84 protein-coding genes, 4 tRNA genes and 1 pseudogene (1 of these 89 only partly in view) are annotated in these 101957 nt (G+C 37.3%); 56 read left to right on the top strand and 33 right to left on the bottom strand.

All coding sequences use genetic code 11. The features are described 5' to 3' along the window. The 3 genes from F933_RS16395 to F933_RS16385 form a co-directional block, all read left to right on the top strand. The coding region (locus tag F933_RS16395; protein WP_228127878.1) for a beta strand repeat-containing protein at positions 1-4167 on the top strand (4167 nt) is incomplete at its 5' end. 110 nt (positions 4168-4277) lie between these two features. Next, positions 4278-5942 carry a poly alpha-glucosyltransferase gene (locus tag F933_RS16390; RefSeq protein ID WP_034711191.1) on the top strand — a complete coding sequence of 555 codons (1665 nt, stop codon included), beginning with the start codon at positions 4278-4280 and terminating at the stop codon, positions 5940-5942. 19 nt (positions 5943-5961) lie between these two features. Further along, positions 5962-7692, top strand: a complete 1731-nt coding sequence (locus F933_RS16385; RefSeq protein ID WP_005063028.1) for a CapA family protein — start codon at positions 5962-5964, stop codon at positions 7690-7692. Here F933_RS16385 and F933_RS16380 read toward each other — a convergent pair. After that, positions 7689-8420, bottom strand: a complete 732-nt coding sequence (locus F933_RS16380) for a hypothetical protein (RefSeq protein WP_005063026.1) — start codon at positions 8418-8420, stop codon at positions 7689-7691. The genes F933_RS16385 and F933_RS16380 overlap by 4 nt on opposite strands. 93 nt (positions 8421-8513) lie before the next feature. Here F933_RS16380 and F933_RS16375 point away from each other — a divergent pair, with 93 nt between their 5' ends. Together F933_RS16375 and F933_RS16370 are read left to right on the top strand one after the other, a co-directional pair. Beyond that, the gene (locus tag F933_RS16375) at positions 8514-8831 is read left to right on the top strand and encodes an MGMT family protein (RefSeq protein ID WP_005063024.1); all 318 of its coding nucleotides are present in this window, start codon (positions 8514-8516) and stop codon (positions 8829-8831) included. A 106-nt stretch (positions 8832-8937) separates the two neighbouring features. Continuing rightward, entirely contained in the window at positions 8938-9450 is a 513-nt protein-coding gene (locus F933_RS16370; protein ID WP_005055299.1) for a YajG family lipoprotein, read from the top strand. A gap of 57 nt (positions 9451-9507) precedes the next feature. Here F933_RS16370 and F933_RS16365 read toward each other — a convergent pair whose 3' ends face one another. The 5 genes from F933_RS16365 to carA all read right to left on the bottom strand — a co-directional run bounded on the left by F933_RS16365 (position 9508) and on the right by carA (position 15817). After that, on the bottom strand, positions 9508-9945 hold the full coding sequence (locus tag F933_RS16365; protein ID WP_005063023.1) for a universal stress protein: 438 nt from the start codon (positions 9943-9945) through the stop codon (positions 9508-9510). Between the two features lie 230 nt (positions 9946-10175). Beyond that, positions 10176-10799 carry a CatB-related O-acetyltransferase gene (locus F933_RS16360; protein ID WP_005063019.1) on the bottom strand — a complete coding sequence of 208 codons (624 nt, stop codon included), beginning with the start codon at positions 10797-10799 and terminating at the stop codon, positions 10176-10178. A gap of 63 nt (positions 10800-10862) precedes the next feature. After that, positions 10863-11339 carry a transcription elongation factor GreA gene (greA, locus tag F933_RS16355; protein ID WP_005055289.1) on the bottom strand — a complete coding sequence of 159 codons (477 nt, stop codon included), beginning with the start codon at positions 11337-11339 and terminating at the stop codon, positions 10863-10865. 90 nt (positions 11340-11429) lie between these two features. After that, entirely contained in the window at positions 11430-14663 is a 3234-nt protein-coding gene (gene carB, locus F933_RS16350; RefSeq protein WP_005063016.1) for a carbamoyl-phosphate synthase large subunit, read from the bottom strand. Between the two features lie 14 nt (positions 14664-14677). Then, positions 14678-15817 (bottom strand): glutamine-hydrolyzing carbamoyl-phosphate synthase small subunit, encoded by a 1140-nt coding sequence (gene carA / locus F933_RS16345; RefSeq protein WP_005063015.1) that lies wholly within the window; start codon positions 15815-15817, stop codon positions 14678-14680. Positions 15818-16335: 518 nt separating this feature from the next. Between carA and F933_RS16340 the strand changes: the two genes are divergently transcribed. Continuing rightward, positions 16336-16905: a hypothetical protein gene (locus tag F933_RS16340; protein WP_005063013.1), complete on the top strand. Its 570-nt coding sequence runs from the start codon at positions 16336-16338 to the stop codon at positions 16903-16905. A 47-nt stretch (positions 16906-16952) separates the two neighbouring features. Here the strand turns inward: F933_RS16340 and F933_RS16335 are convergent, their stop codons facing one another. Both F933_RS16335 and yhbY read right to left on the bottom strand, forming a co-directional pair. Further along, positions 16953-17489: a DOMON-like domain-containing protein gene (locus tag F933_RS16335; protein ID WP_005063012.1), complete on the bottom strand. Its 537-nt coding sequence runs from the start codon at positions 17487-17489 to the stop codon at positions 16953-16955. 5 nt (positions 17490-17494) lie between these two features. Further along, positions 17495-17821: a ribosome assembly RNA-binding protein YhbY gene (gene yhbY, locus F933_RS16330; RefSeq protein WP_005055281.1), complete on the bottom strand. Its 327-nt coding sequence runs from the start codon at positions 17819-17821 to the stop codon at positions 17495-17497. Positions 17822-18051: 230 nt separating this feature from the next. Between yhbY and rlmE the strand changes: the two genes are divergently transcribed. The 6 genes from rlmE (at position 18052) to F933_RS16300 (ending at position 24773) form a co-directional block, all read left to right on the top strand. Beyond that, positions 18052-18702: a 23S rRNA (uridine(2552)-2'-O)-methyltransferase RlmE gene (rlmE, locus tag F933_RS16325; RefSeq protein ID WP_034711187.1), complete on the top strand. Its 651-nt coding sequence runs from the start codon at positions 18052-18054 to the stop codon at positions 18700-18702. A 137-nt stretch (positions 18703-18839) separates the two neighbouring features. After that, a complete protein-coding gene (gene ftsH, locus F933_RS16320) occupies positions 18840-20735 on the top strand; it encodes an ATP-dependent zinc metalloprotease FtsH (protein WP_005063009.1) in 1896 nt (631 codons plus the stop codon). Between the two features lie 132 nt (positions 20736-20867). Beyond that, positions 20868-21719, top strand: coding sequence for a dihydropteroate synthase (gene folP, locus F933_RS16315; RefSeq protein WP_005063008.1), 852 nt, complete (start codon positions 20868-20870; stop codon positions 21717-21719). Positions 21720-21812: 93 nt separating this feature from the next. Continuing rightward, positions 21813-22571, top strand: a complete 759-nt coding sequence (locus F933_RS16310) for an SIMPL domain-containing protein (RefSeq protein ID WP_005063007.1) — start codon at positions 21813-21815, stop codon at positions 22569-22571. Positions 22572-22808: 237 nt separating this feature from the next. Beyond that, positions 22809-24347, top strand: coding sequence for a vWA domain-containing protein (locus tag F933_RS16305; RefSeq protein WP_378236429.1), 1539 nt, complete (start codon positions 22809-22811; stop codon positions 24345-24347). Between the two features lie 111 nt (positions 24348-24458). Beyond that, complete coding sequence (locus F933_RS16300) at positions 24459-24773, top strand: DUF5713 family protein (protein ID WP_005055274.1); 315 nt, start codon at positions 24459-24461, stop codon at positions 24771-24773. A gap of 35 nt (positions 24774-24808) precedes the next feature. Here the strand turns inward: F933_RS16300 and F933_RS16295 are convergent, their stop codons facing one another. Together F933_RS16295 and F933_RS16290 are read right to left on the bottom strand one after the other, a co-directional pair. Further along, a complete protein-coding gene (locus F933_RS16295) occupies positions 24809-26410 on the bottom strand; it encodes a CocE/NonD family hydrolase (protein ID WP_005063002.1) in 1602 nt (533 codons plus the stop codon). 126 nt (positions 26411-26536) lie between these two features. After that, complete coding sequence (locus F933_RS16290; RefSeq protein ID WP_005063001.1) at positions 26537-27484, bottom strand: DMT family transporter; 948 nt, start codon at positions 27482-27484, stop codon at positions 26537-26539. A gap of 404 nt (positions 27485-27888) precedes the next feature. Here F933_RS16290 and pnuC point away from each other — a divergent pair, with 404 nt between their 5' ends. Continuing rightward, positions 27889-28461 (top strand): nicotinamide riboside transporter PnuC, encoded by a 573-nt coding sequence (gene pnuC / locus F933_RS16285; protein ID WP_005062999.1) that lies wholly within the window; start codon positions 27889-27891, stop codon positions 28459-28461. Between the two features lie 37 nt (positions 28462-28498). On the opposite strand, the gene F933_RS16280 is transcribed toward pnuC, so the two are convergent. Both F933_RS16280 and F933_RS16275 read right to left on the bottom strand, forming a co-directional pair. Continuing rightward, complete coding sequence (locus tag F933_RS16280) at positions 28499-29641, bottom strand: glycerophosphodiester phosphodiesterase (RefSeq protein WP_005062997.1); 1143 nt, start codon at positions 29639-29641, stop codon at positions 28499-28501. 130 nt (positions 29642-29771) lie between these two features. Beyond that, positions 29772-31385: a phosphoethanolamine transferase gene (locus F933_RS16275; protein WP_005062995.1), complete on the bottom strand. Its 1614-nt coding sequence runs from the start codon at positions 31383-31385 to the stop codon at positions 29772-29774. A 320-nt stretch (positions 31386-31705) separates the two neighbouring features. On the opposite strand from F933_RS16275, the gene F933_RS16270 reads away from it, so the two are divergent. The 3 genes from F933_RS16270 (at position 31706) to F933_RS16260 (ending at position 37116) form a co-directional block, all read left to right on the top strand. Beyond that, positions 31706-34813 carry an efflux RND transporter permease subunit gene (locus tag F933_RS16270; RefSeq protein ID WP_005062993.1) on the top strand — a complete coding sequence of 1036 codons (3108 nt, stop codon included), beginning with the start codon at positions 31706-31708 and terminating at the stop codon, positions 34811-34813. Between the two features lie 297 nt (positions 34814-35110). Then, positions 35111-36448 carry a magnesium transporter gene (mgtE, locus tag F933_RS16265; protein ID WP_005062991.1) on the top strand — a complete coding sequence of 446 codons (1338 nt, stop codon included), beginning with the start codon at positions 35111-35113 and terminating at the stop codon, positions 36446-36448. Positions 36449-36525: 77 nt separating this feature from the next. After that, positions 36526-37116 carry a DUF4112 domain-containing protein gene (locus F933_RS16260; protein ID WP_005055261.1) on the top strand — a complete coding sequence of 197 codons (591 nt, stop codon included), beginning with the start codon at positions 36526-36528 and terminating at the stop codon, positions 37114-37116. Between the two features lie 451 nt (positions 37117-37567). On the opposite strand, the gene htpX is transcribed toward F933_RS16260, so the two are convergent. Together htpX and F933_RS16245 are read right to left on the bottom strand one after the other, a co-directional pair. Beyond that, a complete protein-coding gene (gene htpX, locus F933_RS16250) occupies positions 37568-38473 on the bottom strand; it encodes a protease HtpX (protein ID WP_005055258.1) in 906 nt (301 codons plus the stop codon). A 214-nt stretch (positions 38474-38687) separates the two neighbouring features. Next, positions 38688-39557 (bottom strand): lytic transglycosylase domain-containing protein, encoded by an 870-nt coding sequence (locus F933_RS16245; protein ID WP_212749336.1) that lies wholly within the window; start codon positions 39555-39557, stop codon positions 38688-38690. 496 nt (positions 39558-40053) lie between these two features. Here F933_RS16245 and ttcA point away from each other — a divergent pair, with 496 nt between their 5' ends. Together ttcA and F933_RS16230 are read left to right on the top strand one after the other, a co-directional pair. Continuing rightward, positions 40054-40959: a tRNA 2-thiocytidine(32) synthetase TtcA gene (gene ttcA / locus F933_RS16235; protein ID WP_005055254.1), complete on the top strand. Its 906-nt coding sequence runs from the start codon at positions 40054-40056 to the stop codon at positions 40957-40959. 196 nt (positions 40960-41155) lie between these two features. Further along, positions 41156-41539, top strand: coding sequence for an SCP2 sterol-binding domain-containing protein (locus tag F933_RS16230; RefSeq protein WP_005055252.1), 384 nt, complete (start codon positions 41156-41158; stop codon positions 41537-41539). A gap of 57 nt (positions 41540-41596) precedes the next feature. Here F933_RS16230 and F933_RS16225 read toward each other — a convergent pair whose 3' ends face one another. Beyond that, positions 41597-42706 (bottom strand): MltF family protein, encoded by a 1110-nt coding sequence (locus tag F933_RS16225; protein ID WP_005055251.1) that lies wholly within the window; start codon positions 42704-42706, stop codon positions 41597-41599. Between the two features lie 373 nt (positions 42707-43079). On the opposite strand from F933_RS16225, the gene greB reads away from it, so the two are divergent. Beyond that, positions 43080-43568 (top strand): transcription elongation factor GreB, encoded by a 489-nt coding sequence (gene greB / locus F933_RS16220; protein WP_005062987.1) that lies wholly within the window; start codon positions 43080-43082, stop codon positions 43566-43568. A gap of 96 nt (positions 43569-43664) precedes the next feature. Continuing rightward, positions 43665-43754, top strand: a tRNA-Ser gene (locus F933_RS16215). 161 nt (positions 43755-43915) lie between these two features. Here F933_RS16215 and F933_RS16210 read toward each other — a convergent pair. The 3 genes from F933_RS16210 to F933_RS16200 all read right to left on the bottom strand — a co-directional run bounded on the left by F933_RS16210 (position 43916) and on the right by F933_RS16200 (position 47707). Continuing rightward, positions 43916-45106, bottom strand: a complete 1191-nt coding sequence (locus F933_RS16210; RefSeq protein WP_005062986.1) for a DUF3089 domain-containing protein — start codon at positions 45104-45106, stop codon at positions 43916-43918. A 426-nt stretch (positions 45107-45532) separates the two neighbouring features. Further along, positions 45533-46897, bottom strand: a complete 1365-nt coding sequence (locus F933_RS16205; protein WP_005062984.1) for an NAD(P)/FAD-dependent oxidoreductase — start codon at positions 46895-46897, stop codon at positions 45533-45535. Positions 46898-46954: 57 nt separating this feature from the next. Further along, entirely contained in the window at positions 46955-47707 is a 753-nt protein-coding gene (locus F933_RS16200) for a hypothetical protein (RefSeq protein ID WP_005062980.1), read from the bottom strand. A gap of 79 nt (positions 47708-47786) precedes the next feature. Here F933_RS16200 and F933_RS16195 point away from each other — a divergent pair, with 79 nt between their 5' ends. Together F933_RS16195 and F933_RS16190 are read left to right on the top strand one after the other, a co-directional pair. After that, positions 47787-48383, top strand: coding sequence for a TetR/AcrR family transcriptional regulator (locus F933_RS16195; RefSeq protein ID WP_005062976.1), 597 nt, complete (start codon positions 47787-47789; stop codon positions 48381-48383). 285 nt (positions 48384-48668) lie between these two features. After that, positions 48669-49076, top strand: coding sequence for a hypothetical protein (locus F933_RS16190; protein WP_005062974.1), 408 nt, complete (start codon positions 48669-48671; stop codon positions 49074-49076). 47 nt (positions 49077-49123) lie between these two features. Here F933_RS16190 and F933_RS16185 read toward each other — a convergent pair whose 3' ends face one another. From F933_RS16185 to F933_RS16170, 4 genes are all read right to left on the bottom strand, one after another. Further along, positions 49124-51127: an esterase/lipase family protein gene (locus F933_RS16185; protein ID WP_005062972.1), complete on the bottom strand. Its 2004-nt coding sequence runs from the start codon at positions 51125-51127 to the stop codon at positions 49124-49126. 143 nt (positions 51128-51270) lie between these two features. Continuing rightward, positions 51271-52665, bottom strand: coding sequence for an AdeC/AdeK/OprM family multidrug efflux complex outer membrane factor (gene adeC / locus F933_RS16180; RefSeq protein ID WP_005062970.1), 1395 nt, complete (start codon positions 52663-52665; stop codon positions 51271-51273). A 79-nt stretch (positions 52666-52744) separates the two neighbouring features. Next, a complete protein-coding gene (locus F933_RS16175) occupies positions 52745-55855 on the bottom strand; it encodes an efflux RND transporter permease subunit (RefSeq protein ID WP_005062967.1) in 3111 nt (1036 codons plus the stop codon). Further along, on the bottom strand, positions 55855-57000 hold the full coding sequence (locus tag F933_RS16170; RefSeq protein WP_005062966.1) for an efflux RND transporter periplasmic adaptor subunit: 1146 nt from the start codon (positions 56998-57000) through the stop codon (positions 55855-55857). The genes F933_RS16175 and F933_RS16170 overlap by 1 nt, the downstream gene beginning before the upstream one ends. A gap of 146 nt (positions 57001-57146) precedes the next feature. On the opposite strand from F933_RS16170, the gene adeR reads away from it, so the two are divergent. Then, entirely contained in the window at positions 57147-57875 is a 729-nt protein-coding gene (gene adeR, locus F933_RS16165; RefSeq protein WP_005062963.1) for an efflux system response regulator transcription factor AdeR, read from the top strand. A gap of 48 nt (positions 57876-57923) precedes the next feature. Then, positions 57924-59000, top strand: a complete 1077-nt coding sequence (gene adeS, locus F933_RS16160) for a two-component sensor histidine kinase AdeS (protein WP_005062962.1) — start codon at positions 57924-57926, stop codon at positions 58998-59000. A gap of 118 nt (positions 59001-59118) precedes the next feature. Here adeS and F933_RS16155 read toward each other — a convergent pair whose 3' ends face one another. From F933_RS16155 to F933_RS16145, 3 genes are all read right to left on the bottom strand, one after another. After that, entirely contained in the window at positions 59119-59994 is an 876-nt protein-coding gene (locus tag F933_RS16155; protein WP_005062959.1) for a phytanoyl-CoA dioxygenase family protein, read from the bottom strand. A gap of 187 nt (positions 59995-60181) precedes the next feature. Continuing rightward, positions 60182-61105: an alpha/beta hydrolase gene (locus tag F933_RS16150; protein WP_171065978.1), complete on the bottom strand. Its 924-nt coding sequence runs from the start codon at positions 61103-61105 to the stop codon at positions 60182-60184. Between the two features lie 72 nt (positions 61106-61177). Continuing rightward, on the bottom strand, positions 61178-62713 hold the full coding sequence (locus F933_RS16145; RefSeq protein ID WP_005062955.1) for a flavin-containing monooxygenase: 1536 nt from the start codon (positions 62711-62713) through the stop codon (positions 61178-61180). 616 nt (positions 62714-63329) lie between these two features. Between F933_RS16145 and F933_RS16140 the strand changes: the two genes are divergently transcribed. The 4 genes from F933_RS16140 (at position 63330) to F933_RS16125 (ending at position 68714) form a co-directional block, all read left to right on the top strand. Continuing rightward, positions 63330-63938, top strand: a complete 609-nt coding sequence (locus F933_RS16140; protein ID WP_005062952.1) for a TetR/AcrR family transcriptional regulator — start codon at positions 63330-63332, stop codon at positions 63936-63938. Between the two features lie 416 nt (positions 63939-64354). Further along, a complete protein-coding gene (locus tag F933_RS16135; protein ID WP_378236428.1) occupies positions 64355-65566 on the top strand; it encodes an outer membrane protein transport protein in 1212 nt (403 codons plus the stop codon). Between the two features lie 142 nt (positions 65567-65708). Next, positions 65709-66170 carry a DUF2147 domain-containing protein gene (locus tag F933_RS16130; protein WP_005062949.1) on the top strand — a complete coding sequence of 154 codons (462 nt, stop codon included), beginning with the start codon at positions 65709-65711 and terminating at the stop codon, positions 66168-66170. Between the two features lie 1245 nt (positions 66171-67415). After that, positions 67416-68714, top strand: coding sequence for a dicarboxylate/amino acid:cation symporter (locus F933_RS16125; protein WP_005062946.1), 1299 nt, complete (start codon positions 67416-67418; stop codon positions 68712-68714). 149 nt (positions 68715-68863) lie between these two features. Here the strand turns inward: F933_RS16125 and F933_RS16120 are convergent, their stop codons facing one another. Continuing rightward, positions 68864-69751 carry a LysR family transcriptional regulator gene (locus tag F933_RS16120; RefSeq protein ID WP_005062945.1) on the bottom strand — a complete coding sequence of 296 codons (888 nt, stop codon included), beginning with the start codon at positions 69749-69751 and terminating at the stop codon, positions 68864-68866. A gap of 135 nt (positions 69752-69886) precedes the next feature. Here F933_RS16120 and F933_RS16115 point away from each other — a divergent pair, with 135 nt between their 5' ends. The 3 genes from F933_RS16115 (at position 69887) to F933_RS16105 (ending at position 73074) form a co-directional block, all read left to right on the top strand. Then, on the top strand, positions 69887-71302 hold the full coding sequence (locus tag F933_RS16115) for an aspartate ammonia-lyase (protein WP_005055222.1): 1416 nt from the start codon (positions 69887-69889) through the stop codon (positions 71300-71302). Between the two features lie 413 nt (positions 71303-71715). Then, on the top strand, positions 71716-72342 hold the full coding sequence (locus F933_RS16110) for a MarC family protein (RefSeq protein WP_005055219.1): 627 nt from the start codon (positions 71716-71718) through the stop codon (positions 72340-72342). Positions 72343-72555: 213 nt separating this feature from the next. Next, on the top strand, positions 72556-73074 hold the full coding sequence (locus F933_RS16105) for an acyl-CoA thioesterase (RefSeq protein WP_005055217.1): 519 nt from the start codon (positions 72556-72558) through the stop codon (positions 73072-73074). A gap of 134 nt (positions 73075-73208) precedes the next feature. Here F933_RS16105 and F933_RS16100 read toward each other — a convergent pair whose 3' ends face one another. Continuing rightward, entirely contained in the window at positions 73209-73409 is a 201-nt protein-coding gene (locus F933_RS16100; protein WP_034711238.1) for a hypothetical protein, read from the bottom strand. 483 nt (positions 73410-73892) lie between these two features. Between F933_RS16100 and F933_RS16095 the strand changes: the two genes are divergently transcribed. The 7 genes from F933_RS16095 (at position 73893) to pgaD (ending at position 80617) form a co-directional block, all read left to right on the top strand. After that, complete coding sequence (locus F933_RS16095; RefSeq protein ID WP_005062940.1) at positions 73893-74897, top strand: CobW family GTP-binding protein; 1005 nt, start codon at positions 73893-73895, stop codon at positions 74895-74897. A gap of 73 nt (positions 74898-74970) precedes the next feature. Next, positions 74971-75501: a YaeQ family protein gene (locus F933_RS16090; protein ID WP_005062938.1), complete on the top strand. Its 531-nt coding sequence runs from the start codon at positions 74971-74973 to the stop codon at positions 75499-75501. Positions 75502-75533: 32 nt separating this feature from the next. Continuing rightward, positions 75534-75875, top strand: a complete 342-nt coding sequence (locus F933_RS16085; protein ID WP_005062937.1) for an FKBP-type peptidyl-prolyl cis-trans isomerase — start codon at positions 75534-75536, stop codon at positions 75873-75875. Between the two features lie 390 nt (positions 75876-76265). Then, the gene (locus tag F933_RS16080; protein WP_005055208.1) at positions 76266-76661 is read left to right on the top strand and encodes a hypothetical protein; all 396 of its coding nucleotides are present in this window, start codon (positions 76266-76268) and stop codon (positions 76659-76661) included. Positions 76662-76900: 239 nt separating this feature from the next. Then, on the top strand, positions 76901-78898 hold the full coding sequence (gene pgaB / locus F933_RS16075) for a poly-beta-1,6-N-acetyl-D-glucosamine N-deacetylase PgaB (RefSeq protein WP_005062935.1): 1998 nt from the start codon (positions 76901-76903) through the stop codon (positions 78896-78898). A 10-nt stretch (positions 78899-78908) separates the two neighbouring features. Next, positions 78909-80168, top strand: a complete 1260-nt coding sequence (gene pgaC / locus F933_RS16070) for a poly-beta-1,6-N-acetyl-D-glucosamine synthase (RefSeq protein ID WP_005062933.1) — start codon at positions 78909-78911, stop codon at positions 80166-80168. 32 nt (positions 80169-80200) lie between these two features. Continuing rightward, positions 80201-80617, top strand: a complete 417-nt coding sequence (gene pgaD, locus F933_RS16065; protein ID WP_005062930.1) for a poly-beta-1,6-N-acetyl-D-glucosamine biosynthesis protein PgaD — start codon at positions 80201-80203, stop codon at positions 80615-80617. Positions 80618-80758: 141 nt separating this feature from the next. Here pgaD and F933_RS16060 read toward each other — a convergent pair. Next, positions 80759-80844, bottom strand: a tRNA-Leu gene (locus F933_RS16060). A gap of 211 nt (positions 80845-81055) precedes the next feature. Between F933_RS16060 and F933_RS16055 the strand changes: the two genes are divergently transcribed. Further along, entirely contained in the window at positions 81056-82834 is a 1779-nt protein-coding gene (locus F933_RS16055) for an alkaline phosphatase D family protein (RefSeq protein WP_005062927.1), read from the top strand. A gap of 122 nt (positions 82835-82956) precedes the next feature. Here the strand turns inward: F933_RS16055 and F933_RS16050 are convergent. Both F933_RS16050 and F933_RS16045 read right to left on the bottom strand, forming a co-directional pair. Beyond that, positions 82957-83042 (bottom strand) — tRNA-Leu (locus F933_RS16050). Between the two features lie 8 nt (positions 83043-83050). Then, positions 83051-83124: transfer RNA gene (locus F933_RS16045), tRNA-Cys, on the bottom strand. 152 nt (positions 83125-83276) lie between these two features. Here F933_RS16045 and folD point away from each other — a divergent pair. The 3 genes from folD (at position 83277) to F933_RS16030 (ending at position 85284) form a co-directional block, all read left to right on the top strand. Then, complete coding sequence (gene folD, locus F933_RS16040) at positions 83277-84125, top strand: bifunctional methylenetetrahydrofolate dehydrogenase/methenyltetrahydrofolate cyclohydrolase FolD (RefSeq protein WP_005062925.1); 849 nt, start codon at positions 83277-83279, stop codon at positions 84123-84125. A gap of 53 nt (positions 84126-84178) precedes the next feature. Further along, the gene (locus F933_RS16035; protein ID WP_005062922.1) at positions 84179-84847 is read left to right on the top strand and encodes a class I SAM-dependent methyltransferase; all 669 of its coding nucleotides are present in this window, start codon (positions 84179-84181) and stop codon (positions 84845-84847) included. Positions 84848-84999: 152 nt separating this feature from the next. Next, complete coding sequence (locus tag F933_RS16030; protein ID WP_005062919.1) at positions 85000-85284, top strand: GNAT family N-acetyltransferase; 285 nt, start codon at positions 85000-85002, stop codon at positions 85282-85284. A gap of 58 nt (positions 85285-85342) precedes the next feature. Here F933_RS16030 and F933_RS16025 read toward each other — a convergent pair whose 3' ends face one another. Continuing rightward, positions 85343-85765, bottom strand: a complete 423-nt coding sequence (locus F933_RS16025; RefSeq protein WP_005062916.1) for a hypothetical protein — start codon at positions 85763-85765, stop codon at positions 85343-85345. A 262-nt stretch (positions 85766-86027) separates the two neighbouring features. Between F933_RS16025 and glpK the strand changes: the two genes are divergently transcribed. The 7 genes and pseudogenes from glpK to F933_RS17465 form a co-directional block, all read left to right on the top strand. Next, positions 86028-87542, top strand: a complete 1515-nt coding sequence (glpK, locus tag F933_RS16020) for a glycerol kinase GlpK (protein WP_005062914.1) — start codon at positions 86028-86030, stop codon at positions 87540-87542. A 51-nt stretch (positions 87543-87593) separates the two neighbouring features. Beyond that, positions 87594-88352: a DeoR family transcriptional regulator gene (locus tag F933_RS16015; protein ID WP_005062912.1), complete on the top strand. Its 759-nt coding sequence runs from the start codon at positions 87594-87596 to the stop codon at positions 88350-88352. 259 nt (positions 88353-88611) lie between these two features. Then, on the top strand, positions 88612-90132 hold the full coding sequence (gene glpD / locus F933_RS16010; RefSeq protein ID WP_005062909.1) for a glycerol-3-phosphate dehydrogenase: 1521 nt from the start codon (positions 88612-88614) through the stop codon (positions 90130-90132). A gap of 225 nt (positions 90133-90357) precedes the next feature. Then, a complete protein-coding gene (locus F933_RS16005; RefSeq protein WP_228127877.1) occupies positions 90358-91575 on the top strand; it encodes a ShlB/FhaC/HecB family hemolysin secretion/activation protein in 1218 nt (405 codons plus the stop codon). A 5-nt stretch (positions 91576-91580) separates the two neighbouring features. Then, positions 91581-92456, top strand: coding sequence for a polymorphic toxin type 43 domain-containing protein (locus tag F933_RS16000; RefSeq protein ID WP_005062905.1), 876 nt, complete (start codon positions 91581-91583; stop codon positions 92454-92456). Positions 92457-92472: 16 nt separating this feature from the next. Beyond that, on the top strand, positions 92473-92760 hold the full coding sequence (locus F933_RS15995; protein WP_005062902.1) for a hypothetical protein: 288 nt from the start codon (positions 92473-92475) through the stop codon (positions 92758-92760). A 162-nt stretch (positions 92761-92922) separates the two neighbouring features. Then, positions 92923-93055 (top strand): annotated as a pseudogene (locus F933_RS17465) (IS982 family transposase); the annotation flags it as partial. Between the two features lie 77 nt (positions 93056-93132). On the opposite strand, the gene F933_RS15990 reads toward F933_RS17465, so the two are convergent. After that, a complete protein-coding gene (locus F933_RS15990; protein WP_005062900.1) occupies positions 93133-94962 on the bottom strand; it encodes a phosphoenolpyruvate carboxykinase (GTP) in 1830 nt (609 codons plus the stop codon). 396 nt (positions 94963-95358) lie between these two features. Between F933_RS15990 and F933_RS15985 the strand changes: the two genes are divergently transcribed. From F933_RS15985 to F933_RS15965, 5 genes are all read left to right on the top strand, one after another. Next, complete coding sequence (locus F933_RS15985; protein ID WP_005062898.1) at positions 95359-96297, top strand: diacylglycerol/lipid kinase family protein; 939 nt, start codon at positions 95359-95361, stop codon at positions 96295-96297. Beyond that, the gene (locus tag F933_RS15980; RefSeq protein ID WP_005062897.1) at positions 96278-97048 is read left to right on the top strand and encodes a metallophosphoesterase family protein; all 771 of its coding nucleotides are present in this window, start codon (positions 96278-96280) and stop codon (positions 97046-97048) included. The genes F933_RS15985 and F933_RS15980 overlap by 20 nt, the downstream gene beginning before the upstream one ends. Positions 97049-97223: 175 nt before the next feature. Next, positions 97224-97514 carry a co-chaperone GroES gene (locus F933_RS15975; protein ID WP_005055182.1) on the top strand — a complete coding sequence of 97 codons (291 nt, stop codon included), beginning with the start codon at positions 97224-97226 and terminating at the stop codon, positions 97512-97514. Positions 97515-97571: 57 nt separating this feature from the next. Next, a complete protein-coding gene (gene groL, locus F933_RS15970; protein ID WP_005062893.1) occupies positions 97572-99206 on the top strand; it encodes a chaperonin GroEL in 1635 nt (544 codons plus the stop codon). A 155-nt stretch (positions 99207-99361) separates the two neighbouring features. Continuing rightward, on the top strand, positions 99362-100099 hold the full coding sequence (locus F933_RS15965; protein WP_005062889.1) for a hypothetical protein: 738 nt from the start codon (positions 99362-99364) through the stop codon (positions 100097-100099). Between the two features lie 53 nt (positions 100100-100152). Here the strand turns inward: F933_RS15965 and F933_RS15960 are convergent, their stop codons facing one another. After that, positions 100153-100527 (bottom strand): diacylglycerol kinase, encoded by a 375-nt coding sequence (locus F933_RS15960; RefSeq protein WP_005062886.1) that lies wholly within the window; start codon positions 100525-100527, stop codon positions 100153-100155. Positions 100528-100717: 190 nt separating this feature from the next. Between F933_RS15960 and F933_RS15955 the strand changes: the two genes are divergently transcribed. Further along, the gene (locus tag F933_RS15955; protein WP_005062885.1) at positions 100718-101785 is read left to right on the top strand and encodes a 4-phosphoerythronate dehydrogenase; all 1068 of its coding nucleotides are present in this window, start codon (positions 100718-100720) and stop codon (positions 101783-101785) included. After that, a protein-coding gene (gene epmA / locus F933_RS15950) for an EF-P lysine aminoacylase EpmA (RefSeq protein WP_005062884.1) crosses the window boundary here: on the top strand, positions 101782-101957 show its 5' portion. The gene runs 808 nt beyond the window's last position; only the first 176 of its 984 coding nucleotides appear in the window; the start codon lies at positions 101782-101784; the stop codon falls past the right edge of the window. The genes F933_RS15955 and epmA overlap by 4 nt, the downstream gene beginning before the upstream one ends.

Genomic DNA, 101957 nt, shown 5'->3' with positions numbered 1-101957 from the left:
TTGGATATCACAGCACCAGTGGTGAGCTTGAATGATCTGAGCACCAATGATCAAACCCCGGCACTTACAGGAACAATTGATGATCCATTAGCGACCATCGTGGTGACTGTAGATGGCGTGGATTATCCAGCGACCAACAACGGTGATGGTACATGGACATTGGCTGATAACATCTTGCCGTTATTAGCGATAGCAACTTATCCAGTAACAGTCACTGCCACAGATGCAGCAGGTAACGTTGGTACAGATACAGGTAACTTAACAATTGATGTTACAGCTCCAACAGTTGCATTTAACGACTTAGTAACTACGGATGCGACACCTGAATTAACAGGAACAACAGATGATCCAACAGCAACTATTGTTGTCAATGTCAATGGTGTGGATTATCCAGCGACTAACAATGGTGATGGTACATGGACATTAACCGATAACACCTTGCCAACATTGGCAGATGGTGATTATGTCGTCACTGTGACTGCAACTGATCCAGCAGGTAATATTGGTTCAGATACAGGAACACTAGAAGTTGATGCAAATCCACTTGCTGCATTCGATAACTTTGATAATGCAGTGATTAGCCCACAACCTTTATTGATCTCTGACGATCAAGCTTTAGGTAGTGCTACTTACTTAATCATGACATCGTTAGTTGGACTTGACTTACAACTTGGTGCGAATGCAGTTAACTTCAATGTTGGCGCTGACCAAGAAGGTACAGCAACATTCACTTATAGCTCATTAATTGATGCTAGTTTGTTGTCTGACTATTTACTGGTCGTTCAAAAATTCAATACAACGACTGGTCAATGGGAATCATTGCACGGTGACAGCGAAGCATCATTGATTAGCTTAAGTCTTTTAGGTATAGGTGCTGCTCCTGGCGCTGTTTTAGAAGGTTTGGAAGAAGGTCAGTACCGTGCCTTCATGACCTTTGATGGTTTGCTAGGTGCAAGTGTGTTAGGTACCTTATCTGGCACAATGGACGTATTCGATCTAACCCAAGTGGGTGGATATGAACTTGGTGATGCAGAAGGAAATGTGATTACTGATGTTAATGGCAGCGGTGAAGTTGATATCGTAACGCCAACGACTTTTGTATCAAGTGTTGATGGTGTCGCGATTGACGTTGGTGGAACAACCATCAATGGAGATTACGGTTCAATTACTTTCTATCAAGATGGCAGTTACGTTTATACACCGCTTCCAAATGGCGCAGGTATTGGTCAAGTAGAGCAGTTTAATTATGTGCTTACTGACTCTTTAACTGGCGACATGGCTCAAGCAATTCTCTACATTGATCTTGGTACGATCAAAGCAGCTGATAATTTGGTAGAAGCTAAACTTGATCCTTTACCATTACTTGTTGATGATGATGTTGCGCTAGGTACAAGCTCATATGCATTATTAGTTTCATTAGCAGGGCTTGATTTCCAACTCTTAGGTACAGATGCAATTGAGTTCTCAGTTGCGGAAAATCTGGAGGGTGTTGCGACCTTTACATTCAGTACATTAATTGGTGCAGGCGCTTTGGGTGACTATAACTTAGTGGTCCAAAAATTCAATCAAACGACTGGTCAGTGGGAGTCAATTACAGGTGGAACAGATGCATCGCTCATTGATTTGACTTTACTTGGATCGACACCTGCTGCACAAATAGATGGCTTAACCGAAGGTTCATATCGTGCATTCATGGCATATGATGGACTGATTGGTATCGGTCTAGGTGGTACTTTAACTGGAACAATGGATGTTTATAACCCGCATATCATTGACGGTTATGGTGTTGTCGCTGTACATGGCAACTTAATCTCTGATCCAAATACAAATGGTGATGTTGATATAGCAACAACCAATACCGTTATTAGTGAAGTGAACGGCATTGCAATTGATCCAGCAGGAACTACGATTAATGGAACATACGGTAGTTTGGTCATCTATCCAAATGGTGATTATACCTATACACCGACTGCCAATCAGATGGGTCTAGGACAAGTTGATCAATTTACCTATACCTTGTTCGATCCATTAAGTGGTGATACCTCTGAAGCAACGTTCTATGTACATTTAGATAGTAATACAATCGATATGACATGGAATCCAGCTGATCCATCACAACCAGCTGTGATTAATGATCCACTTCCGTTAGATGCATTCAACAACGTCGATGTTGCTTCAATTGACTATGACTATCCTGTCACTGTTGAAAACATTGATAATGCGATTAGCTATAGTTGGCTATTAGGTATCGGTGGTTTAGTAATCGGTAACTCAAGTGGTTCTGCAAACTTTACTGTAGATCCTGGTAACTTGACTGATGCGGTTATCTCAGTGAACTTTGGTTCGTTGGGAACACTACTCGATGGCTTACATGTTGTACTCACACGGACTAATCCAGATGGTTCAACTACTGTAGTTGCAGATAGTTCAAATAATGGATTACTTGATATTTTAGGTATCTTTGGATCAACTGTTGAGTTTGAAGTGAAAAACTTGGCGGCAGGAACATATACCTTATTCATGGAAAGTAATACATTACTGACCGCATTAGGCAGTGTAACTGCTGATATTACCTTGAATCATGGTGATATTACTCAAGCGCCAATTATTACAGGTGCTGCAATTACGGGTAATGTGATTTCTGATGATAACTCTGCACTTTACGGTGCAACATATGATCATGATTTCATTACCTCAACTACGACAGTGACTAATGTAGCCTCTGCTGAGCCAGGTAATACAAACTCAGAAGTGATCGTGGTCGGTGTACCAACTGTGATAGTTGGTGATTATGGTATCTTAACGATTAATTCTGACGGTAGTTACAGTTATCAACCAGATGTTAATCCTGCAAATATTGGTAAAGTTGATAGCTTCACCTATACTTTGTCGGATCCAACCAATGGTCTAGCGGATAGCACAGCGTCATTACATATCCAAATTGGTTCAAATGATGTCAGCTTCACTTGGGATCCTATCGATCCATCACTTGATGCGGTTATTCCTGCGCCAGTGGCGAATGCAGATACTGCCGCTGCTTTAGTCGATATGGAAAATGTTGTTGATAACAACTATTTCAATGCTAACCAAAACACACTTGGTATTTTGGCTACGACACAAACATTTACGAGTAGCACATTCACCGTAAATAATAGTATGGATCCATTTGGTACCGTGTCCGTAGATGCTCTAGGCTTAGGTAATGCAACTGTAACAGTGATGGTACAACGTCAAACAGGTCCTACAACTTGGGTTACAGTTGCATCTGATGTGCATACTGGCTTGGTAGCAGCTCTAGGTGAGATCGCTTCTATAGATTTATCTAGTATTAATAACTGGATAGCTGGAACTTATAGAATACAGACCACTATTCAAACGCCACTTATTGGTGGGCTAGTGATGTTGATCAACACTGATGCTGATGTGAATATTACATACGTAGATCAATTTACGACTTCAAGTCCGACAGTTGATTGGATCAATGGCAATATTCTTGAAGGTGATTTACTAGGTGGTGTTGCTGATGTAACTGTCGGTACTCAACTGTACGTATTAAATCCTGTCTCTGGATTATATGAGCTTGCAGCTGGTCAAGGTATTGATACAGCCCAAGGTACATTGTTCTTATACAGTGATGGTTCATACTACTATCAACGTGATCTAGTCGTTTCATCTGCTACAGACGTAGTTGACTACAAACTGATTTCATTTGATGGAACAGAGGTGAATTCAACACTTAGTATCTCACTAGGACAAAACTTCAATCTCAGTGCTTCTGACGATATCGTTACAAGTACAGCAGGAAATGATGTGATTAATGGTGGCGCTGGTGGTGCAGATACCTTGATCTTTACGGTCTTGGACAATGCAGATGATGCAGGTGGAAATGGTCAAGACACTTGGAATGGTTTCGATCTAGGAGATGCAACAACAGATCCAAATGCTGATGTTATCGATATATTTGATCTTTTGGTTGGATATGCAGGTGATGGAAGTGCAGCGTCTTTAGCTGGATTTGTAAACGTCACCTCTGATGGTACAACAACAACTATTTCGATTGATCGAGATGGTGCAGGTGGAATACACAATAGTGTTGATTTACTCACAATTGATGTTGATACCACCTTGAATGAATTGATTGCGAATAATCAACTCTTCGTCATCTAAGTCATAATGCAAAAAAGAGAACCTCCGGGTTCTCTTTTTCATTTTAGGAACAAGTAAAAAATATATGCTATCTTGATTAAAACATTGAAAAATTCTAACAATTGAAAAAAATGCAGATCATCATGATTTCAGAAATTGAACAACTTAAAAGCCAATTAAATGACTATTTCAAACAGGTAATGCAATACACAGGATTAAATAAAACAGTGTTGTTTTATTCTTATGGAGATAAGACACAACGCTGTAGCGTTTGGAATTCTAGTTATGATGAGATCGACGTTGTACAACAACAACTTTTTAAGTTCCTTGATCAGCAATACGATCAAGACCAAGAACGGTTAGAATATTTAAAATTTGATTTAGTTTTTAATATTGAAAAAGAGACTTGGCAAAATATTGATTCGATATTAAAAAACCAATTTCATAATAATCATTTTAGAAAAGGCATTAGCTTTGATGAGCACTTTCATCTGTGCTTTTTAGAACAAGAGATATATGGCAAAGCCATCATACGCGCAAAAAGTTTTGATACGCCTAATTTTGTTGATGAAGATAATTTAAATACTGCGATCGCAAAAAAATATCAAAATAAATATGAACCAATAAACTTGGAAGACATAGAGCAAGTTTGGACATTTGATACCTATGCTGTGCTGTATGAAAATCAGCAGCTCACTCAATTACAGAGTCAATTTACGGAAAATGGTGTTCGTTATCTACAGGGAGATAAAAAACAGCATTTGAAGAGTCTCATTCAGGGCAATGCTGAGTTTCTTATTGAGCAAATTCAAGCTGATGGTTGTTTTGTGTATGGATATTTTCCAGCCTATGATCGTGAGATCCGCAGTTACAATACGGTTCGACATTGTACTTCTACTTATGCATTGATAGAGACTTTAGCAATCCATTTTGAACAAGCCCATTTGGCTAAAATACGGCTATCAATTGAATATGCTTTAAAGCACTTTTATATCGAAAAAGAACCTCAGCTTGCCTACATGCTTGATGGCGTAGCCCTAGACCAATTAGATGAAATTAAATTAGGCGCTAACGCCGCGGCAATTTTAATGCTGACAAAATATCAAGAAGTGACTGGTGATAGTTCTTATCTTGACTATGCCAAAGCTTTAGCAAAGGGGATTTTAACTTTAGTTAATAACACTGGAGAAACAACGCATGTTTTGCATTATCCAAGTTATGAGGTGAAAGAAAAATTCCGAATTATTTACTATGATGGTGAGGCGGCTTTAGCACTGTTACGCTTGTATCAGCTAGATTCAGATCAGCAATTACTCGATGTGGTTAAACGAATGTTTGAGCGGTTTATTTCCGAAAAATATGATCGTTACCATGATCATTGGCTAAGCTACTGTACCAATGAGCTCACAAAAATTTGTCCCGATGAAAAATATTTCCAATTTGGTCTGAATAATTATTTAAGACATTTAATTTTTATCCGTAATCGCAAAACCACTTATGCAACATTATTAGAAATGATGATGGCTGCCTATCAGATGGTTATTCGTATACAAGATTTAGGACTGAGTTCTTTATTTGAAAAATCACAGTTTGAAGATTTAAAAAAACTCATTGAGTTTCGTACAGAGTTCCAACGTACAGGATTTTTTTATCCTGAAGTCGCAATGTACATGGCACAGCCGGCTAAAATTTTGAATGCATTTTATGTCCGTCATGATCGTTTTCGAGTACGTATTGATGATCAAGAACACAATCTTTCAGGCTACATCGCCTATATTCAGCATTTTCAAAACTAGATGATTGAGGGAAATTTGAATGAGTATTCCTCAAGAAATTAAAATGATGAATTTCCTCGGTAATGAGGACTTTCAGCATCCTATTTGGCAAACTAAAATTTTAGTTGATTGTTCAGACTGGATTTTAATCCTTTTAATTTTAGAACAGATTGAGCAAGAAAAAATTGGATTAGACGATATCATCAGTGATGCTCAGGTTTGCATAGCAATCCATATTTCAGAACAGAGGACACTACAAGGCTGCTCGCTGATTGCACTATTACAATATTTTATTTTCACGCGGAATATTGAGACAAAGCATGTACTTGTTGGCTCTCTATTTGGAAATTCTGTACAAGCACAATTGGTAATGCTTGATAAAGCCAAACGATATGATCTAAATATTGATTTTGAAAACAAAAATACTTCAAACAGCATTAAAAATTTATATCATCTCACCAAAGCTATTTTTGCTTTACCTAAAGTGCTATTGGATAAAGTTTTTATTAAGCAACTTACCATTGGGGATCAGCAGATTTCACCTATAAGCAGCTTGCTCAGTTGTGAGCAATTAGATGGGATCGTGTATTTGTCTGATCAACAACATCACTATTATTTTTCATATCGGCACGAAAACCAAAGTATTGGCTTTTTCTCACTTCTCGATCATTTACATCGAATTGATCATCTTGTGCCTTATTATCATTATTTCCATGCAGGACTATTAGCACCTGCCAAAAAAATCCAAGCGAAAAGCAATTGGATCAATATTATAGGTGATACCTACTTTGGGGAATACTATACAAAATTAAGAAAAAGTAAGGGAATGACGGATGCACTACAAACATATGGTTATCAATATTCTTTTGAAAAGATAAAGCAATTTTTCAATGAAAAAGACGTGAATATTGCTAACTTTGAAGCCGTCTTCAATGTAGAGCAAAAGTCTGATTTAGAACATATAAAAGCTTTTATTTTAGGTGCTGATGCAGATGAAACCTTAGCCGAATTTAAGCGCATTTATATCAACACCTTATGTCTCGCAAATAATCATTCAAAAGATTATGGCGAAGCCAGTTTAAAATATACCTTAGATCAATTAAGACAAAAAAAGATTGATTTTTTAGGTGCAGGGGAAGATCAACAACACGCACATCAATACCTAGAAATACATCAAGGTGAGAAAATTTGCGCGATTTTTAATGGTTATTGGCATAGAGAAAGTGCATATCATGACTATCAGTTTTATGCGTTAGGGAAATCCAGTGGAGTTGCATGTTTAAATGCCGTGATGTTTGAACAAATTATGCAATATAAAATGAAGTTTCCTGATCGAAAAATCATTGTGATTTGCCATTGGGGTACTGACTTCCAACCGATACATATTGAACAAGAAAAGTTAGCACATGTATTTACGCAAATGGGTGTTGATTTGGTGATTGGGCATGGTGCGCACACCATTCAACCCATTAAATTTTTAAATAATAATCCAGTCATTTTTGGAGTTGGTAATGCTGTATTTAATAGTAATGGTGAATTTAAAAAATATCATGCTTTGCCCTACGGCATCATCGCACGATTAAATTTAGAAGAGGGAATTGTGAAACTGTACCCAATATTGACCGATAATCTCAAAACATTTTGGCAACCTTATCCTGTAGATGCTATGCAATTTGATCAAGTGAAAATTTATCTGACCAATCATTTGGATCATAAGCAATATTTATTAGATCAAGATCAACTGGGTTTTTATATCCAAATTGATTTTTAGGGATATTTTTTATAATTGTCTAATATAATTTTTAGTTGTTCATCATTGAAACCTAAATTGCGTAAGCCACCGCTGCCTAATTTGCAATCATAACTACTCATAATATTTGTGGGCGTGGTCTTGGTTGCTTTGGGTGTACATACATGACCTAATCCAAAAGCATGTCCCATTTCATGTACTGTTGCGGCTTGTGTTTGATAGTTTAGACGTTGCCAATCAATTAAAATAAAAGGCTGACCCTGATTTCGAAAGCCCCAACTGGTGACATCGCTATATTTTAACTTCTCGTTATAAGCATCATAAATAATAAAAAGAACCTCTTTACTTTTGCGTCGTGGAAAACAAGTACGTACTGCATTTGGAATATGATCCGTCACTATCGACGTAGGTTGGTTGATTTGATTGGCTAAGTCACATTTTCGCTTGGTAAAGTCATGGTAAGAATAATAGTGATTGATTTTGAATTTAAAGATTTTCTGATTATTTTCATCGAGAAAATATCGATTTAGAATTTCAAGTTCTTTATACATTTGCAGTCTAGTATCAAGTATTTTGGTCTGAGGTCTATTTATAGTGAAAATAAAGCTCACATAAACGACGGGTAGGCGACCTTCAGAATCTGCTTGATATTTATAAGGACTTATCTTCACTGTCGGTTTATTTTGAGTCGTACATGAATTGAGAAAAAAAAGACTCGATAATGTTAGCAATGTAATTTTTAATCGCATTTTTTATACTCTAAACTCACAAAAAGATTTAGTTATTGTTCATAATTTTTACTGTGATCGATATGATGTTATCAGATTTTGATGGTTTCTTTTATGCAAGATACGAATGAACTACAACGACAAATACTGGAAGTTGTTGCACTAATTCCTTATGGTAAAGTTGCAAGTTATGGACAGGTCGCAAAGTTAGCAGGACTACCAAAACATGCACGTTTAGTCGGATATGTTTTAAAACATTTAGACAGCCAAAGTAAAATTCCTTGGCATCGTGTGATTAATTCTCAAGGAAAAATTAGTGTTCATCGTTTAAATGAACAAGGAGAGAATGTTCAAAAAATTTTATTAAATGAAGAGGGGATTTATTTATTAAATAATAAAGTCAATTTAAAAACATTTGGTTGGAATACTTAATAATTTAATTGAAATAAAAAACAATAAGTTAGACTATTGAAAGTTTATTACTTTTTAAATACAATCTGGATACATAAAATGTACATTAAGTGTTCTTGGTATTTAAATGAAAAAATTATCAGCAGTTTTCGGGGTTGCAGTTCTTAGTTTATCTGGTTGCGCGAGTATTATGTCTGGAAGTTCACAGACAATGACTTTTGAAAGTACACCTGAATTAAGTGATATTACAATATTAAATAAAGCAGGTAAAAAAGTTCATGTGGGTAAAGCACCTGTTACAGTAAGTTTAAAAAGAAGCTCAGGATTTTTCTCACCTGAAAAATATACTGTTATCTTTGAAAAAGAAGGTTTTGAAACTAAAACTGTTAATGTTTCAGCTCATGTGAATGGCTGGTATGTTGGAAATATTCTCTTTGGAGGCGTTTTAGGATTATTAATTATCGATCCTGCTACTGGTGCAATGTATAGCTTAAGCACGAAAGAAACCAATGTTGCTCTTAAAGAATTAAATAAAGAAAATCTTCAAGCGAATACACAATCATTAACGATTGTTTCTACAGAAGAACTGCCTAAAGATATATTGGATAAGGCAAAACCGATTAAGCTACAATCGCAATAGTATAAAAAAAGCATGGTGAATAACCATGCTTTTTTCATTGATTTAATAAAAATATTATTATCGTACAACCAAAACAGGAATATGGCTTTCACCTAGTACTTTTTGAGCCACACTACCTAATATAAATTTCTTAATACCAGTTCGACCATGCGAACCCATAATAATCAAATCTGCACCTAGGTTTTGAGCTGCACCAATGATTTCATCGTGGATTGAAAAACCTTCTAAGACTTGGGTTGCAACTGTTAAACCTAATTCTTCGAACTTTTTTTCAGCTTTAGTGAGATTTTCTTGAACATATGAGCGAACTCGCTCTATTAATTCATTACTTTGTCCCATGCGAAGGTAAGCTTCAGATAAATAAGGGTCTAAAGTCATGACTTCAACGACAGTAATTTCACTATTGAGGGCTTTGGCTAGTTGAGCTGCTTGTTGAATGACGTTCACTGAAATTTCTGAATCATCAATTGCAACTAAGATTTTTTGATAAGCCATGGTTATTACTCCTTATTATTAAAATTACAGATCAATTTCACTTATAAAAATTAGATTAATTGTGCTTCTCTATTCATCTTAAACTTATTCTTTATGAAATAAAACCTAGTATTTTTATAGGGATAGTGATCGTAAATATTATTATTTAAAAATATGATTAAAGTAAAAATAGATGAAATCTATATAAAAGTAGATGTGAGATATAACTATGATTTCTATATAAAACTAGATTAATGCTCTTTGAGAAATTGTATTAAGCTTTCAATATTATCCGTCTGCAATTCTTCACGCATTTTTAAAATCTGTTTTTCATCTAAGTCATATAGTTTGAGGGAAAGCAGTTTTTCGATGTCTTGTTCAGGAAAACGATATTTTATCACTTTGGCAGGTACACCACCGACAATGGCATAAGGCGGTACATCTTGCGTCACCACTGCGCCTGTTGCTACTACAGCACCTTCCCCCAGTTTAACGCCTTGCATGATCATGGCACGGCTACCAATCCAGCAACCATCTGCAATTACAGTGTCGCCCGCAGGTAAAAAACTACGAGTATCAAATGGAAAGGTCGAAATCCAATCGGGACGGTGAAGTTGATTGCCACCCATCATAATCACGCATTCAGCACCAAAGCAGACAAAATTACCAATATGAAGTTGGTCTATTGGCTTCTCAGTTGTAGAGGGTTTATCATGTAAATAACGTACCACACAACGTTCAAATCCTTGATCCCAATAAGCAGAATAATAAGAGTAATTGCCTTTAATATGGATATTCGGATTTTTCACTGTTTTTGAAATAAATTCGAACTCACACCAATGTTTAACAGGAGAGTTGATCAGTGGTGTATCCATTATTTTTCCATAGAATGCTTTGAGAAGAAAAACCCCTCAAATAGAGGGGTTAATGAATTGGAATTAGATATATTCCACACTCACAATTTCGTATTCAACTTCACCTTGCGGTGTTTGAATTTTAGCTTCGTCGCCTTCGCTTTTACCCAATAAACCACGAGCGATTGGAGAGTTTACTGAGATTTTATTAATTTTAAAATCTGCCTCATCATCGCCAACAATTTTATAGGTCTTACGTTCTTCTGTATCTAGATTTTCAATCGTCACCGTTACACCAAAAACGACGCGACCATTTTGCTCAAGTGTTCTGACATCAATTTCTTGAGCAGCACCCAATTTACCTTCGATATCCTGAATACGACCTTCGCAGAAACCTTGCTGTTCACGAGCAGCATGATATTCCGCATTTTCTTTTAAGTCACCGTGCTCACGAGCTTCCGCGATCGCTTGAATGATACGTGGACGATCAACTGTTTTTAACTGTTGTAATTCTTTCTCTAAGGCAACCTTGCCTTCAGGAGTCATAGGATAACGTTGCATTTCAGTCCCTCTAAATTGGTTGGGAAAATACAGGATTTAAAAAAGAAAAAGCCCGCCACCGATAAGGTGGCGGGACTTATCGGTAAAGAATTAACCTACAGTTTGTAAATCTTGCAAGCGGTATACATCCATTGGCAATTTCACAGCAAATGCTTGGCAAACAGCTTCTGCGCCATTAATCGTCGTAGTGTAATACACTTTGCCTTGAAGGGCAGCACGACGGATCATCGCAGAGTCATATTGAGCCTGTTTACCTTCAGTTGTGTTGACAATAAGATGAATTTCACCATTTTTCAAGCGGTCTACAATATGTGGACGACCTTCGGTTACTTTATTCACTGCTTCACATGCTAGTCCAGCTTCTTGCAATACTTGGTAAGTACCATTAGTTGCAACAAGTTTGAAACCATAAGCGATTAACTGTTTTGCGATGTTAGCAATATATTTCTTGTCTGATTCACGAACAGATAAGAATGCATATTTCACTTCGCCTTCAGTCGGTAAACCCGGTAAACGTTCATTTGAGCCAAGTACGGCTTTATAGAATGCCTCACCGAAAGTTTCGCCTACACCCATGACTTCGCCTGTAGATTTCATCTCAGGTCCAAGCATTGGATCAACGCCTTGGAATTTAGCAAATGGGAATACAGCTTCTTTCACTGCAAAGTGTTTTGGAATGATCTCTTTAGTGAAACCTTGAGATTCCAAAGATTGACCCGCCATACAACGAGCTGCAACTTTTGCTAAAGAGTCACCAATACATTTAGAAACGAAAGGAACGGTACGTGATGCACGTGGGTTCACTTCAAGGATATAAATGTCGTTGCCTTTTACTGCAAACTGAACGTTCATCAAACCAATTACGCCAAGCTCTTTTGCCATGGCAACAGTTTGACGGCGCATTTCATCTTGAACTTCTTGTGAAAGCGAGTAAGGCGGAATAGAACATGCTGAGTCACCAGAGTGAATCCCTGCTTGTTCAATGTGCTGCATAATACCGCCAATCACAACATCTTTACCGTCAGATACGCAGTCCACGTCAACTTCAGTTGCATCATCTAGGAAACGGTCAAGTAGGACAGGCGCTTCATTAGACGCTTGTACTGCTTCACGAAGATAACGTTTAAGTTCATCTTCGTTATAAACGATTTCCATTGCACGACCACCCAATACATAAGATGGGCGAACAACCAGTGGATAACCCACTTTTGCTGCTTCTGAAATACCTTCTTCAGCAGATTTCACGATGCTGTTGTTTGGTTGACGAAGCTGTAGACGTTGAATCATTTGTTGGAAACGTTCACGGTCTTCTGCACGGTCAATCGCATCAGGAGATGTACCGATAATTGGTGTACCTGCTTCTTCTAAAGCACGTGCCAATTTCAAAGGTGTTTGACCGCCGTACTGTACGATCACGCCTTTAGGCTTTTCGATACGTACGATTTCAAGTACATCTTCAAGTGTTACTGGCTCGAAGTATAAGCGGTCAGATGTGTCATAGTCAGTTGAAACCGTTTCAGGGTTACAGTTGACCATAATTGTTTCATAACCATCTTCACGCATTGCAAGGGCAGCATGTACACAGCAATAGTCAAACTCGATCCCTTGACCAATACGGTTCGGACCACCGCCAATGACCATGATTTTGTCACGGCTCGATGGATTCGCTTCACATTCTTCATCGTAAGTTGAGTACATGTAAGCTGTGTCAGATTCGAACTCAGCAGCACAAGTATCAACACGTTTGTAAACTGGATATACACCCAAATTCCAACGTTGTTTACGGAATTGCTTTTGTGAAATACCCATCAAATCAGCAATACGAAGGTCAGATAAACCTTTGCGTTTGAATGAACGGATATTATCAGCATTTAAGTCGCCAAAACCTAAAGTTTTTACTTGAGCTTCAGCTTTAACAATGTCTTCGATTTGGATCAAGAACCAACGATCAATCTTGGTTGCTTCAAATACGTCATCTAACGAAAAACCATGACGGAATGCATCAGCAACATACCAAATACGATCAGGACCTGGAACTTTAAGTTCTTTTAAGATGATGTCTTTAGCATTAGCTGTACCTACTTCGATTTTTTCATCAAAGCCGCTTACGCCGACTTCAAGACCACGAAGCGCTTTTTGTACAGACTCTTGGAAGTTACGACCAATTGCCATGACTTCGCCCACAGATTTCATCTGAGTGGTTAACACCGGCTCAGCTTGTGGGAATTTTTCGAAGTTAAAGCGAGGAATTTTTGTAACAACATAGTCAATTGCTGGTTCAAAGCTTGCAGGGGTAATACCACCTGTGATGTCATTTTTCAATTCATCAAGGGTATAGCCAACCGCAAGTTTTGCAGCAATTTTTGCAATCGGGAAACCAGTTGCTTTAGATGCAAGTGCAGATGAACGAGAAACTCGTGGGTTCATCTCGATCACAACCATACGACCGTCTTTCGGGTTGATACCGAACTGAACGTTCGAGCCACCTGTTTCAACACCGATTTCACGTAGAACAGCAACCGATGCATTACGCATGATTTGATATTCTTTATCTGTCAATGTTTGAGCAGGGGCAACAGTGATTGAGTCACCTGTGTGTACGCCCATTGGGTCAAAGTTTTCGATAGCACATACGATAATACAGTTGTCGTTTTTATCACGCACAACTTCCATTTCGTATTCTTTCCAACCAATCAGTGATTCATCGATCAATAATTGTTTAGTTGGAGAAAGATCAAAACCACGTTCACAGATTTCAATAAATTCTTCTTTATTGTATGCAATACCGCCACCAGAGCCACCCATCGTGAATGATGGGCGAATGATCACTGGGAAGCCGAAACGCGACTGAATTTCCAGTGCATGTTCCATACTTTCTGCAACATCGGCACGAGGGCACTCTAAGCCGATTTTACGCATTGCGATGTCAAAAAGTTTACGATCTTCTGCTTTTTCAATCGCTTCTTTTGATGCACCAATTAATTCAACGTTGTATTTTTCTAAAATACCGTTGGCATCTAATGCAAGCGCACAGTTTAATGCAGTTTGACCGCCCATCGTTGGGAGGACTGCATCTGGACGCTCTTTTTCAATGATTTGTGCAACAGTCTGCCAAGTGATTGGCTCGATATAGGTTGCATCCGCCATTGAAGGGTCAGTCATAATGGTCGCTGGGTTAGAGTTCACCAAAATTACACGGTAACCTTCTTCACGAAGTGCTTTACATGCTTGTGCACCTGAGTAATCAAACTCACATGCTTGACCGATCACAATTGGACCTGCACCAATAATTAAGATGCTTTTAATATCCGTACGTTTAGGCATTATTCGCTCCTTAATTATTTCTTAGCTGCTTCGATTAATTCGATGAAATGATCGAACAATGGGGCACAGTCGTGTGGACCAGGACTCGCTTCAGGGTGACCTTGGAAGCTGAATGCTGGTTTGTCAGTGCGATGAATACCTTGGTTTGTACCATCAAACAACGAACGATGCGTTACTTTTAAGTTTGAAGGTAAGGTGCTTTCATCAACAGCAAAGCCGTGGTTTTGAGAAGTGATCATTACAGTACCATTCTCAAGGTTTTGTACAGGATGGTTAGCGCCGTGATGACCATGATTCATTTTCATGGTCTTCGCACCAGAAGCAAGCGCTAAGATCTGGTGACCTAAACAAATACCAAAGACTGGTAAAGTTGTGGTCTCAACAATCGTTTTTACTGCTGCAATTGCGTAATCACATGCCGCTGGGTCACCAGGACCATTTGACAAGAACACACCATCTGGATTCAAAGCGAGCACTTTTTCAGCAGGGGTTTGTGCAGGCACAACAGTCAATTTACAACCACGGTCTGCAAGCATACGTAAGATGTTGGTTTTGACACCATAATCGTATGCAACCACATGAAATTTAGTTTCTGGTTGTGAAAACCCTTCACCTAAACCCCAAGAACCTTCAGTCCATTCAAAACCTTCCGGATCACAGCATTCTTTGGCAAGGTCTAAACCATTTAAACCACCGAAAGCTCGAGCTTTTGCAATTGCCTCTTCTTCAGTGATATTTTCACCAGCAAGAATGCAACCATTTTGCGCGCCTTTATCACGTAAAATACGTGTCAGTTTACGTGTATCAATGTCAGCGATAGCAACAACATTATGTTGTATTAAATATTCACTTAAAGATTGTTCTGCGCGGAAATTGCTATGCAATAGAGGAAGATCACGAATAATCAAACCGTTCGCCCATACTTTATGGATGCGACCAGATTCAACGTCTTCGCTATTACAGCCTGTATTTCCAATATGAGGATAAGTCAGCGTCACAATTTGTTGCGCGTAACTTGGGTCAGTCAAAATTTCTTGATAGCCTGTCATGGCTGTATTAAAAACGACTTCACCAGTCGTACTTCCTGGCGCACCGATAGACGTTCCTTTAAAGATCGTTCCATCTGCGAGGGCTAAAATGGCGGGGGTGCTCAAACCAAAGCTCCTGAACTAAAACCACAAAAAATAGGGCTGTAAAAAAGCGAGAAGACATAAAAAAAGGCAGGCTGTCCTTAAAAAACACGCCCCTCCTTCCAGTCTGCTCGCTTGTAACTTAACAGCGCATTATACGCATGAGTGCGTGAAAAGTCTATGTGTTTTATTTATTAATACTGATGAATTGATTGATTCCAATTTCAACATCAAATATTTCAAAACAAAGCATCAAATTTAAAGGGTCTTGCATCTCTATATGAATTAAATTTTAAAGGTATATTTCCCTAGAGTAACTTTATTCAGTAGCTTTATAAGGTTTAACAATTATAAAAACAGCAATATTTTAAGATAAGATCAGAATTTATATACAAAACGGTCTATGGCTAAATCTATCATCCATCTATCTATATCTTGAGATATTATGCAAATTGTCTGACAATTTTTTAGCGATTAATTTCGTAAGAGATTTATCTTATAGATAGCCAAAAAAGCAACAATCAATATAGAGGGGATACAAAATGGCTGAGAATCAAACAACTACTGAAGAAGTGAAAGACGTTGTCGTTGAAAAAACTGCAAAAGCGAAAGAAGCTGTTGCGGAAAAGACAGCAGAAGTCAAAGAAGTAGTCGCTGAAAAAACTGCAAAAGCAAAAGAAGTTGTTGCAGAAAAAACAGCAAAAGCAAAAGAAGTGATTGCGGAAACTCAAGAGCAAGCAAAAGAAGTGATTGCTGAGACTCAAGAGCAGGTAAAAGAAGCTTTAGCTGAAACTCAAGAGAAAATTGAGACTGAAGCGAAAGAACTGAATCAAAACATCCAAAATCAGCTTGCGCAAATTAAGCAAGACCTTTTAGAACGTATTGATGTGATCAAAACTCAACTTAATTCATCTCAAGGTAACTTGGTTGAATTAACCAATGCTTTAAAAACTGAATTAAATGCTTTAATTGAAGATTTAACCAAAGTAAGCAAAGAGTTGAAAGATGATATTAGTCAAATTTCTGTAAAGCATAAAGATACTTTGGTTGGTAGCTTTAAGCGTACTAAAGAACAAGCGGTCGAAGCTTGGAATAAAGTGCGTGCTAGCTAATTTTTAGCGGGCATAAAAAAGCGAGAAATTATTTCTCGCTTTTTTATTTATAAATGGTGTAACCAATCACGTTTATTGTGAAAATCAGCTTGGGGGCTACTATGTTGCATTGCAAAATAGTGCATACCTTGAGTGGTATTAAAAACTGCAGTTAAACCCAAGTATAAATCAGACCACTTCAATTTATTTTGTTGCATAAATTGAGATAAATCTAGACTTACATTTAAACCATAATGCGTACGTTGTAAATGGTTCAACTCAATGTCATATGCCGCAACGGGTGGCATATTTTCTGGAAAGCGATATTCTTCAAATTGATACACTTGCCACGCTTCAGATGGGGAGAGATTAATTTCACGATAGAAATCTTCATCCTTCACGCCTATAAAAATCTCAAAGCAAGTGTGTTCCCATAAAAAGTCTTGGCGAGGATGCGCTTTAACTTGATTTGGGTAAATCAGAAATTGATTGGGATCACGAACCCAAAAACCAACATTTAATGTCGCTGGTGTTTGTTGCTCAATCGCTCCAACAACGGTAATAGCATTAAAGCGATCAAAAGCGGAAAGTTCATAACTTGCCATTGTGATTACTTATTACTTAAGTGAGCAAAACGGACTAAGTTAGAAAGATTTTGGTTTTGTTTCGCTGCCTTTTTATAAAGCAAAACGATTTTACCAATTTTTTGTACAGACTCAGCGCCTGTTGCTTCAACAATTGAATCAATCACAGCGGCGCGTGCATCACGATCTTCACCAGCGATTTTTACCTTAATCAATTCATGATCATTTAACGCACGATTTGTTTCTTCAATGACGTTTTCTGTAAGACCTTGGCTGCCAATCATGACAACAGGATTAAGAGCATGACCAATTTGACGTAAACGCTTACGTTCATGGATAGATAAAGCCGGCATTAAAAGTACCTAATGTGAAAAACGACTTAGTATAACTTGCATCCTAAATCTTAGATAGCTCAGGCAGGCAAGTGGTTCAAATAATTGTGTGAAATTATGGTCGGATTAAACAATTGAGTTGATCGAAAAAAATCTGTAAAACTTCGTGTGAATGAAGTACATCCGTACTGTAATAAGAATAATTTTCACGTACAATGATCAATCAGAAGTTTTTTGAAATTTAGTGAGTTATGGCGACGCGCATTACCAATCAAAAATTGTCGAAAAGCAGCCGTGTGTGGATGAGAGAGCACTTGGATGATCCTTTTGTAAAGAAAGCACAAAAAGAGGGTTATCGCGCACGGGCAGCGTACAAGTTACTTGAAATCCAAGAAAAATATAAAATGATCAAACCAGGTATGACAATTGTTGACCTCGGTGCAGCACCCGGAAGTTGGTCGCAAATTGCAGGTAAACTGGTTGGATCAAATGGATTAGTGATTGCCTCAGATATTTTACCGATGGATGCACTTCCAGATGTAACTTTCTTGCAAGGCGACTTCCGTGAAGAAGAAGTTTTCGAAAAATTGTTAAATATTTTAAATGGACGTCAAGTAGACGTTGTAATTTCAGATATGGCCCCCAATACATCAGGTAATAGGGCTGTTGATCAACCGCGTCAGATTTACTTATGTGAATTGGCTTTGGATTTTGCTCAGAAAGTACTCGGACCAAACGGACAGTTTATTGTTAAAGTGTTCCAAGGTACTGGATTTGATGAGTTTAGAAAACAAGTGGTCGATAGTTTTGATGTATTAAAAACAGCTAAACCTGCGGCATCACGTGCTCGATCAAAGGAAGTATTTTTGATTGGTCAAGGTCGTAAAAAAGCATTGCGATAAAAAGTGTACTTGCCAAGTTGTTAAAAATTGTGCATTTTGTACCTTTTAAGTTTTTTGCAACGCAAATTCATTGCTGTTTTTGTGAAGGTCAGCCAAGATTAGGTATGATCAAATTAGATTGATATGGGAATAAAGCCTTGAGCGATTACTTCAAGAATGCCGTATTGTGGCTCATCATACTCGGTGTTCTGATTTTGATTTTTAGCAACGTCAGTGACCGCAATAAACCTGCTGCGATGAAATATTCTGATTTCGTTGCTGCGGTGAATGCTGGGCAAATTAAACAAGTCACAATTGACGGTTTAAATATTAATGGTGAAAAAACCAATGGTTCTTCTTTTGAAACGGTTCGTCCGCAAGTAGAAGACACTGAGTTGCTACCAAGCTTGAATAAACAAAATGTAATAGTTGAGGGTACAGCTCCACAACGCCAAGGCATTTTGATGCAACTTCTCATCGCGAGTTTTCCAGTATTACTCATCATCCTTTTATTCATGTTCTTCATGCGTAATATGGGTGGTGGCGCTGGTGGCAAAAACGGTCCTATGAGTTTTGGTAAGTCAAAAGCTAAAATGTTATCTGAAGATCAAATTAAGATAAATTTTGGCGATGTTGCGGGTTGTGACGAAGCGAAACAAGAAGTTGTCGAAATCGTTGACTTCTTAAAAGATCCTTCTAAATTCAAACGTCTTGGTGCAACCATTCCACGTGGTGTACTTATGGTGGGGCCACCAGGTACCGGTAAAACATTATTGGCGAAAGCAATTGCTGGAGAAGCTAAAGTTCCTTTCTTTAGCATCTCAGGCTCTGACTTTGTTGAAATGTTTGTTGGTGTGGGTGCGTCTCGTGTACGTGATATGTTTGAACAAGCGAAACGACATGCGCCGTGTATCATCTTTATTGATGAGATTGATGCGGTCGGTCGCCATCGTGGTTCGGGTACAGGTGGTGGTCATGATGAGCGTGAACAAACCTTAAACCAAATGCTTGTTGAGATGGATGGTTTTGAAGGCAATGAAGGCGTCATCGTTATTGCTGCAACAAACCGTGTAGACGTACTCGATAAAGCTTTACTACGTCCTGGTCGTTTCGATCGTCAAGTGATGGTTGGTTTACCAGACATCCGTGGTCGTGAGCAGATTTTGAATGTTCACTTGAAAAAGCTTCCTTCAACCACTGGTGTTGATGTCAAAGTGTTAGCACGCGGTACACCTGGATTCTCTGGTGCACAACTTGCTAATCTTGTGAATGAAGCTGCACTATTTGCTGCTCGCCGTAATAAAAATACGGTTGATATGCATGATTTTGAAGATGCAAAAGATAAGCTTTACATGGGACCTGAACGTAAATCGATGGTGATTCGTGAAGAAGAACGTCGTGCTACCGCATACCATGAAGCTGGACATGCGATTGTTGCTGAAATTCTACCGGGTACAGACCCAGTTCATAAAGTAACAATCATGCCGCGTGGTTGGGCATTGGGCGTAACTTGGCAGCTTCCAGAGCAAGATCAAACTAGCCATTATAAAGACAAAATGTTGAATGAACTTTCTATTTTGTTTGGTGGTCGTATTGCTGAAGAAGTGTTCATCAACCAAATGTCGACTGGTGCATCAAACGACTTTGAACGTGCAACGAAAATGGCGCGTGCGATGGTGACCAAATATGGTATGTCTGATGCATTAGGCGTAATGGTCTATGAAGATGAAAACCAAAATGGTTTCTTCGGTAATGTAGGTAACCGTACGATTTCTGAAGCGACTCAACAAAAAGTGGATGAAGAAGTTCGTCGTATCCTTGATCAACAATATAAAGTTGCTCGTGATATCTTGGAAAATAATAAAGATATCGCACATGCAATGGTAAAAGCGTTGATGGAATGGGAAACCATTGATCGTGATCAAATCCGTGACATTATGGAAGGTCGTGAACCACAGCCGCCAAAAGTTTATGTTGCTGAAAATCCAGTGGCTGCATTTGAACCACCGAAAGATGGTCCATCTACACCACCGCCATTACCAGCAATGGGCTAAATAAAGTTTAAACAAAAAGAGTGGCTTCGGTCGCTCTTTTTTGTTTGAGTTTTAGACTAAATTAAAAATAAATCATCAACCTACTACTTTCAGTCTTGTTAATATAACCACATTCCAATGTGGAGAGTTTTGATGCAGTTAATTCCATTATCACAGCGCCAATTAAAATGTGGTCCTATCACACTGGATTTATCTCAGCCGCAGATTATGGGTATTCTCAATGTAACACCTGATTCATTTAGTGATGGCGGGCAGCATCACCTTAAGGAACAGGCAGTTCAACGAGCTTTACAGATGATGGAAGAGGGTGCAAGCATTATTGATATTGGCGGAGAGTCTACACGCCCGAATGCTTCACCTGTTGCATTACAAGAAGAAATTCAAAGGGTCATTCCAGTGGTTGAAGCCTTATCAAATCGCGATGTGATCATATCGATTGATACCAGCCAGCCTGAAGTGATTCAAGCGGCAGTGAAAGCAGGTGCGCATATCTGGAATGATGTGCGTGCTTTAACTCGTCCTATGGCCTTAGAAACCGCTGCTGAGTTGAATATTCCTGTGGTGTTGATGCATATGCGCGGTGAGCCGACCAATATGAATCAGTTGGATCAATATGACGATGTGACTGAAGACGTAATTTCTGAATTGCAACAACGTTTAGATCAAGCAATCGCTGTCGGTGTTCAAGCAGAAAATATTATTATTGATCCTGGTTTTGGCTTTGCTAAAAATTCGCAACAGAACTTCCAGTTATTGAATGAATTTTGGAAGCTTAATCGGATGGACTATCCAATTTTATCAGGTTTATCGCGTAAACGTTTTATTGGTGAAGCCTTAAATGGTGTACCTGCTCAAGAGCGCGTAATTGGCAGTGTGACAGGGCATTTGTTGAGTATCCAACAAGGTGCAAGTATTGTTCGGGCGCATGATGTAAAAGCGACTCACGATGCGATTAATGTCTGGAAAATGATGCAAATGAATTAAACTTAATGAGTCAGTGGGGTATTGTTCTGCTCTATTGACTTACTGATTTAGATTAAATATAAAAGCCATATAAATGAAATGGTTAATATAAAAATGGAAAATAAAACAATTACATATAAAAGCTTATGGGTGTTTGCGCTCATTCTTAGTCTTGGATTTATTATTTCTGCTGGCGTGATGGGTTATGCGCTGAAGCAATCTAATAACACTAAAAACTCAATTACAGTCAAAGGTTTAGCTGAAAAGCCAATTCAGGCTGATTTGGCGCGTTGGGAAATCAACTTACAAACAAGCAACACTTCAAATAGCATACCTGAGGCCTATCAACAGCTTGACCAAGAAATGAAAACCTTACAAAATTTTTTTATTGATCATGGTTTCAAAGCTGCCGATATGCAACTCGGTAATAAGAGTTCACAGCCGTATTATGAAGAAGTGAATATGGGGGATGGGCGAATTAATCGTGAGTTTAAAGGCTATCTTGCGCTGCAATCCTTTATTGTAAATAGCCGTGATATTAAGAAGATTGAACAGACTGCTAAAGATGCTTATTTGTTGGATGAAAAGGGTATCGCCATTGAACAGAAACCAGAATATCTAGTCTCGAATTTAGAAGAAATCAAAATGTCACTGATTGCAAACGCAACAAAAAATGCACACAGTCGCGCAAATGAGTTTGCAAAAGTTGGTGGGGTGAAAGTAGGTATGATGCGTTCCGCCAGTCAAGGTGCATTTTATATCTTGCCAGAAAGTGGTTCAGATGATGATAGCGATTATGGTGGTGCTTATGATAAAGCAACCATTAATAAAATTGCCCGTGTTGTTGTGACCATTAACTATGCGATTGAATAAAAATATTTCTAAATTTATAAACATTTAAGAGAAATGATGAAGATAAAGATACATTCGAATACGATGTGTCTTTATTTTTTTGCATACAATCAGATCTATATATCCATTTAATTGAAATAACAGAATAAATTTAGGAACTTTAAGATGTACCAGTTGACAAAAATATTAACACTATCAGCATTAAGTAGCATGATGATCGCCTGTAGTAATCCAGTAAAACAGCAGCAGCTTGAGTTGATGGAACCGTTACAGCCAGTTTCAGCAGTACAATCGAATTTGGCAGTAGATAGTGCTCGTAAAATGATTGCCCCAGCAGCTTATATTGCTGCAATGCCTGCACCAGAAAGACCACGTTTAGAACAGAACACCGAAAAATATCAAAAGAATGAGGTCAATCCTGTTCATCGTGTAGCAGATCAAGCCGTTTCAACGTTTAGTATTGATGTGGATACAGGTAGTTATACCAACACACGTCGTTTCCTGAATGATGGTCGTTTACCGCCTGTAGATGCAGTCCGCGTCGAGGAGATGATTAACTATTTTGATTATCAGTACCCACAACCAAATAGTATTCATCCATTCTCAGTCAGTACTGAAACAGTAGATTCGCCGTGGAAAGAAAATGCCAAGTTGATTAAGATTGGTATTCAAGCTAAAGACCTTAGTACTAAACAATTGCCACCTGCGAACTTAGTATTTTTGGTGGATGTCTCAGGTAGTATGGATGCAACAGATAAATTACCTTTAGTAAAACAGACCTTGCGTTTATTGACTGAACAATTACGCGCTCAGGATAAAGTCACGATTATTACTTATGCGAGTGGTGAAAAATTAGTTTTAGAACCCACTTCTGGTGATCAAAAAGACAAAATTCTTGCAGTGATTAATGGATTACAAGCAAGCGGGGCAACTGCGGGTGAACAAGCAATTCAACTCGCTTATAAACAAGCAGAGAAAGTTTTTGTCAAAAATGGTATTAACCGAATTTTATTGGCTACGGATGGTGACTTTAATGTTGGTATAACTGATTTCAGTACCTTGAAAGGGATGGTAGCGGAAAAAAGAAAAAGTGGTATTTCATTAACCACATTAGGTTTTGGTACAGGAAATTATAATGAGCAGTTGATGGAGCAACTGGCAGATGCAGGCGATGGCAATTACAGCTATATAGACAATAAAAATGAAGCGAAAAAAGTGGTGCAGCGTCAGCTTTCATCAACCCTTGCAACCGTTGCCCAAGATGTCAAAATTCAGGTCGAATTTAATCCTGCTATGGTGAAAGAATATCGTTTAGTCGGTTATGAAAATCGTATGTTAAAGCAAGAAGATTTTAATAACGATAAAGTTGATGCAGGTGATATTGGTGCAGGGCATAACGTCACTGCAATCTATGAAATTATTCCTGTAGGTCAGCAAGGTTGGCTCAATGATTCACGTTATCAACCATCAGCAAAAATAGATGCTGCGAAAAAGTCTGAATATGCCTTTGTAAACTTACGTTATAAATTGCCAAATCAAGAAAAGAGTATTTTGCTTAATCAAGCGGTAAAAGCTGAAAGTAAAACTCTTGCACAAGCAAATAATGATACTCGTTTTGCGATTGCTGTTGCATCTTATGCTCAGCAGTTAAAAGGCGGACAATATAATGGTGCGATGGGATGGGATCAAATTATTAAGTTAGCGCAACAATCTGCAAAACCTGATCCTTATCAAATGCGAGAGGAGTTCGTGGAACTTACCAAGATTGCCAAAAGCTTGAGTGCTAAAAAAGATTAAACTTTGTTTTTGAAAAAGCGGTCGGAAAGATCGCTTTTTTTATGCATTAATATCGTGATTTCTATGAGAGTGTGTTATAAGCATGGCGTTTTACTAACATGTAATTTTGTTATGTTTGAAAATTTACTTCTCCCTATGTTTGATGATGAATATTATCCCGATATTCTGGTTGCTGAAGTGAGGCAACACATCCAAAAGTTTTCAAAAAAAGTCAGTCTGAAAGATTTATCTGAGACAGAAATTTATCGTTTTGCTCATCAGACTATGATTGAAATTAATGAGATGAAACCTCAGTTTGAAGATTTAGACTCAAGTTTAGATGATACTGCTGCTGATTATATTGCTGAAGCCATGATGATGGTGGTACAAGATGTCGGTTACTTAGATATTGAAATGGAAGAGTTGATTGCGAATCGAGAGTGGTAAATTTCACTCTCGATTCGAGAATGCAAATATAATAATTACTTTTGTGCTGTTATTTCCCAGAGTTTAGGTAAGACAATTTCTCCAGAAATCCATGCTTCGATTTTTGACTGTTTAACACGTTGATAATAAATACTCTGTGTATTAATGAGCAGACCTAAGGTATCGCCCTGTTGTAGTTTTCCGTTAATACTTGGTAATTCGACGTTTAGATAATAATCATTAGGTTGTGTCGTATGACCTTTAATCTGGTCATAAATTTGTTTTCGTTTTAGATTAATTGGTGTGTCTTGATCATTCAAAACTTTATATTTGCCATTAACTTTTGATTTCACCGCGACTGAAATAAACAGGGTTGGATCAAGGCCTTTTGTTTTTGTCTCAATTTGTATTGCAAGACGAGGTGCACCTGTAATATGCATATCTTGTAATGTTGTATGTATAGGGACAAAAACAGCTTGTGACGTTGTAGGGGAAATCCAAGTCTTATTTAATGTGTATTGTGTTGCGGGAGTAAGATCACTTAAATAATTGACAGGGCTTTGATCAACACATAGTTCAGGAAGTTTTGAAGTTACTTGTTGATCTTTAAGTTGTTGATTAAACCAAGATAATATGATGGTTTGTAGATTATATTCTTGTTTATCACCACATCGAACAGATTTACCAATGTACCAAAACGGTGTATTACCTAATGGTGAATTTTGAGCAAAAGGCTGTAAATGTCCACCTTGCACCCCGATTAAATGTACGTCATGTTGAGCTTGCTGTATACATTGTGCTGCTTTGACACCTTCATTAAAAGGAAAAAGCACATCTCGAAACCCTTGGATAATGAGCGCATTTGCTTTAGGGGCTTGGTTATGTTCGCAGAACCAACTGAGTTGATGCGTTTTGAGAAAATCATAAGTGGAATGATTTAATTGACCATGCTGTGTATCCAGATAAGCCTTCTTTAACTCTGGGTCAAATTTGTTCCAATTCCACCAATCACCAATGAGATTTAAGAAACTAATCCAGTTACTTTTAGGTACACCATTAGGTGCCAAACTATTTGCAATATCATACCAAGTGGTGATTGGAACAATTGCTTGTAAACGTACATCTAAAGCAGAGGCAATATATTGCACTCCACCAGCATATGATTCACCAATCATGCCTGCACGAACACCATTTTGATTTTTGGATAGCTGTGGTAGATTTTTTTCAGCCCAATTCAAGATCGTGATGACATCTTGAGCTTCTTTATTTGGATCAGTTAAACGGATTTTACCTTGACTATCACCGTGACCTCTTTGGTCAAAGCTAATCACCCAATAACCATTTTGCCAGGCTTGTTTTGCCACTTGTCCCGTTGGTAATAGGAATCCGTATAGGCTCAGTTCAGGTCGTTTCATTCTTGATAGACCAAAGCCATGTGTATGTAAAATTAATGGCGCCGTTTGAGCTGCTGCTAATTGTGGTTGATATACAGTAAAAGCAAGCACAGTCCCATCAGGAGTCGTAGTTTTTGCTTGATAATATCGCTGTTTTAATTCAATTGTTTTTTGAATAATTGGCTTAGTTTGAGGAGCGACGTGCGCACAGCCTTGTAAAACAAACAATAGGCTGAAACACAGCCATAAAACGTAAGAACGCATAGATTATTTCATCCTTGAACAAATCTTTGAGAAGTCACGATGTGAACGCCATGAGTGTACTTTAACTGATCAGTAGATACCACCAACTGATAGATCAACTTAACTGACCTATCAGTTTTCAAGATTTTAGTAGCGTGTCTTTTTTCGATAAGTATATAAAAATAAACCAGAGCAAAGAAAAATCAAACCAATAATCAAATGCGAACTTAAAGCTTCATGGTTGAACCAATATCCCCATAATGTGGCAAGTACAGGCGTTAAAATAGTAATGAGCATCACTGTAGTTGCATTAAGTTTTTGAATTAAATGAAAGTAAAAAATCATCGCCAAGACTGATGAAAATAAAGCGCTATACAGTAAAGCTAGACCTGTTTGCATGTCGGGTAATCTGGTTGGTATAGCTGAAGAAAAAAATGGTAATAAACACAAATAACCGAACCATGAAATTAAAGTTGAACCTGTAGTCTGAATGATGGGGTGAATATCCGCACCAATTTTTGCAACGCTAAACATTGAAATAACATAAAGTAATACTGCAATGATTTCGTAGGTGACCCCAAGCATGTCCAACTGAATATGATCTGTACCAATACCCAGAGTAAGACATAAGCCAAAAATTGCAATGCTCAGTCCATACCATTGACGTTTTAAAAAATGTTCTTTTTTTAAAATAAATACGGCAATTAAGCCAGACCATAACGGAGCCGTTCCATAGATAATCGAAATGATTCCTGATGAAACTTTACTTGCACCCATATAACAAAATGTCATTGAGCCAAAAAGTCCAACTGCACCAGCGGCATAACTCATCAATGCTTTAGAATTTAAAATCAGTTTGAGCCGAAAATAAAACAAGCATATAAAAGCAAAAGGAATGGCGATGCTGAATCGAAAGAATAATCCCCACGCCCAATGTATTTCATGTACAGTCCAGACCGCAGCTAATGGCGTCAATGACCAGATCAACACGACTGCAATGAATTGACCGACTGTAGCAAGGCGAGGGGAAATAAGGGCTACAGTCGGTTGTATCTGTGTGCTTGATATTAAGTTTTTCTCGGGTAACTGATTCATGCTAAAGTTCCTGTTATAACAACGGTAGATTTATTCAATAAATTTAGGCAATAAAAAAGGTCGCTTGTGAGGCGACCTTTGATTTCAAATAATGATGTATTTATATAGGCATCAAATAAAAGTGTATGAAGTCTCCTCGCATAAAAATGCAGACACGTCGCCAAGCCACACTGGCAGAAATACAGTGCGATGCGGGCATAACGTGTTTTGAAGAAACTATTGGATTGAGCATTTGAAATATTCTGAATAAGCTAAGTTTTTTATAGCATAAGGCTTGAGTGAAAAGTAGTCATTATGCTCATGTAAAGATAAAAATATCAGAATGAGAATAAGTGATTTAGCATTGCTTAAATTTAAAAAATTTCCATAATGTAGCAATTAACTGCTAAAAAAGAAGTCTGCTCTTGTCTGCGTTAGAAATTATTGCGGTGATTATTAGCCTGATTGGTGTGACCTTAACTATTCAGCGTAATATGTGGTGCTGGTGGTTTAACTTTTTGGCTTGTGCTTTATATGCCTATTTTTTCTTCACTATTAAGTTGTATGGAGAAACGATTCTGCAATTTTTCTTTATTGTGATGAATATTTATGGGTTTTATTACTGGTTAAAAGGAAAGCGCCAAGACCATGTAATTCGTATTGAATCGATAGCAAAGACTACTGTATTGACGCAAATGGTTATTGCAATGGTTTTTGGACTATTATTTGGTTTGATACTCAAACATTTCACAGATGCTGCTGTACCAATGCTCGATTCTCAGCTAGTCGCTTTTAGTCTGCTGGCGACTTACTGGACCAGTCGTAAGCATATCGCTACGTGGATTCTCTGGATTTTTGTTAACATCATCTATGTGGGAATGTTTATATATAAAGAAGTTTTCCTCACCGCGGGGCTTTATGCTGCTTTTGTTGGATTAGCTACTTATGGTTGGTGGCAATGGCAACAGGTTAAACAAAAACAACAGTTACAGATATAAAAAAGGCAGTCGAACTGCCTTTTTTCTTTTTCGGATATTACTTTGTTGTTGCTTGATACGTTTGTACGGCTTGACGACCAATCGCAGGATCATCAGTAAACACACCATCGACTCCTGCTTTGAAATAAAGCTGCATTTCTTTGATCGAGCCTGTAGGGCAACGTTCAGCTGCTTTAGCTGGATCCGTGCTACATTTTAAGGTAGATGGTAGGAAGTTGTTCTCAGGGCGGAAAGTATAAGGATGTACTTTTAAATTAACTTTGTGTGCATTTGCAATGAACGATGTTGTTTTTGTCATCGCAGCATCTTCAAAAACATATACTTTCCATGGACCTACACCATTGGCATAGACTGAGACATCTTTTAACCCTTGTGCAGTTGCCAGATCAGCATAGGTTTTAGGATTATTTTGTGCGATGTAATCAGCAGGTCTAACATCAGGTGCATCATAGAGCTGAATTAATTGTGCATGTTTGACACTCTTGTGTAAGTCGAGTTGGCTTTTTAAATATTTTAAATTTCCAACCTCAAAAGACTGCAAATAAATAGGTGCAATATCACGGCTAAATTCATATTTCGATAGTGTTTTCAATAAATTATCTTCCATTGCTAAATTAAGCTGTTGGAAGTAAGTTGGATGTTTGGTTTCAATATAAAGACCAATAATTTTGCCCGTTTTTTTATAATGAGCATTGGTTAACTCAATAATTTGATCCAATGTTGGAATGGCATATAAATCGTTATATTTTTGATTTTCAGGTCGATATTGAGGGATACGTTCACGCGCTTTCAGTTGTTGTAATTCATTTAAAGTGAAATCTTCTGTAAACCAACCATTTAATGAAACGCCATCAATCACTTTAGTTTTTTTACGATCAGCGAATTGTGGAAGAGAGGCAACATTTGTTGTTCCGCTGATTTCATTTTCATGGCGTGCCACCAAGATCCCATCTTTGGTTGAAACCAAGTCTGGTTCGATAAAATCGGCACCATCATCAATTGCTTTTTGGTAAGACTCAAGTGTATGTTCAGGTCGAAGCGCACTCGCGCCGCGATGTCCTATGACCAAAATTTTAGGTAATTGATAATTGGGTTGTGTCGTATTTTTTGAGTCATTATTGTCATCGTTACAGCCAGCAAGGCTGATCAAGCTGATACAAATAAATGCTTTTTTAAACATAGATAAGCTCATGTGTTTTTATAAAACATTGAGCTTGTATGCTAAAGGTATCCACAGTATGACAATTAAATGATATTTTGATGAAAAATAGAATGAATCAAACCCATTTTAAAGAAGAGCCAACCTCGATTTAGAATTTATTTTTCCAATAAGGCCAATTTATTTCCGGAATGAATTGATAGTTATCATCTTGCCAAAAGGTTTGCGAAGGCGCATTTTTTTCTTTCAGCCCCATAATATGCATCAGATTATTGTCTAACTCTGCCGTATTAATTGTTTTATCTTTATTTGCCCCTGTCATTTTTAAATTATCAGACCACATAATGACAGGAACTTGATAACCTGCTTTGGTGTTTGGGCTGTGTCCTGCATAATCAAGTTCATGTCCTACTTCATTACCGTGATCTGAAACGACCGTAAAGGATCTGAAATCTGGGACTTGATCTGATCTTAGCGTATCTAAAAACTGAGCCAGTAAAGAGTCTTCATAGAGCACAGCATTATCGTAATCATTTCGCAAAGAGCGAATCCAAGGATCAATGTTTCGACTTTTTAGTTCTAACTCAACCTGGTCATTACTATTGCTGGTAAATTTATTAAAAGCAGTTGGGTAACGCTCTTGGTAATTTGGATGTACCCCAATCAAGTGCAGGATAATTAATTTTTTTTGGTCCGAGTCTGCTAAAGCTTGTTGATATGCAGGAATTAAGCTTTCATCAAGTGATGTACTGCTACGACCTGAGCGGTTGTTTTTATAAATGGCGTGGTCTGCATAAGAACCAAATAATGAGGATAGATAAGTATCATCTTGGTTACTAAGCCAATAGATTTTATAGCCAGCGGCTCGAGCATAAGCCAAAATACTTTCAGGTGAATATTGATTGTGTTCAGCGGCTGGACTTTCTGTGAGTAAGACCCGTAATGCATTAATTGTTGAAGGTGATGGTGAAAATGCATTACAAAATACTTGTATGTCATGGATTCGTTTACTTAGCTCAGGTGTTGTTTCGCGTGCATAACCGCATACGCCTAAATTTAAACTGGTTAAGCTTTCAGACAGCACTAAGACATGGGTTTGCTTTTGTTTAGTTTGCTTGACAATAACTAAATTTTCTTTAGCACTGATATCCCATTGCTCATGCACATTTTTATGTTTTTTAATTCTATCTTTGAAATCTTGAATTTTAGTTTGATATTCAGACCAAAAAACAACAGGATGTACCTTACGTGAGGGTTTCATCAGATAGCTGGTTGTTGTTAATAATAGTAATAAAACAATGCAGCTTCGATAGATTTTACTATTCCACAATTGCTTTAAATCAATAGGTTTGATGAGTTTCATGACGCTGAAACTATAAATCGAAATAGCGAGGATTAAACTAAAAACGACACTCGCAACAGTCTTAAGATGAAGCTGAAAGAATTCCCATATTTCATTGTGATTGGTATTGGCAATTGCTTCTATAATGAAATAGGCTTCGTTATCACTATTAAACAAGTACCAAGTACTAGAGCGCAGTAAAGCATCTAGCCAAAAAATAAACCACCACACAATCGCGATAATTTGCCAATATCTTTTATTACGAATAATTGCTAAATACGTAAAAAATACACCAGGTAAAGATAAGAAACCGAGGCGTAAGCCATCGCTTAAATTTCCAGCGAAAATCAACAAACCGCCTGTTATCAATGCAGGTAGTAAAATCAGCAGCAATACATTTAAACTTTTTAAGCTAGCTTTCATTTCTACCTAATATCATGGGCGCATCAAATAAGCTTGCTAATATCGTTTTAACTGGAAGATGTGTCAATTCAAAATTGAAAACTATTTGATTACTCAGTAAATTAAATTCTTTCCAAAGATTAAGTTTGTATCATTGGAGCAATTCAAATGCAGACTTGTTATGAGTAAAATTCATTATTTCTCCTCATTTTCCCACTTTTTGAAATGATATGTTAAAAGGGATAGCGTTTATTGGAGTGCTCAGTAATGATCGCGAGCACAAGTTCCAAATTTATTATCATTCAAAAAATTGACTGTTTCAGCTAATGGAATGAACAGCCATGCTATCTAAGTTTTTTATCGAGCGCCCGATCTTTGCAACTGTCTTGGCAATTATGGTCATGGCATTTGGTGTCTTTTCTGTATTGAATTTGCCAGTAGAGCGTTATCCGGATATTGCACCACCTCGTATTACTGTAGCAGCAACTTATAGTGGTGCAGATGCTCAAGCCGTTGAAGATAGCGTTACGCAGGTATTAGAACAACAAATCAAAGGAATTGATCATTTACTATATTTTAATTCGAGTAGTGATGCGAGTGGAAACAGTCGAATCAGTCTTTTCTTTGAGCAAGGAACTGATCCAGACCAAGCGCAAGTCCAAGTCCAGAATGCCGTCAATGGTGCGATCAACCGTTTACCTGAAGAAGTACAACGCCAAGGAGTAAATGTGCGTAAGTCACTCAGTGACTCATTTATGGTGATTGGTCTAGGAGATAAATCAGGACGTTCTACAAATTTAGATATCTCAGATTATTTAACCAATAACTTTGAACTAAATCTAAGCCGTATTGAAGGTATTGGCGAGGTAAGCGTATTTGGTTCGCAATATGCCATGCGTATTTGGTTGGATCCGCAAAAATTGCAAAGCTATCAGTTACAGGTCAGCGATGTACGTTCTGCTATAGAAAATCAGAATACACAAGTCGCTGCTGGTGCAATCGGTGATTTACCAACTGTAAAAGATCAATATCTTAATGCAAAGGTTACTTCGGGTTCATTATTGCGTACACCCGAACAGTTTGAAAATATCTTAGTAAAAGCCAACAATGATGGTAGTTTTGTTTATTTAAAAGATGTGGCTCGTGTTGAGGTTGGTGCGGAAAACTATCAGGTATTTAACCGCTTAAATGGTTACCCAGCTTCAGGGCTTTCACTTTCATTGACGGTCGGCGCAAATGTAATGCAAGTTGCTGACGCAGTCTATAAAGAGGTGGCGCGCTTAGAAAAAACCTTACCAGAAGGTTACTTTGTTGTTTACCCGAGAGATGATACTCCATTTGTAAAAGAGTCGATGTCACAGGTCGTGTCAACCTTAGTTGAGGCAATTATCCTTGTTGTTCTAGTGATGTTTATCTTCTTACAAAATTGGCGAGCTACTCTTATTCCTGCCGTGACTGTGCCTGTGGTGATTTTGGGAACATTTGCTGTCCTAGCTATTTTTGGCATGAGCATTAATACATTAACCTTGTTCGCTATGGTTCTAGCAATTGGTTTATTGGTCGATGATGCGATTGTGGTGGTTGAAAACGTTGAGCGTTTGATGCATGAACAGCATCTAAATGCTAAAGAAGCCTCAATTCAATCCATGCAAGAAATCAGTGGTGCTTTGGTTGGGATTACATTGGTTTTGACCGCGGTATTTATTCCAATGTCATTTTTTAGTGGTGCGACAGGGATTATTTACCGACAATTTTCGATTACTTTGGTGGTCGCAATGGTGCTATCTTTACTAGTTGCTTTGATTTTGACGCCAGCCCTTTGTGCAATCTTATTAAAGCCGCAGCAAAAACAGGCACAATGGGCAGTATGGTTTAATCATAGTTTAGATTACATTAAAACGCGTTATCTCAGTCTTTCAAAAAAAGTCATCGGTGTGAAAGTCTTAGCACTGGTTGTTATATCCGTGTTGATCTGTAGTTTTATTTGGATTTATCGAGATTTGCCAACCAGTTTCTTGCCGCAAGAGGATCAAGGTCTATTAGGGGTACAATTTAGCTTGCCGCAAGGCACGCCAATGAGTAAGACTGAAGAGGTCGGTAAAACGATTTCTGATTATTTCCTAGAGCATGAGAAAGCCAATTTGAATGGTGTCATGGTCATTCATGGACGAAACTTTTCAGGTACAGGACAAAATCTTGGACAGGCATTTATTTCATTAAAACATTGGGATGATCGTAAAGGCGTAGAGAATAGCGCTCAAGAAATCCGTGCTAGAGCAATGCAATATTTTTCAAAAAATAATCAAGCGCGGATTATGGTGGTGATGCCTTCTGTAATTCGAGGTTTAGGAAATTCCGACAAAATTGACTTTTGGTTGCAAGATACAAAAGGTTTGGGAAGAGATAGTCTGGTTAATAGTTTTAAAGACTTACAGCAACAGAGTAATAAATTAGATTCTGTCGAAAATCTGGATAAAAAAGGCAATGATGATCAGGCTGTTTTGAATATCAAAATTGATCATAAAGCTGCAATGATTCATGGTCTCAATGTGAGTCAAATAAATCAAACCCTCTCTACTGCTTGGAGTGGTAGCTATATCAATGACTTTATTGATCGTGGTCGGATTAAACGAGTTTATTTACAAGGTGATGCACCTTATCGTTCTAAACCAGAAGATCTAAATTATTGGTATGTGAAAAATGCCAATGGAAAAATGGTGCCATTTACACAATTCAGTCAAATTGATTGGCAAGGTGCACCTCCAATGCTTGAGCGTTTTATGGGTTATCCTGCCATTAGTTTAGATGCTGATGCTGCAAAAGGTTTCAGCAGCGGTCAAGGTATGCAAGCAATACAAGGTTTGGTCGATCAAATGCCTGATGTTGGATTAGCTTGGAGCGGGTTGTCATATCAGGAGCAGCAATCAAGTAATCAAGCTATTTGGCTGTATCTCATTTCGATTGCTTTTATCTTTCTATGCTTAGCTGCACTTTATGAAAGCTGGTCTATTCCGTCAGTCGTTATGGCAGCGATTCCTTTAGGTATAGGTGGCACGATTTTATTTAGTTATTGGTTTGGTTTTGCCAACGATATTTATTTCCAAATTGCATTGCTCACTACGATTGGTTTGTCCTGTAAAAATGCAATTTTAATGGTTGAATTTGCTGCTAGTTTACAACAGCAGGGGCTTACCGCTTTAGATGCTGCTCTAAAAGCTGCAGGTTTACGTTTACGCCCGATTCTAATGACTTCAATCGCATTTGGAGCAGGTGTTATTCCACTCATGTTTTCGAGTGGTGCGGGTGCATTAAGCCGCCAAGCGATTGGTTATAGTGTTTTTGGTGGCGTTGTATTCGGAACGATTTTAGTATTAATTTTTATTCCGTTTATGTATGTATTGGTCACCAATATGTTTAAACCTAAAATAACAACTCAAACAATTAAATAATCAATAACGTTTGAATCATCATGAACAATTTGAGTTTTTGGGCATCTGCCTTGGACTCGAATTGTTCATTTTTGTTGTGTAAGTTGAGAATATTAAAAAAAATTTGTAGTATTGCCGTGCCGTATAAACGGTTCAACGAGGTTAATCGCCCTAAATGGACACGCAGAGTTGTAGTTTATTAAAAATTACACATTTTTTTATTCATCCAAATCTGAATGAAGACCGTTATTCGGCAGTAAAATAAAAAGCTGCGTTTGACTCTCTTCATTATGGATTATTTGTAGTGAAGAGGCGGACATGAGCTACAACAACTTTTTATATTTATTAAATGATGCATTAAAAAACAATCATATTGAACTTGCACTTTCATCAGTTGAAACTTTTCGTGCAGTAGATATTGCAGACGTTTTAACTCAGTTATCGGTGCAACAAAGTCAATTGCTGTTAACACATTTACCTGAGCGTGCTTACGTTTTCTCTTATCTTCCTCCTGTAGAACAAGTCAAACTCGCTAAAGCAATGCCGAGAAATATATTGGCAGAAATCATTGGCGAGATGTCATCAGACAAGCGTGCAGATGTATTTAAGTGTTTAGATCAAGATCAACAGAATGCATTACTTCCAGCTTTAGCGCAGGCTGAACGAGAAGATATACGACAACTTTCATCATATCTTGAAGGAACCGCAGGGGCGATCATGAGCTCCGAATATGCGACGTTAAAGCCGAATATGATGGTCAAAGATGCGATTAAAATGTTGCGTTTTGAAGCGCCTGATACCGAAACGATATATTTTGCTTATGTGCTAGATGAAGCAAGGAAAATATTAGGTGTGCTGTCATTAAAACAGTTGATTCTTGCACCTGAAGAACAAAATATTAATGAATTTATGGAAACAAATGTTTTAACAGCATATGTTGATACAGATCAGGATGAAGTAGCTAAAACCATTGCGCGTTATGACTTGTTGGCACTGCCAATTATTGATCATCAAAATATGATGGTAGGAATTGTAACTTATGATGATGCGATGGATGTAGCGAGTGAAGAAGCAACGGAAGACTTCTTAAAAGTCGGTGCGGTGAATGCGTCATCTAAACTGAGTATTAAATCAGCGCCCATTCTTCAGCTCTATCAAAAACGTGTATTTTGGTTGGTATTCTTAGTTTTTGGTAGTTTACTTTCAGGGATTGGAATCGCACATTATGAAGATGTCATTTCTCAGAATTTAGTATTGGTTTTCTTTCTTCCTCTTTTAGTTGGAAGTGGGGGAAATGCTGGTTCACAGTCCTCAACTTTGATGGTTCGTGCCTTAGCAACGGGTGATGTACAATTTAAAGATTGGTTTCATCTACTAGGGCGAGAAAGTCTAGTCGCTTTATGTCTGGGTGGAACGATGGCGATTGCAGTTTCATTATTGGGTTATTTCCGTGGCAATGAAATGGTGGCTTTAGTCCTTGCACTGAGTATGATGGGAATTGTTTTGATGGGGTGTTTGATCGGAATGAGTTTACCCTTTATTTTAAATAAAGCTGGACTCGATCCTGCAAGTGCATCAGCGCCTTTAGTCACTTCTATTTGTGATGCCACTGGCGTACTTGTATATTTATTTATTGCTTCAATCATTTTATTTTAAGTTGTAATAATTATTGTACCGACAAAACCTAAAAACTACTTTATTCTCAATAAATAAAGTGCTTTTAGGTCATGTACATGATAGGTCAAACAGAACAAAAAAAATTAACTCAGCAACAGGCAATTGCGGTAGAAAGAGATTTAGCTAAATTTGCGAATACAATGGATAGTCTAGTACGAATTCCATTTACTAAACAAGGGGTTGGTGCAGATGCCGCGCTCAGTACTATTCCTTTTGCAGGTGATTTAGCTGGTTTTGTACTCACACTTTATGCGTTTAAAAAAGCTAGAGAAGTGGGCGTACCGCAGCATAAACTGAATGGCGTGCTTAAACTGGCTATTATGGATATGTTGGTTGGTTTTGTTCCAATTGTTGGTACCTTGTTTGATGTATTTATTCGACCAAGTCGTAAAACCCTTGAAATTGTGCATGCCCATATTCGGGAAGAATATCAGGTTCATAGCGACATTCATGTTGTGCATCCCTTTTTGCATGAATCTCTTGAACAAAAGCAAAAAACCTCAGCTTTTTGGCGTAATCCTGTGGTTAGTTGGATTTGGTTAAGAATTCCAGATCTATTAGGTATTGTTGTTTTGGTTCTATTAGTTGTCGCAGTTTGGGTGGGCTTTAGTTATCTGTGGCAATTTTATCAAAATACTCTTTCTTAGTGATTAATATATGAGTCATCTAAAAGATATGTTGCCAAAAAACTGGGTACTAATACAAGCGGAGAAAGAATCGATATTTTCTAATGAACTCAACCGTGAGCTTATAATCGGGCATGTGCTTTTTGCTAAAAAGCGGTAGCTATTGCTCGGAAAGACGGAGAGGATGATGTTTTATTCTATTTAGAAGGTCAAGATGATCAATATGCTGAAGTCCATTTAACATGGAATAATGAAACTAACCCGAGGTGGCCTTCTACTTCACTTTTTAGAAGTTTGGATGATTGGAAAAAAACAAACGAAGATGATTTAGACTAAAGTAATTTACGATTTAGTTGAGCTTATATTTTGATTTACTTAATTTCTTATCCTTGTAAAAACAGTGCGTTTCAAAATTTCGATATAGCAGAAATAAAGCCTCCGTTTGGAGGCTTTATCATATATTTAGTATTGATTATTGAACATTTAATTGCTGTAACGCAGCAACACGTTGCTCAATGCTAGGGTGAGTTTGGAATAAAGCAGCTAAGCTAAAGCCTTGTTCCTTACCTTCCGTAATGGCAAATGCTTTCATTTCTTTTGGCATTTGATCAGGCATTTCTGATTCTGCTTGTAAGCGAAGTAATGCTGAAATCATCGCATCTTTACCAGCTAAACGTGCACCAGCTTCATCTGCGCGGTATTCACGTTGACGAGAGAACCACATAACGATAGTAGAGGCCAAAATACCAAACACGATATCAAGTACAATCGTAATCGCGAAATATGCTAAACCTGGTGCTTCGCCATCTTCACGACCAAAGACATTTCGGTCAATAAAGTCACCTGCGATACGCGCAAAGAACATCACGAAAGCGTTCACAACACCTTGAATAAGTGCGAGTGTCACCATGTCGCCATTTGCAACGTGACCAATTTCATGCGCAAGTACAGCACGAAGTTCATCTTTGTTCATGCGTTCAAGCAGACCAGTAGATACTGCTACCAACGCGTCATTTTTGTTCCAACCTGTTGCAAATGCATTCGATTGGTAAGACGGAAAAATACCAACTTCAGGCATTTTAATACCTGCGCGTTGAGATAATTGCGCTACTTCTTGTAATAACCAAGCTTCTGCTTGATTACGAGGTGCATTTGGGTCAATTAATTCAGTCCCAGTGGTTTTTTTAGCCATCCATTTAGACATGAATAGGGAAATTAAAGAACCTACCATACCAAACACAAAACAGACGACTAATAGGTTGCCTAGATTCAAGCCACCCGCGCCATGGTAACTACCGACACCGAAGAGTGACAAGATGATGCCAGCTACAACCAGTACCGCGAGGTTGGTTAGCAAGAACAAACCAATCCGCATCATTGAGAAAACCCTCATATAAATAAAAAGTGATCTGATTTACAAATTTTAAATCATGATCATAATATGCAGGGCGAACCTCAAAAATTCAAGCAAAAATTGGACGCAGATACATTTAGCTAATAAAAATATGAACCATCATTGAAACAACTACTTAAAAGTAATTATTTAAAATAATAGCCCTAAAATCATCTGGTGAGAATAGAGTAATAGAATCTTAATCGCTGAGGCGAATCCGAGCCGTAGCAGTCGCATTTGCCGTAGTATAAGTTCCTGAGGGCGCATCTGTGAATGTCCCATCAGCTAAGGTAATGATCTGGCGATTATATTGCTTTGGTGCAGATGTTGTTTCTACAGGGTTATTATTTGGTGGATTATAATTCGCTGATTGGGCTATAACTTGAGTATTTGATGCCTTTGAATCAGAGATTGAACTTAATCCCGATGCATATAAATTTTGATAACGGCTGGTGACACGACGTACATAATCTTGGGTTTCACGGAAAGGAGGGATACCGCCGTATTTATCGACATTACCTTCACCTGCGTTGTAAGCGGCAATTGCAAGTCGAGTGTCGCCGTTAAAGCGCTTGATCAACCAGCTTAAATAACGTGCGCCAGCAAAAATATTTTGTTCAGGATCATATGCGTTACTCACATTGAATCGACGCGCAGTAGCTGGCATCAATTGCATGAGACCTTGTGCGCCAACAGGGGAGCGAGCATTGATATTAAAGCCTGACTCAGTGTGCATCACTGCTTTGATTAGACCTTCAGATATGCCATGTCGCTGAGCTGCTTGACGGATGAGTTGATCAAACGCGTTTTTATTGCGGCTATAGCTTGGCAGTACCGAGGCTTCACTTGTACCCCAATTACTGTAGCTATGGATGTTACTGTCTGGATAGTAGGTTGCTTTGACAACTTTAAGATGACTGTATTCGGCTTTCTTCTTATTGGTGAGCAGCGTTGTACCATTATTATCTTTAAATTGATAAATGGTTTGCCCAGCATAAGTTGATGCTGAGCAATTTAAAAAACCGACGGTCCCCAAGCAAAGGGCAAAAATATATGTTGTTTTGTCCATCATTATAATATTCGCAAAAGATGAGCATAAGTTCTTCACAGCAGTGTAACAAAAAAAAGCATAAAAAGTACTTTGGCTACAATTTTTTTATTTTTGACTGTCTAACAAAAATCAAGTCATTTTGTGCGAATGTTCAGCAAAAAAAATTAAAATATTTTTTTTAAAATAGAAGACTTGACATATATAAGCCATTGATTTTAAATAGCTAAAATAACTGGTTAAAAAATGATCAATTTGATTGGAACCCTTATCCTTATGTAAAAAGAGTTTGTCAATAGCGAAGAAATCCACAATTTTATCCACAGGTTTTGTGGACAACTGTGGAAAAGTTTGAAATATAAGCGATCTAGCGCTTTTTTATATTTTTTGATCAGAATTTTACCAGTATGAAACTTAAATATGACGGTTGAAAGAAATTGAAAAATTCTTTAGGTGCGGTTTTTTGCGGAATCAGATAAAATCTTGCGGTATTTTTGTTTATGGGTAAATCACGTCTATGTACGCGCCAGTCGAGTCCAACCAAGGATTTAATTTCAAGCCAGAGCTTCCTACAAGTTCGGCGTATTATCGCCTGTTGAAAAAACTGCGTCGTCAAGTTGGGCATGCAATTCGTGACTACAACATGATCGAAGATGGCGACAAAGTAATGGTTTGTGTGTCAGGTGGTAAGGATAGCTATACTTTGCTAGATATCTTATTGCAGTTCAAACGCATTGCACCGATTAATTTTGATATTGTTGCAGTCAATCTTGATCAAAAGCAACCGGGTTTCCCCGAAGACGTGTTACCTCGTTATATGGAAGAAAACAATATTCCATATTACATTTTAGAAAAAGATACCTATACCATTACCAAACGTTTGACGCCTGAAGGAAAAACTTACTGCGCAGTCTGTTCACGTCTACGCCGTGGTTCGCTATATGGCTTTGCTCAAGAAATAGGTGCAACCAAAGTTGCATTAGGTCATCATCGCGATGACATTATGGCAACGTTTTTCTTAAATCTATTCCATGGTGGTAGCTTAAAAGCTATGCCCCCCAAATTACTTTCTTCTGATAAAAAGAATATTTTGATTCGTCCTTTGGCTTATGTCGAAGAAAAAGACATCATTAAATATGCTGAATTACGCCAATTTCCAATTATCCCGTGTAATTTGTGTGGTTCTCAAGAAAACTTACAACGTGCCATCATTAATGACATGTTGCGTGAATGGGATAAACAGCATCCTAAACGATTACATAGCATTTTTGGTGCTCTGCAAAACGTTTCTCCATCTCAATTAGCGGATCGAGAGCTATTTGATTTTGAGGCTCTTGATGGTCAACGTGAGTTTGATATGAAAGATCCTGAAGAGATGAAAAACCGTTTAGACGTGGTCAATTTAAGTTTTGCTGCAGAGTAAAATGTAAATCTTTTTTAAAGGCACTTTTTTAAGTGCCTTTTCTTTATAATTTTTTTAAAAATTGAATTACGCGTACAAAAAGTCATAGCCTAAAATAAAAATTACGTGCTATAACAGGGCACAAGCAAATTGCTTCATGAGATGCCATTTGGATAGATGGCACAAGAAATTGAACAAATATATTTGAGGAATAATCATGGCTGCATTTTTAACTGATGATTGGTTTGCAACTGTTGAAAAACTTACTGCTGAAGCAGGAGATCTCAACTTGCCGCCAGCACTTGCGAATTTAGCGATTAACTTGGTTGTGACAGACGCAGCTGGTAATACTGATTTAGCTTTAGATGCAGGGAAAATCCAAAAAGGTTTGTCTCCAAATGCAAAAACGACTTTGAATATGGATGCTGAGACTTTACGTAAAGTATTCTTAGAGTTTGATATGGCTGCTGCTATGCAAGCATTCATGACAGGTAAAATCAAAGTTCAAGGTGATATGTCTCAGTTGATGGCTTTACAAACTGCTAAGCCAAGCCAAGAACAAAAAGATTTATTCAAGAAAGTACTTGAGCAAACTGCTTAATTAGTTTCTACGCATAAAAAAGCTTACCCTTAGGTAAGCTTTTTTATTGAAATGTTGTTAGACATCAATACGAGCATTGGTTTTTAGGTGTTCCAAATAACTACGGATACGAGTGACATATTGAACAGCTTGTTTGTAGCGACCATTACGTACTTGGTTGCGCTGTAAATATTCGTACAAATTGACCCACTGATTTGGATCTTTACCTTGTGCCTTGATTCGTTTCTGAATCTGATTTACCGCACCTGGTCCCATATTATATGCCACCAGCGCGTACCAGTTACGATCTGGATAAGGCACATTCGCATATTGATCTAACATGAGATCATAATACTTTGCACCACCTTGAATGCTTTGAATTGGATCGACACGATTTGTCACACCCATTGCTTGAGCAGTGCTACTAGTCAGCATCATGAGACCACGTACACCCGTGGGAGACACCGAAGAGGGCTTTAAATAAGACTCTTGATAACCAATTGCAGCCAATAAATGCCAATCTAAATTGTATTTAGCAGCACTTTGTTTAAAGCTTGCTTTATAGATTGGTAATCGTTGATTCAAATCTTTTTGAATCGTTGACCATGATTCAGGTTTAACGACATTACGATTGTAAAATGAAGCTAATTGTTGAGTCGTGCCCAATTGTTTACTTTGGCAAACAAAACCACTTGCTGTAAGTGTTAATGGATCATCTGCTTGTTTCAGAACCCAATTCAACTGTGGATTTAAGCCATTCTTACTGAGCGTGGATTGATCACCACAGCTTGCAGAAAAAGATACCAGTTGTTTGCTTTCAATCGTCGCAATATTTGCCGTGGTCATCGCAATATTTGCTTTACCTTGAGCAACCCATTTCAGGGCAGTTGTATTATCAGGTACTGTTTTAAAATCAAGTTTAACATTTAAACTTTTTGCATAGTTACGCGCTAAGTCATAACCAAAGCCATGTAAAAATTGACCGTCTTTAAATACTGTAGTTGGATTTTCAACTGCGACGACAGTTAAAACATTTGAATTGACTACGGTATTGTATTGATGTGATTTTTCAGCATTTAGACTATTGATAGGAAATATTGCTACACCTAAAGCTAAAGCTTGAAAGGAAAGTTTGGAAGATAAAGAGTTAAGGCTAGGCCTAGACCCAGAACTTGAATTACTGTGCATGTTGTCTCCGCTACAGGTAATTTATGCCCTAAAAGTTCAGCAAGCTAGATACTGCCTTAACTTTTAAAAGTTTATAAATTCAATAAGGGTGGGCAAGTCATGACGCCATTCAAAATGACATTGGGTTGATCGGATATTTGATAAATGTTTCACAACATTTACAAAATGTATAAAAATTAAACAAAAACTAACTTAGGGGCGCATATTAAGCGTCAAAAAAGTGATTGTCAAATTTTGATCAATAAAAAAGCGAGAATCACATCACAACCTTCTGATTTGAAAAAGAATAAAATTTATACACTTTGGCGATGGTGAAATAAGGAATACAATGAAAAAACTTGTAAACGAAATGTTGTGTTAGCGTATTTTTCTTATGAAATCGAACTTAATTACTCGAAATGGGCATGATTTGTTAGTTGCTGAACTGAAAAAGCTTTGGCATGAAGAACGTCCTGAAATTACAAAAAAAGTAAATTGGGCAGCAAGCTTAGGGGATAGGTCGGAAAATGCTGATTATCAATATAATAAACAAATACTTAGAAAGATTGATCGTCGTGTTCGCTATTTAGGAAAGCGTTTAGAAGAACTTAAAATTGTTGATTACGTTCCTGAGCAAGAGGAAAAAGTATATTTTGGTGCTTGGGTAGAGATAGAAAATGATGCTGGCGAACATAAAACATTACGTATTGTGGGTGTCGATGAAATTTATGATCACCATCCGCAACATATTTCGATTGAATCTCCAATGGCTCGTGCTTTATTGACCAAGCAAATAGATGATGAGGTAGAAGTTCAAACACCATTAGGTAAAAAAGTTTGGTATATCAACTCTATTCGCTATGAAAAGCACGAAAATTCATAAAAATTCAGATTGTTGAGTTTATTTTGAGCATTCGGTGCATTATTTTGAATAAAAGAATTGCCAATTTGTTTTTTTATTTATATGATAGCCGCCATTGGAAGCGTGGCAGAGCGGTTTAATGCACCGGTCTTGAAAACCGACGAGGGTGTGAGTCCTCCGTGAGTTCGAATCTCACCGCTTCCGCCAAATATCTGAATAAGCCCTTGTTTTTACAAGGGCTTATTTTTTATCTGTGCTTTTACCCCTCAACTTACCCCACATCAAATGTTGGATTGAATCGAATAAAATTGGTCAAGAAAGGAAGGGGTTCGAGCCGCTAACTAAATCGAGAGTCGAATTTTCGAGTCTTACTTTGAAGATTGATTAGTTTTCTGCCATTTTTTAGATTGCTGAGAAGCAACATTGATTAGATTGCCCAATGCCACATCAATATCAACTAGGTGCAATCCCCAGTCATTCAAAACTTGACCATCCTTAACAATATCACCAATAAGTAAATCATTAGCACGTGGACTATTCGGGGTATTGTTTACATGGATTGCTAAGTATTTGAATTTTCCTGTTGATACACATTGAGCTGAGAGTAAGCCTGGTACAGTTACGAAAGGTGTTTTAATTTTTTTGCCCTTAAGCCAGCTTTGTGGAAAACGTGGATCACCTTTAATTGTAGAAGTTCCTGAAGCTAAATAACTATGTAAGTTACCATTACTACCAGTTAATTCTGCAGGATTTACACACGCATCTTCTAGGTTATCACCAGACTCATTTGGTCGGCCAAATCGAGAATTCTCAGGTGGGGTTGTATTGTCACGAAATGATGAATATGCAATTACACAGCCGATCTGAGTTGCTGAACGACATAAAGGTATTGTCTTAAACTCTCCACCAACATCTGAACCCTTTGCAACAGTTACATTACCACCAGGAATAATTGCTGAAATTAATTGAGATTGAATGGGTTTACCGTCAATTTCTTCTGCAAGTAATTGTTTAAGCATTCTTGAGCCTTGAGAATGGCCAATAAATACAATTCCTCGACCTTTATTTTCATGGGTTAAATAATAGTTCCAAGCATCTTTAACGTCTGAATAGGATGTTGGCGGTTGCTCAGTTAAGGAGCTTGCTTTAACTAAAGCTGGAATTGTACGCTGTCGATACATCGGAGCATAAACGCGACAGATCGAACTAAATCGAGCCGCTTGTTCTCGTGCTACAGCTTTCTCTTCTGCTTGGATTTTTAGGTCAGAAAGTTGTGTTGTCTCTTTTGAAGCTGTCGGGTAGACATAAAAGCAATCAATTGGGGCTTTAGCATCTGCTTTAAAATGCTCGATAGTTGTAGAACCATCAGCTTGAATAATAGTAGAACGCATATCTGATTTGCATGCATCTCCTATTTTGCCAGGCCAACACAGCCAATTCATTTTTTTACTATAGTCATTGTGTCCAAGTGTATCTGCATTTGGTGCTTTTGCATGAGCCGATATATTGAATGTCAGAAAGGCGATAGATACACAAAAAGCAAAGTCATGTTTTTTCATATAGTTTTCCTAAATTTAAGTTTTTATTGAGTATTGTTGGTGTATAAGATGATAGAAAATGAATAATTTTTTGTTGAAATTGTTATCATCAATTTGAAATAGATTTTTCATTACCATCGCATTTACTTTAGCCAACCAGTCCACAAAAATAAATTGAAGTGTAAAAAAATTAACATTTAATAATTCAAAGTTACATTGATATAAGCTTGTATTTTTTGCATCACGGACAATGAGTTAGCCTCTATTCCGAATGCTTATGGATGTGATGTGGTTTGTTTAAATTAAGATTAGGCATTATCAATTTGAAAATTTTATTCATGTTTTTATTAGCTTCACTCAATTATTATGAATGAAGCTAATGAGTCTTGATGTGGTTCGAACTAAAACGAATAAGCTATCATTAAGAAGCTGAAATATTTATGTAACTCACTTTGCATGGGCAGCAAGCGCTTTACGGTCAGTCAGACGATCATAAACTCCTGCTGCTGTGAATGCAGTCTTAAAAGCACACCACTGAAAAGGTTCTGGAAGTGTAGAAGGCGTCTTGTGATACAAGGCAGTCAAAATAGGGTTCACAGTTCCCATAATTTTCTCTGCGAGAAGTTGACCCATCATAGATTGAGTTGCAAGCCCATGACCCGTACATCCAGCCGTATAGATGATATTTTGATGAGCTCCAGTCGTACCAACCACAGGAAGAAAGTCATATGCAACACTGACGTAACCACTCCAACAGTGTTTAATCCCAAGACCTCGTAGGCTAGGATGACGCTCGTGTAATGTTCGTGCTAAAGCAGTATATGCGTGATCATCTGGTATGTTAGGTGTTTTAGAGCCATAGACGTAGTTTAACTTTTTCACGGTTAATACCATTGTATTGTGTGCTGTTAAACGATGGCTTTCCATAGTGAGATGCGGTGTGATAATACCTTCTCGACCATGCCAACCTAGTGATGCTAATTGCTGAGGTGATAATGGCTGTGTTTCAATAGCTGAGACTCGTATTGGTGCAATCTTATCTCGAAGTAATCCTAACTGCGGAGTAAAAGCATTTGTAGCTAAAACCATGATGGGTGCAGTTGCACTACCATGAGCAGTTTTACAGGTGATTGTTGATCCCTCACTATATGAAAGTAACGGTGTTTTTTCATAAAGTTTAACGCCTGCTTGAATCGCAGCACGTCTCAAACCACTGACATATTTACCAGGATTTAGCGTGCCACCACGTTGCTCACTCCCAAACAAAAACGCTGGTGGAATTCCTCGGGCACGCATCTCATCTTGATCTACGAAACGAGTTATTGATCCTAATTCGTGACCAACCTTCATACTACGTCTTAGCCACTTTTCTTGTGATGGATCAATAGCAGCGCGGATAATACCAGAAGGGTTGTAATCACAATCGATGTCTAATTCGATCATTCGTCTCTCGACATAGCACACTGCTTCATCATAGAAATTGACAAATTTTTTCGCATGTTCAATACCGACACGCTTAGCAAACATTTCAAATTCAATACCCATGCTGCCTAGCAAATATCCAGCATTACGACCACTCGCACCGAAACCACCAAACTCTTGCTCAAGTACGACGACTTTTGCACCTCGAGCAGTTAGCTCAAGTGCTGTAGATAGGCCTGCAAACCCAGCCCCAACTACGATCACGTCGGCTGTCAATGAACCTTCAAGTTTTGGCTGAAGATCACTTGGTTGTTCTATCCATCCTCCAAGAAGACGAAATGGTAGAGATGAAGGATTGCTGAGATTCACTTGTTCATTTGTACGATTCATTTAATATTCCTTTTAGTCATTACACAGTAATTAACAAATTCTTGTGATCTCATTTCTCTAACGAGCTGGAACAAAAGATTGATGTGAAACAAACTGCGAACGCTCAAGAGCAGCGTAGGCGTAATACAACTGAATCCCTGCATAAGCCCAAGTAATAAAAGCCCAAGTCATAAAAATCATAAAAGTGTCATCGCCAGGTATCGGGAAGAAATCATAGACAATCGCCACTGCTAGACCGAATACTGCTGTAATCGTTGTAGCGAACGCATGCAACTTTTCTCCAGCCTGCGCTAAACGGAAAATGAAATAGCAGAGATAAATCGTAAAGATTGACCACATAATGACGTAAAAGTACGGACGAATATCATTGAAAAAATCTGCAAGAAAAATAACAAATGTCACTGCGAATGCTGCTGCGAACAAAATCACTTCCTTGAAAGCGGAAGGCTTTAAATTATGAGTCAGTGTCATTAAGCCAAGTACCGCAATAATAGGCATACCGAAACTACGTGAGAAAGAATCAAGAAACATCGTGATGGAATAACTTACTTCCCAGCCAGTTAACATGTAAGAGACAAAGTTCGTAGCCGAAAAAGCAATAATCCACCACTCTAAACCAAGAAGATAATTATTCTTCTTAATGAATTTAGCCCCATAAACCCAACCTGATAGAGCTAGCACAATACAAGCAACAAGTCCTACGATATTTATAATTTCCATGATCGCTACCTTTATCAATTCACCGTTAACTAAAATTTTTGTTGCGATAGCCTCCATTTCGCTACCTACACCTAGTCCAAGCATTTTCATAATATGACTTCCTTAATTTATTGACTGTCATGTCAGTAAAATAATATGCTAAGATTAATAAGTAAACATTTTTTTATTAATGGCGATGATGGAAAACAAAATAGGGCGACCGAGCAAGGCGCATGAAAGGTCATTTGAAATTCTTCAGGCAGCTGTTTCTGTTGTTGCTAAAGAAGGTCTTGAAGGGATTACCTTTGCTAAAGTAGCAAAGGCTTCAGGTATGCAACGTACCTTAGTACACCATTATTTTGCTTCTCGTGCGGATTTGATGAATGCTTTCATTGAGCACTACATCTCGAAAATGGGTACTGAGATTATTCATCGTTTTAGCGGGAAACCGTTGAATGAAAGAATTCTAATGTTGTTCACCCCTGATGTTTACCGTAACCAAGAAGATTTAATCGTTTGGTTTGAGTTGGTTGCTCAAAGTGCTAGAAATCCATTTATTCAAAAGATGCTGCATGATCTTTGGACACAGCATTGGCTTCCCGATTTTGAAAATCAATTGGTGCAAGAATTTCCCAATGCGCCTCAAGAGGCGATTAGTTCAGCTGCTTATGTACTTGCTTGTTTATTTGAGGCTCATTGGGGATTTACTATCCAAGGTGTTACTGATAAGCAGAGACAAAAGCAAATGGAACAAACAGCATTACTTATTTTGAATGGCTTAAAGTAAATGATTCAATAATAATTATTTAGCTTTAATAAGATCGTTAAGAGGAATTGTATATTTGTCCTATCCCAGTATTACTCGTCTTTGGAAATTGAAAGTTTTAGACTTATACAGTTGCAGTAAAAAATGGGATAGGTTAAATATCAATGCTTCAATATCTCATTTGCAGTATGAAAAGTGATCTTTTTATATTTTATAAAGATGGTTTGATTTTTCGATCAGTTACACCTCAAAGGGTAAAAAAATGAGTAAGATGAAAGGCGATCATATTTATAATAAATAGCTGATATGAAGAAAAAATCAAAACTTGATCAAGATACGCTTTTTGTCAAATTGTTATTTAAGTCTTCATCTGAGGTGACTGATGATGAGGTTGATTATTATCGAAAATACCCTGATCAGATAGATCAAGTGACAGCTCCAATCAATATCCATAAAGTTTTCTTATGGACAGGGGCATTGTTAGGCATTGTAGTTGTTGCGGTCGCAAAATTTCTTAAATTCTCTGGTACTTTAGATTTTTTGTCAGAAGGTGTCTTAGAGTTCGTAATTGATATTATTTATGAAAGTGGAATTGCTTTGATTGGTGCAGCAGTTACTGCATATATGTTGGGAGTATTACTCAATAAACAGCAAGAAAATGCGTTGAAATGGCGAGAAGAGATTCGTAGACGTATAAAAGAAAATGAACAATAAAAGAGTGGAAAAAGCCAAAGTGATTTCACTTTAGCTTTTTTTAATGTTCAGTACTTAGTCTTATCTAAACCGTGATCTATTGAATGTTGATTCAATATACGACGAAGTTCTAATGTTGTTTCGGGCTTCATTTGAATCGAATGCCCCCCTTTAATAATTTTTTCTGAAATCGCTCCATCTATATGTGCACTTTTATAGGGAACGATACCGTCTGTAATGGTATCTGGATCATCGCTTTTAGTTATATTCCCCATAATCGAATGAAAAACCAATCCTTCTTTTGGAGATATTCCTGAAGTAAGTTCCATAAACTCAGATTTATTACTCAGATCACTTGGACCATTTTGAAGTGAATTGTTGATGGTTCTGACCATATCTTTAAGGTCATCATCATAACTCGTCAAAGTATCAGTTAATGTTTTCAAGAATGTAGAGGGTAGTCGAATAATTTTTCGCGCAGTCAAAGTGAACCAGCGATCTGCATAACTAGTGCCGCGATGAGGTGCAGCAAGAAAAATGACACGATCAAAGTTTGGAATTGCCTGCATTTTTAAACGTTCACCAATTACAGGATGTTTTCTCATACGCGCTTGTTCATGCTGACTCATCATCGGTAAAGCATCTTTTGAAATATCAGCATTACTCACTAAAAGTCGGCTAATGATGCCGCCCATGCTATGACCAATTAAAACTGCATTATCTGCCGCTTGATCTTTTGGATTTAGAGACCCAAAAGCTTGTTTTAATAATGCATAAATCTGAAAGCGACTTTCTAAAATTGGCATATTAGTGGAATAAAATACTTGCCAGACTTGATATTGTTCTCGCAATATTTTATCTCCCATAATTTCATTCGTTACAGCAATCCATGCCTCTGGACTACTGGCAAGCCCATGAATTAATACAATCACTTTTTTATGTGGATTGTAGGGTTCCAGCATGTATAAATGTGGTGTAGTCAAACGTTGATTGTGATTAATTAAAGTTAAATAAGCGGCAGCACCTAAGTTGTTTTCGGCTAACCATAAACCGTAAGGTGCTGAAAAATTTGCTGCAAGCGAGTAGTCTTTGCCTTCAATGTTGATCTTTTCAACTTTGTAAGGATCATAGATTTTGATTTTAAAATTTTGACCATTTAGAACTTCATCGAGTTTAGCATTTGTATTGATTGGTTCTGCGATAAGCGTTGATGCTAGATAATGCGCTTTATGAATCTTTGGATTAATACCATTTGGATAATGATGATTGAGGGGATCAAGAATATATTTTTGATTAGACTGGTTTGATTTTTCATCTGATTGTAGAACAGCAACAAAGTCTGCACCAAAACCGTCCCGACGGTTAATTGATCTGAGACCAGAGAAATTCATGTTATAGCTTGAAGTGAATTTCTCCAGTTTTTCTCCTTGTAACTTTTGATAAGACTCGATATCAACGGTGTATTTACTTCTACCGATTTGAATCGTGTGGGGGATATTTTCAGAAGAATTCTTTTCACCATAAACATTCACCAATTGGTTGAGTGCTTGATTATAAAAATCTCTAATCTGAACTTGTCGGTTATCAAAAATACGATCTTGTGGCTGGCGAGGTGTTTTAAATAAATAGGCATAGCTGTATCGAATACTTTTATCTAAAGCATGTAGCTGTTGATTTAGACATTTATCAACCAGTTGCTTTTCTTCAGCTTTGGCTTTTTGATTCATTTTACAGCCGTGTGACTCTGCAAGAGCTAAAGCCTTAGATAAATAGAGTTCACTGGCGGTCGATAAGAATTGCTCTCCCTGAATTTGAGGGATTTTCTCTAAATCAGCAAGACATATCTCTGGGTTTTGCATACAAACTTTGGCATCCATACCTGACATGTATAAAAGGTTTAGGCTGGCTTCACTCAATTTATTTTGAGTAAGAATGCTGTTACGTTCGTTGGCAATCGTGGTATGCAGCGTTTGTCTTTTTAAACTGACCACTTGGCAGCCAGTGGCGAGGAATATACTAAAGAGGATGATAGTACAAATATATTTGTGGAGAGGGAGAGCATACATTTTCATAAAGGAATTTCGTGAGCTAAATGGAAGAGCATCCAAATAAAATAGGAGAATAAATAGAAAAAATTCTAAGCGTGAATTTAAAAGTAAAGGCTAATTAGTAGATTGATTAGCCTTTAAATGATTAAGGAATTATTTGAGGAGCTTTATTTATTTACACCCCCACCTAATGCTTTATAAAGTTCAATTTGATTGTTTAATTGGGTTTGTTCAAGGATAAGTAGACCTTGCTGAGCTGCATATGCAGAGCGTTGAGCATCCAAAACAGTCAAATAACTATCTATTCCAGCTCTAAATCGGGCAGTTGATAGCTTATAAGTAATAGCTGTTGCTGACACTAAACGGCGTTGCGCATTTAAACGGTCATCAATGTGTGCTCGAGCAGCCAAGGCATCATTGACTTCACGGAAAGAAGACTGAATTGCTTTTTCATATTCTGAAAGTGCAATCCTTTGATCAATTTCTGAAATCTTTATATTCGCCTTACGAGTTCCCCAATCGAAAATTGGCAGATCAATGCTTGGACCAACCGACCATGAAAAGCCACCAGACTTAAATAAATCTTTAAGATCAGTCGATGTATACCCAGCTGAGCCTGTTAATGTGATGGTTGGAAACATACGGGCTTTCGCCGCACCAATGTTTGCACCCGCTGCACGAAGTTGATATTCAGCGACCTTTAAGTCTGGGCGGTTCTGGAGTAAATCACTACTTAAACCAGTCGAAAAACTCTTTTCCTCAGTAATGGCTTTAACTGGCTGTTGAGGAAGTAGTTGGGATGGAATCGTTTGACCAACTAAAAGAGTTAACAAGTTTTGAGCTTGTGACACTTGAGTTTTATAATTTGCAACGTCATTGCGTGCTGTTTCGACAGAAATCTGAGCTTGACGTAAGGGTATTTCACTCTCAGTTCCGACATTAAAACGTTTCTTGTTGAGGTTATAAGAATCAAGTTGAGCTTTTAATGTCTGTTCTGCAAGGTTTAGATTCGCTGTTGCAAATGAATAATTTAACCAAGCCTGTGCGACCTGACTGACTAAACTAATCTGAGTTGAGTCTTTAGCACTCTGTGTTGCAAAATAATTGTTTAATGCAGCATCTTTAAGACTCTGAACACGACCCCAAAAATCGAGTTCATACGCCGTTAAGCCTAGTCCAACTTGAAAGGTTGAATAAGGGTTGTTGGGATTTACAGAAGGACTCACTTGTCTAATCGCATTGCCTGTTGCACCAATGGCAGGAAGTTGCTCATATTTAGTAATTTGGTACTGTTGTTGAGCACGCTGGATATTTAATGCAGCAATACGTAAATCACGATTATTAATTAATGCAATTTCAATTACTTCTAATAATCGTGGATCTGAAAAATAAGTTTTATAACCTTGCTCAGCAATTGATGTACCAACGTAGCTTTCAGTAAAGTTTTGAGAGATATTAGCTTTAACAGTAGGCTGTGGTGCTTGCATACTGACACATGCAGTTAAAGTAAATGCTAATGTAGATATAATCAATCCACGAGATAAGATAGCCGATTTAGACATGTTGCTCTCCGAATAATTTAAAGATTTTTGACACATGAACAACAAGGGAAGTTCAGTGAACTCCCTTGTCTTAGCGCGTTTAAGATTTAACTTTTTGCTTTGAAGAGAACAATTTTTCGGCTGTACCCAGTACGAAGATAAAGAATACTGGTACAAAGAAAATTGCTAAAATTGTCGCCGAAATCATGCCGCCAAATACACCTGTGCCTAGAGCATGTTGTGTTTCAGAACTTGCCCCTGACGCAATCACTAAAGGAACTACACCACATGTAAAGGCAAGGGAAGTCATTAAGATAGGGCGCAGACGTAGTTTTGCTGCCGCAACAGTTGCTTCAACTAGACTCATTCCTTCTTCTTTTAACATTTTGGCGAATTCAACAATCAAAATCGCATTCTTGGCTGAAAGACCAATAATCGTAATCAGACCAATCTTGAAAAATACGTCATTCATCAGTCCTTTGGTCATAATGGCTATGATGGCTCCAAAAATACCTAATGGCACCACGAGCATCACTGAGAGAGGAATTGACCAGCTTTCATAAAGTGCTGCGAGTACGAGGAAGACCACTAACATAGACAAAGCAAGTAAGAAAGCCATTTGTGATTCTGATTGCTTCTCTTGCAGAGAAATACCTGTCCATTCATAGCCAATACCTTTAGGGAGTTTTGCTATGAGTTGTTCCATTTCACGCATCGCGTCACCAGATGAAGTATCAAAGTTTGGTATACCTGCGATACTTAAGGATGGTCGCCCGTTATAACGGTTATATTGTTGCGGTGCTTTATTCCATTGTGGGGTCACGACCTCTGACAATGAAACTAATTGACCACTTGTACCCATCACTTTTAAATTCAAGATATCTTTGAGTTGCATACGTGATTTGGCATCAACTTGCACAATCACTTGCTGCATACGACCTTGATTTGGAAAGTCATTGATATACATTGAACCCATTGAAGTCGAGATGATGTCTGAAACATCTGCAAATTTAACACCTAAGGCATTTAATTTTTCTCGGTCAATTTTTAAAGAAATACTGTCTCCTTGAGGCAGACCTTCATTCCAAACCATATAGAACTTTTTATTTTTGGCTGCCATCTCCATCAATTGATCTTGAGCAGCGAGCAATGCAGGCATGCCTAAGTTCGCTCGATCTTGCAAACGAAGACTAAATCCAGAGAAAGTGCCTAACTCGTCAATCGCCGGAGGTAAGACGGCCATTGTTGTGCCTTCTTTACTATTTGCCATTGTTTGATTGATTGAATTTGTCATCTCAGACGCAGAGGATGTTCTATCTTTAAAGTCCGTCAGTGTTGTAAAGGCAACTGCTACATTTTGACCTGCGCCACTGAAACCCCAACCTAAGATCGTTGTGTTGCTTTTAACATTAGGATCATCTTTGATGCTAGTTTCAAACTCCTTCACTACGTTTTTAGTTCGTTCAGTAGAGGCATCTGATGGAAGTTGGAATGTTGTTAAAAACCAACCTTGATCTTCTTCAGGCATAAAAGCAGTTGGCCATAATTTCATTCCAGCAAAAGTCGCAGCAGTGATGATAATAAACAGCACCATCATTGGAATGGTATGCTTGATCACTTTAAATAAGATGATTTCATATTTTTTGGTGACATTATCAAAGCTACGATCAAACCACGCAAAGAAGCCTTTTTTCTGATGATGTTCATCAATTGGCTTAAGCATAGTCGCACAAAGTGCCGGAGTTAAAATTAATGCCAAAAGGGCAGAAAACAAGATGGATACTGACATGGTCAGCGTAAATTGTTTGTAAATAACGCCGACTGATCCACTCGCAAAAGCCATTGGTAAGAACACAGCAGCAAGTACTAAGGTGATCCCAATGATTGGACTTGTGATCTCTTTCATTGCCTTAGATGTCGCCTCTTTAGGAGGTAGACCTTCTGTTGCCATAATCCGTTCAACATTCTCTACCACAACGATGGCATCATCGACGATAATCCCGATGGCAAGCACCATCCCGAACATGGTGAGGACGTTGATGGAGAAACCTGCAAGTAGCATTACTGCAAATGTCCCTAGCAAGGCAATAGGCGCAACAATAGCTGGAATAAGTGTGTAACGGACATTATGAAGAAACAAATACATCACAATGAATACCAAAACCATGGCTTCAAGTAATGTATGAATTACCTTTTCAATGGATATTTTGACAAATGGAGCGGTATCGTAAGGAATACTAAATTGCATACCTTCAGGTAAATTAAGCTTTAATTCCTCAATTTTTGCTCTGACACCTTCAGCAGTTTTGACTGCATTTGCACCAGGACTAAGTTGAATCGCTGCCGCCGTCGCTGGTTTACCATTTTCCAAAATAGCAAAGTTATATGCTTGCGAACCAATTTCAACTTTCGCAACATCAGATAGTCTAATCACACTTCCGTTGATTTTACTTTTCAAACTAATATTCTTGAATTGTTCAACGTCGCTCAGTTGTCCTTGAGCAGATAAAGGAACCGTGATCAACTGTCCATTTTCAGCAGGTAAATCGCCTAAACGACCTGGAGCAATTTCGACATTATTCTCACGAATCGCTGCGTTTACGTCACTGATTGAAAGGCCGTAGGACACTAACTTATTTGGATCTACCCAAATACGCATTGCCTTTTCGGCACCAAATGATTGGACTTTACCAACACCTTCAACACGCTTTAATTCTTCAACTACATTTCGAACAAGATAATCGCTCAGATCAACTTCCGAATATTGATTGTTGGGCGAATTAATACCCACCAACATTAAGAAACCTGAAGATGAAGCATCAACCTGTAGACCTTGTTGGCGAACAATTTGAGGAAGTCTGGCTTCGACGGCTTTAATTTTATTTTGCACATCAACTTGAGCCATATCGACATCTGTACCTGGCTTAAAGGTGACAGATATTTGTGCCATCCCAGACGAGTCTGTAGTTGCACTGTAGTAAAGTAAATTTTTAACACCAGATAGCTCTCTTTCGATCAAAGTAACTACACTGTCATTAATCGTCTTTGGGGTCGCACCAGGATAGACTGCACTGATGGTAACTTGTGGTGGGGCAACACTCGGAAAGCGAGCGATAGGTAGTTTGGGAATACTAAGTAATCCAAACATAATAATAAAAATCGCGATAACCCATGCAAACACAGGGCGGCGAATGAAAAATTGTGACATCATCATTGAGCTCCTTTCGCGATAGGGGCTTTCCAATTACTTATTTCAAGCTTTTGATTGGGTTGGATTCGATCAATACCTTCAACAATAACTTTGTCACCTTGTTTCAGTCCTTTGTTGACTAGGTAGAACTGTTCATGTTGTTGTCCAAGCTCAACTGGACGGACATCAGCCAAACCTTTGCCATTAATGACATAAACTTGTGGATCACCATTGTTATTACGTTGGATTGCTTGAGCTGGTACTAGAAGAGCTTGTGGTACAGATGCACGGTCGATACTGACACGAACATACATTCCAGGAAGTAGCTTACGCTCTGAGTTATTTACGACGATACGAATGGTGACATCGCCTGTCTCTGGGTCTACATTGATATCTTCAAATAGCATTTTTGCGCTAACGTTGTAGGGTTGACCCTGACTATTGGTAATTCGAACAGTTTTATCGTTATTTGCCGATAATTCGCCGTTTTGTAAGGCAGCCTGTAGACGTTCGTATTCACCAATTGATTGCTTTACATCGACATAAACTTTGTCAATTTGTTGCACAGTCGCTAATGTATTGGTATCACCCTGACTGACGAGAGCACCTTCTGTCACAAATGATTGTCCAATACGACCTGAAATCGGAGCGCGAACCGTTGCGTATTGCAGATTGAGATTTTGTCTTGTTAGTAAAGCTTTCATTTGCGCAACATCAGCTAGCGCTTGACGATATTCAGCCTGCGTATTGCTCACTTCTTGTTTGCTAATCGCATTACTTGGTAATAATTGTTCATAACGTTCTAATTGAACCTTTAATCGAGCAACTTCTGCTTCGGCTTTGTTTAAAGATGCTTGATTGCTTTTAACATCTGCTTGAAAGGTTTCTGAGTTAATTTTATAAAGCGCTTGTCCCACTTGCACCTCACTGCCTTGAGTAAATAAGACCTTCTCAATGATGCCACCAACCTGTGGGCGGATTTCAGCTGTACGGAAAGCGTGAACACGAGCAGGGAGATTCTCGCTAAAATTCACAGATTGAGGTTGAAGATTTAAGACGCTCACTTTAGCTGGGGGAGTTTCAGCCTGTGGTGTTTCTTCTGAGCCACAACCTTGGATAATTAAACCAATAGATAAAAATAATGGAAGTAAAAGATGCTTTTGCATACTGTCCAAACCTTTGGAGTTTTTGATGCTGCTATTATTTTGACTGAGTGTGTAATCATCATCTTTGAAATGTGGAAAAAGTGTGGAGATCAACACATAAATAAGCGTATTATGCAGATTGACTGAAATTTTTCGTTGATTTGTCTATGTTCGAATCTTCATTTTCTTTTGATTGCCGAGATAAACAGATTCTTGTTGTAGAAGATGAATATGATATTGGCGATATTATTGAACACTATTTGAAACGTGATGGTATGCGAGTGATTCGAGCGATGAATGGCAAGCAGGCAATCGAAATCCATGCCTCACAAGCGATTGATTTAATCTTACTTGATATCAAATTACCTGAACTCAATGGCTGGGAAGTGCTGAGCAAAATTCGTCAAAAAGCACAGACACCTGTGATTATGCTGACTGCACTAGATCAAGATATTGATAAGGTGATGGCTTTAAGAATTGGTGCAGATGATTTTGTTGTTAAGCCGTTTAATCCCAATGAGGTGGTTGCACGCGTTCAGGCTGTATTAAGAAGAACCCATCAAAACAATCAAATTTCGCAAAAAAACCTATTTTACAAAAACATTGAAATCAATACTGAAATTCATAGCGTTTATATCAATCAGGTAGACAAAAAATCATTACTCAATCTGACATTAACAGAATATAAAATATTACTTCTCATGATTGATCATCCACATAAGGTGTTCACTCGTGGTGAATTGATGAATCATTGCTTGCCTGACAGTGATGCTTTAGAAAGAACGGTTGATAGCCATGTCAGTAAGCTCAGAAAGAAATTAGAAGAACATGGACTTGAACACATGCTGATTAATGTTCGAGGGGTGGGATATAGACTTGATTATCCGCAAGAATAATAAGATTGGATAGAAACAAGCTGACATGCTACAAGTTGAGAAAAGACAATGAAAAATAAATTAGGGATTAATAAGCAATTTTTTATTGCTTTTAGTATGGTGAATTTAAGTATCACTTTATTGTCTGTATTTGTAGGCTATATAGTTTATAACTATGCAATTGATCATGGCTGGATTTCACTAAGCTCTCTGCAAGGAGACTTCACAGATTTCCATTTGGTTGACTGGATTTGGTTAGGTATAGTCATTTTATGTGGTTCAATTATTTCTTTAATTATTGGAATGCAATTGGCAAAAAGATTTATTGTGCCCATTAATTCATTGGCTGATGCAGCGAATAAAATTAGTGAGGGGGACTTGTCCGCAAGAGCAAATGACCAAAAAATCCATTCTTCTGAGATTTCAAAATTAATTATAAACTTTAATGATATGGCACAAAAATTAGAAAGCTCTGTACAAAATGCTCAAGTTTGGAATGCAGCGATTGCACATGAATTAAGAACACCTATCACAGTACTACAAGGACGATTACAAGGCATCGTAGATGGCGTGTTTGAGCCAGAGCCAAATTTAATCAAAAGTTTATTAAATCAAGTGGAAGGGCTCTCTCATTTAGTAGAGGATTTAAGAACAATCAGTTTATTTGAAAATAATCAACTCAAGCTCAATATTGAGCCGATTGATTTTCTGAGATGTGTTGAAAAAGTTGTGCTGATGTTTGATGAAAAATTAAAAGAGACAAAGCTGAGTATTGATTACGATATTTCTAATGATCTTGTATTCTGCGATAAGCGTCGTATGGAGCAAGTTCTGATTGCTTTGGTGGATAATGCAATCAGATATTCTAATCCTGGAGTTTTGAGAATTAGATCTTCAGTTCAGCAAGACAAATGGACACTTGAAATAGTTGATGAGGGGCCGGGAATCTCTATTGAATATCAGAAAGAATTATTTGATCCATTTTATAGAGTTGAGCAATCTAGAAATAAAGCTTTAGGAGGTACGGGTTTAGGCTTGGCTGTAGTTCACGCAATTGTTCTTGCTCATTCAGGCTCAATTCGATATGAAAATGTTCATGCCAATAGCGCATTCATTATTGAGTTAAAAAATAATAAGCTTAAATAAAACAAAGATACCTCCATGGCTAGAGATTTCTTTGTTCAAACATTTCAAGCAATATTATCGATACACTATTTTTAGAAAAACACATCACTATATTGATGTTTATATCTTAGACAAAGAGCTAGATGATTCCTGTTGTCTTAAACTCTTGATTGTTTAGCATATCAATTGGATTCATCATTATTCCATCGTGTTCAACAAATCCAACAAATGTTGTACTCATGTTCCAACCAAGTAATCCTTTAAGTTCATCTGGAAAGTTTTTAACGGTTTCTGTTGAAAGAGATAAATAATGATTCTCTTCTTGACGCAGGAAACCCAGATCATAAGACATGGTTAAACCAATACGAGGTTCATTACTTACATTTGCTCCACCACCATGATAGGTTGAACCAATCCATATCAACGCATCGCCAGCTTTCATTTCAGCTGCAACCGTTTCATCTTCTTTCGGTGCTCTTTCATCATCCCATAAATGACTAGCAGGAATGACGCGAGTAGCACCATTTTCTTCAGTGAAATCAGTCACAGCGAACATGATTTGTACTCTAGCTTCACGTCCGTATACGGGGTGCTGCCACATCCAAACTGTATCATCACGATGTAACGGTTGTGCTTTTTGACCTGGCCAAATCTGAATAGCTTGAGTTACACCAACTTGAATGTCTGGGCATAATTCGATTTGAAGCTCACCACTCCAAGCCTGTAATGGGGTTTGAAGAATAGCTTTTGCAGTGTCCAAGAATACTGGATTCATTGCTACCAATGGCATTTGAGGCAAACGGGCAAATAATCGACTCATTCTGCGGGTTTTTGTACCTGCAAAATAATCATCTACACCATTTGGAATTAATTCTAATTGTTGAGATAAGGTCTGATAAATATCTTGAGTGGTATCATCATCTAAAAAGTTCTCAATGATGACACCACCATCTCTTTTAATAATCGAAACGATTTCATGGATTGTTGAATCTTTGCTTAATTTAACGAGTGACATAAGACTTCCTTTTCGTTCTTGGTGAGGAGTATTTCAAAGCACTCAAATGAGTGACTTGGTAGCACGATTGGTTTTCATACATATCTTTCAATTTAACTATTCAATATTAGCGAACTAAATTATTGAGATAGTCGAATGAGTTTATGTATGTTGTTGAATTAAAATGGTTTTTATAATGAAAAGTGGGTTACCTTTCATGTTTGCTTGTTTTAGGGGCTAATGTTTTCTTTAAAAAATTGATCTGATCATTGAGCACTGCTCCGTGCCAGGATTCTGTGTAGAAATCAAAATGATCAATAGGGTATTCCAGTAATTTGGAAGGACCTTGAATCAGACTGGCAGTTTTGCGAGCTGGGTCGGGTGGTGCAATTTGGTCATTAGAACCCACTTGTATCAACGTCGGGCAGGTTACATTTTTTGCAAAAGTAACTGGTCGGTTGTATGAGACTTCTAAGGCCGCACGAGCACAAACTTCATTACGCCAAGTTGGACCTGCCATAGAGGTATAGCTTTCTTCAGCACCAGGTGTACTAATCATTGCAGCTGTGCCAGGTTGTCCAACTATTGGGATGAGATGAGGAGGGCGTTGAGCTATGGCATGAATTAAATCTTTTATGCCATGTCCTATTGCAGTCGTTATTTGCTTTAGGCCACCGTATTGGAATACTTGTTTTAACGCTGCTAAACCATCTGTAGCAGGGTTCATGGAGACGACTGCCGATACTTTTTGATCCTGTGCAGCGACCACAACGACATGACCACCAGAATATGAAGTACCCCATAGAACTATTCGATTTCGATCAACGAGTGGCAAACTTCGTGCAGCTGCAATTGCTGCGTGATAATCTTCACGTTGGTTAATATAAGACACGTGTTGTCTTGGTAAGCCTGCTGACTCGCCGAAGCCTCTATAGTCAAATATGAAAGCATCAAAACCAGCTTGGCTAAATGGCTCAGCAAAATCTAATAACCCTGTATCTTTTGTACCACCAAAGCCTGTTGCCATAACAATGCAAGGTCGTCCTCGAGACGTCATGAACTCATCTGAAGTTGCAGGGATATACCAAGCAGAACAGGTAATTCCCTTACTTGTAAATTTAATATTTTCCATCATATTTTTCCTAAATTATTGTTTATCTCTGCTTTTTAATTGAAAACAGAGATATAGGATTTAATCGTGATATTAAGCTTGGATTTTTATCTGCTTTGGGATCGGTTTTTCAGCAACAAGCTGTGGCTTTTTCTTAGATTGAGCAGTGGTAAAAATTAATTCCTTATCGAACACTGAACCTTTTTGTAGTCGCTCTTGGTCGAATTTATAATCTTGTTTTACAATCCAAGGACCATCTGTACCAGCCCTAGGGAATTGAGCAATGCTGCGTTGAATGTAGCCTGAATTCATATCTATCAATGGCACACGTTTCATATCTTTATTACGAATTACTGGTGTAAACGTTTCGTAGTGATTTTCATCCATGTAGTCCATGAGTCGACAAAAATGCTTCCACACTAGATCGACTTTTAAAGTCCATGCTAGATTGGTATAACCAAATGCGAACGCAAAGTTTGGAACATCTGACAACATCATTGATTTAAAAATAGTTGTATCTGGATAGTTTATTTTTTTGCCATCAACCATTAATTGCGTTTTGCTAAATGGAACAGCATTTAAACCTGTTGCGGTCACAATGATATCGGCTTCAAGTGTTTTACCTGATTTAAGTAAAATGCCATCCTTGGTAAAGCGCTCAATATGATCAGTCACAACCGAGGCTTTCCCAGCAGAAATTGCTTTAAACATATCTCCATCAGGTACAACGCATAAGCGCTCATCCCATGGGTTGTATTTAGGAGAGAAATGAGTTGCCACATCAAAATCTTTTGGTAGATTATTTTTAACATCAGAAATAAGAAAGCGACGCATTAAGTTAGGAAAGCGGCGACTCAGACTATAAACACCTCGTGTCAACACAATGTTTTTACGTCGAATAATATTGTAAGCACGTTGTGGAGAAAGAACCCGATTGAGCGTGTTTGCTATAGAGTCCGTACTTGGAGCAGCCATGACATAACTTGGTGATCTTTGCAGCATAGTAATCTGATCAACATCTTGGGCCATCGCTGGAATTAATGTGACTGCTGTAGCACCACTACCGATCACTACGACTTTTTTACCAGTGTAGTTTAGGTTTTCTGGCCAATGCTGAGGATGGATAATCTGTCCCTGAAAATCTTCAGTTCCATTAAATTCAGGGGTATAACCAGCATTGTAGTCATAGTAGCCAGTACTCATGAGTAAAAAGCGGGAGCGGAAAGTAATTAAGTTTTTTTGATCTTTACGTTTAACTTTAATTGTCCAGAGACTTTCATAAGTGGAGAATTCAGCGCTCATCATGTAGTGACCAAATTGGATATGCTCATCAATTTGATTTTCTGTCACTGTTTCTTGTAAATAATCACAGATCATTTTGGCGCTACCGAAGACTCTCTTGTTTGTCCATGGTTTAAAGCCAAAAGCAAAAGATTGCATATCTGAATCAGAGCGAATACCTGGGTATCGAAATAAACTCCATGTACCACCGATTTCTTCACGCCCTTCAAGTATTTTAAAAGTGGAGTTCGGGCGATATTTTTTTAAATGGTACGCCGCACTAATTCCTGCAATCCCTGCGCCGATGATTAAAACATCAGTGATAGTATTTTGATCTGATGTATTCATATCTTTTCCTCTTTACAAAATTTCACGCACTTGGACATCAGTTAGATTATTAAGATGATGGTTTCATTAATCTTTATTCTGACTGATCCATGTTCCTGATGAATAAAAGTCCTTATCCAGTGTGAATCCATTACCAGCATTTAAACCGTTAATAAATGCAGGTAGAGACGTATCTATATTATTAATCCAATAATTACACAGTGTCAATGACACTGTGTAATTATTGGATAGTGCAGATTTATCTGATTGATTTATATAATTAAATATTTTTTATTGGTTTTCAATCATGTGTTTTTATTCAGAAATGCATTTTACATAAGGTATATGGAGCTTTAGCATATTCTTTCTAAAAGAAAGAAAAAGCTATTGCTAGCAAAATTTTCTAATTAAAAAATAATATCGATTTTTTCTTTTCTCATCATTTTAATAAGATATTAAAAAACTCAACTTTTCAAAATTGTTTTAACAAGTATATATTATTTTTTATTTTAAAAATGATTGTGAAATTTCCCCAATTTTTAAGAAGAAATCATTAATTTTGTAAGATAACATTTAGACTTGTCGAAACTTTTATTGGTATCTACAATGGCAACATCCAAATTAAAGATAGGGTAGTATGACAACTTCTCGACGTAGGCCAAAACATGATCCCAAAGAATCTGAGCGAGAAATTTTAAATGCTGCGGAAAAGTTTTTAAATGAAAGACCATTTCGAGAGCTTAACATCGATGAAGTAATGCGGTTTACTGGATTAAAACGCCCAGCTTTTTACGTACATTTTCGTGATAAGCATGATCTCATTTTGAAACTTGTTCAGACTATTGGTAAAGAATTATTTAACATTGCTGAAGGTTGGCTTGATGTTAACAATTCTGAGATGGATTTAAGGCGTGCTATCGTCGATACGGTAGATGTCTATATGCAACATGGTCGCGTGTTAAGGGCATTTGTTGAAGCGGCGAGTGGTGATGAGCGCGTTAATCAGATATACCGTAGTTTAATTCAGGAGTTCATAACTGCGGCAGCTCAGCATATAAGAAATGAACAAATTGCTGGCAGAATTAAAAAAGATTTGGATGTAGAGGAAACTGCTAGAGCACTTATATGGTTAGAAGAAAGATATTTATTTGAGGTTTTTGGACATTCAGATCCTATTGATTCTGAACTCATAATTCGAGTTCTGCAAAATATTTGGATTTCAACTCTTTATGGTATCGTCCAATAATTTAGTTAGTTTAATTTCTGCTGAACAACAATATTAAAAATTAAAACTCTTACAGTTTAATAAAAATAATTGATTTACATTAAGTAAATATATTGTAACTAATTGAATTTTATTGATAAATTTTAGCACTGTTGCTTTATCTATATAATTACACAATGTCATTGACACTGTGTAATTATTTGTGTAGCTTGTTTTTTGTTCGTAATGAACTTTACTCATTCACTGGAATTGGTGAGTAAATAGTCATAAAGACAATTTAGTAAAAAAATATAATTTAAGGAATGATTATGGAAAAATCTTTAGGCAAGGACGGTGCTGAGCTATTGTTAATTTTTTCAAAAATTAGACAGAATCAGCTGAAATCTTTATTGAGCAGTAAGGGGGTAATCAAGTTTGGACCATGTGTATTGAGTGCGATGGTTATGGCTTTGAGTACACATACTTATGCTTCGGCACTCGATCAATCAGGACAATCGATCTTACCATTTTTGGAGAGTGGCAATTATTTTGAAGCGAATGTATTTGCAGTTGATGCCTCTATTTCAGGTGTAGTTCATGATCGCCCAAATCTTGTACGTGAAAATCAAAGCAGAGATACTGGAGATATCGGACAAAATGTGCAGTTTTATACAGCAGCTTTAAAACTCCAATTAACAGACCAATTCAGTTTCGGTTTACTTTATGATCAGCCATTTGCGGCAAAAACAGCATATCCACTTCGCCCCAACAATAGCTATTCAGATAATGATTTTAGTCAAGAAGGCACATCTGTAGATGTTGAAAGTCAGGATTTAAGTTTTATATTTGGATATTCACCTTATAAAAATTTCCAAATTTATGGAGGTCCTGTTTATCAAGAAGTAAAAGGAAAAGCTTCTTTTAGAGGGATGGCTTATACCGAGGCATTTAATGGTTATGAAGCTAATTTTAAAGAAAAAGGAGAGCTAGGTTGGCTTTTGGGTGCAAGTTATCAAATTCCAGAGATTGCATTAAAAGCGGCCGTTACTTATCGTTCCAAAATCAAATATAAATTTCAGGTAGAGGAAAGTATATTTGGCGAAGCTTTGCAATTTGTTGAACCAGCAAAAACAACAATCGAAACACCTCAATCAGTCAATATTGATTTCCAAACGGGAGTCGCAGAAAAGACAATTGCTTATATGAATTTGAGATGGGTGAATTGGAAAGATTTTAATATTCGCCCAACGCAATATAATGCGCTTACAGCGAGTTATTTGGATGAACTCACTGGAGGTGCCTACAAACAAGGTGTTGATTTAGATTCTTATCAAAAAGATCAATACAATGCAATTATTGGGATAGGGCATCAATTAACAGATAAATGGAGTTTTGCCACGGATGTCGGTTGGGATTCTGGCACAGGTGATCCCGCTTCAACTTTAGGTCCAATGAAAGGCTCATGGTCATTCGGTGTTGGCACTCAATTCAATCCCGCTACAAATTATTTTATCGCCGCTGGTGTCAAATATTACTGGTTGGGTGATGCTAAGAGTGAAGATGGTGCATATTATTTACCGATTGATGGTATCAAAGAACTTGCAGAACAGGCAGCCTTTAAAAATAACCATGCAATCGCATACGGTTTAAAGATAGGTTATCGTTTCTAATAAAAAAGGAATGGTTTAATTAACCATTCCTTTTTCTTTATTATAAATTTTTTCATTTGTTTTTATATGTGAAATTTTAAAAATCGTAATATAAAAAATTGAATGCTTCATTGAGTTATATTTTTGCTGTGAGGGAGATGTTTTGAAATTTAGTTTTTTTATGCTGGTTGGGTTTCTTTTTACATTATTTATAACCAATGCTTCAGCTGATGATATTGTTGGGAAATGGAAGCTTATCAATGATAAAACAGGGTTTTATGAAGCAAATGTTGTAATTTCTAAAAATAGTGATAGCACCTTTGAAGGAAAAATAGATGAGATTTATCATTTACCAAATACAAAGAATTCAAAAGATAAATGTACTGCCTGTACTGGTAAATTAAATAATCACTCTATTATAGGTTTCCCTCTACTTACGCAATTTGTAGTAAATCCAAAAAAATCAGATGAATACATTAATGGATTTATTGTTGATCCTGAGAATGGTAAACGTTATAAAGGTCTTATTCGAGTTGCTACGAATAGTAGAAAACTGACTATAACAGGTTATATCGGTACTTCTATTCTTGGTAGAACACAGACATGGATCAGAAGCAAAGATTAATGTGAAGTGAGAACAAGACTGTTTTTAACATGGTAAGCTATTCATATTTATCTGTGGTTTTCATGGTAAATGCAGGGTTTTGAATTAATGGATTCTAAGAGTAGGGCGGTTTTATTACACCATGATTTAAAATGGAAATACTCTAATCGGCACTAATTTAATTGGTAACTTAAAAGTGATGTCAATTTAATTTAGTAAATTTATTGAGCATTTAGCTGAGGAAGCTTTAGATATCATTTTAGAGGCTTTATATGGATGAGTGAAGATCTGAGAGGAAATTGGGTATTTTCGACTTGCCCTATACTCAGGTAATTCAGAAAAGCAAAGGGCTAGTATTGGATGAATTTGAGTTGTATAAAAATAAAATCCAATAAAATAGTATGTTACTTATTGTGTTCAACTGATGCCGTCCCATCAAGTTCTTGTTATAAAAATCATTGTTTAAAATAGGCGTTGTCACAAAATTTGGAATAAACAATAAAATCTATAAGATTTTAATTATTTGATAAATAATGAATAAAACTTAAATAGAATCTATTAAAAAGTTATTTATAGAATTCGAATCTCGCCACTTCCGCCAAATATTTAAATAAGATATTGTTTTTAAAAGTTATTATTTTTTGTCTATGTATTTACCCTTTAATATATCCCACATCAAAATGTATATGTATTCATCCTTATTAGGCTGATATAGAAATGTGATCCTAGTCAAAATATATATTTTAAAAAATTAAAAAATGAATCATAAATAAAAGTGTGGCTATAGCAATTTATGCTCAAGAAAAAATCAAATTGGTTTCGCAATTTTAAAATCTTGATAGCTAAATAAAATTTTAAGGCTTCATTTTTCTATAGGTTTTAGGTTAAAAATTGATCTTAATTTCACTTGAATTTGAAATTTTATTTATTAAAAAATTTAATGAACAGTAAATTATTTTATATGTTTTTAATCAATAAAATTGTTATTTATCTCAAAATTTTACCTTGTTTTTCAGATATTTTTTAATTCTCATCATGGTTGATTATAAAGTTCAATCATTGAAAATTTATGCATTATTTGCATGAAATATTTAATTTTTGCATTATCGTTTTTAAACAAAAAAAGTAACACTTGCTTCTGCTCATTGACGAATCAGCGGTTTTTGTACTTTTAAAAAGTCGAGCTGAGCTGATGCAGTTTGTATGGCATGGAATTTGTAAGCTAATCGCCTCGGCGTAGAGCGAAGTAGGGAAGGAATAATTATTATGAACCAAAAAAAGTTGCTCAAGTATATTCTGATTGCAATGATATCGGGAATATTAGTTGGTTGGGCATGTCATAGTACCGTGAGTACAGCTCAAGCAACAGATATTGCAGCTTATTTAAAGATTGTCACAGATGTGTTTCTTAGACTTATCAAGATGATCATTGCACCTTTGGTGTTCGCTACAATTGTTTCAGGTTTAATTTCAATGGGTAAATCATCCTCTTTAGGATCGATTACGCTCAAAGCCATGAGTTGGTTCATCGGCGCATCATTTATTTCACTTTTACTCGGTATGGGTTTGGCAAACTATTTCCAACCGGGTGCTGGTATGAATTTAGTCATTCCAAAAGAAGCTGTTGATGTTGGTGTGAGTGCTTCTAGTCTAAGTTTACAAACGTTTATCACTCATATTTTCCCACGCAGTTTCGCAGAGGCGATGGCAAATAATGAAATTCTTCAAATTTTAGTATTTTCAATATTTTTTGGTTCAGCATTAGCTTATGTTCAACATCAAACTGGTGCAACGGTTATTGGAAAAATTATTGATGAGCTATGCCGTGTAATGTTCCGTATCACAGATTATGTGATGGCATCAGCTCCGATTGCTGTATTCGCTGCGATTGCTTCCGCAATTACTGTTCAGGGTCCTAAACTTATCCTTGATTATAGTATCTTCATTGGACAGTTCTATATTGGTCTATTGATCTTATGGATGATTTTAATTTCATTCGGTTATATCTTCTTGAAAAAAGATATTTTTAGATTAATTAAAACGGTGCGTGAACCAACTATGCTTGCATTTGCTACAGCAAGTAGTGAGTCGGCATACCCTAAAACAATGGAAGCATTAAACAAATTTGGTGTTCCAAAACGTATTACTAGTTTTGTTCTTCCCCTTGGTTATTCATTTAACTTAGACGGTTCAATGATGTATATGGCTTTTGCAGTGTTATTTATTGCACAAGCATATGGTATTGATTTGAGCTTTACGCAACAGGTTCTGATCTTATTAACGCTGATGATCACCAGTAAAGGTATTGCAGGTGTTTCACGTGCCTCCATTGTTGTGATTGCTTCAACGCTTGCAATGTTTAAGTTGCCTGAAGCGGGAATTCTATTAATCCTTGCGATTGATCAGTTTTTAGATATGGGTCGTACTGCAACAAATGTAATTGGTAACAGTATTGCGACAGCTGTGATTGCGAAAACTGAAGGTAATCAGCATGAAGCCGAAGAACCTGAAGAGCAAACAGTTGATACAGTTATTCCCGTCACGCGTTTAGCAGACAACACATAATTATTTTTAAATGAGCTTATTAATTTAAGATTATTTAATATCGCAGGTGATTATTTGATTATTCTTTTGGCTTAGCATCCAGATGAATCATCAAATAATCACTTTATCGTGTACAGTAGTTATTTTTATTTTAGGAAATCGGTTTTTATTTACAGTTTTTTAGAGGTTAGCAAATCCCAAATATAATTGATCCGTTTTGATAGAACGATTTCTCTTCTTATTATGTATACGTCTTGGAATGTACTATATTTTTCTTGATCAACAATTTTAAGTTTGTTTTCTAATATTTCTTTTTCCACAAGTAGTTTGGGTAACCAAGCTATTCCTAAACCTTGAAGTACTAATTCTTTTAGATCACCTGCATTATCTGTTTCATATAAAGTTCGATAATTTAACTTATTTTCAATTACTTCATCGACACATTTCCTTAAATAAGCTTGCTTGCTATAAGATAATAGTGGGAAAAGTTGTTCAAATGAATATTTGGGAACATTATTCATCACAGCAGTCACAGGTAAAATTTCCATTTTGACGATTTTATGGAACATAAAAAGACTACGATCAAGCTGTTGAAGGGTGCTGTCATCACAGTAGCAAATTAAAAAATCACATGAGCCATCTGTAAGTAAACGCATGCCTTGTTTCAAGTTTGCCGCAATAATTTCTAGTTTTAGATCTTCTAAAGTATTAGATAAATCATGAATAAAACGTGGGAAAAATTGCGTAATTAGAGAATGAGATACAGCAAACTTAATAGTAAGTTCATTGTTTTTAATACTTTTTTCTAAATAATTTATTGTTGTATCAAGTTGATTTTGTATATTTTTTGCAGAAGCTAAAAGAATTTGACCTGCCTCAGTAAAGTCTATGTTTTTGCTATGCCGTTTTAGGATTTGGAAGCCTAATGCATTTTCAATATTTTGAATTCTACGTGAGAATGCAGACTGTGTAACATGGCGCATCTCTGCTGCTTGGGAGATTGATTTTTCTTGCTCTAATGCAAGTAAATCTTCAATCCATCGAATTTCCAAGGTCATAGCTCGTCCTAAATGCATGCTCATACACCATTATAATCTATTATGCAAAAAATGCATGTAGTAATATTTTTTTACATTAGAAAAAAAATGGAGTGTCCTCTAATATAAAATTATAGATACATAGAGCATATTTAAATGAATATTAAGATTAATACACGCACTGAAAAAGATTTATTGGGTTTTAAAGAAATTCCTGAAAGTTGCTATTATGGCGTGCAAACATTAAGAGCAATTGAGAATTTTAATTTAAGCCAAAGTAAATTAAGCCAGTTTCCTCATTTTGTTAAAGCACTGGCAAAAGTTAAATCTGCTTGCGCCTATTCTAATTTTAAATTAAATAAAATTGATGAAAATAAAAACAATGCAATTCAATATGCTTGTCAGGAAATTTTGAATAATAAGTACCATGAACAATTTATGGTTGATATGATTCAAGGTGGTGCAGGCACTTCAACGAATATGAATATCAATGAAGTTGTTGCAAATATTGGCTTAGAATATTTAGGTCATAGCAAAGGTGAATATCAATATTTACATCCAAACAATGATGTCAATATGTCTCAATCCACCAATGATGTATATCCGACAGCCATTAAAGTGGGACTGATTTCTGCTATTGAACAACTGAATACGCCGTTCACAAACTTAATTGGAAGCTTTAAAGCCAAGTCTGAAGAGTTTTCTGATATTTTGAAAATGGGACGTACTCAATTACAAGATGCTGTGCCGATGACATTGGGTCAAGAGTTTGGTGCTTTTGCTGCTACTTTGCAAAGTGATTTGAATAAACTGAATCAAATCATGCCAGATGCTTTAAGCGTAGTAAATTTGGGTGGTACTGCGATTGGGACAGGGATTAATACCGAAGTGAAGTATCGCGAATATGCGATTGAGTCACTTTCTGAAATCACGCAACGCAAGATCAGCAGCGCACCTGATTTAATCGAAGCAACCTCTGATATGGGTGATTTTGTTTTGCTATCTAGTTTCTTAAAACGTACGGCCACGAAGCTTTCAAAAATTGCAAATGATCTACGTTTATTATCAAGTGGTCCACGTGCAGGATTAGGTGAAATTTATTTAGAGCCACGCCAACCAGGTAGTTCAATTATGCCTGGAAAAGTGAATCCTGTGATTCCTGAAGCAATGAATTTAATTTGCTATCAAGTGATTGCAAATGATCTAGCGGTGACTCTAGCAGCTGAAGCAGGACAATTACAGTTGAATGCAATGGAACCTTTAATTGCATTTAAATTATTTGAGTCGATTGAGTTGTTAGGTAAAGCGATGCAAATGTTCCAGCTTAAGTGTATTGATACAATTCGTGCCAATGCTGAACTTTGTCAGTCTCAAGTTGAAAACTCGATTGGTATTATTACCGCATTAAATCCGTATTTAGGTTATGAAACGACCACACGTATTGCTAAATTAGCCAACGAAACAGGTCAGGGTGTACTTGCTTTAGTTAAAGCTGAAAACTTGATTTCTGAGCAAGTATTAGCGGATATCCTCGCAGTAAAAAATATGGTACATCCTAAGCAATCTGCTTAAGTTTCGTTTGAAATTTAAAGCGTGCTTGAGCCAAGAAATACCCATCAAGTATTTCTTGGCTTTCAATTAAAAAAGCCTTTCTTAATCATTGCAAAGTTTTATATGCCATGTCTTAAATAAATAAAGTAGGCTTCAATAACTTAAAATTTACATTTTCAATACTACCGAGATACAACGACTACAAAAACAAAAAAAGACGCATATGTGAGAATATTAGCAATCATATGATTTTTATTATTTTAGGTGATGCTTATGAATCATACTTTATTTGCAATCAATAAGCTTCATGCTCAGCCAAGTCACACCGACAATATTCACAAAGTTATGTTCTGCTGAAAAATTTTCATGTGGATTCGGAAGAATTTTTGAGTCCATTTTCATCGCCATTTAAATTTTTTTTAAAAGAGACATCTATGTTTTCTCCTTATATTCATGCATTTGCATTGTTTTTCTCATTATTGAATCCATTTCTAATGAGTGTATATATGGTTGGAATGATCCGTAATACAGATGCAAAGATATTTAATAAAGCATTAATTCAAGGCTGTCTCATTGCATTCGGTGTCTTCATTCTCTTTGCATGGGGCGGAGAAAATATTTTTAGTCGCTACTTAAATGTCCGTTTTGAATCATTCCAAATTTTTGGCGGCTTAATCTTTTTGGTGATTGGTTACCGTTATGTATTTCAGGGTGCTGAAACCATTGGTGAAATGCGTGGTGCACCAGAACATTTAGCTGGAACAATTGCCATGCCATTTATGATTGGTCCAGGAACGATTAGCGCAGCAGTGGTGACCGGTGTGAGTGTGCCATTTACAGGAGCTATTGCCGTTATTGGAGTTACACTTATATTAACCTGTAGTATTTTGATTCTAATGAAATATGGTCATGATCACCTACGTTATAAACATGCCAAGTATATTGATCGTTATTTTGATATTGTCGGGCGATTATCAGCATTGCTGATCGGTACAATTGCAATTGATATGATTGTAAATGGCGTGGTTGGTTTGATTGCTTCTGCAAATATTGGTCAATAATTTTTTATAATTTGAAGAAATGTGGATATTTTTATTATAAATATTTACTTGGTTTTTTTAGAGCAAATAGCAACAAATGTCATAATTGTAATCAATTTGAAATCATTATCGGCAAATCATAAAAATGGGTGATGATGTTTTATGCATTTACACGTATTTTTATGGTTGGGAATGAACGATAATGTTTTGGCTACATTTCTATGAGTTGTATCCATGTATCAATTAGATCAGTTGAACCAAGTAACAGATGATCAAGCAGAGCTGACGATGTCTGTTTTAATGACACCTGATATGGCAAATTTTTCAGGTAATGTTCACGGTGGAGCAATTCTCAAGCTTCTAGACCAAGTTGCTTATGCTTGTGCTAGTCGTTATTCGGGTAGCTATGTTGTGACTTTATCTGTAGATAAAGTGAATTTCAAAGAGCCGATCTATGTAGGTGAGCTTGTTACATTCTTAGCAAGTGTAAATCATGTTGGTCGTACTTCTATGGAAGTGGGTATTCGTGTCGAAGCACAGAATATTCAGAAACGAACCATTCGCCATACCAACACTTGTTATTTTACGATGGTGGCTGTCGATGAACAGCGTCAACCGAAAGAAGTCCCAAAGTTAAATTTAGATACAGATTGGAAACGTTGTCGTTTTGAAGCAGCTGAACAGCGTAAAGAAATGCGTTTACAAGAAGTCCATCAACCTTCATGTAGTATTTTTAAGAAAACCACAATTTGATGGGCTAGTAGTCATAAGGATTATTCTAAAAAAGATCGAACCGCAGCATGGTTCGATCTTTTACATTTGAAATGAGTCGTTTTAAATCATTACAAATGATGCTCTAAAAGTTCTGGAGGAACCCTAAGATCAGCTTAGTTGGTTGCTGGTGTTGATGCTGGAGCAGCTTCACTTGCTGTTGCATCCGTTACAGCACCCTGAGTTTCAGGTTGTTCTTGAGTTGATACAATGACTTTCTCTTCAGTTGGTTGAGTTTTTTCATGGCCTGAAGCAGCGAAAGTTGTTGCAGCAGCTAAAGTAAGAGTCGTCGCTAATAGAGTTTTGATAAGTTTCATATGTTTGGCATCCATATTTAAATTTAAAAGATTACAGCCTAAATATTTGATCAGACGCTTTTGCGAAATCCCAAGTCTTGGCATGAGGTTCATGCTAAGTGCCAAACTTTTTTACAGCAATATCCTTAACAATCTTTTACGCCAAGCTTAACAATATGAAATAAAAATCAGCAAAATGTTGCTTCCTTGTAATATCCACGGATATTTATACCACTTTAAATGTATGCAAATATGTTTTTTTGAATAAAAAATAAGCATCTCCTTTACGTGTTTAGAACACAAATATTAGATTAGAAAATTCTTTATTATTGAATAAAACTATAAAAAATTAATAGTTGATAAATAGTATGGATTAATGTTGTGATGTATTTATCTTTTTTTTATAAAATGGTGATACTTTTTGTTTTTAGGGTGGAGCTAAAAATTCTTCCTGTTTTATAAGAATTCTCGATAAAATGAGGAAAAATTCATGATGAGAATGAAGTGAAACTCCTCGCTCAACAAGCCGTACCCACACATATTATTTCAGGATTTTTAGGTGCGGGTAAAACCACTTTATTACAACATTTATTAACGCAAAAACCTGAGCATGAAGTTTGGGCTGTTTTAATGAATGAGTTTGGGCAAATTGGAGTAGATCAGCAACTGATTACGCAACAACAAGGTTATGCCGTTAAAGAGTTATTAGGTGGTTGTCTCTGTTGTAGTAGCCAGTTGCCGATGCAAATTGCGCTTTCAAGGTTATTAACTGAAAGTAAACCAGATCGTTTATTTATTGAACCAACAGGTTTAGGTCATCCCACTCAGTTACTTGAGCAATTAACAGAAGTTCATTGGCAAAGCAGTTTGAGCATGCGTGCTTTAGTGATTGTAATTGATGGTAGTCGTTTACATGATCAGTCGTGGGTTCAGCAGAATTTATATACAGATCAGCTTAAAGCTGCACAAATTGTGGTTTTGTCACATATAGATTGTATGACTGAAGCTGATCATCAGGCTTTCTTCGCTTTAAAAGAAGAATATCAGGCGTATGTCCAGTTTTGGATTGAAGCCGAAAATGGATTAGTTCATATCGAGCAGTTGGATGTGATTCAACAACCTTTAAATCGAAAAATTCAACCGTTACTAAAATTGCAAAAAACACAATCTATGGCTGAACAGCAGGCTGAAATAAAACAGTTACCCTATCATTATGTTGAAACTGCGCAAGGATACACTGTGGCTGGTTGGAAGTTGCCAAAACGATGGCAATTTAACTTTTATGATTTGTTAGATGTTTTATGCTCGCAAAAAGATTGGGTTCGAATTAAAGGGATATTCAATACTGATCAAGGTTGGAAAACTTTTAATTTTAATACTCAGCAGTTTAACTATAAGTCTTCAGAAGAAAGTATTGATAATCGCGTTGAAGTGATAGTACAAACACAGCAGGACTGGTCGACATTTGAGGCACAATTATTAGCAACTAAAATCAATGAAACTGCATAACTAAGAGCAATATTCATCGTATTCTGCATAGTAAAATAGAGTATGCTTAGCGCCAAATTTGAGGACATGATTTATGGCGTTAAAAGCAACAATATATAAGGCAGACTTAAATATTGCCAATATGGATGAACACATCTATGCAGACTATCAATTGACTTTGGCGCAACATCCATCTGAAACGATTGAACGATTAATGGTGCGCATTTTGGCTTACGCACGATTTGCTCATGAGCATTTAGAGTTTACTAAAGATTTATTTGAAACGGATGAACCAGCTTTATGGCAAAAAGATCTGACAGGTCTTTTGGAAAACTGGATTGAAGTTGGTTGTCCATCTGAAGATAAAGTTAAAAAAGCAAGTGCGCGTTGCAAAAAAGTAGCTGTAGTAACTTATGGCTCTCAATCAGTCGATTGGTGGCAGAAAAATACCAAAATTAAAACTTTAAATAACGTTGAAGTTTGGCAATTAAGCACGCAAACCACTCAAGCGCTTGAACAGTTATGTGAGCGCACGATGCAATTACAGTTGAATATCATGGATGGTGAATGGACTTTGTTAAGTGACAAAGGTCAAATCGACATTCAGTGGACACAATTGCAATAATCAAATCTTGCAGAGAGATTAGAGAGGAAAATATGAGTACAGAACTCGAAATTATTGATTTAAAATTGGGCGAGGGTAAAGAAGCAGTTCGTGGTGCTTTAATTACGACTCACTATACAGGTTGGTTAGAAGACGGAACTAAATTTGATTCTTCGATTCATCGTGGCAATTATTTTGAAACAGTAATTGGTACTGGGCGAGTCATTAAAGGTTGGGATCAAGGCATCATGGGAATGCGTGTGGGTGGCAAACGTAAATTGGTTGTACCTGCACATTTGGCTTATGGTTCTCGCAAAATGGGAAAAATTATTCCAGCCAATGCCAATTTAACTTTTGAGATCGAACTTTTTGATGTCAAAACACGTGATGAATGAACAGTTTAAGTATTTATATAATAAGCGATTTAATTGATTTTATTGATTAAATCGCAACCCTAAAATGGCAGTACAAAAACAATACAAATAATATTTTTTATAATAATTTAAACCATTGAATTTTAATGATTTTATTTTTATCTGTTTTTTTGCGCATTCTTCCGAAAATCATTGATTCTATAGAAAGTTCTGTATATCTTTGATGAAAAGAGCAATGTATTCTTAATCAACTTTTTCGAAAAAAATGTGATGTGAATTTAACTTTTGGGAAAATTGCTTTTTAACACACCATATATCGTTGATATAACTCACTAATATGGTTAAGTAAATTATAAAAAATGTTTGTTTATATTGAACAGGTAATAAAAATTTAAGTGAGTAGAGGTAGGTATGAATGATTATTTGGATATCACCGCATCAGAGTTATTAAAAGAGTTACATAATTTCTTCCTGATCGATACGTATGATGGTACAGAAACAGGCTTCTGGGTTAATGAAAAAGCCTTAATCGATAAGCATTATTGGATGGATGGGGATAACAAGGTTGAGATCGTTAGAGAACTTAGCCCTACACATCAGCATGCTCATCATGATTATCGCATTACACTATTGTCACCAGAAGAAGGAAATATTGTTTTATTGGAATACGATGGTGTGAATAAGAAAATTCAAACTTTCCGTCGTGGTGAATGGGTAAACCGTTTGTATAAATATTTCTACCAAAAAGAGCGTTATTATTTACAACAGTTAGCTGAGCATCCTAACTTCCAGCTTATTGAATACTAATCTATTTAATAAATAGCGGCCCGATAATAATTTTATCGGGCTTTTTTGTATGGTTTTAAGCTCATTTTATATTGATATATATTTCATAAAATAAACTTTTAAGCTTGTTTTCAGCTTCTAAAATTATAACTACAATCCGCACATCCTGTTGGACTGATCAACTTTTATATTTCTGTGATTTAAAGACCAATATAGATAGTTTGTCTTCAACATTTTTCAAATATTGAGAAGATATCTCCATGTCATCACTTTTAGTGTCTCCGACCATAAAAAATTTATTGGGTCTTATATTCGCTGTAGCGACATCTATGACAACGTTTGCAGCTAGTCCCAAGATTGATGCTTCAACGTTAACAGTTATTGGATATCATGAAATCATTGATCGGAAAGATGCTCTCATCCCAAGTTATGCTGTCAACTCGCAACAATTTAGTGAGCATATTGATTGGTTGAAAAAGAATGGTTATCACTTTATTAATGTGGATCAATTATTAAAAGCGCATCAGGGGAAATATAAATTACCTAATAATCCTGTTTTATTAACGGTTGATGACGGTTATCAATCATTTTATCAAAATGCATATCCAATTATTCGTGCGAAAAAGATTCCAGTTGTTTTAGCTGTAGTCGGGTCTTGGTTAGAGCCGAAAGAGAATCAAAAAGTAGATTTTGGTGGGGAAGAAATTGCACGAAATAAAATTTTAAGTTGGGATGAACTTAAGGAAATGCAAAGTAGTGGCTTAGTTGAAATCGCAAGCCATAGTTATCATTTACATCAAGGTGTGAACGCCAATCCACAAGGTAATTCTGAGCCTGCTGCAATTACTCGAATTTATGATCCTAAAACCAAAACTTATGAATCTGATACAGATTATCAAACAAGAATTTATCAAGATTTAAAACATAATAATGACCTGCTCAAAGCACATGGTTTGCGTTCGCCACGCGTAATGGTTTGGCCTTATGGTCGTTATAATATGCAGCTAGTGCAGACATCTAAGCAACTTGGTATGCCAATTACCATTACGCTTGATGATGGTGCCGACCATGCCAAGCAATCGTTGCAAAATATGAGTCGTATTTTGATTCAAGGTAATATGTCAACCAATGCTTTAGCACAAGAGATTAAAAATCGTGAATTAAATCTGAATGATAACAATCGGCCGCAAAAAATCATGCATGTCGATTTAGACTATATTTATGATCCTGATCCTCAACAAGAAGAGCGTAATTTAGGTAATCTTTTAGACCGTATTAATGGTATGGGTATTAATACTGTTTATTTACAAGCCTTTTCTGATCCTGATGCCAATGGGTCGGCTGATATGGTGTATTTTCCAAATCGGCATATTCCAATGCGTGCAGATTTATTTAATCGAGTGGCTTGGCAGATACAAACTCGCACTTCAGTACAACGACTTTATGCATGGATGCCGATGTTGGCTTGGGAATTACCTAAAAATGATCCGACTGCAAAAGACTTAGTACAAACCCAACAAGCAAAAGCAGATGAACATTTAAATATGGGCTACATCCGTCTCAGCCCATTTTCACCTGAAGCACGACAAACAATTAAAGAAATCTACCAAGATCTTGCCAAATCTACACCGTTTGATGGTCTATTGTTCCATGATGATGTGACTTTATCTGACTACGAAGATGCAAGTCCTCAAGCACTAGCTGCTTATGCGAAGCAAGGTTTACCCACTGATCTTGCACAGATTAGAAATAATGATGCTTATTTGCAAAAATGGACAGCTTATAAAACCAATTACTTAGATGATTTTGCAATTGAACTGGCTGGTGAGGTGCGTCAATATCAACCTTATTTGATGACTGCACGCAATCTGTATGCGCAAGTGGCTTTAAATGCCTATGCCGAAAACTGGTATGCACAATCGTTGGAACAATCTCTTAATCGATACGACTTTACTGCAATTATGGCAATGCCATATATGGAGCAGGTTGATCGTCCAGATCAGTTTTATACAAATATTATGAATCGGATAAAACAGTATCCGAATGGTATTAAAAAGACAGTCATGGAGTTGCAAGCAACCAATTGGAGAAATGATCAAAAAGTTCCATCTGAAGAAATGGCATCTACGATCAAGTCTTTGTATCAGCAGGGCGCAATGCATATTGCTTACTATCCAGATGATCCAATCAAAGCTCATCCAGATGTTGAAACCATGCGTAAGGCATTTGCATTAAAATCATCTCAATTAGTGCCATAGAAGAATGACTATGATCAGTTTGATAAATTCGATATGGGCTTTTGCGATTAAATTTGTTTTCTACTATCCATTATTTATGTCGTACTTATGGATGGTTGGGGCAATTATCTTTTACTGGAAAGAACGAAAGGAACCTCCTTATCAACAACCAGCGGCTTTAACCGAATACCCTAAAGTCGCAGTATTGGTGCCTTGCTTTAATGAAGGAGACAATGCAGAAGAAACGATTAGCCATGCTCTTAAATTGGATTACCCAAATTTTGAAGTGATTGCGATTAATGATGGTAGTTCTGACAACACTGCTGAAGTGCTCGATCGTTTGGCAATGCAATATGAGAAATTGCGTGTAGTGCATTTGGCGCAGAATCAAGGCAAAGCTATGGGTTTGCAAGCTGGTAGCCTGATGACAGATGCAGAATTTCTAATCGGAATTGATGGTGATGCGTTGCTTGATCCACATGCCGCAAAATGGATGATTCGTCATTTCTTAGAGGATTCTACGGTGGCTGCTGTGACAGGTAATCCGCGTATTCGTACACGTTCGACTTTATTGGGACGTATCCAAGTAGGGGAGTTTTCTTCTATTGTTGGTATGATCAAACGTGCTCAACGTACTTTTGGTCGTTTATTCACGGTATCAGGGGTAATTACTGCATTTCGTAAAAGTGCAGTTCATCAAGTAGGTTATTGGTCACCGAATATGTTGACCGAAGATATTGATATTACTTGGAAGTTACAACGTGCAGGTTGGGATGTGCATTTTGAGCCAAATGCGCTTGTTTGGATTTTGATGCCAGAAACCTTAAATGGTTTATGGAAACAACGTTTGCGATGGGCAATGGGGGGAGCGCAGGTTTTAATTAAAAATATAGATGTATTCTTTAAGCCGAAGCTTAACTATTTGTGGCCTTTGATGTTTGAGCTTTGTTTGACCTTGGTTTGGTCGTATCTCATGTTGATTATGGCTGTCATATGGTTATTACATTTCTTATTTACCATACCGACATTCGCAATAGTTAGCTCTCCATTTTTACCATATGGTAGTGGAATTTTGTTAGGTGCGACCTGTTTAATTCAGTTTGCTTTAAGCAAATGGATGGATAGTCGTTATGAACCGAACTTAGGGAAAAACTACTATTGGATGATATGGTATCCCTTTGTGTTCTGGTTGATTACGATTACTGCTACAATCGTCGCCTTTCCAAAAGTGCTATTGCGCGCTGATGAAAAACGCGCACGTTGGATTAGTCCAGATCGTGGAATCCGATGAATCGCTAAGATTCATTTTGCTGAGTAAGAGAAATGAAAGCTAATAGTTTGATTATAGATTTACGTCGCCAGCTCCCATGGCATAAACGTTATTTTTCTACGACAACAACAGCAATGATGTGGGCGGGGTGGTTATTATTATGGCGTCCATTTATTTTGGTTTGGGTGCTGATTGAGTTACAAAAAACACATATTGCTCAACGATTGATGGCAGCATTTAGTGATGGGATTGAGCGTGGAGTTGTCGCATTATTTATGTGTGCGATTGCATTGTTGTTGTGGGGATTATTACCTGCAAAACGTGTGCATAAAAAACATGCCATTGAAAAGACATTGCCAGAATATGCACGTTATTTTGAATTGTCAGAGCAAGAGATTCAAATAGGTCGTCAGCAAAAAGTGAGTATCGTACATCACGATGAGAATGGTAAAATCATACGCGTAGAATAAAACTTATTGTTTTAAATCAATAACATCAAATGCCTTAATTAAAGATTAAGGCATTTTTTATGATCTGCTCTTAAATTTCAGACATAAAAAAACCAGCTTATGCTGGATTTTTATTTGCACCATATTTCATTAGTTGAAATATGGTGCCCGAGGCCAGACTCGAACTGGCACGCTTTGTGGGCGGGGGATTTTAAATCCCCTGTGTCTACCGATTTCACCACTCGGGCATGTGCGCAATAATAGAGGACACTTTAAAACTTGGCAAGAGCTAAACTGACTATTTGCTTTCTTTTCAATCAATTCATGTGCTTATCTGATGAAAAATAAGCATTGTCATTTAAATTTCATGATTCTTTCATCAAACTGAGATTAAAGCTTCATCTTAGATAATTAATTTAAGTCATTTATTTATAGTGAAAAATTAAGGTAGCTATTCAAATGACAGTAAAAATTTCACGACGGGAACTTATTCAAAAAAGTCTATTTGGTTTCGGGGCATTATCTTTATCTGCGGGGTTTACAGGGTGTAACGACAGTTCAGATCAAGAGACAGCAAGATTACAAGTGAATTTTGAACATGGGGTTGCCAGTGGTGATCCTTTACAGGATCGCGTGATCTTGTGGACACGTTTGACGCCCAATGACAGTAGTGCACGTCTGCAAGTGACATGGGAAATTGCTTTAGATCAGCAATTCAAACAAGTTGTTAATGCGAACAAGGTAATTACTGCAGCAGCACAAGATTTTACTGTAAAGGTAGATGCAACTGGGCTAAAACCAAATCAAAGCTATTTTTTCCGTTTTATTTTTGGCGATAAGATTTCACCTATTGGACAAACTAAGACTTTACCAACCAGTACTTCTAAAGTCAGTTTTGCCGTGTGTTCATGTTCAAATTATCCAGCAGGATATTTCTATGTGTATCGTGAGATGGCCAAGCAAAATGTTGATGTAGTGATTCATTTGGGCGACTATATTTATGAATATGGTGCGGATGGCTATGCAGCAGAGGATGCAGTTAAACTTGGGCGGAGTCTCGCGGCAGACAATAATAAAGAAATTATTAAATTGGATGATTATCGCAAGCGTTATGCGCTATATCGTAAGGATAAAGACTTACAGGCATTGCATCATCGTCATCCATTTATTGTGATTTGGGACGACCATGAGTTAGCCAATGATGCATGGCGAGAAGGGGCTGAAAATCATACAGAAGAAACGCCAAACGCAAAGAATGAAGGTAAATTCTCTGAAAGAAAGCTAGTGGCTTTACAGGCTTATTTTGAGTGGATGCCAATTCGTCCTGTAGATAACCAACATATTAAGATTTATCGCCAATTTGATTTTGGTAATCTGGTTCAATTAACGATGTTAGATACGCGAATTATTGCGCGTGATGAACAGTTGGGCTATGCAAATTATATGACAGTAAATGGTTTGGATATTGCAAAATTCCAAGCAGATTTAACCAATCCAGCACGTACTCTAATGGGGTATACCCAACGCGATTGGCTGATTGGAAAACTACAACAGTCGACAGCAAACTGGAATGTACTTGGTCAGCAAATTCTGATGACTAAAATGTTGGTTCCAGCAGAGTTACTGCTTGCTTTAGCTGAAATTACCGCAGGTAATCCAAGTGAGGCTACTTTAAGTAAGATGAACGCGCAAATCACTGAGTTGGTCACTTTAAAGATTCGTCTACAAAAAGGTGATCCAACTTTAACGTTGCAAGAAAAAGCACGTGTCCTAACGGTTGCACCTTATAACTTGGATGCATGGGATGGTTATTTTGCTGAGCGTGAAATTTTATATGGAACTTTGGCACAGCTAAAGAAAAAAGTGGTGGTGTTGGCCGGGGATACGCATAATGCATGGTCATCCAATTTATACAGTAAGGATGGGGCATTTGTTGGTGTTGAGTTGGCAACCAGTTCAGTATCTTCACCGGGCTTGGAAAAGTATTTAGATATTCCACTAGCACAGTTACAACAGTTTGAATTTGCCTTCACGACATTGATTGATGAGTTGAGTTACTGCAATTTAAATCAAAGAGGATATTTAATTGTCCAATTTGATGAAACTCAAGTCCAATCACAATGGGTATTTGTCGATTCCATCAAAAAGCCTGAATATGCGATAGATACAGTGCGAGGTCATCAATTGAGTTTAGATAAAAATTTATTGCCAGTAAAAGCAGGGCAGCAAGTGGCTTAAGTTTCAAAAGTGGTGTGGAGCCAAGTCAAAGGACTTGGCTTTTTTATATTTTATAAATTTCAGATAAAAAAAACCAGCTTACGCTGGATTTTTATTTGCACCATATTTCATTAGCTGAAAAATGGTGCCCGAGGCCAGACTCGAACTGGCACGCTTTGTGGGCGGGGGATTTTAAATCCCCTGTGTCTACCGATTTCACCACTCGGGCTTTACCAATGGAGGCGGAGGTCGGAATCGAACCGGCGTACACGGAGTTGCAGTCCGCTGCATGACCACTCTGCCACCCCGCCATCTCTTGGTGATGCACATATTAGCAATCTTTAGAAAAAAAACAATAGTGTTTCTAGCGAATATGCACATAAAAACAACATCTAAAAGAATATTGCTCAAATTATCATGTATTATTTACCCAATTGATTGATACCCACTTTGGAGATGCGCTGTGGCATTGGTTTTAGACGGTCGTGCATTGGCAACACAAATCGAAGCTGATTTGTTAGTACGTGTAGAAGCATTAAAAACAAAATCGGGGCGTACCCCAATTTTAGCAACAATCTTGGTTGGTGATGATGGTGCATCTGCAACTTATGTACGTATGAAAGGTAATGCTTGCCGTCGTGTCGGAATGGATTCATTAAAAGTTGAACTGCCGAAAGAAACGACCACAGAACAATTATTGGCTGAAATTGAAAAATTAAATGCAAATCCTGATGTACACGGTATTTTGCTGCAACATCCAGTGCCTGAACAAATTGATGAAAGAGCGTGTTTTGATGCGATTTCTTTAGAAAAAGATGTTGATGGTGTAACTTGTCTTGGTTTTGGTCGTATGGCAATGGGTGAGTCTGCTTACGGTTCTGCAACTCCAGCAGGCATCATGACGATTTTAAAAGAAAACAAGATCGAAATTGCAGGTAAACATGCGGTAGTTGTTGGTCGCTCAGCTATTTTGGGCAAACCAATGGCAATGATGTTATTGCAAGCCAATGCAACCGTGACCATTTGCCACTCACGTACTCAAAACCTTTCTGAGTTAGTGAAGCAAGCCGATATTATTGTCGGTGCAGTTGGTAAAGCTGAATTAATTCAGAAAGATTGGATTAAACAAGGTGCTGTGGTCGTTGATGCTGGTTTCCATCCACGTGATGGCGGTGGTGTAGGTGATATTCAATTAGTGGGTATTGAAGAAATCGCATCTGCTTATACTCCCGTTCCAGGTGGTGTGGGGCCGATGACGATTACGACTTTAATTCGCCAAACTGTAGAAGCCGCTGAAAAAGCCTTAGGTTAAATATCCACTTTAAGCCCTTCTGAATAGAGGGGTTTTTTAAGAATTAAAGAAATATGAGTTGTACATTTCAATTTGCGAAAGCACCTGAACAATTGCTTAAAGCCCTACATGACGTTATTCCAAACACAGAATTACTGGCTCAGCAAGTGCCTGAAACTCCAATTTCATTGTGGCTCATTCCGCCTGTTTTTCCGACTGATCGTTTAGATGATGAAGTCATCCGTCGTATTTGGAATGAAACGCCGTATTGGATCTTTTGTTGGGCATCAGGTTTGGCGATGGCACAATGGTTACTGGCAGAACCACATCATGTGAAAGGTAAAGTGGTTTTAGATTTTGGTGCTGGCTCTGGCGTGGTTGCAATTGCTGCAAAAATGGCAGGTGCAAAACGAGTCATTTGCTGTGACATTGATCAGATTAGTTTGGAATCATGTCGTGAAAATGCTTTATTAAATAATGTAGAGCTTGAATATCTAGATGATTTGTATAAATCAGAGCAAGTCGATGTCTTACTGGCTGCCGATGTACTTTACGATCAATGTAATCGCTTCTTCTTGGATGAGTTTCTAAAATTCGCACCAGAAGTTTGGGTTGCTGATAGTCGTGTTAAAAACTTTAGTCATCCTCAATATTTGAAAATAGACGAAAGAAGTGCAACTACTTGGCCTGATTTAGATGAGTCTAAAGAATTTAGAAATGTTAGTTTTTATCGAACAAAATAATCTGATCTAAGTTGGAAGAGGATCGAAATTATGTTTCGATCCATATAAATTTTAACAAAACATCTTTGAATATCATGTTAAAACAGTTGTTGAAATAGTGATTGATAGATAAATATTTCTTTTAATTGATGATTTGAATTTAAGGATTTTAGATGAGCATTCAACAAGTTGATGATGGTAAACACGGTGTTTTTAAACTTTTAGATAATGATTCATTAGCGGGTGAAATGGCATATACATGGGCAGGCGATGCCATGTTGATTATTGATCACACCGATGTCAATGAAGCTTATCGTGGTCAAGGCATTGGTCGTCAATTATTAGATGCCTTGGTTGTTTTTGTTCGGGAGCGTGGGATAAAAGTAATCCCATTATGTCCTTTTGCAAAGTCTGTATTTGATAAAGATTCTTCAATTCACGATGTGTTAAAAGTATAAAACAAAGGATGTATACAACAGGTGTAGACATCCATTTTTATAAAATTATTTTAAACAATTAAGAGCAGGTATACCGTACTACTTTTAATGTAGTTGGGCGCGCTTCGAGTGCGTCACGTGTTGCGTAACCTTCACTGTTGTTCAATGCTGGCGAGTTTGAAAGACCAAAAGTAGCACGACTATTGCCAAGTTTTACCCCATATTGCTCTTGTTTTGCAGGGTTCATAATTTCATTTACACTTAAAACTGAAATTTTATAACTTTTTTGCATACCTAAAACCTGTTGGCATGCATGTTGTAATTTTTTTTCATCAATATCACTATTGCCACGAGCCGCAAGCGTATAGGCTAGTGTTGCAGAAGAAGCTGATTTATTTTCAATTTGGTATCCAGTTGTACCATTATATTGATGTGGATTACTTTGACATGCCGCAAGAACAAGAGCGCCGCTTACAATAACGAATAAATTGGTTTTTTTCATATCAATGGTCCTATTATTTCTGTTTTTAAGTATCGCATAAATTTCGATTTTTATTGTGATGAATCTTTAATACATCAGCTATTCATCGATTTTAGATTCAAATGATAAGAAAGAATTTTCGTTTTCGAACAATTTTGCATATAATCTGCCAAGTTTTTTATTTAATACAGAAGTCATTGCTTTATTGCGACATTGAAGCCCTTTTTTTAACGGGCGTTTAAGTTATTGCATTATAGATAAAGCAAGTCTGGATAGGTGTGTCATGATCTCTACAGATAGTCAAAAAAAATATGTGGTTGCATTTGACCAAGGTACAACGAGTTCACGTGCAATCGTGTTGGATCACGATGCGAATGTTATCACTATTGCTCAGCGTGAATTTACGCAAATCTACCCGCAACCAGGTTGGGTCGAGCATGACCCAATGGAAATCTGGGCGACTCAAAGTGCTGTTTGGGTTGAAGCTTTGGCGCAAGCAAGTATCTCAAGTGATCAAATTGCAGCAATTGGTATTACTAACCAACGTGAAACAACGGTAATCTGGGATAAACAAACGGGCAAACCTATTTACAATGCAATTGTTTGGCAGAGTCGTCAAAGCAATGAAATTTGTAATCAACTTCGTCAAGACGGTTGGCAAGACTATGTTCGTAAAGTAACAGGCTTGGTGATTGATCCGTATTTTTCTGCGACCAAGATTAAGTGGATTCTTGACCGTGTAGAAGGTAGTCGTGAACGTGCAGAACGTGGGGAACTGCTATTCGGTACAATTGATACATGGCTTATTTGGAAACTCACCAACGGTCAAGCTCACGTCACAGATTATACTAATGCTTCGCGTACCATGTTATTTAACATTGAAACATTGGAATGGGACGATAAATTGCTTGAGGCTCTAAACATTCCTAAAGCAATGCTGCCAGAGGTGAGAAGTTCATCTGAAGTTTACGGTCATACACATACAATTAGCGGGCAAGAAGTGGGTATTCCAATTGCAGGGATTGCAGGGGATCAGCAAGCAGCACTTTTTGGACAAATGTGTGTAGAAGTAGGCCAAGCAAAAAATACCTATGGAACAGGGTGTTTTTTACTTATGAATACAGGTGAGAAAATTGTTCAATCTGATCATGGTTTATTGACCACAATCGCTTGCGGTGCAAAAGGTGAAGTCAATTATGCACTAGAAGGGGCGGTATTTAATGGCGGTTCCTGTGTGCAATGGTTGCGAGACGAATTGAAAGCGATCAATGATTCTCACGACTCTGAATACTATGCAACAAAAGTAAAAGACAGTAATGGTGTTTATGTCGTTCCTGCATTTACAGGATTGGGCGCACCTTATTGGGATCCAACAGCGCGTGGCGCGATTCTCGGCATTACACGTGGTGTAAGTATCGAACATATCATTCGCGCAACGCTTGAATCGATAGCTTACCAAACGCGTGATGTTTTGGATGCCATGCAGCAAGATTCAGGTGAGAAATTACGTACCTTACGTGTTGACGGCGGTGTAACTGCCAATAATTTCTTAATGCAATTTCAAGCTGATATTTTGGGTACTTCAGTGGAACGTCCTGCTATGAAGGAAACCACAGGTATGGGAGCTGCATTTCTTGCTGGCTTAGCGGTTGGTTTCTGGTCTGATTTAAATGAGTTGAAGCGTCGAATGACCATTGAACATACCTTTACGCCAGAGTGCAGTCAGTCTGAAACTGAAAAACTTTACAAAGGTTGGCTAAAAGCTGTCGGACGTACTCGTGATTGGGCGGAAGATTGAGTTAAAATACGTCAAATTAGTATGGTCTAACATAACATAGGATAAATGAGCATGAGCTTGATACTACGCCAACAAAAAACCCTCGAATTGGTAAGAGAGCGTGGCTATATCAGTATTGAAGAACTTGCTCAATATTTTGATGTTACACCGCAAACGATTCGTCGTGATATTAATCAGCTTGCTGATGATGGGTTATTACGTCGCTATCATGGCGGTGCAGCGCATGATTCCACAGTTGAAAACACTGAATATACGATGCGCGTTGGCTATATGTTGGAAGAAAAAAGAACAATTGCTGCTGCTGTGGCAGCGGCTGTTCCTGATCATGCTTCTTTATTTATTAATATTGGTACGACTACCGAAGCAATTGCACATGCCTTGCTGAATCATACCGGATTAAAAATCATTACCAATAATCTTAATGTTGCGAAAATTCTTAGCACTAAAGAAGACTTTGAAGTATTAATTGCCAGTGGGCGTGTTCGTCCAGATGGTGGTGTGATTGGTCAGGCAACTGCGGATTTCTTTAAGCAATTTAAAGCTGATTACGCCTTGATGGGGATTAGTGGGATTGAAGAAGATGGCACTTTACTCGATTTCGATTTTCAAGAAGTATGTGTCTCTCAAGAAATCATTTCTAGTGCTAGACAAGTATTTCTCGCTGCTGACAGTAGTAAGTTTGGTCGTAATGCGATGATTCGTTTAGGTTCGTTGAAGCAGGTTGATTGTATTTTTACTGATCAGCAACCCAATGATGAATTTATGAAAACCATTCGAGATCTAGATGTTGGTTTGATTATTGCAAAATAAATATTCATTTTCGAAAAATCTTTAAATTTTCTTGAGTTAATTTGATTGGCTCAAGAAATATTTCTTATCATTCTAAAACTCCCAATAAATCAGCTGTATTTCTTGTCTTTATTTCTATTAAGTGTGTTTGAAAACATATTTTTCATTTTCTAATAATGCCTAGTATTTGGCATTTTATTGATCATTTTTTAATTGTTTATTTTCATTTATTGTGTTTTAATTTTCAATAATGAACATTATTGAAAATTTGCGGTGCTCTATGCAAACTTCTCCTCAATCAAACGAAAAAATTTATGATATTGCTGTCATTGGTGGTGGTATCAACGGTGTAGGTATTGCAGCAGATGCTTCAGGTCGTGGCTTATCTGTATTTTTATGTGAAAAAGATGATTTGGCGAGTCATACATCTTCTGCAAGCAGTAAGTTGATTCACGGTGGTTTGCGCTATCTTGAACATAAAGAATTTCGTTTGGTACGTGAAGCATTGGCTGAGCGTGAAGTATTGTTGGCGAAAGCACCACACATTATTCGACCAATGCGTTTTATCATGCCGCATCGTCCTCACTTACGCCCAGCGTGGTTGATTCGTACAGGATTATTCTTTTACGACCATTTGGGCAAACGTGAAAAATTATTAGGTTCAAATAACGTTCATTTTAAAGAGGATAGTCCATTAAATTCTGCGATTACGCGTGGTTTTGAATATTCAGACTGTGCAGTGGATGACTCTCGTTTAGTTGTATTAAATGCAATGCATGCACGTGAAAAAGGTGCGGATATTGTGACACGTACCCGTTGCTTATCTGCACAACGTGAAGGACAGTATTGGGTTCTTGATCTGGAAAATGAAAAAGGTCAATTCCAGATTAAAGCCAAAGCTTTGGTGAATGCTGCTGGTCCTTGGGTAGCGCAGTTTATCAAGCAGGATTTACAGCTTAAATCACCATACGGTATCCGTTTGATTCAGGGTAGTCATATCATTGTGCCGAAGCTTTACGAAGGTGATAAAGCATTTATCATGCAGAATGATGATCGTCGTATTGTGTTCGCGATTCCATACTTGGATCAATACACCATGATTGGAACGACAGACCGTGAATATCAAGGTGATCCTGCACAAGTGAAAATTACGCAGGAAGAAATTGATTACTTGATTGAAGTCAGTAATGCGCACTTTAAAAACCAATTAACCCAAGCTGATATTGTTTGGACTTTTGCAGGTGTACGTCCATTGTGTGATGATGAGTCGGATAATCCATCAGCAATTACCCGTGACTATACTTTATCTTTATCACAAGATGCTGAAGATCAAGCGCCATTACTTTCAGTCTTTGGCGGTAAGTTAACGACTTATCGTAAGTTGGCAGAATCTGCTATGCAGCAGTTAAAAGCATTCTTCCCTGAAATGAAAGGCAGTTGGACGGCAACAGAGGCATTACCTGGTGGTGAAAACATGGTAACAACTGAACAGTTGGCGAAAGAGATTCGTGCACAAATTACTGATGCATCTGAGGCTTTGGCAAAACGTTGGGCATCTGCTTATGGTTCACGTATTTGGAATATCTTGGGGGAAGCAACTTCGGTTGAGCAGTTAGGTCAGCATTTTGGTCAAGGTTTGTATGCTAAAGAAGTAGACTACTTATGTCGCTTTGAATGGGTCACGACCAGTCAAGATATTTTGTGGAGACGTTCAAAGCTTGGTCTCAATTTTACGCCAACTGAGATCGAAAGCTTAGATGTGTATTTAGCAAATAAACCAAATAGCACGGTTGCTGCTTAAAAGTTCTCAATAAAAAAGCCCCTTTGAATAAGGGGCTTTTTTATGGGGGGTAATTAAAAAATCAGATTATTAACTTAATAGTATATTTAGATTTAATAAATTAATTTAGGTTAGTGATTGTTGTTAAATTGGGGTTGGTGATGTATATTTCGTGATAATTTGTAAAATTACGTACTGTTCTGTATTTTTTATATGAGAAAAATAAAACATTTAACAGTCATAAGTGTGACTTTTATCCCGTTTTTCACATTTGCTGCTGACTTAAAGTCTCCTCCTAATGTAGATCAGGTTTCTACTTTGGAAGCCATTCGGCAAGATCAGCGTTTAAATGATTTAAAACAACAATTATTAGATCAAAATATTCAACTTAAACCAAGACAGTTAGTCTACCAGCAAAGCCTGCAACAAATCGTTGTACACGAAAGCCCGTGTTTTAAGATTGATCAACTCCATCTCAGTTTGTTGAATAATCAAGATCAGAAATATAGCCCGCAAGACTTTCAATTCATGATTAAAGAATTGAGTGATCCCCAAAAAGGGATTTTAGGGCAGTGTATAGGCACGCAAAGCCTACAAAATTTGGTGCGATTTGCACAGAATGAGGTGCTTAAGAACGGTTATCTGACCACGCAAGTAATCGCACCTGAGCAAGATTTAAATACAGGTGTTTTAGAATTACAACTTGAATTGGGGCGATTGCATAAGTTCATTCAAAAAGACGCAGAACCATCAAAATTAGAACTTTCGGCTGCGTTACCTTTTAAGGAAAATGATGTCCTTAATCTGCGCCAGTTTGATCAAGGCTTAGAAAATTTAAAACGAGCAACCAATCGACGTTTAGACTTTCAAATTGTTCCAACAACTGATGAACGTCATGGCTATAGTGATGTATTGATTTCTGCTGAACCCTTACAAAAACTGAATTCTAATATCGGGCTTGATGACTCGGGTACTAAAAGTACAGGAAAATATATTGGGAACGTTGGGATTGGGGTAAACAGTCCATTTCATCTCAACGATGCATTCAATCTAAACTTTAGTCATTCACTAGATAACTTACATCGTGATCGTAACCAAAACTACTTTGTGAGCTATCAACTCCCATTTCGTAACTATGATCTGAGTGTTAGTTTTAACCAATCTGAATACGAACAATATGTTGCAGGTTATAATGCACCAATTTTATATAGCGGAAAAAATCAACAAAGCAACCTCGCCGTATCTCGTCTCTTAAGCCGAGGTAGTCACTATAAGACCAGTGTATATAGCAAAATCTATCATAAGCGTAGCCAAAACTTTATTGACGACATTGAGGTAGGCGTACAGCGACGTCAAACCTCAGGTTGGAATGCAGGATTACAACACCGTCAAATGCTGCCGCTGGATGTGTTGCTGCAGCTATACAGAAAAGTTGTGAGGCTGGGGCAATCGGAGCAGCTGTAGGAGAGATGGTTGCAGGGCAGCTAAATGATGGTAGTAAGGTATTAACTGACGTACAAAAAGAACAAATCATTAAACAAAGCAAATTGGTTGCTGGTATTGTAGCCGCTTATACTGGTCACGATGTAGATGTTGCAACTACATCGGCGGATATTGCTGTTAGGAACAATAATTTGGCTATGATTGATCCTGTAGAATTTCTGGAACAAACGAAAATACATGGGGAAGCTCCAACAGTCACTGAGTTTTTTTCAACGCTAGATACGAATATCAAATTTAGGGAAAGTGGTAATGGCCAAATTTATTTATGTTTATCGTCTGTAGAGTCGAATTGTGTTGGAAAACCTATCAGTCGACAACAAGCAATTGATAAATTAGTGGCAGATCCAATTATTCGTGCTGGTCTAACATTAGTTGAATATTACCCAGGTAGAGCTGCTCAGAAAACAGTAGTTCATATAGTTTCACCAGAGGCTAAGCTACCTTCTCCAACTGGTGAGCAAGCTATTACCAATTGGAGAGGATCAGGACCAGTACATGGTGTTATTGCAATTAACCAGCAAAGTAATACATCTGTATTAAAGAAGTATACAGGAAGAAGTGTTGAATTTATATTTGATCCAAAATCTAATACATTTGCTTTTGGGAGTGTATCGGTTTTTAAAAATGGATCTCCTCATGAACAGCTTGTGCAGTCAATTGGAATAAAAAGAAATAATAATTTTACTGTGGGTGGAATTATGTCTGTTAAAAATGGTGTTGTTAGTACAACAGAAAATAGTGGACATTATGGTCAGAATTGGACTCCTAAAGTCCGTGAGCAATTTAAATTATTTATGGCTTCAAAAGGTATTAAATTAGATCATGAAAAATGGTCTAAATAATTGTAGAGGAAATTATATGGAAAATAATCTTATTGATGTTAGAAAGGGCTTGTTGCTTCTAGAACAACACGATAAAAATGCGGACTTTGATATATTAGATGTTGAAAATAAAGTAAATATCTTAAATTATGCTCTTAGTGAGAGTGTAAGTATATATTGGCCAAATTTAGCCTTAAATTGGATTGAAAAAAATCCGTATATCATTAGCAATAGTCTTGAAAATGTTTTATTAGAATTAGCTAATAAGTCCTGGGTAAAACAAGCGATGAAGCAGAAAATCAGACGTTTATTGAAAAGATCATAAAGTATGTAGTAGTGCTACAGATGATTAATCACTTGCTTATTAACCTGAACTACGGATAAGCAATAGACTTGAAAAAAGAAGGACTTGAGCTATCAATTGAATTACAGTACCAAACTTAATTAACTCTTCATTGTATTTGATAGTACTTAATTATTCTGTGTTATTGATGATTTTCTTATAAAAATTTGAATCAATTTATTGGAAATTCTTAAAGTAAAACCTCAGATGCTTAAAAACTCGTTTTGCACGCCTTAGAATTTCTGAAATTGCCTTTATTGCAATTTGGTATAAATGTCTTGTCCATTTACCTTACAATAAATTATTAGACAGCAAAAAAGGTCGCCGAAGCGACCTTTTTATGTCATTTAATTATTAAGCAGATTTAACCGCATTTAATAATTCATTTTGACGATCTTTAAGTGCTTGAGGTAAACGATCACCAAGTTTAGTAAATAACTCAGTGTGGCTCTCAAGTTCTTTGATCCATTGATCTTTATCTTGAGCAGTAACAGTTTCGAATTGCTCTTTAGAGAAATCAATACCTTCCCAGTTCAATTGCTCATAAGTTGGAACAAGACCGATTGGTGTTTCAGTCGCTTCAGCACGACCTTCACAACGATCAATGATCCACTCAAGAACACGCATGTTTTGACCGAAACCAGGCCATACGAAGTTGCCTTCAGCATCACGACGGAACCAGTTTACATTGAAGATTTTTGGTAATTTGTTGCCAGCTGCTTCTGCTTTAGCACCAACTTCTTGACCAAGTTGTAACCAATGACCGAAGTAATCAGCCATGTTATAACCAGCGAATGGAAGCATCGCAAATGGATCGCGACGAACGATACCTTGTTGACCAACAGCAGCCGCAGTCGTTTCAGAACCCATAGTTGCAGCTTTATACACGCCATCAACCCAATCAAAAGCTTCTGATACTAAAGGCACTGTGTCGGCACGGCGACCACCGAAGATGAATGCAGAGATTGGTACACCTGCTGGATTTTCCCAGTCAGCGTCAATCGAAGGGCATTGACCCGCAGAAACGGTAAAGCGTGAGTTTGGATGCGCAGCTTTTTCGCCTTCAACGTATGGCTGGCCTTTCCAAGTGATTAGATCAGCTGGAACTTCTTTAGTTAGACCTTCCCACCATACTTCGCCATCTTTAGTCACAGCAACGTTGGTATAAATAACATCTTTATGCATCGTTGCGATGCAGTTCGGGTTAGTTTTGGTATTTGTACCAGGCGCAACACCGAAGAAACCAGCTTCTGGGTTGATTGCATATAAGCGACCATCTTCACCTGGTTTGATCCAAGCAATATCGTCACCTACAGTTTCAATCTTCCAACCTTCGTAACCTGCTGGTGGAATTAACATCGCAAAGTTTGTTTTACCACAAGCAGAAGGGAATGCTGCTGCGATGTAGTGTTTTTCACCTTGTGGATTGGTCACACCTAAAATCAGCATGTGTTCAGCTAACCAGCCTTGCTCACGACCCATTGCGGAAGCAATACGTAATGCTAGGCATTTTTTACCAAGCAATGCATTACCGCCGTAACCAGAACCGTAAGACCAGATTTCACGCGTTTCTGGATAGTGAACGATATATTTTTCGTTGTTACATGGCCAAGCAACGTCTTTTTGACCATCTTTTAACGGAGCAGCAACAGTGTGTACGCATGGGATAAACTCACCATCTGTACCTAACACGTCATAAACTGCTTTACCCATACGTGCCATTTTAGTCATGCTAACGGCAACGTAAGGTGAATCTGTTAACTCGATACCGATGTGAGCAATGTGGCTTCCTAAAGGACCCATCGAGAAGGGAACCACATACATGGTACGGCCTTCCATCGCACCGTCAAATAATCCATTTAATTTTTCGCGCATTTCTGCAGGAGCAACCCAGTTGTTTGTTGCGCCAGCATCTTCTTCATTTTGCGAGCAGATATACGTACGGTCTTCAACACGAGCAACGTCAGAAGGATCAGAATTTGCAAGATAAGAACCAGGATGTTTTTCTTGGTTAAGTTTTTGCATGGTGCCGTTAGCGATCATCAAGTCCATAAGACGTTGATATTCTTCTTCGCTTCCGTCACACCATTCGATTTTTGCTGGTTTGGTTAATTTTGCAATTTCTTCCACCCATGCAATAAGCTTAGGGTGACGAACGAATTCTGGTGCGTTCACTTGGGTCATGGTGATGCCTTTTTAAAGTGTGTACGACGTACAGTTCTATTCATTGGATGACAATGAAAATAGATGGAGTAAAAAAAGTGGCTGTATTAAAGCATAAAATCGTGAAAAAAATAAGACTATAGTATGTTATTCATTATTAATGAAAAAATGTATATTTGATATTAAGTCATTGTTTTTACGTTAGTTGAGATGGTGGTTTAAGTGTATATGTTTTTTTTATATGTGTTATTTTTATTAAAAATCTTAATTAAAAACAATGGTTTGATAAATTATATTTTCTTGAGAATAATTATTGATAAATTGAATAATGATTATCCAAAATTTACATAAACAAGCTTTTATTTGTTGGTTTTGTAAACAAAAATACCAAGAATATTGTTGTTTAGGTTGATCCTAATGCTGAATGGTTTGCAACCGCTGTCTATTATTTATAATCAAAAATCAGGATTTCATGCGGCACAACAAGATGAAGTTTATGAAAAACTGATGACTTTTTGGACAAAATATGGATTTGAAATTCAAGTTTTTGAATTAAATCAAAATGTTAGTTTTGATGAGATGATGGATACCGTCCTTATTAGGCATCAAGATGCTCAATCTAGAGGTGTTGTTGTTGCAGCCGGTGGTGATGGTACGCTCAATGCAGTCGCTAAAAAATTAATGCACACTGATATTCCTATGGGCATTATACCTTTGGGAACATTTAATTACGTTGCTCGTGTTTTGGACATACCGATTGATATATTTCAAGCGGCTGAAGTAATTGCCACTGGAGCTTATCGTCATGTACATGTGGCAACCATTAATGATCATATTTATCTCAATAATGCCAGTTTAGGGTTATATCCTTTATTCATTAAGAAACGTGAATTATATAACCAACGTTTTGGTCGATTTCCTTTACATGCCTATACGTCAGGTTTAGATGTATTACTTCGTGAACATAAGTCTTTAAAACTGTCTATAAATGTTGATGGACAGAAATATCCAGTTGCTACACCTTTAATTTTTTTCGGCAATAACCAGCTACAACTGTGTGATATGAAGTTAAGAATTGCAGAATGTGCAGCCAATGGTAAACTTGCAGGGGTGGTTGTTGCAAAAAGCGATCGTCTTAGTTTGATGAAAATGTTATGGAAATTAATTCAAGGAAAAATTGATCAGGCTTCTGATGTATATTCATTTTGTGCAGAACAGATTCAAGTGGATTGTAAAAAGAAAAAATTAACAGTTGCTGTGGATGGTGAGTTAATTGAGTTGCAGCCACCATTAAAATTTGCCGTTAAAAAATCAGCTTTAAAAGTGATGGTACCTCATGTTACTACACCTATCTGATTTACACTTTGGAACTGAACGTCAAGATTGCATTCAGGCAATTCACGCATTTTGTAAACTCCATCGCCCTGAAGCGATTATTGTCAGTGGAGATTTAACTCAACGTGCTCGATTTATGCAGTTTTATGCATGTCGGCAATTTTTAGACTCTTTATCTATTCCTTACTTGGTTGTGCCGGGTAATCATGACATTCCGCTTTATCATGTATGGAATCGTTTTTTTTCGCCATTTGTACGTTACCAAGCATTCTTTGGACGTTTGGAAACGACATTAGAAACAGAAAATTTTTATGTCGTTGGCATGAATAGCATTCGCAGGAGATATCATACTCGCGGGCATATTTCCTTAGAACAAATTCATGAAACCTATGAAAAATTAAAACAAGCGCCGTCTAATAAAACTAAATTAGTTGTATTTCATCAGCCTTTTTATACTTTTCCAAATGATCATGGAGATAAAGATTGTCCAGTGCTTGCTAAAATCGCTTTAGAGCGTTGGGGCGAAACAGGGTTGTTTGGTTTATTACATGGGCATTTACATAAAGTTGCTGTGCATGATTTAAATCAAATTTTTCAGCTAGGCTTTGATCACCCAATTTTAGATATTCATGCAGGCACGGCAATCTCTAACCGATTACGTTTCGGATTTTCAAATAGTTTTAATGTGATTTTGAAAGATGGTTCTATTGAACATTATTGGTTTGATGAAGACCAAAAAACATTTGTTAAGTCTGAGAATACAGATAAATAGTTTGACCTTTGATTCTTTAGTCTAAAAAAGGAGCAAAAAAATAGAATTTTTTTGCTCCTTACCCTTGAAGCCTTTTTTTTTAACCCCACAAAAGTGGCATATCAAATTTTTTGTTCATTGCTACTGATTAGCAATGCAAATTAATCAAAAAAGACTAAGTCTGATGGAGTTAAATATGAGTAACATTCGTCCATTACATGATCGTGTTGTGATTCGTCGCGTAGAAGAAGAAACTAAAACGGCTGGTGGTATTTTACTTCCAGGTTCTGCTGCTGAAAAACCATCGCAAGGTGAAGTGATCGCAGTAGGTAATGGTCAGATTACTGACAACGGCGTTCGTGCTTTAGACGTAAAAGTAGGTGATAAAGTATTATTTGGTACTTATTCAGGTACTACCGTTAAAGTAAACGGTGAAGAACTTTTAATCATGAAAGAGTCAGATATTTTAGCTGTGTTAGAAGGCTAATCGAGACATAACTCAAAAATTATCAGATACAGTATTTAAAAAGATTCGGAGTTAAACATGTCAGCTAAAGACGTAAAATTTGGTGATTCAGCTCGCTCAAAAATGATTGCAGGCGTAAACGTACTTGCAGACGCTGTAAAAGTAACCTTAGGTCCTAAAGGTCGTAACGTTGTAATCGACCGTTCTTTCGGTGCACCGCACATCACTAAAGATGGTGTAACAGTGGCGAAAGAAATTTCTTTAAAAGACAAGTTTGAAAACATGGGTGCCCAACTTGTACGTGAAGTTTCTTCTAAAACCAATGACATCGCAGGTGACGGTACAACAACTGCAACTGTACTTGCTCAAGCAATTTTAAATGAAGGGATCAAATCTGTAACTGCAGGTATGAACCCAATGGATTTAAAACGTGGTATCGACATTGCAGTTAGAACTGTAGTTGAAAATATCCGTGCTAATTCTAAACCTGCTGATGACTTTAAAGCGATTGAACAAGTCGGTTCGATCTCTGCAAACTCAGATACAACTGTTGGTAAATTAATTGCGCAAGCAATGGAAAAAGTAGGTAAAGAAGGTGTTATCACTGTAGAAGAAGGTTCTGGCTTTGAAGACGCATTAGACGTTGTAGAAGGTATGCAGTTCGACCGTGGTTATATCTCTCCATATTTCGCGAACAAGCAAGATACGCTAACTGCTGAACTTGAAAATCCATTCATTCTTCTAGTTGATAAAAAAATCAGCAATATTCGTGAATTGATTACAGTATTAGAAGCTGTTGCTAAAACAGGTAAACCACTTCTTATCATCGCTGAAGATGTTGAAGGTGAAGCGCTTGCAACACTTGTTGTGAACAACATGCGCGGTATTATTAAAGTATGTGCGGTTAAAGCACCTGGTTTTGGTGATCGTCGTAAAGCTATGCTTCAAGACATCGCGATCTTGACTGGCGCGACTGTAATTTCTGAAGAAGTAGGCATGTCTTTAGAGCAAGCTTCTCTTCAAGATTTAGGTTCAGCGCACAAAATCACAGTTTCTAAAGAAAACACAGTGATTGTTGATGGTGCTGGTAATGCTGAGCAAATCTCTGAACGTGTTCAACAGATCCGTGCGCAAATCGAAGAATCAACGTCTGAATATGACAAAGAAAAACTTCAAGAACGTGTTGCTAAATTAGCGGGCGGTGTTGCAGTCATCAAAATTGGTGCAGCAACTGAAGTTGAAATGAAAGAGAAGAAAGACCGTGTAGACGATGCACTTCACGCAACTCGCGCAGCAGTTGAAGAAGGTGTTGTTGCTGGTGGTGGTGTTGCACTTGTACGCGCAGTAAATGTTTTAGATAACTTAAAAGGTGCTAACGAAGATCAAACTGCGGGTATTAACATTTTACGTCGTGCGATCGAAGCTCCACTTCGCCAAATCGTTTCAAATGCTGGTGATGAGCCATCAGTTGTAATCAATGCTGTAAAAGCAGGTGAAGGTAACTTTGGTTACAACGCTGCAACTGGCGAATATGGCGACATGTTAGAAATGGGTATTCTTGACCCTGCTAAAGTAACGCGTTCTGCACTTGAACACGCAGCTTCAGTTGCTGGTTTAATGTTAACCACTGAATGTATGATTACTGACATTCCAGAAGATAAACCAGCTGGTCCAGATATGGGTGGTATGGGTGGTATGGGCGGAATGATGTAATTACATCTTCTTTCTAGATCAAAAAAAATCCCTGCAATAGCAGGGATTTTTTTACGTTTGTAGAATAGTAAAAGTCAAATTAACAGGTTATTAATAAACTTATTGATATTTATAAAATTAGAAATTTAATAGAACAGAAATTATTGGAGGAATGTATGTATAAATCATATTGCCTAATTTTGAGCTGTAGCTTATTGAGCTTTCAAACCTATGCTGAAAATATCAAAGATTCATTTGCAGGGGAAACTAAAGTATTTTTAAACATTTATGGATTTGCCGCCGATATCGATGGAACTATTGGTTATCAAGGTTTGAACTATCCTGTAGATCAACCATTTAAAGATACGCTAGAAGCTTTAGATCAGGCGGTTATGGGGCATATCGAGATTAATAAAGGAAAATGGGGTGTTTTCTCTGATATTCAGTATGTGAAAACTGAAGAAAATAAAGCAGTGCTATCGGTTCCGCTTGCGGTATCAACTAAAGTCAATCTCAGTAATTTAGGTGTCTATTACCGAGCTTATGAACAATTTCCTGAAGGAAATGGATTAATTATAGAACCGACATTAGGGATTAATTATACGGATTTAGAAGGAAATTTAGCTGCATTAGGAAGGCAAATTTCAGTAGAAAAAAACTGGTTAGAATATTTTGGTGGTACGCGTGTGAGATATAACAGTAATTCACCTTGGAATTTAGCAGCGCAATATACTTATGGCACAGAGCAAACTCAAATTGCACAAGCATATTTAGGTTATCGCCAAAAAATATTATCAGCTCCAGTAAATTTCAGAGTTGGATACCGTTATGTATCACAAGATTATAAAAATGGCAGTTTTAAATGGGATACTGTACAGCAAGGGCCAATACTTGGAATTGGGTTTGGTTTTTAAAAATTTGGCATAAAAAAGAAGAAATAAACATTTATTGTTTCTTCTTTAAATCGTTATTTAAGTAAAATAATCATCCAAGTGGAAAAAATAATTGCAAGTGAAACAAATTGAGCGGCACTACCCATATCTTTAGCATTTTTAGAAAGCTGATGTTTTTCTAAGGAAATACGGTCGACAACGGCTTCAATGGCAGAGTTAAACAGCTCAACAATAATTGCCAATAGACAAACAGCAACCATCAATGCTTGTTCAAGTGCAGAGACATGTACAAAAAAACTGGTTGGAATTAAAACAAGATTGAGTAATAAAATTTGTCTAAAAGCGGCTTCATGGTTGAATGCGGCTTTAAATCCAGCGAGAGAATAACCCGTTGCATTAAAAATACGCTTGATACCATTTTTGCCTTTATAGGGAGAGTAAGGCGTCATAACAGAGCTATAAGAAAGAGTATAGGTCTATTATAAAAGTAAAATCCCTACTGAGGATTGGCAATAAGTCGCATGATTACATCAAAGTTGTAATGTTTCTCGCCATTTTAACCGCAACATTCAGATTTGATTTGTCAATTTGTCTGATGCTAAGGATAATAAGCCTAGATCAATTGATGGGATGTACTGCATGAAGATCATCGCAGATGAAAATTTGGCTTTTACCGATTATTTCTTTGCGGAATATGCAGAAATACAGCATCGCGCAGGGCGTACCTTGACTCATGCCGATGTTCAAGATGCGGATGCACTTTTGGTTCGATCTGTCACTAAAGTTAATCATGCTTTAATCGATCAGACTGCAATTCAGTTTGTGGGCAGTGCAACGATTGGTACAGACCATCTCGATATTCAAGCTTTAGAACAACAAAATATTGAATGGAGTAATGCAGCAGGCTGTAATGCGCAAGCCGTAGCCGAATATGTTATTACTGCCTTATTACATTTAGACATTGAATTATTAGATAAAAATAATTCGTTTACTTTAGCGATTGTTGGGTTGGGAAATGTAGGTAAACGATTAGCAAACATGGCACAACTTCTCGGTTGGAATGTGATTGGTTATGATCCTTTTGTACAACTTGATGGTATTGAAAATGTATCGTTTGATGCGATATTAGCACGTGCAGATGCCATATCGATTCATGTGCCGTTAACGTCAACTGATGATCATCCAACACAGCATTTATTCAATGAAGCGACTTTTGCTGCAATGAAAGATTCAACGATTTTGATTAACAGCGCGCGTGGACCAATAGTTCAACAATCTGCATTGATGGCAAATATTAAAAAGACAAAGCGCCAAGTTGTATTAGATGTTTTTGAATTTGAACCTGAAATTCCACAAGATTTATTAGACTTGTTGGCTTTGGCAACACCACATATTGCTGGTTATAGTTTAGAAGGTAAAGCTCGTGGTACACAAATGATCTATGAGGCTTTTTGTCATAAATTCGATTATCAAGCGTCTAAAAAATTCGAAAGCCAATTACCGAGTGTCGAGCAGTATTTCCAACAGCAAGATTTCAAAGAAGTACTTAAGCAACATCTCAAAAATATTTATGATATAGCTAAAGATGATCAGCAGCTAAGAGCATGTATTCTGAACGGCAAAGTTGAGCAGAATGCGTTTGATATTCTTCGAAAGAATTATCCATTACGCCGTGAATGGGCGGCACACGGTGGACCAAAAGCATGAGTCAGAATATGAAAACTTATCAACCTACATGTTCACTTGATGCATTAAAAGCACGTGCCGAGATGTACACAAAAATTCGCCAGTTTTTTGCTGAGAGAAATGTATTAGAGGTTGAAACACCGATTTTATCTCAAGCCGCTGTGACCGATGTTCATTTGGCATCAGTACAAGT

It is taken from the genome of Acinetobacter beijerinckii CIP 110307 (assembly GCF_000369005.1).
GTDB classification, from domain to species: Bacteria; Pseudomonadota; Gammaproteobacteria; order Pseudomonadales; family Moraxellaceae; genus Acinetobacter; species Acinetobacter beijerinckii.
This window is presented reverse-complemented; position numbering and strand designations above follow the sequence as displayed.

What these genes read in the sequence shown, in the direction of transcription:
- F933_RS16390 (WP_034711191.1), top strand. Translation starts at nt 4,278, where the DNA reads ATGCAGATCATCATGATTTCAGAAATTGAACAACTTAAAAGCCAATTA.
- F933_RS16385 (WP_005063028.1), top strand. Translation starts at nt 5,962, where the DNA reads ATGAGTATTCCTCAAGAAATTAAAATGATGAATTTCCTCGGTAATGAG.
- F933_RS16380 (WP_005063026.1), bottom strand. Translation starts at nt 8,420, where the DNA reads ATGCGATTAAAAATTACATTGCTAACATTATCGAGTCTTTTTTTTCTC.
- F933_RS16375 (WP_005063024.1), top strand. Translation starts at nt 8,514, where the DNA reads ATGCAAGATACGAATGAACTACAACGACAAATACTGGAAGTTGTTGCA.
- F933_RS16370 (WP_005055299.1), top strand. Translation starts at nt 8,938, where the DNA reads ATGAAAAAATTATCAGCAGTTTTCGGGGTTGCAGTTCTTAGTTTATCT.
- F933_RS16365 (WP_005063023.1), bottom strand. Translation starts at nt 9,945, where the DNA reads ATGGCTTATCAAAAAATCTTAGTTGCAATTGATGATTCAGAAATTTCA.
- F933_RS16360 (WP_005063019.1), bottom strand. Translation starts at nt 10,799, where the DNA reads ATGGATACACCACTGATCAACTCTCCTGTTAAACATTGGTGTGAGTTC.
- greA (WP_005055289.1), bottom strand. Translation starts at nt 11,339, where the DNA reads ATGCAACGTTATCCTATGACTCCTGAAGGCAAGGTTGCCTTAGAGAAA.
- carB (WP_005063016.1), bottom strand. Translation starts at nt 14,663, where the DNA reads ATGCCTAAACGTACGGATATTAAAAGCATCTTAATTATTGGTGCAGGT.
- F933_RS16340 (WP_005063013.1), top strand. Translation starts at nt 16,336, where the DNA reads ATGGCTGAGAATCAAACAACTACTGAAGAAGTGAAAGACGTTGTCGTT.
- F933_RS16335 (WP_005063012.1), bottom strand. Translation starts at nt 17,489, where the DNA reads ATGGCAAGTTATGAACTTTCCGCTTTTGATCGCTTTAATGCTATTACC.
- yhbY (WP_005055281.1), bottom strand. Translation starts at nt 17,821, where the DNA reads ATGCCGGCTTTATCTATCCATGAACGTAAGCGTTTACGTCAAATTGGT.
- rlmE (WP_034711187.1), top strand. Translation starts at nt 18,052, where the DNA reads ATGGCGACGCGCATTACCAATCAAAAATTGTCGAAAAGCAGCCGTGTG.
- folP (WP_005063008.1), top strand. Translation starts at nt 20,868, where the DNA reads ATGCAGTTAATTCCATTATCACAGCGCCAATTAAAATGTGGTCCTATC.
- F933_RS16310 (WP_005063007.1), top strand. Translation starts at nt 21,813, where the DNA reads ATGGAAAATAAAACAATTACATATAAAAGCTTATGGGTGTTTGCGCTC.
- F933_RS16305 (WP_378236429.1), top strand. Translation starts at nt 22,809, where the DNA reads ATGGAACCGTTACAGCCAGTTTCAGCAGTACAATCGAATTTGGCAGTA.
- F933_RS16300 (WP_005055274.1), top strand. Translation starts at nt 24,459, where the DNA reads ATGTTTGAAAATTTACTTCTCCCTATGTTTGATGATGAATATTATCCC.
- F933_RS16295 (WP_005063002.1), bottom strand. Translation starts at nt 26,410, where the DNA reads ATGCGTTCTTACGTTTTATGGCTGTGTTTCAGCCTATTGTTTGTTTTA.
- F933_RS16290 (WP_005063001.1), bottom strand. Translation starts at nt 27,484, where the DNA reads ATGAATCAGTTACCCGAGAAAAACTTAATATCAAGCACACAGATACAA.
- F933_RS16280 (WP_005062997.1), bottom strand. Translation starts at nt 29,641, where the DNA reads ATGTTTAAAAAAGCATTTATTTGTATCAGCTTGATCAGCCTTGCTGGC.
- F933_RS16275 (WP_005062995.1), bottom strand. Translation starts at nt 31,385, where the DNA reads ATGAAAGCTAGCTTAAAAAGTTTAAATGTATTGCTGCTGATTTTACTA.
- F933_RS16270 (WP_005062993.1), top strand. Translation starts at nt 31,706, where the DNA reads ATGCTATCTAAGTTTTTTATCGAGCGCCCGATCTTTGCAACTGTCTTG.
- mgtE (WP_005062991.1), top strand. Translation starts at nt 35,111, where the DNA reads ATGAGCTACAACAACTTTTTATATTTATTAAATGATGCATTAAAAAAC.
- F933_RS16260 (WP_005055261.1), top strand. Translation starts at nt 36,526, where the DNA reads ATGATAGGTCAAACAGAACAAAAAAAATTAACTCAGCAACAGGCAATT.
- htpX (WP_005055258.1), bottom strand. Translation starts at nt 38,473, where the DNA reads ATGATGCGGATTGGTTTGTTCTTGCTAACCAACCTCGCGGTACTGGTT.
- F933_RS16245 (WP_212749336.1), bottom strand. Translation starts at nt 39,557, where the DNA reads ATGGACAAAACAACATATATTTTTGCCCTTTGCTTGGGGACCGTCGGT.
- ttcA (WP_005055254.1), top strand. Translation starts at nt 40,054, where the DNA reads ATGTACGCGCCAGTCGAGTCCAACCAAGGATTTAATTTCAAGCCAGAG.
- F933_RS16230 (WP_005055252.1), top strand. Translation starts at nt 41,156, where the DNA reads ATGGCTGCATTTTTAACTGATGATTGGTTTGCAACTGTTGAAAAACTT.
- F933_RS16225 (WP_005055251.1), bottom strand. Translation starts at nt 42,706, where the DNA reads ATGCACAGTAATTCAAGTTCTGGGTCTAGGCCTAGCCTTAACTCTTTA.
- greB (WP_005062987.1), top strand. Translation starts at nt 43,080, where the DNA reads ATGAAATCGAACTTAATTACTCGAAATGGGCATGATTTGTTAGTTGCT.
- F933_RS16210 (WP_005062986.1), bottom strand. Translation starts at nt 45,106, where the DNA reads ATGAAAAAACATGACTTTGCTTTTTGTGTATCTATCGCCTTTCTGACA.
- F933_RS16205 (WP_005062984.1), bottom strand. Translation starts at nt 46,897, where the DNA reads ATGAATCGTACAAATGAACAAGTGAATCTCAGCAATCCTTCATCTCTA.
- F933_RS16200 (WP_005062980.1), bottom strand. Translation starts at nt 47,707, where the DNA reads ATGAAAATGCTTGGACTAGGTGTAGGTAGCGAAATGGAGGCTATCGCA.
- F933_RS16195 (WP_005062976.1), top strand. Translation starts at nt 47,787, where the DNA reads ATGGCGATGATGGAAAACAAAATAGGGCGACCGAGCAAGGCGCATGAA.
- F933_RS16190 (WP_005062974.1), top strand. Translation starts at nt 48,669, where the DNA reads ATGAAGAAAAAATCAAAACTTGATCAAGATACGCTTTTTGTCAAATTG.
- F933_RS16185 (WP_005062972.1), bottom strand. Translation starts at nt 51,127, where the DNA reads ATGAAAATGTATGCTCTCCCTCTCCACAAATATATTTGTACTATCATC.
- adeC (WP_005062970.1), bottom strand. Translation starts at nt 52,665, where the DNA reads ATGTCTAAATCGGCTATCTTATCTCGTGGATTGATTATATCTACATTA.
- F933_RS16175 (WP_005062967.1), bottom strand. Translation starts at nt 55,855, where the DNA reads ATGATGTCACAATTTTTCATTCGCCGCCCTGTGTTTGCATGGGTTATC.
- F933_RS16170 (WP_005062966.1), bottom strand. Translation starts at nt 57,000, where the DNA reads ATGCAAAAGCATCTTTTACTTCCATTATTTTTATCTATTGGTTTAATT.
- adeR (WP_005062963.1), top strand. Translation starts at nt 57,147, where the DNA reads ATGTTCGAATCTTCATTTTCTTTTGATTGCCGAGATAAACAGATTCTT.
- adeS (WP_005062962.1), top strand. Translation starts at nt 57,924, where the DNA reads ATGAAAAATAAATTAGGGATTAATAAGCAATTTTTTATTGCTTTTAGT.
- F933_RS16155 (WP_005062959.1), bottom strand. Translation starts at nt 59,994, where the DNA reads ATGTCACTCGTTAAATTAAGCAAAGATTCAACAATCCATGAAATCGTT.
- F933_RS16150 (WP_171065978.1), bottom strand. Translation starts at nt 61,105, where the DNA reads ATGGAAAATATTAAATTTACAAGTAAGGGAATTACCTGTTCTGCTTGG.
- F933_RS16145 (WP_005062955.1), bottom strand. Translation starts at nt 62,713, where the DNA reads ATGAATACATCAGATCAAAATACTATCACTGATGTTTTAATCATCGGC.
- F933_RS16140 (WP_005062952.1), top strand. Translation starts at nt 63,330, where the DNA reads ATGACAACTTCTCGACGTAGGCCAAAACATGATCCCAAAGAATCTGAG.
- F933_RS16135 (WP_378236428.1), top strand. Translation starts at nt 64,355, where the DNA reads ATGGTTATGGCTTTGAGTACACATACTTATGCTTCGGCACTCGATCAA.
- F933_RS16125 (WP_005062946.1), top strand. Translation starts at nt 67,416, where the DNA reads ATGAACCAAAAAAAGTTGCTCAAGTATATTCTGATTGCAATGATATCG.
- F933_RS16120 (WP_005062945.1), bottom strand. Translation starts at nt 69,751, where the DNA reads ATGACCTTGGAAATTCGATGGATTGAAGATTTACTTGCATTAGAGCAA.
- F933_RS16115 (WP_005055222.1), top strand. Translation starts at nt 69,887, where the DNA reads ATGAATATTAAGATTAATACACGCACTGAAAAAGATTTATTGGGTTTT.
- F933_RS16110 (WP_005055219.1), top strand. Translation starts at nt 71,716, where the DNA reads ATGTTTTCTCCTTATATTCATGCATTTGCATTGTTTTTCTCATTATTG.
- F933_RS16105 (WP_005055217.1), top strand. Translation starts at nt 72,556, where the DNA reads ATGTATCAATTAGATCAGTTGAACCAAGTAACAGATGATCAAGCAGAG.
- F933_RS16100 (WP_034711238.1), bottom strand. Translation starts at nt 73,409, where the DNA reads ATGAAACTTATCAAAACTCTATTAGCGACGACTCTTACTTTAGCTGCT.
- F933_RS16090 (WP_005062938.1), top strand. Translation starts at nt 74,971, where the DNA reads ATGGCGTTAAAAGCAACAATATATAAGGCAGACTTAAATATTGCCAAT.
- F933_RS16085 (WP_005062937.1), top strand. Translation starts at nt 75,534, where the DNA reads ATGAGTACAGAACTCGAAATTATTGATTTAAAATTGGGCGAGGGTAAA.
- F933_RS16080 (WP_005055208.1), top strand. Translation starts at nt 76,266, where the DNA reads ATGAATGATTATTTGGATATCACCGCATCAGAGTTATTAAAAGAGTTA.
- pgaB (WP_005062935.1), top strand. Translation starts at nt 76,901, where the DNA reads ATGTCATCACTTTTAGTGTCTCCGACCATAAAAAATTTATTGGGTCTT.
- pgaC (WP_005062933.1), top strand. Translation starts at nt 78,909, where the DNA reads ATGATCAGTTTGATAAATTCGATATGGGCTTTTGCGATTAAATTTGTT.
- pgaD (WP_005062930.1), top strand. Translation starts at nt 80,201, where the DNA reads ATGAAAGCTAATAGTTTGATTATAGATTTACGTCGCCAGCTCCCATGG.
- F933_RS16055 (WP_005062927.1), top strand. Translation starts at nt 81,056, where the DNA reads ATGACAGTAAAAATTTCACGACGGGAACTTATTCAAAAAAGTCTATTT.
- F933_RS16035 (WP_005062922.1), top strand. Translation starts at nt 84,179, where the DNA reads ATGAGTTGTACATTTCAATTTGCGAAAGCACCTGAACAATTGCTTAAA.
- F933_RS16030 (WP_005062919.1), top strand. Translation starts at nt 85,000, where the DNA reads ATGAGCATTCAACAAGTTGATGATGGTAAACACGGTGTTTTTAAACTT.
- F933_RS16025 (WP_005062916.1), bottom strand. Translation starts at nt 85,765, where the DNA reads ATGAAAAAAACCAATTTATTCGTTATTGTAAGCGGCGCTCTTGTTCTT.
- glpK (WP_005062914.1), top strand. Translation starts at nt 86,028, where the DNA reads ATGATCTCTACAGATAGTCAAAAAAAATATGTGGTTGCATTTGACCAA.
- F933_RS16015 (WP_005062912.1), top strand. Translation starts at nt 87,594, where the DNA reads ATGAGCTTGATACTACGCCAACAAAAAACCCTCGAATTGGTAAGAGAG.
- glpD (WP_005062909.1), top strand. Translation starts at nt 88,612, where the DNA reads ATGCAAACTTCTCCTCAATCAAACGAAAAAATTTATGATATTGCTGTC.
- F933_RS16000 (WP_005062905.1), top strand. Translation starts at nt 91,581, where the DNA reads ATGGTTGCAGGGCAGCTAAATGATGGTAGTAAGGTATTAACTGACGTA.
- F933_RS15995 (WP_005062902.1), top strand. Translation starts at nt 92,473, where the DNA reads ATGGAAAATAATCTTATTGATGTTAGAAAGGGCTTGTTGCTTCTAGAA.
- F933_RS15990 (WP_005062900.1), bottom strand. Translation starts at nt 94,962, where the DNA reads ATGACCCAAGTGAACGCACCAGAATTCGTTCGTCACCCTAAGCTTATT.
- F933_RS15985 (WP_005062898.1), top strand. Translation starts at nt 95,359, where the DNA reads ATGCTGAATGGTTTGCAACCGCTGTCTATTATTTATAATCAAAAATCA.
- F933_RS15980 (WP_005062897.1), top strand. Translation starts at nt 96,278, where the DNA reads ATGTTACTACACCTATCTGATTTACACTTTGGAACTGAACGTCAAGAT.
- F933_RS15975 (WP_005055182.1), top strand. Translation starts at nt 97,224, where the DNA reads ATGAGTAACATTCGTCCATTACATGATCGTGTTGTGATTCGTCGCGTA.
- groL (WP_005062893.1), top strand. Translation starts at nt 97,572, where the DNA reads ATGTCAGCTAAAGACGTAAAATTTGGTGATTCAGCTCGCTCAAAAATG.
- F933_RS15965 (WP_005062889.1), top strand. Translation starts at nt 99,362, where the DNA reads ATGTATAAATCATATTGCCTAATTTTGAGCTGTAGCTTATTGAGCTTT.
- F933_RS15960 (WP_005062886.1), bottom strand. Translation starts at nt 100,527, where the DNA reads ATGACGCCTTACTCTCCCTATAAAGGCAAAAATGGTATCAAGCGTATT.
- F933_RS15955 (WP_005062885.1), top strand. Translation starts at nt 100,718, where the DNA reads ATGAAGATCATCGCAGATGAAAATTTGGCTTTTACCGATTATTTCTTT.